This is a genomic window from Arthrobacter sp. BI5, assembly GCF_056680065.1.
In genome coordinates this window covers 337410-449986 of sequence record NZ_CM155264.1, presented here as the reverse complement: position 1 = coordinate 449986, position 112577 = coordinate 337410, and the positions used below count along the sequence as shown (strand labels likewise).

105 protein-coding genes and 1 tRNA gene (1 of these 106 only partly in view) are annotated in these 112577 nt (G+C 69.1%); 49 read left to right on the top strand and 57 right to left on the bottom strand.

What is annotated here, in order from left to right:
* The first annotated feature begins 65 nt into the window (after positions 1–65).
* The 3 genes from AC1MED_RS02150 to AC1MED_RS02140 all read left to right on the top strand — a co-directional run bounded on the left by AC1MED_RS02150 (position 66) and on the right by AC1MED_RS02140 (position 3369).
* A complete protein-coding gene (locus AC1MED_RS02150) occupies positions 66–1220 on the top strand; it encodes a YihY/virulence factor BrkB family protein (RefSeq protein ID WP_479785241.1) in 1155 nt (384 codons plus the stop codon).
* A gap of 223 nt (positions 1221–1443) precedes the next feature.
* The gene (locus AC1MED_RS02145) at positions 1444–2295 is read left to right on the top strand and encodes a universal stress protein (protein ID WP_479785240.1); all 852 of its coding nucleotides are present in this window, start codon (positions 1444–1446) and stop codon (positions 2293–2295) included.
* A 69-nt stretch (positions 2296–2364) separates the two neighbouring features.
* Positions 2365–3369, top strand: coding sequence for a zinc-dependent alcohol dehydrogenase family protein (locus AC1MED_RS02140; RefSeq protein WP_479785239.1), 1005 nt, complete (start codon positions 2365–2367; stop codon positions 3367–3369).
* 16 nt (positions 3370–3385) lie between these two features.
* Here AC1MED_RS02140 and AC1MED_RS02135 read toward each other — a convergent pair whose 3' ends face one another.
* Both AC1MED_RS02135 and AC1MED_RS02130 read right to left on the bottom strand, forming a co-directional pair.
* Positions 3386–6592: an HAD family hydrolase gene (locus tag AC1MED_RS02135; protein WP_479785238.1), complete on the bottom strand. Its 3207-nt coding sequence runs from the start codon at positions 6590–6592 to the stop codon at positions 3386–3388.
* Positions 6593–6652: 60 nt separating this feature from the next.
* The gene (locus tag AC1MED_RS02130) at positions 6653–7603 is read right to left on the bottom strand and encodes a polysaccharide deacetylase family protein (RefSeq protein WP_479785237.1); all 951 of its coding nucleotides are present in this window, start codon (positions 7601–7603) and stop codon (positions 6653–6655) included.
* A 537-nt stretch (positions 7604–8140) separates the two neighbouring features.
* On the opposite strand from AC1MED_RS02130, the gene AC1MED_RS02125 reads away from it, so the two are divergent.
* Positions 8141–10117: a heavy metal translocating P-type ATPase gene (locus AC1MED_RS02125; protein ID WP_479786745.1), complete on the top strand. Its 1977-nt coding sequence runs from the start codon at positions 8141–8143 to the stop codon at positions 10115–10117.
* Here the strand turns inward: AC1MED_RS02125 and ppsA are convergent.
* The 7 genes from ppsA to AC1MED_RS02090 all read right to left on the bottom strand — a co-directional run bounded on the left by ppsA (position 10065) and on the right by AC1MED_RS02090 (position 19968).
* On the bottom strand, positions 10065–12500 hold the full coding sequence (gene ppsA, locus AC1MED_RS02120; RefSeq protein WP_479785236.1) for a phosphoenolpyruvate synthase: 2436 nt from the start codon (positions 12498–12500) through the stop codon (positions 10065–10067). The genes AC1MED_RS02125 and ppsA overlap by 53 nt on opposite strands.
* Positions 12501–12582: 82 nt before the next feature.
* A complete protein-coding gene (locus AC1MED_RS02115; protein ID WP_479785235.1) occupies positions 12583–15264 on the bottom strand; it encodes a cation-translocating P-type ATPase in 2682 nt (893 codons plus the stop codon).
* 155 nt (positions 15265–15419) lie between these two features.
* Positions 15420–16157 carry a glycosyltransferase family 2 protein gene (locus AC1MED_RS02110; protein ID WP_479786744.1) on the bottom strand — a complete coding sequence of 246 codons (738 nt, stop codon included), beginning with the start codon at positions 16155–16157 and terminating at the stop codon, positions 15420–15422.
* Positions 16158–16222: 65 nt separating this feature from the next.
* On the bottom strand, positions 16223–17650 hold the full coding sequence (locus tag AC1MED_RS02105) for a PIG-L family deacetylase (RefSeq protein ID WP_479785234.1): 1428 nt from the start codon (positions 17648–17650) through the stop codon (positions 16223–16225).
* Complete coding sequence (locus tag AC1MED_RS02100) at positions 17644–18729, bottom strand: acyl-CoA dehydrogenase family protein (protein WP_479785233.1); 1086 nt, start codon at positions 18727–18729, stop codon at positions 17644–17646. Before AC1MED_RS02100 ends, AC1MED_RS02105 begins: the two co-directional genes overlap by 7 nt.
* A 161-nt stretch (positions 18730–18890) precedes the next feature.
* Complete coding sequence (locus AC1MED_RS02095; RefSeq protein ID WP_479785232.1) at positions 18891–19568, bottom strand: O-methyltransferase; 678 nt, start codon at positions 19566–19568, stop codon at positions 18891–18893.
* A gap of 73 nt (positions 19569–19641) precedes the next feature.
* The gene (locus AC1MED_RS02090; protein ID WP_479785231.1) at positions 19642–19968 is read right to left on the bottom strand and encodes a thiamine-binding protein; all 327 of its coding nucleotides are present in this window, start codon (positions 19966–19968) and stop codon (positions 19642–19644) included.
* 122 nt (positions 19969–20090) lie between these two features.
* Between AC1MED_RS02090 and AC1MED_RS02085 the strand changes: the two genes are divergently transcribed.
* The 3 genes from AC1MED_RS02085 (at position 20091) to AC1MED_RS02075 (ending at position 22178) form a co-directional block, all read left to right on the top strand.
* The gene (locus AC1MED_RS02085; protein ID WP_479785230.1) at positions 20091–20753 is read left to right on the top strand and encodes a TetR/AcrR family transcriptional regulator; all 663 of its coding nucleotides are present in this window, start codon (positions 20091–20093) and stop codon (positions 20751–20753) included.
* Between the two features lie 10 nt (positions 20754–20763).
* Positions 20764–21180 carry a YkvA family protein gene (locus AC1MED_RS02080; protein WP_479785229.1) on the top strand — a complete coding sequence of 139 codons (417 nt, stop codon included), beginning with the start codon at positions 20764–20766 and terminating at the stop codon, positions 21178–21180.
* A gap of 71 nt (positions 21181–21251) precedes the next feature.
* Positions 21252–22178, top strand: a complete 927-nt coding sequence (locus AC1MED_RS02075) for an NADP-dependent oxidoreductase (RefSeq protein WP_479785228.1) — start codon at positions 21252–21254, stop codon at positions 22176–22178.
* Positions 22179–22198: 20 nt separating this feature from the next.
* On the opposite strand, the gene AC1MED_RS02070 is transcribed toward AC1MED_RS02075, so the two are convergent.
* From AC1MED_RS02070 to AC1MED_RS02055, 4 genes are all read right to left on the bottom strand, one after another.
* Positions 22199–22498 (bottom strand): hypothetical protein, encoded by a 300-nt coding sequence (locus tag AC1MED_RS02070; RefSeq protein WP_479785227.1) that lies wholly within the window; start codon positions 22496–22498, stop codon positions 22199–22201.
* A gap of 67 nt (positions 22499–22565) precedes the next feature.
* Complete coding sequence (locus AC1MED_RS02065) at positions 22566–22877, bottom strand: AzlD domain-containing protein (protein ID WP_479785226.1); 312 nt, start codon at positions 22875–22877, stop codon at positions 22566–22568.
* Positions 22877–23629, bottom strand: a complete 753-nt coding sequence (locus tag AC1MED_RS02060) for an AzlC family ABC transporter permease (protein ID WP_479785225.1) — start codon at positions 23627–23629, stop codon at positions 22877–22879. The genes AC1MED_RS02065 and AC1MED_RS02060 overlap by 1 nt, the downstream gene beginning before the upstream one ends.
* A complete protein-coding gene (locus tag AC1MED_RS02055; RefSeq protein ID WP_479785224.1) occupies positions 23626–24081 on the bottom strand; it encodes a DoxX family protein in 456 nt (151 codons plus the stop codon). The genes AC1MED_RS02060 and AC1MED_RS02055 overlap by 4 nt, the downstream gene beginning before the upstream one ends.
* Positions 24082–24204: 123 nt before the next feature.
* Between AC1MED_RS02055 and AC1MED_RS02050 the strand changes: the two genes are divergently transcribed.
* Both AC1MED_RS02050 and AC1MED_RS02045 read left to right on the top strand, forming a co-directional pair.
* Positions 24205–25242, top strand: a complete 1038-nt coding sequence (locus tag AC1MED_RS02050; protein ID WP_479785223.1) for an ABC transporter ATP-binding protein — start codon at positions 24205–24207, stop codon at positions 25240–25242.
* Complete coding sequence (locus tag AC1MED_RS02045; protein WP_479785222.1) at positions 25235–26827, top strand: ABC transporter permease; 1593 nt, start codon at positions 25235–25237, stop codon at positions 26825–26827. The genes AC1MED_RS02050 and AC1MED_RS02045 overlap by 8 nt, the downstream gene beginning before the upstream one ends.
* A 49-nt stretch (positions 26828–26876) precedes the next feature.
* Here the strand turns inward: AC1MED_RS02045 and AC1MED_RS02040 are convergent, their stop codons facing one another.
* From AC1MED_RS02040 to AC1MED_RS02025, 4 genes are all read right to left on the bottom strand, one after another.
* Positions 26877–27395, bottom strand: a complete 519-nt coding sequence (locus tag AC1MED_RS02040) for an SRPBCC family protein (protein ID WP_479785221.1) — start codon at positions 27393–27395, stop codon at positions 26877–26879.
* Between the two features lie 225 nt (positions 27396–27620).
* Positions 27621–28022: a (R)-mandelonitrile lyase gene (locus AC1MED_RS02035; RefSeq protein ID WP_479785220.1), complete on the bottom strand. Its 402-nt coding sequence runs from the start codon at positions 28020–28022 to the stop codon at positions 27621–27623.
* A 135-nt stretch (positions 28023–28157) separates the two neighbouring features.
* Complete coding sequence (locus tag AC1MED_RS02030) at positions 28158–28700, bottom strand: cyclophilin-like fold protein (protein WP_479785219.1); 543 nt, start codon at positions 28698–28700, stop codon at positions 28158–28160.
* Positions 28701–28750: 50 nt separating this feature from the next.
* The gene (locus tag AC1MED_RS02025) at positions 28751–29953 is read right to left on the bottom strand and encodes an MFS transporter (RefSeq protein WP_479785218.1); all 1203 of its coding nucleotides are present in this window, start codon (positions 29951–29953) and stop codon (positions 28751–28753) included.
* Positions 29954–30103: 150 nt separating this feature from the next.
* Here AC1MED_RS02025 and AC1MED_RS02020 point away from each other — a divergent pair, with 150 nt between their 5' ends.
* Complete coding sequence (locus tag AC1MED_RS02020; RefSeq protein ID WP_479785217.1) at positions 30104–30991, top strand: helix-turn-helix transcriptional regulator; 888 nt, start codon at positions 30104–30106, stop codon at positions 30989–30991.
* A 23-nt stretch (positions 30992–31014) separates the two neighbouring features.
* Here AC1MED_RS02020 and AC1MED_RS02015 read toward each other — a convergent pair whose 3' ends face one another.
* Complete coding sequence (locus AC1MED_RS02015) at positions 31015–31902, bottom strand: glycerophosphodiester phosphodiesterase (protein ID WP_479785216.1); 888 nt, start codon at positions 31900–31902, stop codon at positions 31015–31017.
* 50 nt (positions 31903–31952) lie between these two features.
* Here AC1MED_RS02015 and AC1MED_RS02010 point away from each other — a divergent pair, with 50 nt between their 5' ends.
* Positions 31953–33263 (top strand): DUF445 domain-containing protein, encoded by a 1311-nt coding sequence (locus AC1MED_RS02010; RefSeq protein ID WP_479785215.1) that lies wholly within the window; start codon positions 31953–31955, stop codon positions 33261–33263.
* A gap of 62 nt (positions 33264–33325) precedes the next feature.
* On the opposite strand, the gene AC1MED_RS02005 is transcribed toward AC1MED_RS02010, so the two are convergent.
* From AC1MED_RS02005 to AC1MED_RS01945, 13 genes are all read right to left on the bottom strand, one after another.
* The gene (locus tag AC1MED_RS02005; RefSeq protein ID WP_479785214.1) at positions 33326–34549 is read right to left on the bottom strand and encodes an MFS transporter; all 1224 of its coding nucleotides are present in this window, start codon (positions 34547–34549) and stop codon (positions 33326–33328) included.
* A gap of 75 nt (positions 34550–34624) precedes the next feature.
* Complete coding sequence (narI, locus tag AC1MED_RS02000) at positions 34625–35458, bottom strand: respiratory nitrate reductase subunit gamma (protein ID WP_479785212.1); 834 nt, start codon at positions 35456–35458, stop codon at positions 34625–34627.
* A gap of 2 nt (positions 35459–35460) precedes the next feature.
* On the bottom strand, positions 35461–36081 hold the full coding sequence (gene narJ, locus AC1MED_RS01995) for a nitrate reductase molybdenum cofactor assembly chaperone (protein ID WP_479785210.1): 621 nt from the start codon (positions 36079–36081) through the stop codon (positions 35461–35463).
* Positions 36078–37784, bottom strand: coding sequence for a nitrate reductase subunit beta (gene narH, locus AC1MED_RS01990; RefSeq protein WP_479785208.1), 1707 nt, complete (start codon positions 37782–37784; stop codon positions 36078–36080). The genes narJ and narH overlap by 4 nt, the downstream gene beginning before the upstream one ends.
* A complete protein-coding gene (locus AC1MED_RS01985) occupies positions 37784–41494 on the bottom strand; it encodes a nitrate reductase subunit alpha (protein ID WP_479785206.1) in 3711 nt (1236 codons plus the stop codon). Before AC1MED_RS01985 ends, narH begins: the two co-directional genes overlap by 1 nt.
* Positions 41495–41594: 100 nt before the next feature.
* Positions 41595–42344: a LamB/YcsF family protein gene (locus AC1MED_RS01980; protein WP_479785204.1), complete on the bottom strand. Its 750-nt coding sequence runs from the start codon at positions 42342–42344 to the stop codon at positions 41595–41597.
* Positions 42328–43143, bottom strand: a complete 816-nt coding sequence (locus AC1MED_RS01975) for a hypothetical protein (protein WP_479786743.1) — start codon at positions 43141–43143, stop codon at positions 42328–42330. Before AC1MED_RS01975 ends, AC1MED_RS01980 begins: the two co-directional genes overlap by 17 nt.
* A gap of 88 nt (positions 43144–43231) precedes the next feature.
* Positions 43232–43822, bottom strand: a complete 591-nt coding sequence (locus AC1MED_RS01970; RefSeq protein ID WP_479785203.1) for a hypothetical protein — start codon at positions 43820–43822, stop codon at positions 43232–43234.
* Between the two features lie 155 nt (positions 43823–43977).
* The gene (locus AC1MED_RS01965) at positions 43978–45351 is read right to left on the bottom strand and encodes an NAD-dependent succinate-semialdehyde dehydrogenase (protein WP_479785201.1); all 1374 of its coding nucleotides are present in this window, start codon (positions 45349–45351) and stop codon (positions 43978–43980) included.
* 229 nt (positions 45352–45580) lie between these two features.
* Complete coding sequence (locus AC1MED_RS01960) at positions 45581–47215, bottom strand: fucose isomerase (RefSeq protein ID WP_479785199.1); 1635 nt, start codon at positions 47213–47215, stop codon at positions 45581–45583.
* The gene (locus AC1MED_RS01955; protein ID WP_479785198.1) at positions 47212–48750 is read right to left on the bottom strand and encodes an FGGY-family carbohydrate kinase; all 1539 of its coding nucleotides are present in this window, start codon (positions 48748–48750) and stop codon (positions 47212–47214) included. The genes AC1MED_RS01960 and AC1MED_RS01955 overlap by 4 nt, the downstream gene beginning before the upstream one ends.
* On the bottom strand, positions 48747–49502 hold the full coding sequence (locus AC1MED_RS01950; protein WP_479785196.1) for an SDR family NAD(P)-dependent oxidoreductase: 756 nt from the start codon (positions 49500–49502) through the stop codon (positions 48747–48749). The genes AC1MED_RS01955 and AC1MED_RS01950 overlap by 4 nt, the downstream gene beginning before the upstream one ends.
* Before the next feature lie 75 nt (positions 49503–49577).
* Positions 49578–50438 (bottom strand): fumarylacetoacetate hydrolase family protein, encoded by an 861-nt coding sequence (locus AC1MED_RS01945; protein ID WP_479785194.1) that lies wholly within the window; start codon positions 50436–50438, stop codon positions 49578–49580.
* Positions 50439–50632: 194 nt separating this feature from the next.
* Here AC1MED_RS01945 and AC1MED_RS01940 point away from each other — a divergent pair, with 194 nt between their 5' ends.
* The 11 genes from AC1MED_RS01940 (at position 50633) to AC1MED_RS01890 (ending at position 60728) form a co-directional block, all read left to right on the top strand.
* Positions 50633–51952, top strand: coding sequence for an enolase C-terminal domain-like protein (locus AC1MED_RS01940; protein WP_479785192.1), 1320 nt, complete (start codon positions 50633–50635; stop codon positions 51950–51952).
* Positions 51953–51956: 4 nt separating this feature from the next.
* A complete protein-coding gene (locus tag AC1MED_RS01935) occupies positions 51957–52286 on the top strand; it encodes an L-rhamnose mutarotase (protein WP_479785190.1) in 330 nt (109 codons plus the stop codon).
* Positions 52283–53239, top strand: a complete 957-nt coding sequence (locus AC1MED_RS01930; RefSeq protein ID WP_479785188.1) for an aldo/keto reductase — start codon at positions 52283–52285, stop codon at positions 53237–53239. Before AC1MED_RS01935 ends, AC1MED_RS01930 begins: the two co-directional genes overlap by 4 nt.
* Positions 53236–54087, top strand: coding sequence for an amidohydrolase family protein (locus tag AC1MED_RS01925; RefSeq protein WP_479785187.1), 852 nt, complete (start codon positions 53236–53238; stop codon positions 54085–54087). The genes AC1MED_RS01930 and AC1MED_RS01925 overlap by 4 nt, the downstream gene beginning before the upstream one ends.
* Before the next feature lie 84 nt (positions 54088–54171).
* On the top strand, positions 54172–54999 hold the full coding sequence (locus AC1MED_RS01920; RefSeq protein WP_479785185.1) for a GntR family transcriptional regulator: 828 nt from the start codon (positions 54172–54174) through the stop codon (positions 54997–54999).
* 126 nt (positions 55000–55125) lie between these two features.
* Positions 55126–55710, top strand: coding sequence for a glucose-6-phosphate isomerase family protein (locus AC1MED_RS01915; protein ID WP_479785183.1), 585 nt, complete (start codon positions 55126–55128; stop codon positions 55708–55710).
* A gap of 18 nt (positions 55711–55728) precedes the next feature.
* Positions 55729–57231, top strand: coding sequence for a xylulokinase (gene xylB / locus AC1MED_RS01910; RefSeq protein ID WP_479785181.1), 1503 nt, complete (start codon positions 55729–55731; stop codon positions 57229–57231).
* On the top strand, positions 57231–58199 hold the full coding sequence (locus tag AC1MED_RS01905) for a 2-hydroxyacid dehydrogenase (RefSeq protein WP_479785179.1): 969 nt from the start codon (positions 57231–57233) through the stop codon (positions 58197–58199). Before xylB ends, AC1MED_RS01905 begins: the two co-directional genes overlap by 1 nt.
* The gene (locus tag AC1MED_RS01900; RefSeq protein ID WP_479785177.1) at positions 58199–58834 is read left to right on the top strand and encodes a bifunctional 4-hydroxy-2-oxoglutarate aldolase/2-dehydro-3-deoxy-phosphogluconate aldolase; all 636 of its coding nucleotides are present in this window, start codon (positions 58199–58201) and stop codon (positions 58832–58834) included. The genes AC1MED_RS01905 and AC1MED_RS01900 overlap by 1 nt, the downstream gene beginning before the upstream one ends.
* Positions 58831–59745: a shikimate dehydrogenase family protein gene (locus tag AC1MED_RS01895; protein ID WP_479785175.1), complete on the top strand. Its 915-nt coding sequence runs from the start codon at positions 58831–58833 to the stop codon at positions 59743–59745. The genes AC1MED_RS01900 and AC1MED_RS01895 overlap by 4 nt, the downstream gene beginning before the upstream one ends.
* A complete protein-coding gene (locus tag AC1MED_RS01890; RefSeq protein ID WP_479785174.1) occupies positions 59742–60728 on the top strand; it encodes a phosphotriesterase family protein in 987 nt (328 codons plus the stop codon). Before AC1MED_RS01895 ends, AC1MED_RS01890 begins: the two co-directional genes overlap by 4 nt.
* A 130-nt stretch (positions 60729–60858) precedes the next feature.
* Here AC1MED_RS01890 and AC1MED_RS01885 read toward each other — a convergent pair whose 3' ends face one another.
* The 3 genes from AC1MED_RS01885 to AC1MED_RS01875 form a co-directional block, all read right to left on the bottom strand.
* Positions 60859–61848, bottom strand: a complete 990-nt coding sequence (locus AC1MED_RS01885; protein WP_479778077.1) for a substrate-binding domain-containing protein — start codon at positions 61846–61848, stop codon at positions 60859–60861.
* Positions 61849–62003: 155 nt separating this feature from the next.
* Positions 62004–63020 (bottom strand): ABC transporter permease, encoded by a 1017-nt coding sequence (locus AC1MED_RS01880; RefSeq protein WP_479785172.1) that lies wholly within the window; start codon positions 63018–63020, stop codon positions 62004–62006.
* Positions 63017–64543 (bottom strand): sugar ABC transporter ATP-binding protein, encoded by a 1527-nt coding sequence (locus tag AC1MED_RS01875; protein WP_479785170.1) that lies wholly within the window; start codon positions 64541–64543, stop codon positions 63017–63019. The genes AC1MED_RS01880 and AC1MED_RS01875 overlap by 4 nt, the downstream gene beginning before the upstream one ends.
* A gap of 271 nt (positions 64544–64814) precedes the next feature.
* Between AC1MED_RS01875 and AC1MED_RS01870 the strand changes: the two genes are divergently transcribed.
* The 4 genes from AC1MED_RS01870 to AC1MED_RS01855 are packed head-to-tail and all read left to right on the top strand — an operon-like array spanning position 64815 to position 67688.
* The gene (locus AC1MED_RS01870) at positions 64815–65612 is read left to right on the top strand and encodes a sugar phosphate isomerase/epimerase family protein (RefSeq protein WP_479785168.1); all 798 of its coding nucleotides are present in this window, start codon (positions 64815–64817) and stop codon (positions 65610–65612) included.
* A 25-nt stretch (positions 65613–65637) separates the two neighbouring features.
* Complete coding sequence (locus tag AC1MED_RS01865) at positions 65638–66591, top strand: ribokinase (RefSeq protein WP_479785166.1); 954 nt, start codon at positions 65638–65640, stop codon at positions 66589–66591.
* Positions 66592–66600: 9 nt separating this feature from the next.
* The gene (gene rbsD, locus AC1MED_RS01860) at positions 66601–67020 is read left to right on the top strand and encodes a D-ribose pyranase (protein ID WP_479785164.1); all 420 of its coding nucleotides are present in this window, start codon (positions 66601–66603) and stop codon (positions 67018–67020) included.
* Positions 67021–67028: 8 nt separating this feature from the next.
* A complete protein-coding gene (locus tag AC1MED_RS01855) occupies positions 67029–67688 on the top strand; it encodes a transaldolase family protein (protein ID WP_479785163.1) in 660 nt (219 codons plus the stop codon).
* Positions 67689–67697: 9 nt separating this feature from the next.
* Here AC1MED_RS01855 and AC1MED_RS01850 read toward each other — a convergent pair whose 3' ends face one another.
* Positions 67698–68375: a FadR/GntR family transcriptional regulator gene (locus AC1MED_RS01850; RefSeq protein ID WP_479778063.1), complete on the bottom strand. Its 678-nt coding sequence runs from the start codon at positions 68373–68375 to the stop codon at positions 67698–67700.
* A 73-nt stretch (positions 68376–68448) separates the two neighbouring features.
* Between AC1MED_RS01850 and AC1MED_RS01845 the strand changes: the two genes are divergently transcribed.
* Positions 68449–69180: an HAD family hydrolase gene (locus AC1MED_RS01845; protein WP_479785161.1), complete on the top strand. Its 732-nt coding sequence runs from the start codon at positions 68449–68451 to the stop codon at positions 69178–69180.
* Here AC1MED_RS01845 and AC1MED_RS01840 read toward each other — a convergent pair.
* From AC1MED_RS01840 to AC1MED_RS01820, 5 genes are all read right to left on the bottom strand, one after another.
* A complete protein-coding gene (locus tag AC1MED_RS01840) occupies positions 69177–69497 on the bottom strand; it encodes a putative quinol monooxygenase (RefSeq protein ID WP_479785159.1) in 321 nt (106 codons plus the stop codon). The two genes, AC1MED_RS01845 and AC1MED_RS01840, sit on opposite strands and share 4 nt — an antisense overlap.
* 149 nt (positions 69498–69646) lie before the next feature.
* Positions 69647–71977, bottom strand: coding sequence for a glycoside hydrolase family 65 protein (locus tag AC1MED_RS01835; protein WP_479785157.1), 2331 nt, complete (start codon positions 71975–71977; stop codon positions 69647–69649).
* Positions 71978–72030: 53 nt separating this feature from the next.
* On the bottom strand, positions 72031–72777 hold the full coding sequence (locus AC1MED_RS01830) for an HAD family hydrolase (protein WP_479785155.1): 747 nt from the start codon (positions 72775–72777) through the stop codon (positions 72031–72033).
* Between the two features lie 106 nt (positions 72778–72883).
* Positions 72884–73894: a LacI family DNA-binding transcriptional regulator gene (locus tag AC1MED_RS01825; protein ID WP_479785153.1), complete on the bottom strand. Its 1011-nt coding sequence runs from the start codon at positions 73892–73894 to the stop codon at positions 72884–72886.
* A gap of 184 nt (positions 73895–74078) precedes the next feature.
* Positions 74079–74696 (bottom strand): alpha/beta hydrolase, encoded by a 618-nt coding sequence (locus AC1MED_RS01820; protein ID WP_346958447.1) that lies wholly within the window; start codon positions 74694–74696, stop codon positions 74079–74081.
* Positions 74697–75051: 355 nt separating this feature from the next.
* Here AC1MED_RS01820 and AC1MED_RS01815 point away from each other — a divergent pair, with 355 nt between their 5' ends.
* The 7 genes from AC1MED_RS01815 to AC1MED_RS01785 all read left to right on the top strand — a co-directional run bounded on the left by AC1MED_RS01815 (position 75052) and on the right by AC1MED_RS01785 (position 81456).
* On the top strand, positions 75052–75315 hold the full coding sequence (locus AC1MED_RS01815) for a DUF6458 family protein (protein WP_479785151.1): 264 nt from the start codon (positions 75052–75054) through the stop codon (positions 75313–75315).
* Between the two features lie 554 nt (positions 75316–75869).
* Positions 75870–76694, top strand: coding sequence for a DeoR/GlpR family DNA-binding transcription regulator (locus tag AC1MED_RS01810; RefSeq protein ID WP_346958445.1), 825 nt, complete (start codon positions 75870–75872; stop codon positions 76692–76694).
* The gene (locus AC1MED_RS01805) at positions 76691–77677 is read left to right on the top strand and encodes a 1-phosphofructokinase family hexose kinase (RefSeq protein WP_479785149.1); all 987 of its coding nucleotides are present in this window, start codon (positions 76691–76693) and stop codon (positions 77675–77677) included. Before AC1MED_RS01810 ends, AC1MED_RS01805 begins: the two co-directional genes overlap by 4 nt.
* Positions 77678–77679: 2 nt before the next feature.
* Complete coding sequence (locus AC1MED_RS01800) at positions 77680–79764, top strand: PTS fructose transporter subunit IIABC (protein ID WP_479785148.1); 2085 nt, start codon at positions 77680–77682, stop codon at positions 79762–79764.
* Positions 79765–79822: 58 nt separating this feature from the next.
* A complete protein-coding gene (locus tag AC1MED_RS01795) occupies positions 79823–80101 on the top strand; it encodes an HPr family phosphocarrier protein (protein ID WP_138767728.1) in 279 nt (92 codons plus the stop codon).
* Positions 80102–80662: 561 nt separating this feature from the next.
* Entirely contained in the window at positions 80663–81166 is a 504-nt protein-coding gene (locus AC1MED_RS01790) for an SRPBCC family protein (RefSeq protein ID WP_479785146.1), read from the top strand.
* 2 nt (positions 81167–81168) lie between these two features.
* Positions 81169–81456: a DUF7218 family protein gene (locus AC1MED_RS01785; RefSeq protein ID WP_479785144.1), complete on the top strand. Its 288-nt coding sequence runs from the start codon at positions 81169–81171 to the stop codon at positions 81454–81456.
* Positions 81457–81493: 37 nt separating this feature from the next.
* Here AC1MED_RS01785 and ku read toward each other — a convergent pair whose 3' ends face one another.
* A complete protein-coding gene (ku, locus tag AC1MED_RS01780; RefSeq protein ID WP_479785142.1) occupies positions 81494–82645 on the bottom strand; it encodes a non-homologous end joining protein Ku in 1152 nt (383 codons plus the stop codon).
* Between the two features lie 40 nt (positions 82646–82685).
* Here ku and AC1MED_RS01775 point away from each other — a divergent pair, with 40 nt between their 5' ends.
* A complete protein-coding gene (locus AC1MED_RS01775) occupies positions 82686–85265 on the top strand; it encodes an ATP-dependent DNA ligase (RefSeq protein ID WP_479785140.1) in 2580 nt (859 codons plus the stop codon).
* A 29-nt stretch (positions 85266–85294) separates the two neighbouring features.
* Here the strand turns inward: AC1MED_RS01775 and AC1MED_RS01770 are convergent, their stop codons facing one another.
* Together AC1MED_RS01770 and AC1MED_RS01765 are read right to left on the bottom strand one after the other, a co-directional pair.
* On the bottom strand, positions 85295–85552 hold the full coding sequence (locus AC1MED_RS01770; protein ID WP_346958438.1) for a hypothetical protein: 258 nt from the start codon (positions 85550–85552) through the stop codon (positions 85295–85297).
* A gap of 72 nt (positions 85553–85624) precedes the next feature.
* Positions 85625–85855: a hypothetical protein gene (locus AC1MED_RS01765; protein WP_346958437.1), complete on the bottom strand. Its 231-nt coding sequence runs from the start codon at positions 85853–85855 to the stop codon at positions 85625–85627.
* 114 nt (positions 85856–85969) lie between these two features.
* On the opposite strand from AC1MED_RS01765, the gene AC1MED_RS01760 reads away from it, so the two are divergent.
* The 3 genes from AC1MED_RS01760 to AC1MED_RS01750 all read left to right on the top strand — a co-directional run bounded on the left by AC1MED_RS01760 (position 85970) and on the right by AC1MED_RS01750 (position 89589).
* Entirely contained in the window at positions 85970–86488 is a 519-nt protein-coding gene (locus AC1MED_RS01760) for an N-acetyltransferase family protein (protein WP_479785137.1), read from the top strand.
* A 253-nt stretch (positions 86489–86741) separates the two neighbouring features.
* Positions 86742–88331, top strand: coding sequence for an MFS transporter (locus AC1MED_RS01755; RefSeq protein WP_346958435.1), 1590 nt, complete (start codon positions 86742–86744; stop codon positions 88329–88331).
* 190 nt (positions 88332–88521) lie between these two features.
* Entirely contained in the window at positions 88522–89589 is a 1068-nt protein-coding gene (locus AC1MED_RS01750; protein ID WP_479785135.1) for an FUSC family protein, read from the top strand.
* A gap of 11 nt (positions 89590–89600) precedes the next feature.
* On the opposite strand, the gene AC1MED_RS01745 is transcribed toward AC1MED_RS01750, so the two are convergent.
* The 5 genes from AC1MED_RS01745 to AC1MED_RS01725 form a co-directional block, all read right to left on the bottom strand.
* Positions 89601–90389 carry an SDR family NAD(P)-dependent oxidoreductase gene (locus AC1MED_RS01745; RefSeq protein ID WP_479785133.1) on the bottom strand — a complete coding sequence of 263 codons (789 nt, stop codon included), beginning with the start codon at positions 90387–90389 and terminating at the stop codon, positions 89601–89603.
* Between the two features lie 32 nt (positions 90390–90421).
* A complete protein-coding gene (locus AC1MED_RS01740) occupies positions 90422–91147 on the bottom strand; it encodes a hypothetical protein (protein ID WP_479785131.1) in 726 nt (241 codons plus the stop codon).
* A 134-nt stretch (positions 91148–91281) separates the two neighbouring features.
* A complete protein-coding gene (locus AC1MED_RS01735) occupies positions 91282–91626 on the bottom strand; it encodes a GNAT family N-acetyltransferase (RefSeq protein WP_346958431.1) in 345 nt (114 codons plus the stop codon).
* Positions 91623–92978, bottom strand: a complete 1356-nt coding sequence (locus AC1MED_RS01730) for an acyltransferase family protein (RefSeq protein WP_479785129.1) — start codon at positions 92976–92978, stop codon at positions 91623–91625. The genes AC1MED_RS01735 and AC1MED_RS01730 overlap by 4 nt, the downstream gene beginning before the upstream one ends.
* Positions 92979–93100: 122 nt before the next feature.
* Positions 93101–93358: a metal-sensitive transcriptional regulator gene (locus AC1MED_RS01725; protein WP_138767747.1), complete on the bottom strand. Its 258-nt coding sequence runs from the start codon at positions 93356–93358 to the stop codon at positions 93101–93103.
* A 220-nt stretch (positions 93359–93578) separates the two neighbouring features.
* Here AC1MED_RS01725 and AC1MED_RS01720 point away from each other — a divergent pair, with 220 nt between their 5' ends.
* From AC1MED_RS01720 to AC1MED_RS01700, 5 genes are all read left to right on the top strand, one after another.
* Positions 93579–94427: an SGNH/GDSL hydrolase family protein gene (locus tag AC1MED_RS01720; protein ID WP_346958429.1), complete on the top strand. Its 849-nt coding sequence runs from the start codon at positions 93579–93581 to the stop codon at positions 94425–94427.
* Positions 94428–94517: 90 nt separating this feature from the next.
* Positions 94518–94727, top strand: coding sequence for a dodecin (locus AC1MED_RS01715; protein ID WP_011690139.1), 210 nt, complete (start codon positions 94518–94520; stop codon positions 94725–94727).
* Positions 94728–94745: 18 nt separating this feature from the next.
* Complete coding sequence (locus AC1MED_RS01710) at positions 94746–95717, top strand: aldo/keto reductase (protein ID WP_479785128.1); 972 nt, start codon at positions 94746–94748, stop codon at positions 95715–95717.
* A gap of 217 nt (positions 95718–95934) precedes the next feature.
* Positions 95935–96198 carry a GlsB/YeaQ/YmgE family stress response membrane protein gene (locus AC1MED_RS01705; RefSeq protein ID WP_175322464.1) on the top strand — a complete coding sequence of 88 codons (264 nt, stop codon included), beginning with the start codon at positions 95935–95937 and terminating at the stop codon, positions 96196–96198.
* Positions 96199–96304: 106 nt separating this feature from the next.
* On the top strand, positions 96305–96829 hold the full coding sequence (locus tag AC1MED_RS01700) for a hypothetical protein (protein WP_479785126.1): 525 nt from the start codon (positions 96305–96307) through the stop codon (positions 96827–96829).
* A gap of 36 nt (positions 96830–96865) precedes the next feature.
* On the opposite strand, the gene AC1MED_RS01695 is transcribed toward AC1MED_RS01700, so the two are convergent.
* On the bottom strand, positions 96866–97708 hold the full coding sequence (locus tag AC1MED_RS01695) for a putative protein N(5)-glutamine methyltransferase (RefSeq protein ID WP_479785125.1): 843 nt from the start codon (positions 97706–97708) through the stop codon (positions 96866–96868).
* Positions 97709–98060: 352 nt separating this feature from the next.
* Here AC1MED_RS01695 and AC1MED_RS01690 point away from each other — a divergent pair, with 352 nt between their 5' ends.
* Entirely contained in the window at positions 98061–101072 is a 3012-nt protein-coding gene (locus tag AC1MED_RS01690) for an alpha-amylase family glycosyl hydrolase (RefSeq protein ID WP_479786741.1), read from the top strand.
* Positions 101073–101170: 98 nt separating this feature from the next.
* Here AC1MED_RS01690 and AC1MED_RS01685 read toward each other — a convergent pair whose 3' ends face one another.
* From AC1MED_RS01685 to AC1MED_RS01670, 4 genes are all read right to left on the bottom strand, one after another.
* Complete coding sequence (locus AC1MED_RS01685) at positions 101171–102088, bottom strand: serine/threonine-protein kinase (protein WP_479785124.1); 918 nt, start codon at positions 102086–102088, stop codon at positions 101171–101173.
* Entirely contained in the window at positions 102085–102387 is a 303-nt protein-coding gene (locus tag AC1MED_RS01680; RefSeq protein WP_479785122.1) for a hypothetical protein, read from the bottom strand. Before AC1MED_RS01680 ends, AC1MED_RS01685 begins: the two co-directional genes overlap by 4 nt.
* 109 nt (positions 102388–102496) lie before the next feature.
* Complete coding sequence (locus AC1MED_RS01675) at positions 102497–103000, bottom strand: MarR family winged helix-turn-helix transcriptional regulator (RefSeq protein WP_479785120.1); 504 nt, start codon at positions 102998–103000, stop codon at positions 102497–102499.
* A 139-nt stretch (positions 103001–103139) separates the two neighbouring features.
* Positions 103140–103212, bottom strand: a tRNA-Lys gene (locus tag AC1MED_RS01670).
* 203 nt (positions 103213–103415) lie between these two features.
* Between AC1MED_RS01670 and AC1MED_RS01665 the strand changes: the two genes are divergently transcribed.
* The 3 genes from AC1MED_RS01665 (at position 103416) to AC1MED_RS01655 (ending at position 106060) form a co-directional block, all read left to right on the top strand.
* Complete coding sequence (locus AC1MED_RS01665; protein ID WP_479778001.1) at positions 103416–104072, top strand: hypothetical protein; 657 nt, start codon at positions 103416–103418, stop codon at positions 104070–104072.
* Positions 104073–104424: 352 nt separating this feature from the next.
* Positions 104425–105042: a DUF47 domain-containing protein gene (locus AC1MED_RS01660; RefSeq protein WP_479777998.1), complete on the top strand. Its 618-nt coding sequence runs from the start codon at positions 104425–104427 to the stop codon at positions 105040–105042.
* A gap of 1 nt (position 105043) precedes the next feature.
* Entirely contained in the window at positions 105044–106060 is a 1017-nt protein-coding gene (locus AC1MED_RS01655; RefSeq protein WP_346958419.1) for an inorganic phosphate transporter, read from the top strand.
* A gap of 10 nt (positions 106061–106070) precedes the next feature.
* On the opposite strand, the gene pstB is transcribed toward AC1MED_RS01655, so the two are convergent.
* The 4 genes from pstB to pstS form a co-directional block, all read right to left on the bottom strand.
* Positions 106071–106850 carry a phosphate ABC transporter ATP-binding protein PstB gene (pstB, locus tag AC1MED_RS01650; RefSeq protein WP_346958418.1) on the bottom strand — a complete coding sequence of 260 codons (780 nt, stop codon included), beginning with the start codon at positions 106848–106850 and terminating at the stop codon, positions 106071–106073.
* Between the two features lie 46 nt (positions 106851–106896).
* Entirely contained in the window at positions 106897–108006 is a 1110-nt protein-coding gene (pstA, locus tag AC1MED_RS01645; RefSeq protein WP_479785118.1) for a phosphate ABC transporter permease PstA, read from the bottom strand.
* On the bottom strand, positions 108007–108939 hold the full coding sequence (gene pstC / locus AC1MED_RS01640) for a phosphate ABC transporter permease subunit PstC (protein ID WP_479785116.1): 933 nt from the start codon (positions 108937–108939) through the stop codon (positions 108007–108009).
* Positions 108940–109112: 173 nt separating this feature from the next.
* A complete protein-coding gene (gene pstS / locus AC1MED_RS01635) occupies positions 109113–110231 on the bottom strand; it encodes a phosphate ABC transporter substrate-binding protein PstS (protein WP_346958416.1) in 1119 nt (372 codons plus the stop codon).
* 259 nt (positions 110232–110490) lie between these two features.
* On the opposite strand from pstS, the gene AC1MED_RS01630 reads away from it, so the two are divergent.
* A complete protein-coding gene (locus AC1MED_RS01630) occupies positions 110491–111618 on the top strand; it encodes an FUSC family protein (protein ID WP_479777990.1) in 1128 nt (375 codons plus the stop codon).
* 86 nt (positions 111619–111704) lie between these two features.
* A protein-coding gene (radA, locus tag AC1MED_RS01625; RefSeq protein ID WP_346958414.1) for a DNA repair protein RadA crosses the window boundary here: on the top strand, positions 111705–112577 show its 5' portion. Its footprint extends 501 nt past the window's final position; only the first 873 of its 1374 coding nucleotides appear in the window; the start codon lies at positions 111705–111707; its stop codon lies beyond the right edge, outside the window.

The following is a 112577-nucleotide window of genomic DNA, read 5'->3' as shown; positions in this document are numbered from 1 at the left end:
CCGGTTGCCCTCGCTGACGCGCTGGGCAGCCGGCCGCTGCGCTTAACCCACGAAAGAAGATTCCGATGGCCAAGAACCTCACCAAGGCGGACACTGGCTCCATGGACGACGCCGAAACCGCGAAGAGCAGCACCGCCAAAGCCCGGACCGCACCCGCGCCGGACGATGCCCGCAAGCCGGACAGCCCCGGGGACGTCACCAAGCCGTCCTGGAAGTACATCGCGACAAAGACGTTGCGGGAGTTCACCAAGGACCAGTGCCCCGACCTCGCAGCGTCGCTGACCTATTACTCGGTACTCTCAATCTTCCCGGCGCTGCTGGCGCTGGTGTCCATGTTGGGCATTTTCGGGAACCCCCAGAAAACTACCTCGGCGCTGCTCGATATCGCACAGGGCATCGCCCCGGGCGATACCGTGGACACGATCCGCGGGGTGGTCCAGGACCTGGCAAGCTCGCCGGCCGCCGGCTTCACCCTGATCCTTGGCTTGCTCACCGCTCTCTGGTCCGCGTCCGGCTACGTGGGCGCGTTCGGCCGGGCCATGAACCGGGTCTACGAGATCGATGAGGGCAGGCCGTTCCTCAAGCTGCGCGGCACCATGCTCGGCGTCACGGTCGTCAACCTGCTGATCGTCGTCGTGCTGGCCGCGATGCTGGTGCTCAGCGGCCCGGTGGCGGAATCCGTCGGGAACATGATCGGCCTCGGCGGCGCCTTCCTGGCCGTCTGGAACATCGCCAAATGGCCGGTGATGCTGGTGCTGGTCGTCCTCGCGATCGCCATCCTTTACTACGCCACCCCCAACGTCAAGCAGCCGAAATTTCGCTGGATGAGCATGGGCTCGGCCATCGCCCTGGTGGTCTTCCTGCTGGCCTCCCTCGCTTTCGGTTTCTACGTGGCCAACTTCAGCAGCTACAACAAGACCTACGGTGCGATCGGCGGCGTGATCATCGCGCTGCTCTGGCTCTGGATCCTGAACATGTCGCTGCTCTTCGGCGCCGAGTTCGACGCCGAGACCGAGCGCGGACGCCAGCTCCAGGCCGGCATCGAAGCGGAGGAAACCATCCAGCTGCCGCCGCGCGACACGAAGAAGAGCGACAAGCTGCAGGCGCAGGAGGAAGAGGACATCCGCCGCGGCCGCGAGCTGCGCGAAGAGCACAGCGGCAGCGGGCAGCCCTCCACGGATTACAGCTCCACCGACCGGAACGGGCGCCGCGAAAGCTAGTACCGGGAGGGGAAGCGCCGAACGGCGTCGGACGCGCGGGATACCCGCCGGCCGGCGCCGTTTCCGCGTCCGGCGTCGGGTCACGGCGTCCGGTGCGCACCCCGCAGCCCAGGGGTCCCGGCGTCGGGCGCGGGACCAAAGCCCCTAGCCGCCGCGCCGCCTGACCCGCTGTACTGGGGGGACGCACCGCTGGGGGTGCTGCGTCCGCCTACCGGGAGGATCCATGCCGGCACCCGCAGTTGGTCCCCCGCCCGCCGCCGTCGCCGTGGGCTACGACGGTTCAGAATCCTCGCAACTCGCCGTCCGCTGGGCCGCCGAACATGCCGCCGCACTGGGCCTGCGCCTGCGGGTGGTGCACGCCTGGGTCTGGCCGATGTTCACCAAAGATCTCGGCCCGGTCAAGGGAGTGGCCGGCAGCGGTCTCCGGCATTCCGCCGAGACCATCATCGCTGAAGGTGTGGGGCTGGCCCACGGCGTTGACCCGGGACTCGACGTCGAGGGCGTGATGGAGGCCGGACTGCCCGCACAGATCCTGCGGCAGGCCGCCCGGGATGCCGCCCTGCTCGTGGTGGGAAGCCGCGGCATCGGCGGCGTACTCGGGCACCTGGCCGGCTCGGTCTGCCTGGACCTGGCCGGCTCCGCCCCCTGTCCGCTCATGGTGGTCCGCCGCCCGCACCTGCCCGGCAAGCCCGTCGTCGTGGGCGTCGATGCCGCGGCCCGCAGCCCGGCAGTGCTGGCCGAGGCCGCCCGGCTGGCCGCCGCCGTCGGTGCCGAACTGCAGCTGGTCCACGTGGACCCGGGCCGGGGCGGCAACGCGGAGCCGCACGGCCGGCACGCCCCGCTGCACGGCTCGGACCTCCTGGAGCACGCCCTCGACCAAGCCGGTCGACTCGCCCCCGGGCTGGCGGTCTCCGGGATCCTGAAGGAAGACCACTCCGCGGCCAAGGAACTCGTGGAGGCGGCCGACGAAGCGGACGTGCTGGTGCTGGGCACCCATAACCGTGCCGGAGGCGTCGGCAATACCGTCTCCGCTGTGCTGCACAAGGCCGCCTGCAATGTCATGATTACACGCTGATTCTTAGGCCCCGGGACCAGTGCCTCGTCCAGCCCCGGGGCCGGACGAGGAGCCAGAAAGGGAGGCTCAGTGCGAGCCTGGTGGGTTGCGCAGCCGGGACCGATCGCCACCGGTCCGCTGGTTTCAGGCGAGCGCCCGGACCCCGTCCCCGGCCGCGGCGAAGTACTGGTGCGCGTGCGGGTGTGCGGTGTGTGCCGGACAGACCTGCATCTGGCCGAGGGTGAGCTGGCCCCCAGGCGCCCCGGTGTGGTTCCGGGCCACGAGGTGGTCGGTGAGGTGGTGGGACGCGGCCGCGGCGCGGACCGGTTCCGCCGCGGTGAGCGGGTGGGGGTGGCGTGGCTCGGCGGGACCTGCCGAACCTGCCGGTTCTGCCTGCGCGGGCAGGAAAACCTGTGCTTGTCCCCCACCTTTACCGGCTGGGACCGCGACGGCGGCTACGCCGAACTCATTACCGTCGCCGAGGACTTCGCCTACCGGGTTCCGGAAGCCTTCGACGATGAGGCAGCGGCACCGCTCTTGTGCGCCGGCATCATCGGCTACCGCGCCCTGAGCCGGGCCGAGCTGCCCGTCGGCGGCCGGCTGGGCATCTACGGCTTCGGCGCCTCCGCCCACCTCGCCGCGCAGATTGCGCTCTACCAGGGGGCCCAGGTCTATGTGATGACGCGGTCTCCGGAGGCGCGGCGGCTGGCTCTGGACCTCGGCGCCACCTTTGCCGGCGGGGCCGAGGAGGAACCGCCGGACCCGCTCGACGCCGCCATCCTCTTCGCTCCCGCCGGGACTCTGGTGCCGCCGGCGCTGCGTGCCCTCGACCGTGGCGGGACCCTCGCCGTCGCCGGCATCCACCTCAGCGACATTCCGGCCCTGCACTATGCCGAGGAGCTGTTCCAGGAGCGCCAGCTGCGCAGCGTCACCGCCAACACCCGGGCCGACGGTGAGGAGTTCTTCCGCATCGCCGCAGAGATTCCCCTGCGCCCCACCACGGTCGCCTACCCCTTCGACGCTGCCGACCAGGCGCTGCGTGACCTGGCCGCGGACCGGGTCACCGGCGCCGCCGTCATCCGCGTCGCCCCCTGACCCAGTCCCCGGCCACCTAATGCGAGTCAGTTGGGCGCGGGGCGTTGCGGGGGAATTCGTGCTGCTCGCCGGCCCGGAGCAGCACCCTTTGCGCGCCGACCCGGACCAGCACGGGAGCGGCGTCGCCGGGGGCGGCGGAGACGAGAAGCCGGTCGGTTTCCAGGTGCACGGACAGGAGCTGGTCGCGGTAACGGACCTGAAAGTCCACCCGGCGCAGTTCCGCCGGCAGCCGGGGGGTGAAGTCGAGGGCGTCGCGGGTAATCCGCAGCCCGGCAAAGCTGCGCTGGACGACGTCGATCGAGCCTGCCATCGCGCCCAGATGGATGCCCGAGCTTGTGGTGCCGCCCTGGGTGTCGTCCAGGTCCGCGTCCAGGGCTTCCCGGAACGTCGCCCAGGCGCGTTCCGGATCGCGCTGCGCGAGGACCGAGGCGTGCGCCACCCGGCTCAGCGTGGAGCCGTGCGCGGTGCGGGCCAGGTAGAAATCCACGGTCGCGGCCATCTGCGCGGGGGTGACGGTGTAACCCAGCCGGCCGAGGAACCCCACGAGCTGGTCCTCGCCCAGCACGTACAGCAGCATCAGGACGTCCGCCTGTTTGGCCAGCCGGTAGTGGTTGGTGCTGTCCCCCTCCGCTTCCAGGATGAGGTCCAGCCGTTCGATGTTCCGGTAGCTGCGGCGGTAGTGGTTCCAGTCCAGCTCGCGGAGCGCGCCGTAGCCGGCGAACTGGCTGATGATGCCGTCGCCGTGGAAGGGCACAAACATGCGCCGGCTCAGCCGGGCCCAGGCCGCAATCTCTCCGGCCGTGATGCCGAGCCGGGCACGGAGGTCCTCCATGTCAAAGCCCCGGACGGAGTGCATGATCCATTCGGCCTGGTCGAAGACCCAGGCGGCCATGATGTTGGTGTAGGCGTTGTCATCGAGGCCGCCGCCCGGGTTGCCCGGGGGCCCGGTGTGGTACTCGTCCGGGCCCATCACGCCCCTGAGGTGGAACCGGTCGTCGGTGGCATCGTAATCCGCCATCGAGGCGAACAGCCGGGCGACGTCGACAATCAGTTCCGCGCCATGCTGGGTCAGCCAGCCGCGGTCCTGGGTTGCCTCAAAGTACTGCCACGCGTTGTAGGCCACGGCCAGCCCCACATGGCGCTGGAGGTGGGAGTAGTCCGGCATCCAGTGCCCGGACAATTTGTTGAAGAGCAGCTTTGGGGTCTGCTCGGTGCCGTCGCTGCCGCTCTGCCACGGGAACAGCGCGCCCCGCAGGCCGGCCGCCCGCGCGGCGTCGCGGGCTGTGCCGAGGCGCCGCCAGCGGTAGTCGATCAGCTCCCGGGCGAGCGAGGGCAGCCGGGAGTTCAGCACCGGCAGGACAAACAGCTCGTCCCAGAAGACGTGGCCACGGTAGCCCTCCCCGTGCAGCCCGCGGGCCGGCACCCCGGCGTCCAGCTCGGCCGTGTGCGTCGTCAGCGTCTGCAGCAGGTGGAAGACGTGCAGGTTCAGGATCAGCTGCGCCTGGGAGGGGGCATCGGACTCAATGATGAACGGGGCCAGTAACAGCGACCATGCCCGCTCGTGGTCCGCCAGCAGCGCCTCGAAGCCGCCCGAGCGCGCGAGCACCGCCTCGGCAGCCGTCAGCGGCGAGGAGACCGCGTGGTCCCTGGAACTGGCGACCCCCAGCGTCTTGGTAACCTTCACAGCGGTCCCGTCCGCGGCCGGGACCTCCAAGCGGTGCGCGTACAGGCCGTCCAGCTGCTCGAAGGTGGAATTGGCCGGCCCGGACACCTCAGTGCGCAGTGCCAGTGCGATGCCAATGCGGCTCTGGCTGGTCTGCACCTGCACGCTCAGTCCGACGGCGCCGCGTCCGGCTGTATTCCGCCCACCGGCGGGCTCCCCACCGGCGGACTCGGTTGCCTGCACCGCCGTCAGGTGCCGGTTGGACAGCTGCGCATCCTCGGGAACGTTGGAGTTGGTTACCGCGGTGTCGCAGCCGCTACGGACGCTGATGCTGCCGCTCCAGCCGTCCGCGGTGAGGACGGTTTCCAGCGCTGCCAGATGCGGCTCCGCCATCGACACAATGCGGCGCTGCACCAGCTGCAGCCGCCGCCCGGCGTCGTCCTCCAGCAGCGCTTCGCGGGTGAGCAGCGCGCGTTTAAGGTCCAGGGTGCGGCGTTCCTTCCGGAGCTTCAGGCCGCCTTCGGACCACCACGCGCCGTCCCCGATCCGGAGGTCCAGGTGCAGCCAGTCCGGAATGTTCACCATGTGCTCGTCCACGGTGCGCTGCCCCTGCACGACGCTGGCCAGCCGGTTGTAGACGCCGGCGAGGTAGCTTCCGGGATAGTGGATCTCGCCGCCGCGGTGTTCGGGAGCCGCGCCACGGGTGGCCAGGTAGCCGTTGCCCAGGGTGGTCAGCGCCTCCCGGTGCCCTTCGTGGGCCGGATCGAAGCCTTCGTAGACCAGCATCCACGGGTGGGTGATGACCAGTCCGATGTCCAGTTCGCTGACGTCTTCGACCACGATGTCCGCGCCGGCGTTCTCCAGTTCGGCCCGCCGGCCGGTCCGGTCGATGCCGACGACCAGCCCGAATCCGCCGCGGCGGCCAGCCTCGACCCCGGCGACGGACGCTTCGATGACCATGGCCCGCGCGGGCGGGATATCCAGCCGCCGCACCGCCTCCAGGGCCAGGGCCGGGGACGGTTTGCCGGGGATGGCCTGGCGCAGCGCCGCCTGCCCGTCCGCCACATGGTCGAAGAACCCGTCGAGGCCGACGGCGGCCAGGAGCGTGCCCGCATTGGGAGCGGAGGTAGCCAGCAGCACCGGGATCCGGCCGGCCCGGAGCCGTTCCAGCAGGGCCAGGGTGCTGGGGAAGGCCCGCGGCGGCTGGCCGCGCAACATCTGCCCGAAGAGTTCGTCCTGGCGTTTCCCGAGCCCGAACGCCGTCCAGCCGCCCGGAGCGTCCGCGGGTGAGCCGGCCGGCACTGAAACGCCCCGTGAGGCCAGGAACGCCGAGGCGCCGTCAGCGGGGGTCCGGCCCTCAATGTAGCCGGTGTAGTCGGCGTCGGTGAGCGGGTCCCGGCGGGCGCGCGCCGGGAGCCGGGGGTCCTGGAAAACGTCAGCCAGGAGCCGTTTCCACGCGGCGGCACGGAGCTCGGCGGTATCCAGCACAACGCCGTCCAGTTCGAAGACCACCGCGTCGACGGGCGCCAGGGCAGCTGCAACCGTGGGCGACTCCGTCATGGGCTATTCGTACCAGTCATCCGGAGCCGGCAACAGTGGCGCGCGGCCCGGCTGCGCCGCTCAGCCGAGGAGCGCATCGAGGGTGGTGAAGCCGTAGCCGGCCTGGCGGATCCGGTTGATCAGTTGCGGGAGCGCGTCGGCGTCCAGGGTGCTGCCGTCGTCCGGGTTGGAGCCGATGTGCATCAGGACGATCTCCCCGGGTTGCAGGCCGGCGAGGACACGGTCGGCGACGATCTGGGCGGTGACGCCGCCGCTGGTGCCCTTCCAGCCCAGGGTGTCGACCGTCCAGCGCACCGGCACGTAGCCCAGTGCGTTCACGGCCGCGATGGTCCGCGCGTCGCGTTCGCCGAAGGGGAAGCGGAACAGCGGGCGGGCGTCGGCTCCCCCGGCCGTGATCGCCGCCTGCGCAGCGGAGAGTTGCTGGGCGATCTGGGCATCGGAGAGGGTCGTGAAACCCGGGTGCGTCATCGAGTGGTTGCCCACCCGGTGGCCGGCGGCAACGATCGAGGCGACGCCCGCGGGGTTGGCGCTGGCCCAGTTGCCGGTGAGGAAGAAGGTGGCCCGGACCCCGGTGGCGCCGAGGGTGCGCAGAATGCTGGGCAGACCGGCCGAATTGGCCCCGGCGTCGAAAGTCAGGGCAACCGCACGGCCGGCATTCGGGATGATCTCGACGTCGGCTCCCCGGAGCGCCGCCGGGAACGGGGCCGGAGGTACAGGGGGCGGCGCCGGGGGCGGCGCTTGGGTCGTGACCGGCGGCGGGACCGGGGCGGCGCTCGACGGCGGGGCGGGCTTGGCGGTCGGCGTCGGGCTCGGCGTCGGGGTGGGCGTCGGCGTCGGAGTGGCCGTCCGCGGGGTTGCGGTGGAGGGGCTGGCAGCCGGAGCCGTCGACGGTGCGGCGGCCGGGCGTTCCCGGGAGAGAACCAGCGCCGTGACGACCGCGGCGGCCAGCAGCAGCACCGCGGCCGCCAGCGCAACCAGCCGGCGTCGTCCGCCAGCGAAGACCGACCACATGCTTCACCGTGGCACCACCGGCCCCGCGCGGGGTAGGGCTGAAAGACCCGCCGCGCGCCCGGACCATGCGCGAACGGACACTTGGGGCCCCACAAGCCCCCGCCGCAAGGGCCGCAAATGTACGTTCGGGCTCAGGGCAGCCAACCCACACCACGCGCGAACGGACACTTGGGGCCCCGCAAGCCCCACGCCGCAAGGGCCGCAAATGTACGTTCGGGCTCAGGGCAGCCAACCCACACCACGCGCGAACGGACACTTGAGGCCCCGCAAGCCCCACGCCGCAAGGGCCGCAAATGTACGTTCGGGCTCAGGGCAGCCAACCCACACCACGCGCGAACGGACACTTGGGGCCCCGCAAGCCCCACGCCGCAAGGGCCGCAAGTGTACGTTCGGGCTCAGGGTAGGGCCGCAAGTGTACGTTCGGCCCGGGGGCGGGGCGGGGTGGCGCAGTAGGATGCAAGTAGTCGCAGACGCCAGGTCTTGCGCGGAGGACGAGGCGGGACAACCGTGAAAATTGCGCTCCGGTATCCGCTGGTGATGGGCACGGTCGCCGCCCTCCTGGCGGTGGTGTTGCTGCTGGCCTCGGGCCAGGAAGGCATCGCGCGGATCGCGGCAAGCATTTACGCGCTGGCCGTGGCCGCCTACCTCGCCATCGGTATGGTCCGCCGGCTGCTCGGCGGCCAGTGGGGCATTGACATCCTGGCCGTCACCGCCATTGTCAGCACCGTACTGGTGGGCGAATTCATCGCCTCGATGATCATCGTGCTCATGATGGCCGGCGGCACCGCCCTCGAGGACTACGCCGCGGGCCGGGCCAAGAAGGAACTGACGTCCCTGCTGGAGCGCGTCCCTCAGACGGCCCACCGGGAACGCAACGGCAACTCCGCCAACGGCGGCTCGGGCACCGCCACCAACGCAGCAGGCACCACCGAAAGCACCACCGAAGGAGCCGCCGAAGCCACCACCGAAACCGCCACCCACGCGGGCGGCCAGCACGAGGATGTTGCCGCCACCGACGTCCGGATCGGTGACATCCTGCTGGTCAGGCCGGGTGAGGTGGTGCCGCTGGACGGCGTCCTGCTTTCCGAGTCCGGGACCTTCGACGAGTCCTCGCTCACCGGGGAGAGTCTTCCGGTGGAGCGGGTGGCCGGCGAGGGGCTGATGAGCGGCTCCCTCAACGGCGAAGCGGCGGTCCGGATGCAGGTGACGGCACGGATGGAGGATTCCCAGTACAGCCGCATCGTCGCGCTGGTCAAGGAAGCCGCGGACAGCAAGGCCCCGATGGTGCGGCTCGCCGACCGGTATGCCGTGCCGTTCACGGCCCTGGCCTACGTTCTCGGGGCGATCGGCTGGATCATCAGCGGCAGCCCGGTCCGGTTCGCAGAGGTGCTGGTGGTGGCCACGCCGTGCCCGCTGCTGATCGCCGCCCCCGTCGCCTTCCTGGGCGGCATGAGCCGTGCCGCGCGCGGCGGCATCATCGTCAAATACGCCGGTGTCCTGGAACAGCTGAGCCGGATCAAAACGGTGGCCTTCGACAAGACCGGCACCCTGACCTACGGCCGGCCCTCCCTGGTCGGCATCCGGACCGCGGGGTCCTTCACCGAGGACCAGGTCCTGGGGCTGGCAGCGTCCGCCGAACAATATTCCTCCCACGTCCTCGCCGCCTCGGTGATGGACGCGGCCCGGAGCCGCGGGTTGGTCTTCGAAACCGCCACGGAGGCCACCGAATTCGCCACGCACGGCGTCCGGGCCCGCTTCGACGGCCGGGACGTGGTCGTCGGCAAGCCCAATTTCGTGGCGGACTCGGCCGCCGGTGTCATGGAGACCGGGCTGGCCAGCGGCGAACTCGCCATCTACGTGGGCGTGGCCGGGGAGTTCGCCGGGGCCCTGGTGATGAGCGACCCCATCCGCAGGGAAACCCGCCGCACCGTGGCCGAGCTCCGGGAACTCGGCGCCACCCGGACCGTCATGCTGACCGGCGACGCCCTGGCCACCGCCGAGCACATCGCGGCAGCCGCCGGGCTGACCGATGTCCGGGCCGAGTGCCTGCCGCCGGACAAGGTCGAAGCCGTCCGGGCCCTCCCCGTCCGCCCGGTCATGATGGTGGGCGACGGCGTCAACGACGCCCCCGTCCTGGCCGTCGCCGACGTCGGGATCGCGATGGGCGCGCGGGGATCGACGGCGGCGGGTGAGTCCGCCGACGTCGTGATCATCCTCGATGACCTGTCCAAGGTGGCCTCGGCCGTGCGGATCGGCCAGCGCACCGTAAAGGTCGCGCTGCAGAGCATATGGATCGGGATCGCGCTGAGCGTGGCGCTGATGCTCGCCGCGGCCGCGGGCTACGTCCCGGCCATCGCCGGAGCCCTGTCCCAGGAGGTGGTGGATCTTGCCACCATCCTGAACGCGCTGCGCGCCCTGGGTTCCGGGCGGCCCGCGGTGCCCGGCGCAGCGGCCGGCGGGCCTAGCCCCCGGACGCCAGCTTCTCGGCTTCCGCGATCCGCGGGACGGTCCTGAGGTAGCTGTCCGGGTTCAGCGAGATCGAATCGATGCCCTCGCCCACCAGGAAGGCCGCGAACTCCGGGTGGTTGCTGGGGCCCTGCCCGCAGATGCCGATCTTGATCCCGGCCGCGTGCGCCTTCCGGATCGCCTCGCTGATCATCGCCATCACGGCCTCGTCGCGCTCATCGAACAGCGCCGCCAGCTGCGCCGAATCGCGGTCCACCCCCAGGACCAGCTGGGTCAGGTCGTTCGAGCCGATCGAGAAACCGTCAAAGCGGGTGGCGAACTTGTCGGCTAAGACCACGTTGGAGGGGATCTCGCACATCATGTATACCTGCAGGCCGTGCTCGCCGCGGACCAGGCCGTTCTCCGCCATCACCGCCAGGACCTTGTCCGCCTCCTGCGGGGTCCGGCAGAAGGGGATCATCACAATGATGTTGCTGAAACCGAGCTCCTCCCGGACCCGCTTCAGGGCCCGGCATTCGAGCGCGAACCCCTCCCGGTACCGCTCGTCGTAGTACCGCGAGGCACCACGGAACCCCAGCATGGGATTCTCCTCGGCCTCCTCGAAGGCTGAACCGCCCACCAGGTGCGCGTACTCGTTGGTTTTGAAGTCGCTGAGCCGCACAATGACCGGGTTCGGATGGTACGGCGCGGCGATCTTCGCGATGCCCAGTGCCAGGGTGTCCACGAAGTAGTCGCATGGATCGGCGTAGCCGCGCGTCAGCTCCCGGATCTGCGCCGCTTCCTGCGGGTCGGTAAGGCGTTCCGGATGGACCAGCGCCATCGGATGGACCCGGATCAGGGCGCTGATGATGAACTCCATCCGGGCCAGCCCGACGCCGTCCGCGGGCAGCCGCCACCACTGGAAGGCGGCCGCGGGGCTGGCGATGTTGACCATGACTTTGGTGCGCGTCGCCGGCAGCTCGCCGAGGTCCACGTCTTCGGTTTCGAACGCGAGGCTGCCGGCGTAGACGCGTCCCACATCGCCTTCGGCGCAGGAAATCGTCACGGCCTGGTTCTCCTCCAGCGCGGAGGTGGCGTTGCCGGTCCCGACGACGGCGGGCACCCCCAGTTCGCGGCTTACGATCGCCGCGTGGCTGGTGGGTCCGCCGCGGTCGGTGACGATCCCGGCCGCGCGCTTCATGATGGGGACCCAGTCCGGGTCGGTCATTTCGGTGACCAGGATGGCGCCGTCGCGGAACTTCTCGATGTCCGCGGCGCTCCGGATCACGCACGCCGTCCCCTGCGCGATCGAGTCGCCGATCGCGGACCCGGCCGCCAGCACCGGCCCGGTTTCCAGGAGGTGGTGGAGGGTGAACCGCGAGCCGGTCTTGAGCGACTGCACTGTCTCCGGCCGGGCCTGGACCATAAACAGCTCGCCGGTCTCGCCGTCGCGGGCCCATTCCATGTCCATCGGCCGGCCGTAGTGCTCCTCCACCGAGACGGCCCAGCGGGCCAGGGCGAGGATCTCGGCGTCGGCCAGGACGAAGGCCCGGCGCTCCGCTTCCGAGGTGTCCACGGTGCGGGTGCGGGCGTGGCCGCCGCGGCTGTAGACCATCTTCTGCGCCTTGGAGCCGAGGGTCTTTTCAATGATCGGGCTGATTCTTTCCGCCGGTCTTTCCGCCGGTCCTTCCGCCGGTCCCCCGGCGGCCGCAGTCTCGGTTAGGAGCGGTTTGAAGACCAGGTATTTGTCCGGGTTGATGGTGCCCTGCACCACAGTCTCGCCAAGGCCCCAGGCGGCGCTGATGACGGCAGCCCGGGGGAATCCGGAGTCCGTGTCGATCGAGAACATCACCCCGGAGGCGCCGACGTCGGAGCGCACCATCCGCTGGACCCCGATCGAGAGCGCGACGTCGAGGTGGTCGAAGCCCTTGACCTCCCGGTAGCTGATGGCCCGGTCGGTGAACAGCGAGGCGTAGCAGCGCCGGCAGGCGTCCATCAGTTCCCGCTCGCCGGCGACGTTCAAAAAGGTTTCCTGCTGGCCGGCGAAGCTGGCATCGGGCAGGTCCTCGGCCGTGGCGCTGCTTCGAACCGCGACGGAAAGCCGCTCCCGCCCGGCGCGCTGCCCCAGTTCGCCGTAGTGCGAGCGGATGGAGTCGGCGATGTCCGGCGGGAAATCGCTGGCCAGGAACAGTTCCCGGATGGCTTCGCCGGTTTCGCGCAGCGTGGCGTCCCCGGAGCGATAGGCGAGGATCCGCGAGCGCATGGCCGGTTCGATCCCATTCGCCGCGATGAAGGTCCGGTAGGCCGCGGCGGTGGTGGCGAAGCCGTCCGGGACCCGCACGCCCCGGGCCTTGAGGGACTGGATGAGTTCGCCCAGGGAGGCGTTTTTGCCGCCGACCTGGGGGACGTCGCCCATGCCGATTTCTTCAAACCACTTCACGTGTTCGGGCATGCCGGCGCTCCTTTGGGGCGTATGTCATCCATGGTCCGATCCTGCGGCCGCGGGGCGCGCATGGTCAGAGGCTTTCGACCTTTTAGGCGGCACGGCCGGACTGGCTGGCGGTGCCGGACCGCCGGTGCCGGGCCACCTTGTAGAGCCAGTCGGCGAGCAGGACCGCCGGAATGGCTGCCAGGGCAACCGCCAGTCCTCCGGGGGTCGGCGGGGCATGGCCCAGCAGGCCGGCGACCGGGCCGAGGAACAGGAAGACGGAGAGCAGCCCCAGCTCCGCCAGCACGGCCCAGAGCAGCAGCCGGTTGGTGAACCAGCCCAGCCGCCAGGGCGGGGAGGTGGCGCTGCGGCAGGCGAAGGCGTTGGCGAGCTGGGCCAGCACCACGGTGGTGAACGCGGCGCCGGAGCCCGCCATCAGCACATCCGACGGCGGCAGTGCGGCACCAGGGCTCCAGCCGGCGCCGAAGAGCACGGCGGTGTACGCCGTCATCTCCAGCAGCGCCTCCACCGGGCCCAGCAGACCGAAGACCCGGAACATCAGGGCGCGGTCCATCAGGTGCCGGCGTTCCGGCGGGCGTTTCAGGGCCCCCTTGCTGGGCGCCTCGCTGCCAAGGGCCAGGGCCGGCAACAGGTCGGTGCCGATGTCCAGGGCGAGGATCTGCAAAACGCTCAGCGCCAGCGGGAAACGCCCGCCGGACAGGGCCCAGAACACGAACGGGGTCAGTTCGGCGACGTTGTCCGTGAGGTGGTAGGTCAGGAAGCGGCGGATATTCGCGTAGGTGGCGCGGCCCTGCTCCACGGCCGCGATGATCGTCGCGAAGTCGTCGTCGAGCAGCACAAGGTCCGCCGCTTCGCGGGCCACGTCGGTGCCGCTCAGGCCCATGGCGACGCCGATGTCCGCCTGCTGCAGCGCCGGGCCGTCGTTGACGCCGTCGCCAGTCATGGCCACCACATGCCCGCGGTGCTGCAGCAGCCTGGCGACCCGGAGCTTTTGTTCGGGCGTCACCCGGCTGACGACGACGCCGTCGCGGTCCAGCAGCGCGGCCAGGACCTCGTCGTCCTCCGGCAGGGTGTGCCCCTCCAGCACCATTTCCGGGGAACCGATCAGGCCGGTCTCCCGGGCGATGGCCGCGGCGGTGAAGGCATGGTCGCCGGTGACCATGCCCACCTTGATACCGGCCTCGCGGGCTGCCTGCAGCGAGAGCCGGACCTCGGCGCGGGGCGGATCGTGCAGGCCGATCAGGCCCAGCAGCGTCAGCTCGGTCTCCACTTCGTCCGCCGTCGTGCTGTCCGGCACCGGCCCCGGCAGCGTTCGCTCGGCGACGGCGAGCACCCGGAGCCCGTGCGAGGCCATCTGGTCCACCATGCGCAGCGCGCCGTCAGTGCCGTCTGTGCCGCCGTCACCGCCGCTGCCGACACTGGCGGCGTCGTCGCGCCTGCATAAGGGAATCACGGACTCCGGCGCGCCCTTGACCAGGAGTTCAGTCCCGACGATGGCGGACTCCCGCAGCCGGCGGGGGTCGAAGGCGAAGCGGTGCGACGGCGCCGGCTCGGCCAGCCGTCTGCCGCGGCCGGCCAGCCGGGTGGCCAGCGCATCGATGGCGGCCTCCATCGGGTCGCCCTCGGCGATCCACTGGCCCTCGTGCAGCACCGCCCGGCCCACCGAGGCGGCGCGCGCGGCGGCGCTGAGCCGCTGCCCCGCCTGGAACGCCGCGGGCCCGGCGTCCACACCGTCCTCGCCGCTGACCTGCGCCTCCGGCCCGTAGCCTGGCCCGGTGATGCCAAGCAGCCCCGCGGGGGTCCAGACCTCGACGGCGTTCATCCGGTTCTGCGTGAGGGTTCCGGTCTTGTCGGTGCAGATGAAGGTGGTGGAGCCGAGCGTCTCCACCGCCTGCAGATTCCGCACCAGGGCGTTGCGGGCGGCCATCCGTTGGGCACCGATGGCGAGCGACAGGGTCACGGTGGGAAGCAGCCCCTCGGGCACCAGCGCCACGGCCACGCCGATCGCGAAGAGGAACGCGTCCCGCCAGGAGATGCCGACCAGCAGCGAGAGGATGAAGAACAGCGCGCCGATGCCCAGCGCGACGCCGGCGACGATCCGGACGATCCGCTGCAGCTCCAGCGCCAGCGGGCTCGGCGGCGCCTCGACCTTGCCGGTGAGCGAGGCGATCTCGGCGAGCCGGGTCTGTCCCCCGGTGCTGGCCACCAGGCCCTCCGCCGTGCCGATGACCAGGAAGGTCCCGCCGAACACGGTGTCCCCGGCCGCCTTGGTGACCGCCTCGCTTTCGCCGGTGAGCATCGATTCGTCCACCGTGCAGCCTGCGGCGAGCGCCAGCCGCAGGTCCGCGGGGACCCGGTCCCCGGCAACCAGCACGACGGCGTCACCGGGTACAAGCTCGGTGGTGTGCACCTTGATGACGCGGTTGTCCCGGCGCACCGAGACCATGGCGGGCAGCAGTTCCCGCAGCTTGGCGGCGGCGTGCTGGGCACGTTCCTGCTGGATGTAGGCGAACACGCCGTTCACCAGGATCACCACAACGATCGCGACGCCCAGCTGCGGCATCCCGGCGACGAACGCGAGGGCCGCCGCGGCCCAGAGCATGACGGCAAAAAAGTGGGTCAGCTCTGCCAGCAGCCGGCGCCAGCCCGGAACCGCGCGGACCTGGGGCAGCCGGTTCGGTCCGCTGCGTTCCAGCCGCCGGGCGGCCTCCGCCGAAGTGAGGCCGGAAATATCCTGCAGCGGCCCGGCGCCCGCGGCCGGGATCACCGCCCGCCGCCCGTCACGTGCAGCACCCAGCCCCGGCCCTGCCCAGGTCCCTCATGCCTCCGAGGATGCGCCGGCGCGGCTCGGCCGGTTAGGGCCAAAGGTCACCGCGGCGGGACTCAGCACTGAGGCTCAGCAACAGGACCCGGCAGCCGGGCTCAGCTGCCGGTGGCCGCCGGCGGCCGCTGCCGGCCCAGCGAGCGCAGGTAGGTCCCAAAACCCTGGGGCGCCCGTGCGTGGGTCCGGCCGGAGGTCAGCACCCGCATGCTGTCCGTGGCCAGGACGGTGAAGGCGAGGCTCCGCAGGCTCTGGACCAGGGTGCGGTCCTCGTGCGATTCCAGGTGCGAGAACCCGCCGGCGGCCAGGTAGGCGGAGGCCCGGACGCCGAAGTTGGCGCCGTAGATGTGCGGGTGGTTTTCCTCGAAGGGGTGGCGCTCCAGCCAGCGGCGCAGCAGCTCCGGGTCCATCCCGACGGGGTCCGGTTCCACCGAGCCCAGCACCGCGTCGGCCCCGGCTTCGGCGAATTCAAGCTGCCGCACCAGCCAGTTCACCGGTACCTGCGAATCGGCGTCGGTGTTGGCCAGCCAGGTCCGTCCCGGCCAGGGCAGCGGCGCGGACCGCTGGCCCGGGGCGCGCCGCTGCGGGCCGAGCACGGCGGCGCGGACGCCTGCCGCCCGGCTCGCGCCGGCGCTGCGCAGCCGGACAGGGAGCGCGCTGAAGCGCGGGTCGGCGTCGACGTACCCGGCGGTGATCGCCGCGGACTGGTCGGTGCAGCTGTCCAGGACCACCATCACCCGGACGGCGACGCCGGGGCGGCGGCGCTGCAGTTCGTCCGCGGCGCACTGCACCGCCCGCAGCGCCCGGTCGATGTGCTGGTCCTCGTTGTGGGCCGGCATGACCACCGCGACGGCGTCAATGCCCGGCCGGCGCTGCGGGCTCCGGGCCGCAGCGGCCGCGCCGCTCACCCCTGCGGCTCCGGGGCGCGGAGGATTTCCAGCACGAAGTCGCGCTCTCGGTAGAGCCCGGCGTCGGCCCAGCGAAGCTGCCGGCGCGCGGCGGCGTGGACGGTGTCACCGTCGAGCTCCCAGCCCTCGATCGGGTGCCGCCAGTGGCACAGCGCCAGCGTGCCGCCGGGCAGCAGCGCCGCTTCGACCCGTTCGAACAGGGCGGCCAGCTCCTCCGGACTGAGGTAATAGCCCACCTCCGACACCACGATCAGGTCGAAGGCGCCCTCCGGCCAGTCCTGCGGCACCGTGAGGTGGCGGGTCTGCGCGGCAGGCAGGTGCGCGAGCCGCCGGGCGGCGTGGGCCAGCGCCGCGCTGCTCGCGTCGACGGCCAGGAAGCTGCCGCAGCGTTCCGCGAGCTCCACGCTGAGGGTGCCGATCGAGCAGCCGATTTCGAGGCCGGCGCTGTAGCTGCGGCCGGGCAGCGCCGCGAGCGTCAGGGCCCGCTTGCGGTGTTCATACCAGCTGGTGGTGTACTGCCAGGGGTCCTCGCTGCGGGCGTGGACGGTGTCGAAGAGTCCCTCGGCGTCCGCCGCGGCGAAGCCCGCGCGGGCGCGTGCAGCGCCTGCTAGTGCACCGGCCCCCGGGCCGTCGGTTGGGCCGTTGGGCGGTACGGCCGGCCGTTGCCAGGCGAACGTTTCCCAGTGCCGGGAGAAGTGCTGCAGGAAGGGCGGCGGGAGCAGCACTTCATCGCCCGGCTGGTCGGAGAGCGCCTTTACCTGCGAGGTGTGCGCCGCCATGGCCTGCGCTTTCGCCTGCTCCTCGGCCGGGGTCAGCGGCAGCCGCAGCCAGGACTGCCAGGCCGGGTCCTCGGGGTTGGCCCAGAGCCAGTACCAGACCGGGTACTCCAGCAGCCCGTAGCCGGAGGAGGCGGCCGCCTCAGCCGCCGCGGCGCCCAGCGCATCGTGGTCCGTGTGGCCGTCGTTGCGGTAGGGCGCTACCAGGACAACCCGGTCCGCGGTCCGTCCGGTGGCAGCAGCGGCCTCGGTGATCGCGGCCAGGACCTGTTCCCGGTGCCCGGCGACCTGCCCGTCCGGCAGCCCAAGGTACCGCCAGCCGGCGTCCGGGACGAGCCGTCCGACTGCGCCGGCGAATTCGCGCAGCCGCAGGTCGGCAAGCTGTTCCGGTGTGGTGCTGGGCGAGTCGGGGTGCGAAGCCTCCCCTGCCGTGCACAGCAGCAGCCGCACGTCGGCGGCGAGGCCGTGCAGCCGGGCCATCAGCCCGCCGGCGCCCAGGGATTCGTCGTCGGGGTGGGCGGCCAGGACGATGAACGCCGTGCCGGCCAGCTCGCCGGCGTCGAGCGGGAGCTCCGGCAGGGCGGCGGCGCCGCTGCGCGCCCAGTCCTCTTCGGGCGTTCCGGCGTCGTGGTGGGTGAAGCTCACCATGGGTAGTCCCCCTTGAAGGCCAGTGCGCCGAGCTGGGCGTCGTCGCGCATGGCGTGGTGCTGGCGGATGTGGAGCGAGAGGTCGGCCATGCGCTTGCCGTAGCGCGCGTCGAAGGCCAGCGGGGCGGGCCCGAGGTTTTGGCTCACCAGCGCCTGGACGCGTTCGACGGCGGCGGCCACGCTGCCGCGGACGCGCAGCGCCTCGCTCCACGCGCCGGCTCCGGAGAGCTCGCCGGCGTCGATCCGGGCCGCGGTCCGGGCGAGGTACTGGGTGAGTCCGGTCAGGGTGCGGTCGATTTCGCCGAGGTGGGCGAGGGCGAGCTGGTCCGGTTCGCGGCCGCCGTCGGCCGCTTTCTGCAGGGAATCCACGTAGCTGCGGGCCACCGCGACGGCGCCGCCGAACCAGCAGGCGGCGACCCCCATGCCGCCCCAGGCGAAGCCGGGACGCTGGTAGTACCAGCCGGCCGGGCCGAGCGGGACGGCCGGCACGGCGTCGAAGTGTACGGTGCCGCTGGGGACCTCGCGCAGGCCCAGGCTGGTCCATTCCGGGTCGGCGAAGCTGACCCCGGCGGCGTGTAGGTCGACGGCGAACGCGGCGCGGCCGCCGCCGTCGTCCAGGTGCGCGGTGAGCACGGCGTGGTCCAGTTGAGCGGCGATGGAGCACCACGGTTTGGAGCCGTTCAGGACGACGCCGCCGCCGGCGCTTTTGGCTTCCAGCTTCAGCCCGGGAGCCTCGGCGGCGAAGACACCCCAGGTCCCGTCGAAGGAAACGCCGGTCGAACCCGGGACCGTGCCGGCCTGGGTGAGGATGGCGGCGGCGTCGAGGTGGGGTTCCAAGATCCGGCCCGCGGCGACGTCGACGGCGGTCACCGAGGCGAGGATCTCCCAGAGGTAGCCGGTCCGGCCTGCGCCCGGCTTGGGTGCGGTCCCGCCCAGGTCCTTGGCCAGGGCCAGCAGGGCCGGGACGTCACCGATGCCGGCCTCGGCGGCTTGCAGCAGCGGATTCAGCCCGGTCAAGTCGCCAGGCGTAGAGCTGATCCGCACGGCCTGGGGAGGGCGGGCTTCCTGGGTCGCGTTCATTGCCTGGTCCGTGTCCTTTGCGAAGTGCGCCTGGTGTTGTCCGTGCCTGCAGCTGCCGGCCGAAGCCGCCGCTGGGTAAATCTAAGCATACTTAGCACCTGGCCGGTCCTTGCCCACTGTCGTTGCCGGCCGGCCAGCAGCACTGCGCACACCATCCCGCACTAGAGCACGCGGGCGAGGGCGAAACCGTCCCAGCCCTTCGATCCCACGGTCTGGATCACGGTGGCGTCCAGCCGCGGATCCTCACCCATCATCTGCAGCGCCGCGACGATCCCCGGCGCGTTGACGGCGTCCAGGGCCGGTTCCAGCACTGCCCCTTCCCAGACCACGTTGTCCATCACCACCGTGGTACCGGGGCGGCCCAGCCGAATGGCCCAGTCCAGGTAGTGCGGGTTGTTTTCCTTGTCCGCGTCGATGAACACGAAGTCGAACGGCTCGGCGCCCTCGCCTTCCAGCGCGCGCAGCGTGTCCAGGGCGGCGCCCACCCGGATTTCCACCAGGTGGCCCAGTCCAGCCTGGTCGAGGTTGGCGCGGGCCACCTCGGCGTGCCTGGGCACGAATTCGCACGTGGTGAGCCGGCCGCCGTCGGACAGGCCCTGGGCCATCCAGATGGTGCTGAAGCCCGCCAGGGTGCCGATCTCCAGCACCCGCCGGGCTCCGGAGATCTGGACCAGCAGCTTCAGGAGCTTGCCGGCGTTGGGCGCAACCTCGATGGGCGGCATTCCCGCCGCCAGGGCGGCAGCCACCGCGTGCCGCAGCGAGTTGTCGGGCCGGACCACGACGCCGGAGAGGTACTCCTCGACGGCGATCCAGCGGGAGGTGGGCTGGTGCTCGATCATGCGGCCAGTCTTCCAGTTGCCCCCGCCCGACGGTAGGGCCGGGCTTCGGCGCCGCCGGCCACGGCAGAGGGCGCTAACCGCCCAGGGCTTGTTCCAACCGGTCCAGTTTGCCGGTCAGTTCGCCCGTGTAGCCGGGGCGGATGTCCGCCTTGATCACCAGGGAGACGCGGCTGCCGTAGCGGCCCACGGCTTCGGTGGCGCGCTTCACGACGTCGAACACCTCATCCCAGTCCCCCTCAATTGTGGTGAACATCGAGTCCGTGTGGTTCGGCAGGCCGGATTCGCGGACGATCCGCACCGCCTCGGCGACGGCGTGGTGGACCGACGCGTCGTCGGCTTCGGAACCGGCCGGGGCGTCTGCGGGGCGGCCTGAGGGTGCGACAGAAAATGCAAGCAACATGGCTCCAGTCTGCCACGCGGGCCGGGGCACGCCAGGGCCCGGAACGGCGGCCCAACACGTCACATATAGAAGTACCCGCCGGTAACAGGTTTCCTCCGCCTTCCCGTTGCTACCCTAAGCAAATGAACCGGGCAGTAGACCGCAGGCCGCTCCGTGCGGACGCCGCGCGGAACGTCAACAAGATCATTGCCGCGGCCCGCCAGTGCTTCCGCGAGCACGGCCCCGAAGTCCCGCTGCAGACCATCGCCGTCACCGCCGGAGTGGGCCCCGCCACGCTGTTCAGGAACTTTGCCGACAAAGAAGAACTCGTCCTCGCCGCCCTGCACCAACAGTTGAAGCTGCGGGTCAATCCGGTGATCGAGGAGGCCCTGGCCGGCAAGGACGCGGCGGAAGGCCTGTTCCGCATAGTCGACGCCCTGATGGGGGTTGCCAGCGACGAAGCCAACCTCCTCGGCGCGGTGGCGGGACGCCGCGGGGTGCTCACCGGGATCACCGGAGACCTGATCGAGTCCGTCGCCGTGCTGCTTGGCCGCGGGCAGGGCCAGGGCACGCTGCGCAGCGACATCTCGATGACGGACATGATTCGGCTGCTGGCCATGCTGATCGGCGTGGTGGACACGATGGAGGCCGGATCGAACGCGTGGCGCCGTCCGGTGGCACTGATGGAGGACGCCATCCGTGCCGAGCGGCCCGACCGTCCCCTGCCGCCCCAGTCGCTGGTGCCGGGGACGACGTACGGCACCGCATTCGGCGTCGGCTTCGGGTCTGCCTACGGTACCAAGTAGCGTTGGGCCCATGACCTGGGAAACCGCTGCCGGCGTACTCGGCGGCCTCTTGCTGCTGTATGCCGTGCTGCTGCTCCTCCTCTGGGGCTACGCACGGCGGCATCCCGAAACCGTCACCATGAAGGACGCCTTGCGTCTGCTCCCGGATCTGCTCCGGCTGATCCGCCGGTTGCTGGCCGACCGCACGGTCGCGGTGGGGGTGCGTGTCCGGCTGGGCCTGCTGCTGGCGTACCTGCTCTCCCCGATCGACCTGGTGCCGGACTTCCTGCCGGTCATCGGTTACGCGGACGACGTCGTGATCGTCGCCCTTGTGTTGCGGTCCGTGGTCGCCCGGGCGGGCGTGGAGGCGGTGGAGCGGAACTGGCCCGGCACCCCGGAGGGCCTGCAGCTCATCCTGAAGCTCGCAGGCCTCGGCACCGCCCGCTGAGGCTCCGCCGCCACCGGCCGTCCTGGACCGGGGTGCGGAATAGCGCCCCGGCGGCCGCTGTTATGGGCTGCATGAAGGCAATAACTTACAGCGAATACGGAAGTCCGGACGTCCTTGAGCTGACGGAGCAGCCGCTGCCGAAGGTCGGGCCGGGGATGGTCCTGGTCAAAGTCAAGGCGGTGTCGGTCAACCCGGTCGACTGGAAAATCATGGCCGGCTACCTTGACGCAGCCATGGATCTGCAGTTCCCGGCCATCCCCGGGTGGGACGTGGCCGGCATCGTCGAGTCGGTCGGCATCGATGCTCCGCATCTCCAGCCCGGCGAGGAAGTCATTTCCTACGGCCGCAAAGACTACGTCCACGGCGGAAGCTTCGCCGAATACATTGCCCTGCCGGAACGGCTCCTGGCCCGCAAGCCCGCGTCCCTCGGGTGGAACGAATCCGCCGGCCTTCCCCTGGCGGGATTGACTGCCTACCAGGTCCTCACCCGGCTGGGCCTCACAGCGGGTGAGACCCTGCTGATCCATGGCGGCGCCGGCGGCGTCGGGTCGCTGGGAATCCAGATCGCCGCGGCGCTCGGCGCCAGGGTCATCGCGACCGCCTCCGAAAAGAACCACGACTTCATCCGCTCCCTCGGGGCCGAGCCGGTCAGCTACGGAGAGGGGCTCGCGGAGCGGGTACGGGCCCTGCGCCCGGAAGGCGTCGACGTCGTCGCGGACTTCGTGGGCGGCAACCTCGAGGCCACCCTGGCGGTGCTGGCCGACGGCGGCCGCCACGCCTCCATCGCGGACAGCGAGGTAGAACAGCACGGCGGCACCTGGATGTGGGTGAACCCCGTTGGCGCCGAACTGCAGAAGCTCGCCGACCTGGTCGACGAGCGCAAGCTCCGGGTTGAGGTGGCGCAGACCTTCCCGCTGGCGCAGGCTGCCGATGCCTTCCGGCTCAACATGGAGGGCCATACCCGCGGCAAGATCGTCGTCACGGTCGACGGCGACTAGGGCCGCCTGATCCGGGGCGGTTAGCCGTCCGCGGGCTTGTCCTTGGCTTCGTGGAGGTCGGGCTTTTCCTTGGCTTCGTGCAGGTGGTGTGCCTCCTGGAGATGCTGCTGCAGCTTCTCCTCGGCCTCCCGGCGGCGGCGCGCCATCTCCCGCAGTTCCCGGGTCGACTCGGCCCCGGGGGACACAAAATGTTCGTGCGTCTTGGAATGGTGCGCCTTGCCGGCCGCTTCCGGGTTCACCGCTTCCGGATCATCCGGCTTCACCGCTTCCGGATCGTCCGGACCGGAGGCAGCGGCATTCGGCGCGTCATTGTCGCTCATGATCGAATGCTCGCACCGCCCGCCGGGCGGAACTAGGGGCTAAAGACCGTTCAGCGTCCGGCGGCCCTCAGTTCCAGCCGAGCAGCCGCAGCCCGGCCGCGGCGCCCGCCCCCGCCAGGACCACCACTAGGAACGGTGCCCGGAACCAGAGTGCGACGGCCGCCGCGGCGAGGGCGCCGAGCCGGGCGTCCAGCGCCAGCGACTGCCCGGACGCCACCGTATTCACGACGGTCAGGGAGGCCAGCAGGCCGATCGTCATGGTGCCGGCGATCCGGGACATCCGCGGATTGCGCAGCAGGCTGGCCGGCACCAGGTACCCCACCAGTTTCCAGGCGTAGGCCAGCACACAGGAGAGCAGGAGCCAGAACCAGAGCGTCACTATCCCTCCCCCGGGCCGCGGCCGGAACGGCGGGCAACCTCATGCTCCTCGGCGTACGGGTCGACGTCCGGTTCCAGTCCCTCGTCGCTGCGACCGTGGCTGAACCAGCCGACCACCGCCGCCACGAGCGCGGCGACCAGGATCGGCACCCCGGCCGGCACGAACGGCACGGCCAGGACGGTGGCTAAAGCGCAGACGACGGCGATCGCGACCGGTTCGCGGCCCTTGAGCCGCGGCCAGAGCAGGCCCAGAAACGCCGCCACCGCGGCGCCGTCGAGCCCCCACTGCTTCGGGTCTCCAAGGGCACTGCCGGCCAGCGCCCCCACCGCAGTGAACAGGTTCCACAGCACAAAGATGCCGATCCCCGCGGTCCAGAAGCCCCGGCGCTGCTCCGCCGGGTCGGTCTGGCCGGTGCTCGTGGCGGTCGATTCGTCGATGGTCACATGGGCGGCGGCGAACCGGCGCCAGCCCCGCGGCTGCAGCAGGGCGTTGAGCTGCATGCCGTAGATGCCGTTGCGCATGCCCAGCAGGGTAGCCGCGCTCATCGCCGCGACGCCGGAGCCGCCCCCGGCCACGACGCCGATGAAGGCGAACTGCGAGCCGCCGCTGAACAGCAGCAGGCTCAGCGCCATGGTCTGCCAGAAATCCAGCCCGGACGTCACGGACAGGGCCCCGAATGAGATGCCGTACAGTCCGGTGGCGATGCTGATGGACAGCCCGACGCGGACGGCCGGGGATTGCGTGAACTTCAACGGCGCGGCCCCTTCGGGACCGGCCTGCCCAGGCTCCACGCCCAGGCGATGAGCGGCGCCTGCAGCGGCAGGCGCAGGCTGTGGATGCGGCGTTGGGAGGGCGTTCCGTCGGGGCCGAACGCCGTGCGGAGCGCATCCAGGTGTCCGGCGAGGAAAGCGGTGAACATGCCGGTGACGCACGCGGCGGCCGCACGGCGGGTGGGCGGGAGCAGCAGCCCGACGGCGGCGCCGGCCTCCAGCAGCCCGCTCGCCGCCACCCATTCCTCGCGGGACAGCACGGCGAGCGGCCCGTTGCGCCGGATGCCGGAGTCATCACGGCAGAGGAAATCCGGGACCACCGGGGCGAAGAACCCGGGATCGCGGAAGTGTTTTGCCGCGCTGGCCAGCAGCAGTCCGCTCAGGGCGGCCGCGGAGAGTGTCTGGGTTGCCCGGGGGGACCAGCAAAAAGGCATGGAACCATGCAACCACAGCCGCGCGGTGCCCGGTAACCGGGGGGCGTAACCTGCGCCGCGGGCTGCGAACACGGGACTTTCCGCAGGGGTCCGGCGGCGGCGGCCCGGAGTACCTTGTTGACTATGAGCAGTGTCGTGGAGATGGCCGGCGTCGTGAAGCGGTTCGGGGCCGTGACCGCCCTCGACGGCCTGGACTTCGAGGTGGCCGCCGGGGAGGTACACGGTTTCCTGGGGCCCAACGGGTCCGGCAAGTCCACCACGCTGCGGCTGCTGCTGGGCCTGCTGCGGTCCAACGCCGGAAGCATCCGGGTGCTGGGACTGGACCCTTGGCGCGACGTCGCGACGCTGCACCGCCGGCTGGCGTACGTGCCCGGCGACGTGGCGCTGTGGCCGAACCTGACCGGCGGCGAGGTGATCGAGCTCCTCGGCAAGCTGCAGGGCGGCCAGGACCGGGCGCGGCGGGACCGGCTGCTGGAGCTGTTCGAGCTGGACCCGACCAAAAAGGCCCGCACCTACTCCAAGGGCAACCGGCAGAAGGTGGCCCTCGTCGCCGCCCTGGCCACCGACGCCGAACTCTTCCTGTTGGACGAACCCACCAGCGGCCTGGATCCGCTGATGGAGGACGCCTTCCGCGGCTGCGTCCGCGAGCTCCGGGCGCAGGGCCGCACCGTGTTGCTCAGCAGCCACATCCTCAGCGAGGCCGAGGCGCTCTCCGACCGGGTCAGTATCATCAGGGCCGGCCGGGTGGTGGAGACCGGCCCGCTGGAGCACCTGCGGCACCTGACCCGCACGTCCGTCACCGCCGACGTCGCCGCCGTGCCGCCGGGGCTGGAACTCCTGGCCGGCGTGCACGATGTGGTGGTGGCCAACCACCGGGTCAGTGCCCAGGTGGATCCCGCCGGCCTCGGCCCGTTCCTGCAGGCCCTGACCGCGGCCGGCCTGCGGGCACTCACCAGTCAGCCGCCGACGCTGGAGGACCTGTTCCTGCGGCACTACGGCGCCGGGAACGGCGTCTCCCGGAGCGGGACGGGCACGACAGCCTCCACAGGCGCAGGTTCCCAAGCCGTGGGCTCCGCCGCTGCGGGCACCGGCGGACGGAGCTCCGCCGGGCCGGGTTCCCCCGGGACACGCTCCACCGGTCCCGGGGCCGGCAATGCCTGAGACGCTGGCCGGCACCGGGATCCTGGTCCGGCTGGGGCTGCGGCGGGACCGCTGGCTGCTGCCCGCCTGGGTGCTCGGCTTCGCCGTCGTGGCGTATTCGACGGCGGCGGCCGGCGCGGATCTCTATCCCGATGTCCGCAGCAGGATCGAGGCCGCCAACGCCTTGAATGCCACCGCCTCGATGGTGGCGATGTTCGGCCGCATCTATGATCCCGCCTCGCTGGGGGCGCTGTCGCTGATCAAATACACCGCGTTTATGACCGCCATCCTCGCGGTCCTGATAGCCATCCTGATCATCCGGCACACCCGGGCCGACGAGGAGAGCGGACGGCTGGAACTGCTTGGCGGCGGCCGGCTGGGACGCGACGCGGCCCTGGCAGCCGCCCTGGTCATCGGCTTGGGCGCCAGCCTGGGCGTAGGACTGCTGTCCGCCGCCGGCCTGGCCGCCGGGGGCCTGCCGCCCGCCGGGTCGCTGGCCTTCGGCCTAGGCTGGGCCGCCACCGGGATGGCCTTCAGCGCCGTGGCCGGCGTCGCGGCGCAGCTGACCGCGAGTGCCCGCGCCGCCACCGGACTCAGCGTCGGCGTCATCGCGGTCACGTACGGGCTGCGCGCCGTCGGGGACCTCGCCGAACCGGGGCCGTCGTTCCTTTCCTGGCTCTCGCCGATCGGCTGGAACCAGCAGATCCGGGCGTTCGCCGGGGACCGGTGGTGGGTGCTGGCGCTGCCGGTGGCGCTGTGCGTCCTCCTCGTTCCGGCGGCCTTTGCCCTCCGGGCCCGGCGGGACCTCGGCGCGGGGCTGCGCGACGAACGGCCCGGACCCGCCGTCGGCTCCCTCACCGGGGTCTGGGCCCTGGCCGTGCGCCTGCAGCACCGGGTGTGGCTGGCCTGGGCGGTGGCCTTCGTCGTTTTCGGCGTGGTGATCGGGTCCCTGGTCAGCAACGTGGCACAAATGCTGAGTTCCGCCAATGCCCAGGACCTGGTCAGGCTGATCGGCGGCACGAACGCTCTCACGGACGCCTTCCTGGCCGCGGAGATCAGCATCATGGGCCTGCTGGCCGCAGCCTACGGTGTGGCGGCGGCGAACCATCTGCGCAGCGAGGAATCCGCGGGCCACACCGAGGCCCTGCTGGGGACGGCCACCACGCGCATCCGCTGGGCGGGCAGCCACTACGTGTTCGCGCTGGCCGGGGTAGCGGTGCTGATGGTGCTGGCCGGGGTGTCGATCGGCGCCGGCGCCGCAACCGCCGTCCAGGACGCCGGGCTGGTGGGCCGCGCCACGATCGCCTCGCTCGCCCAGATTCCCGCCGCGTGGGTGCTGACCAGCGTGGCCCTGGCGGTGTTCGGCTGGGCGCCCCGGCTGGCCGGGGCGGTCTGGGGCGTGCTGCTGGCGTTCGTGGCGCTCGGAGAGTTTGGGGTTCTTTGGAACGCCCCCGGCTGGCTGATGGACCTCTCCCCGTTCCGGCACTCCCCGCTGCTGCCGGTCGGGTCGGACGCGGTGCCCGCGTTGGCGGCCCTGACCGCCGTCGCCGCCGGGCTGGCGGTGCTGGGTTTCCTCGGCTGGCGTCGGCGGGACCTGGCCGCGTAAAGGCACCACCGTCGGCACCTGCTGGTGGCGCAAACAGATCTGCCGTCTGCTAGGTGAGGCCTGCGGCCAGCTGCTGGTAGGCGGGGTGGAGTTCCTGCCACCGTGCCCGAGCATCGCAGGGTTCACCGCCGGCGAGGTAGGCGGCGAGGTCTTCGAGGTGTATCTGGTCTCCCGCCCCATAGGCGGCGATCTGCTCCAGGGGTAAGCCACGATCTTCGATGACCAGGATGGTTTGGTCGCCGACGGCGGTAAGCGTCACCTCGATCACGCCGTCCGGTTCGTCCGGGGATTCGGTCAGAAGCAGCAGCCGGTGTGGGGGCTGGCACACTTGCACGCGACAGGTGCCTTCCCATCCGCTGGCAAAGTAGTGCGCGCGGAAGTCACCGCCCTGGTGGAGATCGCCTTCCACCTCGCCAAGCCAGCGCGCGAGGCGGCTGGGGTCGGTGAGAGCTGACCAAAGGTCCTCCCTCCCGGCGTCGAACCGGTCTTCAAGTCGGACGATCCCTTTGCCGTCCGCCGCTCGCAGGGCGCCCAAGGTGCGCACGCTTCCGGATGCGTCAGGGATCATCGGGGGCTCCTTCGGTCACACTCGACGGGTGCGGTTTTCGTGGCTCTCCCGTTCCAAGGCAGTTCGGGAACCGTCAGGGCACGCCGCGTCACTCAATTGGGAGCCATAGTGTCAGGCTGAATCCTCGCTGCCAAGGTAAGAACGGCAGTAAGTGTCGCCGACCCGCTGGCCGTGAGCTTCCTGGCTGCAGTCCTTTATCGTGCGCCTGCGCCCTGCATCGCGCTGCTAGTTACCGTTGTATTCGTCGTCGGTGATGTGCTCCCCCCAGGTGGTGGTGGCGGCGGGGTCTTCGCCGTTCTGGAGCATGGCGATGTGTTCCATGAAGCAGCCGGGGGCGGCGGCGTGCCAGTGCTCCTCGCCGGGCGGAGTGTAAAGCGTCTGGCCGGGGTGGACTTCAATGATCTTGCCGTCGCGGGAGCCGAAGCGGGCGACGCCCTGGGTGACCCGGAGGTACTGGCCGTGCTGGTGGGAGTGCCAGGCGGTCCGGGCTCCGGGGGCGAAGCGGACGGTGGCGACGACCATCGTCTGGTCCGGCTCGTGGGGCAGCGCGATCGGGTCAAGCCAGACGTCGCCGGCGAACTGCTCGGCCGGGTTCTTCGAGGTGGGCACGGTGGGTTCGATGTTCATGATTTTCCCTACTTGTTGTCGGTCAGGAATTGCTGGGCCACGCCCATTGCAGCCATACCCTTGGGCCAGCCGGCGTAGAGCGTGATGTGTACCTTATTTCGGTGGGTGCGTGGAGGCTCAGGCGGCCTGCGCCGGTCAGTCGGCTTTGCGGATGGTGGCTGCGAATCCGTCCGTCTGGTTTTCGATGGCGTTGGTGTCTTGGTAAGTGCCGATGGGCACGATCCCGTTGAAGTAGCCGACGTGCCGGTAGTAAAGGACGAGGCTTCGATCGGGGGCGTAGTACCCAATCGTGAGCGGCGCGGCCTCGCTTCCTGCTGGTGCGCCCGCGAGGTCCAGCGGGACCGGCAGCCGCGCTAGCTTTTCCTGGCCGCCGTGGTCCCGGAACGCCAGGGTCAGGGGAAGCTGGGCCAGGAGGGATGCCGACGTGGCGCTACCGTCGAGTTCTCCTGCAATTCTCCGGCCCTGGAGCTCGATGACGATTGGCGTGGTGGCTGACGTTGCGGTCCGGGCGGCAGCCGGATCGCCCGCCGGTGTGCCCGGCGAGGGCGGCCGTGTTTCAGCGCTGCCGCCGGCGTTATGGCTGCAGCCAGCCACGGCGATGGCGATCCCGACCATCGCTGGCACCAGGAGGCCTGACTGCAAGGCTTTTCCCAGCGAAAAACGGTTGCCAGTGTTCATGGGTGGATCCTTTCCGGGCGGGGCGGTGAATTTGGGCACCGCCGGTACGGCTAGAGGCGGGCGGGGAACGCGGTGCGGCGCCCGTAGACGGTCAGCATGAGCGCGGCCAGTCCGGCGGCGATCATCACGACCGCCAGCACCAGGCCGCCGAAACTCGTCAGCAGGGCGGCGCCGAGGATGCCGGCGGTGAAGATGGCCAGGTTGAACGCCACCGGCAGGAATGAGTTGGCGACGTCGGCGTCCGCGCCTCCGGTGGTGGTGAGGGCGGCTTGGAGCTGGGCGGCGGCCCCGCCGAAAGTGATCCCCCACAGGATGGTCGCGGCGATGACCGCCGGGGCCGAGGCGTAGCCGACCAGCAGCACTACCGCGGCCGCGATGAACAGGGCCACGCTGCCGTGCAGGAGCGGGCGGGGGTGGTTGTCCAGGAGGGCGCCGGTGATGATGATTCCGGCGATCGAGGCGACTCCGAAGATGAAGAGTTCGACGTCGACGGTGATGCCGGTGCCGGTGGTCCGCAGGTACGGGGCGATGTACGTGTAGATGGTGTTGTGGGCCAGCATCCAGGTGAAAATGACGGCCAGGATCACGGCGATGCCGGGGATGCGGAACACCCTGACCAGGGGAAGCCGGGTGGCGCCAGGTTGCCCATCGGCATCGGGTGCGATAACAGCAATGAATACACCGGCAATGACGGCCACCGCGGTAAGTCCGGCGAACGCCCAGCGCCAGTCGAAGGTCGTTCCGAGCCAGGACCCCAGTGGTGTGCCGAGGGCGAATCCGACGGGCGCCCCCACGGACACGATCGCCAGTGACAGGCCTGCACGGGAGGGTGGGCTGATCTTCCGGCCGTACGCGGCCAGCATCCCCCAGATGATTCCCGAGAACGCCCCGGCAACGAAACGCGACACCAGTGACAAGGTCACGTCGCCGGAGAGGGCGGTGGTGCTGTTGGCCAGGATGAGGCCGAGGACCGCGCCGAGCAGCAACGGCTTGCGGCGCATGCCCCTTGTCAGGGTGATGGCCGGGATCGTGATGATCACCGTGCCGAGGGCGTACGCGCTAACGAATAGTCCGACGGTTCCTTCGCTGGTCCCCATTCCGGCGGCGATAGACGGCAAGAGGCCGGCCGGCATGGTCTCCATCGCAACGAGGACGAAGCCGATAACGGCCAGCGCCGCCAGGGTGGCCAGGGGCAGTCGTTTCGCCGGTGCAAGAGCTGCCGGGGCCGGCGCCGGGAGGGTGGTGGTGTCCATAGGATCTCCTTGCCCGCAGGGGAAGCGGACGGGTTACGTGCTGGGAATCTTCATCCAGTCAACCGGCGATGCATTCCGCGCGGGAGTCACTGTCAAGGGGTGTACCGGGAGGGACCCCCTTCTCGTCCGGTGCCGATTTATCCTTGAAACATGGATAACCGGGCTGAAGTACGTGAGTTCCTGATGTCGCGGCGCGCACGGCTCACCCCGGAAGAAGCCGGCCTCGTCGCCGGCGCGAATCGCCGGGTGGCCGGGCTGCGGCGCAGCGAAGTCGCGCTCCTCGCCGACGTCAGCGTCGAGTACTACGCCAAGCTTGAGCGGGGTTCCATCGCGGGGGCGTCCTCGTCCGTGCTCGATTCCCTGGCCCGTGCCCTCCGCCTTGACGACGCCGAACGGGAGCACCTGTTCGACCTGGCCCGGGCGGCAGACGGCATTCCCACTTCCGGCAGGCCCCGGAAACGTGTCGCCACCCAGGCCCCGGCGCGACAGAGCCTGCAGTGGGCGCTGGAGGCGATCTCCGAGGGCGTCGCCTTCGTCCGCGACCCGTACCAGAACCTGCTCGCGACCAATGCCCTCGGGCGGGCCTTCTACTCGCCGGTGCTCGGGGACGGCGGCCGTGTGCCCAACCTGGCGCGGTTCCAATTCCTCGACCCGGCGTCGCGGGATTTCTACCCGGACTGGGAGCTGTTCAGCGAGATGTGCGTGGGCATCATGCGGGCCGAGGCGGGCCGCGACCCCCACGACCGCACCATGCAGGACTTGGTCGGAGAGCTCTCGACGCGGAGCGAGACCTTCCGCGCCCTCTGGGGTGCCCACAACGTGCGTATGCACGGCTCCGGAACGAAACGTTTCCATCACCCTGTGGTCGGCGAAGTGACTCTGGCGTACGAAGAGCTCGCCATCACCGCGGAGCCTGGGCTGGTCCTGATGATCTACATCGCGGAGCCCGGTTCCCCGTCGGCAGAACGGCTCCGCCTGCTGGCCAGCTGGGGCGCCAGCGGACGCACGGCCGCGGAACCGCACCAGACCACCGGCTGACACCGCCGGCCCGCAGCAATTCCCTACAGCGGGGCGAGCAGCTGGGCGCGGACCTCGGCGGGGCGGTTGGTGGTGATCTCCTGGATGCCGAGTTCCCGGCAGAGGGCGACGTCCTCCGCCGAGTCCACGGTCCAGACCCGGAAGCGGCGCCCCGAGGCCAGCCAGCGCCGGACCGTCCGGGAGTGCCCGCGGACGTAGCTGATGCCGGGGCCGGCCAGGCCCACCTCGCAGTCGTCCAGGATCCGTTCCCCCTCGGTCTGTGCAGCTTTCATGACGTTGGCCAGGGCGCCCCCGGTAATGGCTCCGAGCCCCAGCTCCTCCCGGATTTCCTCCACGTTCACGTCGTCCACGAGCTGGCAGATGGCCGCGGCGGGTACGGACTGGAGCAGGTGCTTCACCGAGTCGGGGCTGAAGCTCATGAAGGAGACCCGGATGTTGTCCAGCATCGAGGTGGCCCGGTCCCAGCCCTCGGCCTCGAGGACTGCCAGGACCCGGTCCTCGAGTTTGAGCTGATAGGGGCTGGGGTGTTTTAGTTCGATCGCCAGCCCTATCTCGCGGCCGGCCAGGCGCAGGATGTCCAGCAGTTCGGGGAGGGTCAGGAACTGCTCGGAGGGGGCGCCGTATTCTTCGGGGATCCGGGCGCCCTTCCAGGAACAGAAGTCCAGCAGCCGCAGCTCCTCCAGGGTGCGGTCCGCAACCGGGCCGGTGCCGTTCGAGGTGCGGTCGAGGTTGGCGTCGTGGAGCAGCACCGCGTGCTGGTCGCGGGTCAGGTGGACATCGCACTCGACGCCGTCGGCGCCGTCGGCGATGGCCTGCAGGTAGGCGGCACGGGTGTGCTCGGCGAAAGCTCCGCTGGCGCCCCGGTGGGCGTAGACCAGGGGGCGGGCGGCGGCGGACTCCTCGATTGTCATGCTGACACGTTAGCGGACGTGGGTTGCGGATGCGCGGCTAGGCTGGGCACATGCAGGTGAACACTGAACGACCCGCCAGTACCGCCGTCCCCCGGGCCAGCACCGAACACCGGCTCTCCCCCGCGGACGCAGAAAAGGCCGCGGCGCTGCGGAAGATGAAGCTGCTGGCCGTGTCGCTGCTGATCGGCATGGCGGTCATCTTTGTGGTCGCCTTCGCCCTGCAGAAGCAGTACCCGGCGCTTCAGTACGTCCGGGCCGCGGCCGAGGGCGGCATGGTGGGCGCCCTCGCGGACTGGTTCGCAGTGACGGCCCTCTTCAAGTACCCGCTGGGCCTGAAGATCCCGCACACCGCGATCATTCCGCGGCGCAAGGACCAGATCGGGGCGTCGCTGGGCGAATTCGTGGAGACCAACTTCCTTTCCGAACAGGTGGTGAAGGAGAAGCTGGCCAGCGTGGACATCGCGCGGAAGGTCGGCGGCTGGCTGTCCGGTCCGGGCGGGCCCGAGCGGGTGGCCAAGGAGGGTGCCGCCGTGATCCGCGGCGCCTTCACGGTGCTGAACGACGACGACGTCCAGGCCGTCATCGAGGGCATGGTCCGCAGGCACCTGCTGGCGCCGCCGTGGGGACCCCCGGTGGGCCGGCTCGCTGAGCGCGTGTTCGACGACGGCCACCACCACGCGCTGGTGGACCTGCTGGTGGACCGCGCGGTGGACTGGGTGCGGGACAACCACGAGACGGTCAACCGGCTGGTCACGGACCGCTCCCCCACCTGGGTGCCCACCTTCGTGGACGGGCTCGTGGGCGACAAGGTCTATGTGGAGATCCTGAAGTTCACCCGCGCGGTGCAGGGCGATCCGCAGCACCAGGTCCGGCTCTCGATCGACAAGTACCTCAAGGAGTTGGCCCAGGACCTGCAGCACGATCCGGTCATGATCGCCCGGGCCGAGGGCATCAAAGCCCAGGTGCTGGGCGACCCCGAGGTCCGCGACCTCGCCTCCCGCACCTGGGGCACTGTTAAAGCCGCCCTGCTGGCCGCCGTCGACGATCCGCACAGCGAGCTGACGGTGAAGTTCAAGGCCGCCGTGCACGACTTCGGCACCCGGCTGGTGGTCGACCCGGAGCTGGCCGGCAAGGTGAACACGTGGATCGGCGACGCCGCGGGCTACCTGGTGAACAACTACCGCGCCGACATTGCCGGAGTGATCACCGATACCGTGGCCCGCTGGGACGCCGAGGAAACCTCGCAGAAGATCGAACTCCAGGTCGGCAAGGACCTGCAGTTCATCCGGATCAACGGCACCGTGGTGGGGGCGCTGGCCGGGCTCGCCATCTTCACGGTGGCGCACCTGCTCTTCGGCTGACCCCCCAGCGCGAACGGACACTTCAGGCCGCCACCAACGCGCGAACGGACACTTCAGGCCCGCTAAACGTGCGCGACCCTGGCCGCGGCCCGGCCATGCATGGCGAAGACCGTGAACGCCAGCGCCGCGAGGGCCGTGACCACGAGCAGCATCAGCCCGATCGAGTAGCTGCGGGTCGCGGCGTCGTAGGTGGCGCCCATCACCAGCGGCGGGAAGTAGCCGCCCAGGCCGCCGGCGGCGCTGACCACCCCGGCAATGCTGCCCACCTTCCCGGCCGGGGCGAGCACCCCGACCCAGGCGAAGACGCCGCCGGTGCCCAGTCCCAGGGCCGCCGCCATGGCGACGAACGTCAGGCCGGCGGGGACATCGCCGTCGGGCTGGAGATTCACCACCCAGGCCAGCACGGCGACGCCGGCGAGCGACACCATCACGACGGGTTTGGGTCCGAACCGGTCCGCGAGGACGCCGCCCACCGGCCGGGCCAGCACGGCGGCCAGGGCGAACCCGGCCGTGCGCGCACCGGCGGCGCTGGGGTCGAAGCTGTAAATGTCGCGGAGGTAGGTGGGAAGGTAAGTTGCGAAGGACACGAAGCCGCCGAACACGACGGCGTAGAGGAAACACATCTTCCAGGTGACCGGAGTCTTCGCGGCGTCCAACAGCTTGGGCAGGACCGGGGCGTCGGTGCGGTGCCAGGCCGGGGACTCCTTCATCAGGAACCAGACCAGCGCGGCCATGACGGCCAGAACCCCGGCGATCAGCAGGTGCGTGGGGAAGTACCCGATCCAGGCGACCAGCCGCGGATTCAGGAAAGCAGCCAGCGCGGTGCCTCCCATCCCGGCGCCGAAGACCCCGGTGGCGAAACCGCGCCGTGAGGGTTCGTACCAGGCGCTGACGAAGGGGATACCGACGGCGAAGACCGTCCCGGCAACGCCGAGCAGCAGCCCGGCGCCCAGCACCAGCGCGAAGGAGCGGATGGTGCCGCCGACGGCCACCAGCAGGATGGGGACAATGGCCGCAAGCAGCACGAAGGTAAACAGGGCGCGGCCGCCGTACTTGTCCGTGAGGGCGCCGACGACGATCCTCCCCAGCGAGCCGACGAACACCGGCATCGCGACGAGGACGCCCGTGGTCGCCGGGTTCAGCTGGAGGTTCTGCGTGTAAAAGGCCCCGAGGGTAGCCACCGAGTTCCACGCCCAGAATCCGGCCACCGAGGCGACGGTGGCGAGCACCAGGTTGAGGGTCCGGCCGCCCGGGGCGGCCGCGGAGGGGGACACTGTTCCGGCCATTGGGGTCTCCTTTCGATTCGGACGGGCAGGTTCGGCGGGCGGGTTCAGGGATGCGCGTTCAGCAACGCAAGCTGGTCACCGGTTCCGGGTATCCCGGTCGCGGGTTCCGACGGCGGACCAGCCGCGGCGGGCGGCGGTGGAAGAGGACCGTGCCGCGGCCGCGCCGGCTTTGGCGCCGTCCCGGTCACGGTCCCGGGAGCGGTACACGATGTAGGGCCGGAAGAGGTAGTGGAACGGTGCCGTGAAGGCGTGGACGAGGCGGGTGAACGGCCAGATCACGAACAGCGCCATGCCCACCACGGTGTGCAGGTGGAAGGAGAACGGCGCCGCCGCCATCGCCGCGATGTCCGGCTGGAAGATGAACAGCGAGCGGAACCACGGGGCCACGGTCTCGCGGTAGTTGTGCCCGTGCTCGCCCTCGAAAACACTGGCAAGGGTGGTCCAGAGCCCGAACACGATCGCACCGGTCAGCACCACGTACATGGTCTTGTCGTTCTTGGTGGTGGCCATAAACACCGGCCCGGTGGTGCGGCGGCGGTAGATCAGCAGGATGATGCCGCCCAAGGTGCCAACCCCGGCAATGCCGCCCACCAGCAGGGCGTTGAAGTGGTAGAAGTCCTGGCTCATACCCACGGCCTGGGTCCACGCCATCGGAATGACCAGGCCGAAGAAGTGCCCGGCGATCACGGCGAGCAGGCCGAAGTGGAACAACGGCGAGGCAATCCGCAGCAGCCGGGATTCGTAGAGCTGGGAGGAACGGGTGGTCCAGCCGAACTGGTCATACTTGTACCGCCAGACCAGGCCGCCGACCAGCACCACGACCATAACGTAGGGCAGCACGCCCCACAGGACGATGTCCAGGGTGGAAAGTTCGACGGCGGATCCGGGCTCAGCTTCGAAGGCCGGCATGGTCAGGCCCCCTTTACGGGAAGCAGGCGGGGATCGTACGGGTCCAGGCCCACCGCCTCGGTGGGCGGACCGTAGCCGGCCATCCGCATCACGGCCTGCTCGTCCGCCGGCGATTTCCCGGGCAGGGTGGCGCAGATAGCCTGCAGGATCCGGGCGTGCGGCAGCTCGTCCCGGAGCAGGCCGAAGCGCAGCATCTCTAGGCTGGCCCGGAACCGGCTCAGCAGCTCGCGGCCGGCCGCGAGATCCACCAGCGCGGCGTATTCCAGCACCATCGGAAGGTAGTCGGGCAGTTCGCCGTGGGTGTCCACCAGAATGTCGCTTTGCCGGTAGGTCTTCTTGAAGTTCCCCAGGACTTCGCCGCGGCGGCGGGTGTCCCCGTCGGTCCAGTAGGACAGGTGCAGGGCGTGGCGCTTGCCGAGGTCGAACTCGCGCACGTAATGCGCCTGGAGCTCCAGCGGCGGCAAGGATTCCAGCCGGTCCAGCACCTCGGCGAAGTCCGCACCGGCGCCGGGGGACTCGGCCAGCGCGTCCCGCATCAACGGGACCCTGCCGATCAGTTCCTCGTCCGGGTAGGACAGGCACCAGGCGGCGGCGAGGTAGACGACCTGCTCGCGGCGGCTCACTGCCGCTCCCCCGGCCGGCTGCTGGGACCAGGTGCGGCTCCGGCACCTGGCTGCTTTTCGGGGAACAGCCCCGCCGGCGCCCCCGTCCCGTCCCAGTTCAGCAGGTTCACCCGTCCCCGCAGCGTCGTTTCGCCGGGCGCGGCACCGGAGGTCTGCCGGTCCTTCAGCGCGTTGAAGGTTTCCACCGCCACCGGGACGGGCCTGCCGCTGGCCTCGCCGAACGGCGAGGAGTCCTGCATGCCCGGCCCGCCGTCGAAGTCCAGCGAGCAGCCCATTTCCTCGAGGTCGTGTGCCTGTTCCACGTGGGCCTTGGGGATCACGTAGCGTTCCTCGTACTTCGCGATCGCCATCAGCCGGTACATCTCGTACATGGTCTGGCTGTCCATGCCCACCGCTTCCGGGATCGAGTCGTCCGGATCATTGCCAAGGCTGATCCCGCGCATGAAGGAGCGCATCGCCGCGAGTTTCTTCAGCACCGCGGTGACCCGGTCCGCGTCGCCGGCGGTGAAGAGCTCCGCGAGGTATTCCACCGGGATGCGCAGCGCATCGATGGCGCCGAACAGGTTGCCGGTGTCCTCGCCGTCGTGCCCCTGGTCCCGCAGCAGATCGACGACGGGTGAGAGCGGCGGGACGTACCAGACCATCGGCATGGTCCGGTATTCGGGGTGCAGCGGCAGGGCCACCTTGTAGACCTTGGCGAGGGCGTAGACCGGCGAGCGCCGGGCCGCGTCGATCCAGTCCTCCGGGATGCCCTGGGTCCGCGCCTCGGCCTGGACGGCGGGGTCGTTCGGGTCCAGCAGGACGTCCATCTGGGCGTCGTAAAGCTCTTGCGGGTCCGTGACGGCGGCCGCCGCGGTGACGGCGTCGGCGTCGTACAGGAACAACCCCAGATAGCGCAGCCGGCCCACGCAGGTCTCCGAACACACCGTCGGAAGCCCCACCTCCACCCGCGGGTAGCAGAACGTGCACTTCTCGGCCTTGCCGGTCTTGTGGTTGAAGTAGATCTTCTTGTACGGGCAGCCGGTCACGCACTGCCGCCAGCCGCGGCACTTGTCCTGGTCCACCAGCACAATCCCGTCCTCCACGCGTTTATAGATCGCGCCGGAGGGGCAGGAAGCCATGCAGGAGGGGTTCAGGCAGTGCTCGCAGATCCGCGGCAGGTAGAACATAAAGGTCTGCTCGTAGGCGAACTTGATCTTGTCCTCGGATTCGCGCCGGACCTTCTCCACGATCGGGTCCAGGTGCCCGTTCTCCATGGAACCGCCCAGGTCATCGTCCCAGTTCGCGGACCAGGTGATCTTGGTGTCCTCCCCCGTGATCAGGGACTTGGGCCGCGCCACCGGGAAATCATCGCCCAGCGGCGCGTCCACCAAGGTTTTGTAGTCGTAGGTCCACGGCTCGTAGTAGTCCTTGAGCTCGGGCTGGACCGGGCTGGCGAAAATCCCCAGCAGCTTCTTGACCCGGCCGCCGCCCTTGAGCACCAGCTTGCCGCGCTTGTTCAGCACCCAGCCGCCGTGCCACCGCTCCTGGTCCTCGTAACGGCGCGGATAGCCCTGCCCGGGACGGGTTTCGACGTTGTTGAACCAGACGTATTCGGTGCCCGCCCGGTTGGTCCAGGCCTGTTTGCAGGTCACGGAACAGGTGTGGCAGCCGATGCATTTGTCCAGGTTCATGACCATGCCCATTTGAGCCATCACACGCATCAGTACTGCACCTCCTGGGAACGACGGCGGACGGTGGCCACCATGTCGCGCTGGTTTCCGGTGGGGCCAAGGTAGTTGAAGGCGTAGGCCAGCTGGGCGTAGCCGCCGATCAGGTGCGAGGGTTTGACCAGCAGCCGGGTCACCGAGTTGTGGATGCCGCCGCGCCGTCCGGTGGCCTCGGACTTGGGCACGTCGATGGTGCGTTCCTGGGCGTGGTGGACGTAGACGACACCGGCCGGCATCCGGTGGCTGACGATCGCGCGGGCCACGAGGACGCCGTTGATGTTCACGCACTCCACCCAGTCGTTGTCCTTGACCTTGATGGCGTCCGCGTCCGCGGGGCTCATCCAGACCGTGGGGCCGCCGCGGGAGAGCGAGAGCATCAGCAGGTTGTCCTGGTATTCGGAGTGGATGGACCATTTGGAGTGCGGCGTCAGGTAGCGGACCACCACCTCCATGGCCCCGTCCTGGCCGAGTCTGGGTTCGCCGAAGAGCCGGTGCATGTCCAGCGGCGGCCGGTAGATGGGCAGCGCCTCGCCGATGTCCCGGATCCAGTCGTGGTCCAGGAAGAAGTGCATGCGGCCGGTCAGGGTGTGGAAGGGCTTGAGCCGTTCCACGTTGATGGTGAAGGGTGAGTAGCGCCGTCCGCCGGTCTCGGAGCCGGACCATTCCGGGGAGGTGATCACCGGGACCGGGCCTGCCTGGGTCTGCGCGAAGGTGATGAATTTTTCCTCCGACCCTTCGGACAGGTCCGCGAGTTTCCGGCCGGTGCGCACTTCCAGGTCCTTGAAGCCCTGGACGGAGAGGGCACCGTTGGTGGTGCCGGAAAAGGCAAGGATCGCCTCGGCCATCTTCGCGTCGGTGTCGATGGCGGGGCGGCCGTCCGCGGCGCCGCCGAGCATCACGCCGTTGGAGCGGCTCAGCCGCTCCAACGGTCCGGCGAGTTTGTAGGTGACGTTCTTGACCGTGAAGCCGAGTTTGTCGGCCAGCGGCCCGACGGCGGCGAGCTTGTCAGCGATGGCGGTGTAGTCGCGCTCCACCACGGAGAAGACGGGCATGTTCTGCCCGGGGACCGCGGGGATGGACGCGTCCCGCCAGTCCCGGACGATCCCGCCGGGCTGGGCGATTTGGCCGGGGGTGTCGTGCTGCAGCGGCACGCTGACCAGGTCCCGGCGGACGCCCAGGTGGGTTCTGGCCTGCCGGGAGAACTCCTGGGCCAGCAGGTGGAAGGTGTCGAAGTCCGTCTTGGTTTCCCAGGGCGGGTCGATCGCGGGTGTGAAGGCGTTCACGAAGGGGTGCATGTCGGTGGAGGACAGGTCGTGCTTCTCGTACCAGGTGGCGGCCGGGAATACGACGTCGGACAGCAGCGTGGTGGAGGTCATCCGGAAGTCGGCGGAGACCAGCAGGTCCAGTTTTCCTTCCGGCGCCTGCTCGTGCCACTTCACATCCCTGGGCTTGAGGCCCTCGGCATGGTCCTTGCCGAGGACGTTGTTGTGGGTGCCCAGCAGGTTCCGCAGGAAGTACTCGTTGCCTTTGGCCGAGGAGCCGAACAGGTTGGAGCGCCACAGCACCAGGGTCCGGGGCCAGTTCTCCGGGGCGTCCACGTCCTCGATCGCAGGGTTCAGGGTGCGGTTTTTGAGGGCGTCCGCGATGTAGCCGGGGGTGTCTTGCGCGGTGCCGGCGGCGACGGCGGCTTCCGCCTCGTCCGCGAGGTCCAGCGGGTTCCGGTCGAACTGCGGATAGAACGGCATCCAGCCGAGCCGCGCGGACTGGGCCATCGCGTCCGCGGTGTGCATGCCGTCCAGCGCGCCGGTGGATAGCGGGGACTTCAGCGCGTCGGCGGAGTAGCCGTCCTGCCGCCACTGGTCCGTGTGCATGTACCAGTACCCGGTGCCGATCATGGTCCGCGGCGGCCGGGACCAGTCCAGCGCGTTCGCCAGCGAGACCCAGCCGGTGGCGGGGCGGGTCTTTTCCTGGCCCACGTAGTGCGCCCAGCCGCCGCCGTTGCGGCCCATGCAGCCGGTGAGCATCACCAGGGCCAGCACGGCCCGGTACGTGGCGTCGCCGTGGAACCACTGGCAGATCCCGGCGCCCATGATGATCATGGACCGGCCCTTGGACTCTTCGGCGTTCCGGGCGAACTGCCGTGCCACCCGGATGCAGGCCTGCGCGGGAACGGAGGTGATTTCCTCCTGCCAGGCCGGGGTGTACGGCGTCGCGGCGTCCTCGTAACCGGCGGCCCACTCCCCCGGCAGCCCGTCACGGCCCACACCGTACTGGGCCAGCATCAGGTCGAACACGGTGGTGACCAGCTGGCCTTCCAGCTCGAGGACGGGCACGCCGCGGCGGAGCACGCTGCCCTCACCGCTTGCGTCCTCGAAGCACGGCAGCAGGATCTCGGCGCTGCCAGCGGAGACCTCGCGCAGCGACAGCGCCGGTTCGATCCCCTCCAGGTCCAGGTTCCATTTGCCCTCGCCGCTGCCGGAATACCGGAAGCCCATTGAGCCGTTGGGCACGGCCGGTCGTCCGGTCTTCTTGTCGAACAGCACGGTGCGGAACGCCGCGTCTTCAGCCAGCGACTCGGCCGGGAGGTCCTTGGCGGTGAGGAACTTCGCCGGGGTGAGGGAGCCGTCGTCGCGCCGTTCCAGCCGGACCAAAAACGGCAGGTCGGTGTACTGGCGGACGTAGTCGGCAAAGAACGGCACCTCGCGGTCGACGAAGAACTCCTTGAGCATCACGTGGCCCATGGCCATCGCCAGGGCGGCGTCGGTGCCGGCCTGGGCGGGGAGCCATTCGTCGGCGAACTTCGTGTTGTCCGCGTAGTCCGGGCTGACCGTGACCACCTTGGTGCCGCGGTACCGCACCTCGGCCATCCAGTGCGCGTCCGGGGTCCGGGTCACGGGGACGTTGGAGCCCCACATCATCAGGTAGCGCGCGTCCCACCAGTCACCGGATTCCGGGACGTCCGTCTGGTCTCCAAAGACCTGCGGGCTGGCCACCGGCAGGTCGGCGTACCAGTCGTAAAAGGACGTCATCACGCCGCCGATAAGCTGGATGAACCGGGTCCCCACCGCGTGCGAGACCATCGACATCGCGGGGATCGGGGAGAATCCCGCGCAGCGGTCCGGACCGTAGGTCTTAATCGTGTTGACGTGCGCGGCGGCGGCGATTTCGATCGCTTCCTGCCAGGACACGCGGACCAGGCCGCCTTTGCCGCGGGCCTGCTGGTAGCGGCGGCGCCGCTCCGGGTCCCCCACGACGTCGGCGAAGGCCAGTACCGGATCGCCCAGCCGGGCCTTCGCCGCGCGGTACATCTCGACCAGGACGCCGCGGGCGTAGGGGAACCGGACGCGCGTTGGTGAGTAGGTGTACCAGGAAAAAGCCGCCCCGCGGGGGCAGCCTCTAGGTTCGTATTCCGGGCTGTCGGGGCCCACCGAGGGGTAGTCCGTCTGCTGGGATTCCCAGGTGATGATGCCGTCCTTGACGTACACCTTCCAGGAGCAGGAGCCGGTGCAGTTGACCCCGTGGGTTGAGCGGACCACCTTGTCGTGGCTCCAGCGGTCCCGGTAGAAGATGTCGCCCTTGCGGCCGCCTTCCCTGAACACCGCCCTGCCGTCGTCGGTCTGGTCCCATTTCGTGAAAAATCGGCCCAGCTTCAACATTGCGTCCGAGGCGGGTCCGTCCAACCCCGCGGAGCCTCCGGCAGTCATGCCCCCAAAGCTATGGGCCGCGATTGGGCCCGGCTAGGGCCTTAGGACACGGGGTAGCGCGAGGGGCCGCAAGTGCCCGTTCGCGCTTTGTTGGCCCTGTTTAGGCGAAGGGTTCCAGCTCGACGCCGGCTTTTTCCAGCGCTGCGCGGACGGCGGCGGCCACCGCGACCGAGCCGGGGGTGTCTCCGTGCAGGCACAGGCAATGCGGCGAGAGCGTCACCACGGTGCCGTCGACCGCCACGACCTCGCCCTTGAGCGCCAGGCGGAGCGCACGCTCGACGATCTCGTCGGGATCCTCGATCACCGATTCCTCCTCCAGGCGCGGCACCAGGGTGCCGTCGGGGAGGTAGGTCCGGTCAGCGAAGGCTTCGTGGAACACAGGGTGGCCGGCTTCGCGGGCAAACCGGAGCAGGGCCGAGCGCTCCAGGCCCAGGATGGGCAGGCCCGGATCGTAGGCCTGGATGGCGGCGACCACGGCGGCGGCCTGCTCTTCGTCGTGCACGGTGCGGTCGTAAAGGCCACCGTGCACCTTGACGTAGTCCACCGAGGCGCCCACCGCATGGGCGACGCCGTCGAGCGCCCCCAGCTGGTAGAGGACCACCCCGAACAGGTCGTCAAAGGTCATGTCCATGGCGCGGAGGCCGAAGCCGGCCAGGTCCGGGTAGCCCAGGTGGGCGCCCACCCTGACGTCGAGTTCGTAGGCCGCGCGGCAGGTGTCCAGCATGGTGACCGGGTCCCCGGCGTGCATACCGCAAGCCACGCTGGCGCTGGTGATCAGCGGGAACATCGCGGCGTCATCGCCCATGGTCCAGGAGCCGAAGGACTCCCCCAGGTCAGCGTTCAGATCCACCGGTTCCGCCTTCCAGATCCGGGCCGGCGTCAGCGGCCGGAGCGCCGGGCTTCAGCTCGCCGGGGATGGTCACCGGCATAGGGCCGAAGGCCTCCTTGGCGTTTTCGATGACGGCGCGCCCCATGATCCGGTTGCCGACGCCGCCCACCACGGCGCCGACGCCGAAGGGCAGGGCCCGGCCCAGCAGCGCCGTGCCCTGGCGCTTGAGCAGGTTCCGCAGGAAGGCCCGCTGGATCCGCTCCCGCACCGAGCCAAAACCGATCATCGGCGCCCGGCGGGCGAACAGCGTGCCCCAGGCCTGCGTGGGCCCTTTGCCCTGGCCGGCGGCCTGGCCGCTGAGGGAGCTCAGCAGGGCCGTGCCTTCTTCGCCGAGCATGATGGCCATGACCAGCGTGCTGGCCCGCTCCGGATCCACCATCCGCACCCCGTGCAGTTCCGCCAGCGAAGTGGCGAACAGCGCGGTGGCCTCCAGGAAGCCGACGGTTGCGGCGGCGGAGAGGCCCAGCGCGGCGACAGTGCCGACGCCGGGGATGACGGCGGAGCCGCCGACGAGCGCACCGCCGCCGGTGACGGCGGTCAGGTAGTTGCGTTCCAGGATGGCTGCGAGCTGCGCCGCGGTGGCCTGCGGGTGCTTCCGCTGCAGCCGGCGCAGGTTCGCCAGGACCAGTGGCCGCTGGATTTCCACCGCGCGCAGGAGCATGCTGTGGACGCCGGGCTTGGGCTTGCCGTCGGCGTCGAACATGGCGCTGTGGGCGGTCTTCTGGGCAATCTTCATTGCCGGGTTGCTGCGCTTGGCCATCATCGCCTCTCCGTGAACCATAAGGGTGCTGAACTTCGTCCAGCCTTAACACTAGGCCACGTGCCCGCCGGCCGCGCCTGGACGGCCGCTAAAACGCCCACGACTCGGCCAGCGCGATGAAGGCCGAGGAGGACGGGCCCAGCGGGCCCGGGTAGACCGACGGCCCGCCCGGCCACTCCACCCCGAATTCGGCGAGCCGTCCGGAGCTGCAGGGCAGGTACACATTGCTCAGGGCGGCGCTGGTTTCGCCGAGCTGGAAGTCGGGGGCGGCGAACTGCCGCCGGTCCAGGACGCCGGTGATGGCCAGCTCCGCCTTGTGGCCGGTGGCGCGGAAGCCCGACGCCGGGTCCACCTGCACGGTGAACTCGTCGTGGGTGTGGCTGATCCCGGCCAGCGGGAAGCGTGCCGCCTCCGGGAAATGGCGGGTGAGTTCGGTGGCCAGAGTCTCCGCGAGCGCTGCATTGGCGCCGTAGCTGCGCCAGCCCTGCAGGGTGGCCACCAGCAGGGCGCTCCCGGCACCCCAGCGGGACCAGTCGGCCTGCCAGAACGTGGCGAAGCAACTGGCCGGTTCGCCCGGAACCTGGGCTCCCCGGGAGTCCACCGGGTGCAGTGCCAGGCCCGCGTTGATCCCCACCAGTGCCAGGCTGCGCCGCGCCGGTGCGGTGGCCGTTTTCTCCATGGCAGGAGCCTAACGGGACGGCAACGGCTGCGGCCGGAAGCTCCCTGCCTCCGGCCGCAGCCGTGTCCCGCAGCGTTTTTGCCGCCGGTCTGGGTCCCGCTTGGCGTTCCCGCCTGGCGGTTACCCGCCTGGGCGGGGGTGGCGCGGGGCGATGCTTACCGCGGGGTGCGGATCAGCTTCTTGTTCACGAACTCGTCCATCCCGAACCGGCCCAGTTCACGCCCGACGCCGGAGCGCTTGACGCCGCCGAACGGCAGGTCCGCCTGCGTTTCGGCCACGGAGTTGATGAAGACCATGCCCGTGTCCAGGCGGTCCGCGACGTCCCGGGCCTTGTCCGCGTCCGCGCTGAAGACCGAGCCGCCGAGGCCGTACGGGGAGCCGTTGGCCAGTTCGATGGCCTCCTCGACGCTGGCCACCTTGTAGATGACCGCGGCCGGGCCGAACAGTTCCTCGGAGAAGGCGCGCATCTCCGGCGTGACATCGGTCAGCACGGTCGGCTCCACGAAGGCCCCGGGGCCGTCCACGTGGTGGCCGCCGGTCCGCAGGGTGGCACCCTTGTCCACGGCGTCCTGGATCTGTTCGATCAGGCCGTCCGCGGCGCTCTGCGAGGAGAGCGGACCGAACTTGGTGTCTTCCTGTTGCGGATCTCCCGGCTTGATCCGGGCCATCCGGGCGGTGAACTTCTCCACGAAGGGTTCGTAAAGGTCCTCGAGCACAATGAACCGCTTGGACGCGGTGCAGGCCTGCCCGGCGTTGCCCATCCGGCCGCCCACGGCGGCCTTGACGGTGGCGTCGAGGTCATCGGAGTCCAGCACGATGAAGGGGTCGCTGCCGCCGAGCTCCAGCACGTACTTCTTGAGGTTCCGGCCCGCGACTTCGGCCACGGCCGCGCCGGCCCGCTCGCTGCCGGTCAGGGAAACACCTTGGATCCGGGTGTCGGCGATGACCTCGGCAACCTGGTCGTTGTCCAGGAACAGGTTGGTGTAGGCGCCCTCCGGGAGGCCGGCGTCCTTGAAGATGTCCTCGATCGCGAGGGCCGACTGCGGGCAGCTGCCGGCGTGCTTGAGCAGGATCGTGTTGCCCAGCACCAGGTTGGGCGCGGCGAACCGGGCGACCTGGTAGTAGGGGTAGTTCCACGGCATGATGCCCAGCAGGGGCCCGATCGGGGCGGAGCGGACAACGGCGGAGCCGCCGCCCTTGACGTCCAGCGGCTCGTCCTTGAGGAAGTCCGGGCCCTCCGTGGCGTAGTAGTCGTAAATGTCGGCGACCAGCTGCACTTCGCCGCGGGACTGGGCGAGGGGCTTGCCCATTTCGGTCGCGATCAAGCGGGCCAGCTCATCCTGGCGTTCCCGGTAAAGCTCGGCAACCCGGGCGATTACCTTGGTGCGTTCCTCGACCGGGGCCGCGCGCCATTCTTGGAATGCCTGCTGGGCGGCCGCGAGCGCTTCTTCAACTTCGGCCGACGTCGCGAGCGGAAATTCCTTTTCCGTTTCTCCGGTTGCGGGGTTCACTGTCTTGTAGGCAGTCATAGGTCCACCATCTCCGTTTCTGGCTGGTTTGAGCCGGTTCGGGCGCGGACCGCAGGTGGCGCCCGGTACGGCGCCGACGGCGGTTCCCGCCCAGTGCGTGGGGCCGGCCTGTCCGCTAAGGCAGCACCGGGTCCCATAGGCGCCAACCGGCACCTACCCCGGACTATTCCATCCGTGCACCCGGCGGCGGCCGCCTCCTGTCCGGCGGCGGCCACCCTCAGGTCTTTCGCTACAGCGACACGTCGCCGCAGAGGTGGACCTGCACGCCCAACTCCGCGAAGAAAGCAGCCTTGGCTTCCAGCGCCTTGTCCGCCGTCGCGGCGTCCGGGGCGTAGACCACCTGGGCGTGGTTGGCCTTGTGGCGGGCCATCAGCTGGTCCCGGCTGACCCCATTGAGGACGGCGTGCATGATCGGCCACTGCGGGTCGGTCGCGTCCAGCCGCCGGCGGGTCTCCTCCTCCGGAAGCTCGACGACGTGGCCGCGGCCGAGGTCCACGTGCAACCGGTCGTCCATGATGAACACCCGTGACCAGACGATCTCCCCGGGCTTGGAGACGCCGCTGAGGGTACCGCCGCCCAGCGGGAAGAACATGGCGGGCTGGCGCATGCTGTAGGACTTGTCGTACCCGCCGTTGTGGGAGGCCGGCACGGAGCCGGAGATTTCGAAGACCCAGACGAATTCGCCGTCGTAGTCGGCGCCCCAGCGCACATCGTGCAGCGTGGTGGCGGGGTCGAGGCCCATCGCGGTCCAGATCCGGTTGGTGATGAGCGCGTCGACGGCGACCCCTTCGTCCACTTCGTTGAAGTGCGGCAGCGCCTTGCCGGCGAACAGCTCGCGGCCCCCGTCGCGGGAGTAGACCGGTGGCCGCTGGACGTTGTTGAGCAGGCCTTCGGCCAGGTCCGAGGCCGGGACGGTGTCCTTGAGGCCCTGCTGGTACTGGATGCCGACGGCGTCGACTCCGTAGTCGTCCGAGATCCGCAGCGCCGCGATGTACATCTTGAGCTGGTTGTGGACCTGGTCGGGGGTCAGTTCCGTCGCCGGGTCGGTGCCGAAGTGGAAGGTAAGGCCGGCGTCGTCGAGCCAGCTCTTCACCGCGTCAGCCTCGGCGTCCGGGACTTTCTGCATCTCGGCCACGAGGGCGCTTTGGGAGAGCCGCTCCTTGTAGATGCCCAACGGGTTGAGCATTTCGTCGTCGATGATGGCGTTGTACATCCCCATGCAGCCCTCGTCGAAGACGCCGATGATTGCTTTGTCCGCCATCAGCTGCTGCGCCAGGGCGCGTCCCAGCCGGACCTCTTCCGTGTCCGCCAGCGGCGGCAGCTCGCGGACGTGGCTGGTGTCGTGGGTGATGCTGCCGGAGGTGAGCCAGTCCTTCAGCTTGCCCACCGCCCATTCGTCGGTGAAGTCTTCGCTCCACAGCGCGGAGTAGTCGACTTTAGCCTTTGTCAGGCTTCCGGTGAGGTTAAGCAGGCCCACCAGCCCGGGGAAGTCACCGGCCCAGTTCGCCACGACCAGGATCGGACCGCGGTGCGTGCGCAGGCCGGCGAGGACGTGGTGGCTGTACTGCCAGACGGCCTCCACCACCACCACCGGCGCCGTCGGCGGAATATTCTTGAAGACCTCCATGCCCATGCGCTGGCTGTCGATAAAGCCGTGCCCGGTGTCCGGGTTGACGCCGTGCGCACGGACCACCTGGTAGCCGAGCGATTCCACGGCCGCGGCGAAGTGCCCTTCGAGCTGCTGCTGGGTGGGCCAGCACTTGGTGTTCGCGGCGAGCCGGAGGTCGCCGCTGCTGATGGTGTAGACCGTGTTGGCCTCAGCGGCGGGGGTCTCCGCGACGGCCGGGAAGGTGTAGTTGCTCATGGTGTGGGTTCCCTTTCGAGGTTTTGGGGGCTCAGGCGCTCCTCGCGTCCGGCCAGGGCGTGGGCGATGTCCTGCGTGGCCGGATAGAGCCGCAAATAGAGGTCGTACAGCTCGTCATAGTCCGCGGTGAGGGCGGGGTTCGGGTGCACGGTCCGGGCCGGCGGATTCCATTCGCTGATGCTGACCTCAGCAACGGCCCCTGCGGCCAGGTACGCTGCACCGTAGCTGGCGCCGATTGTCTGGCTCGGAATGAGCTGCGGCTGCCCGGTCACGTCGGAGACGATTTGGGTCCACAGCTCGCCCTGGGTCCCGCCGCCCACCGCCACGATGCGCCGGATGTTCCCGCCCGCGCGCTCCATGGATTCGATGTTGTGCCGGACGCCGAGCGCCGTGGCCTCCAGGGCAGCCCGGTAAAGGTCCCCGCGGGTGTGCGAAAGGGTCAGCCCGGCGATGATGCCGCGGGCCTGCGGATCCGCCACCGGGGTCCTTTCGCCGGCAAAGTAGGGCAGCATCAGCAGTCCCCGCGCGCCCGGGCCGGACGCGGCCGCCAGCTCTAGCAGTTCCGGGAAGTCGAGGGACCCGAAGAGTTCCTTGAGCCACGAAGTGACCGCCCCGGAGGTGGCCATCCCGCCGGCCAGGTTGCGGGTTCCCTCGAAGGCACCGACCGTTCCCCACAGCTGGGGAGAAGTCACCCGGTCCGGCACGGTGTTCACGAGGAACATCGTGGTGCCGTACATCAGCATGAGGTCGCCGTTGTTCTGGCCGTCCACGCTGACGGCTTCGCTCCAGGCGTCGATCGTTCCGGCAATGACCGGCACCCCGGCCGGCAGCCCGGTGGCGGCGGCGGCGTCCGGGGTGACGTGTCCGGCGGTGTCGCCGGGCCAAAGCAGCGGCGGAAGTTCCAGTCCGGGGGCGATCTGGTCCGCGTAGGGGGGATACCATTCCAGCGCCCCCGTGTCGTAGAGCGGTGTGCATTGGCTGGCCGAGTGGTGGTCCAGCACGTACGCTCCGGTCAGCTGGTACGCGAGCCAGGACGAGGGCATGAAGAGCCGGCGGCTCATCGCGAACACTGCCGGCTCGTGCCGGTCCAGCCACGCCAGCTTCGGCCCGACCGCCTGCGTGGACAACACGGAACCGCAGCGTTCCATGATGACGTCGCCGCCGCCCAGCCGGGCGGTGAGCGACTCGATCTGCTCGGTGGCCCGCGAATCGATGCCGTAGAGGATGGCCGGGCGCAGCGGGGCGCCCTCCGCGTCCGTGACCAGGACGCAGGGACCCATGCCGCTGACGCCGACGGCGACTATTTCCTCGGCCTCGCCCGCACCGGCCAGCAGTTCACGGCTGATCGCGGTGAACTCCTCCCACCACAGGCGCCCGTCCATCTCAGCCCAGCCCGGCCTGGGCCGGCTCACATCATGGCTGCGCGACGCGGAGCGGAGCACCCGGCCGTCCAGGTCCACGACGACGCCTTTGCTGCTGCTGGTGCCGATGTCCACGCCGAGCACCGCCCGCGTCCGGGCCGGCTGCTTCGTCACGTTACCGGCCTCAGGCGCAGGCCCTGCATGCCGCCGTCGACCGCGAGCGACGTTCCGGTCGTGGAGCCGGCGGCGGGCGAGGCCAGATAGGCGATGGCGGCCGCCACCTCGTCCGCCGTGACCAGGCGGCCGTGAGGCTGGCGGGCGTTGAGCGCGGCGCGTTCGGCCTGCGGATCATCGCTTTGGTCCATCAGGCGGCCGATCCAGGGCGTGTCCGCAGTGCCCGGGTTCACGCAGTTGACCCGGATGCCTTCGCGGATGTGGTCCGCGGCCATGGCCAGCGTCAGGGACAGGACAGCGCCCTTGCTGGCGCCGTACAGCGCCCGCTGCGGCAGTCCGGCCGTCGCCGCGATGGAACACGTGTTGACGATCGCGGCAGCCGGCGAGCGGCGCAAATGCGGCAGTGCGGCGCGGCTGACCCGGACCATGCCGAGCACGTTGATGTCGAACACGCGGTGCCATTCCTCGTCGTCGTTGTCGGCGATGGTGCCCTGGGCGCCTATCCCGGCGTTGTTGACGACGACGTCGAGCCGGCCAAAGCGCCCGGCCACTGCATCGACGGCCGCGACTACGGAGGCGTCGTCGGCCACGTCGCAGCGCACCGCGAAGTGCCCTTCGGCGGCGTCCTCCGGGTTCAGGTCCAGGACCGCCACTGCGGCTCCGGCTGCGGCGAGCCGCGCCGCCGCGGCGGCCCCGATGCCGGAGGCGCCGCCGGTCACAATCGCGACCAGCCCGTCCATCTCCGTTGTCATGTTTTTCCTTTCCAAGATGTTGATTCAGGTGCGCTGCGCCGGCCGGCGCCGGCAGGCACGGCGCGGACCGCCGGTTCAGGCCTGCGCGAAGACTTGCCGCTGGCGGCCGAGGCCCTCGATCTCTACCTCGACGACGTCGCCGGCCTTGAGGTACGGGAATTTGCCGGAGAGCGCCACGCCCTGGGGCGTGCCGGTCAGGACGACGTCACCGGGCTCCAGAGTCATGTACTGGCTGAGGTGGTGGATCAGGAAGTCGACCGGAAAGACCATGTCCGCTGTGCTGGAGTCCTGCCGCGGCTCGCCGTTGACCCAGCTTCGGAGGCGGAGCCTGCCCGGGTCCACCTCGTCGGCCGGCACAAGCCAGGGGCCGAGCGGGGAAAATCCGGGCGCACATTTGCCCTTGGACCACTGGCCGCCGGACTCCTCGATCTGGAAAGTGCGTTCAGACAGATCGTTGGCAACCAGGTAGCCCGCGATGTGCGCCGCGGACTCCGCCGGCGACCCGAGGTAGCTGGCGCGCTGGCCGATCACCACCCCGAGTTCGACCTCCCAGTCGGTCTTGGTGGAGTTGCGCGGGATGAACGCCGCATCGTCCGGTCCCGCGACGGTGTTGGGCGTCTTGAGGAAGATGATGGGCACCTCGGGCGGGAGCGCTCCGGATTCCGCGGCATGCGCGGCATAGTTCATCCCTACGCAGATGACCGCGGAGGGACGGACGATCGGGGCACCGGTCCGGACCCCCGCCGCGTCCAGCGGCTCGAGTTCCCCGCGCTCCAGGGCGCGCCGTGCGGCCGCGATTCCCCCACTGGCCAGGAACTCGCCAGTGATGTCCCGGGTCAGGGAAGATAGATCATATGTCTTTTCCGTTCCTGCGCCATCAACGGCAATAACGGCGGGTCGTTCCGCTCCCGCGGCGCCCAGGCGAACCAACTTCACACTTCCTCCAAATCGGGCATCATTGCCCGCCGCTAACCCGGCAGCCGGGCCGGCCGCACGGAAAGGTGTCGCACACCACAATACAGACCACACCGTCGTTGACAAGCCATACATCGGATGTTTACTGTCGAAATCACCGCCCGACCGGGCGACGCGACATCCCCGGCATTGCCCGGAGCATGAGGAGTTCCCACGTGAGTACCATCACCGCCGTCACGGTCAGTGACGTCCGCTTTCCGACCTCGTCGTCCCTGGACGGCTCGGATGCCATGAACCCCGACCCGGACTACTCTGCGGCGTACCTGGTAATCGGCACCGACGCCGGGGACGGCCTCGAGGGCCACGGCTTCGTCTTCACCATCGGGCGCGGCACCGAAGTGGTCGCCAGCGCCCTGACGGCCCTGACTCCATACCTCCAGAACCGGAACACCGAGGAGCTCCTGGACGACATGGGCGGGACCTGGCGCTCCATGGTGCACGACTCGCAGCTGCGCTGGCTGGGTCCCGAAAAGGGAGTCATGCACATGGCCATCGGAGCCGCCATCAACGCCCTGTGGGACCTGAAGGCAAAACGCGCCGGGCTGCCGTTGTGGCAGTTGCTCTCCCGGTTGTCCCCCGAGGAGCTCGTTGACCTGGTGGACTTCCGCTACCTCAGCGATGCGCTCACTCCGGATGAGGCCCTCGATCTCCTGCGCAGCGCGGCGGCCGGGCGGGCGGACCGCGAGTCAGAGCTGCTCGGGGCGGGCTACCCGGCATACACCACCACCCCGGGCTGGCTCGGCTACGACGACGCCAAACTCGCCCGACTGTGCCGCGAGGCCGTCGCGGACGGCTTCCCGCTGGTCAAGCTCAAGGTGGGCGCCAACCTGGAAGATGACGTACGGCGGCTGCGCGTTGCCCGGGACGCCTGCGGTCCGGGCATCGATATTGCCGTGGACGCGAACCAGCGCTGGGACACGGCAGAAGCGATCGAATGGATCCGCGGCCTCGGCGACCCCAACCTTGCCTGGGTGGAAGAACCCACCAGCCCGGACGACATCCTGGCGCACGCCGCAATCGCCCGCGCCATCGCGCCGGTTCCGGTGGCGACCGGGGAACATGTCCAGAACCGGGTGGTGTTCAAGCAGATGCTGCAGGCCGGGTCGCTCGAGGTGCTGCAGCTTGACGCGGCGCGGGTGGCCGGCGTGAACGAGAACATCGCCATTTTGCTTCTCGCGGCGAAATTTGGCGTCCGGGTCTGCCCGCATGCCGGCGGCGTGGGGCTCTGCGAAGCCGTCCAGCACCTCTCGATGTTCGACTTCGTGGCGGTTTCCGGGCAGCTGGAGGGCAGGATGATCGAGTTCGTCGACCATCTGCACGAGCACTTCGTCGTCCCCGTCGACGTCCATGGCGGCCGCTACTGGCCGCCTGCCGCTCCCGGTGGCGGAAGCGAAATGAAAGCGCACTCGCTCGCGGAGTTCGCCTTCCCCGCCGGTCCGGCGTGGTCCGCTCCGGTTGAAGCTGTGGCAGGCTAATCCAATGAGCACAGCCCCGGAACGCATCGCATTGCACACCCGGCTCAAGGCCGGCCGCGAGGCCGACTACGACCGGATCCACGCGCGGATCCCCGTCGAGCTCGCGGCTGCCATGCGCGCGATCGGCGTCCACAGCTGGCGGATCTGGCGCAGCGGGCGCGAACTTTTCCACGTCGTGGAGGTCGACGACTACGCCAAAATGCGCAAGTTCCTGGCCGACCATCCCGCGAACATCCCCTGGCAAGCGGAAATGGCCGAGCTCCTCGAGGTCGAGGACGACTATTCGGGCGAGGACCGCGGCATCCCGATGGTGTGGGAGCTTGCACGGCAATGACGCAACTGCCTCTCGGCCGGCTGGGCTACGGCGCCGCCGCTCTCGGGAACCTTTACTCGAGCATGGGCGACGACGACGCCCGGCGCACCCTGGAGGCCGCCTGGCTCGGCGGTATCCGCTATTTCGATACGGCGCCGCACTACGGACTCGGGCTCTCGGAACGGCGGCTCGGTGACTTCCTGCGCACCCGCCCCCGGGATGACTACGTCATTTCAACCAAAGCCGGCCGCCTGCTGGAGCCGAACCCGACGTACCGACCCGGCGAGCTGGACACCGAGGGCTTCGCGGTACCCGCCCGCAGCAAACGACGGTGGGACTTCACCGAACGCGGCATCCGGCAGAGCCTCGAGGACTCGCTGAACCGCTTGGGCATCCCGCAAGTGGACATCCTCTACCTGCATGACCCCGACGCCTACAACATGGGCGCAGCGCTCACTGACGCCCTGCCTGCACTGCAGCGCTTGAAGGGCGAAGGTCTCGTCCGGGCCATCGGGGTGGGATCCAACTCCGCGGAAGCCCTGCGCACGCTCATCGACCGCAGCGAACTGGACCTGGTCATGGTCGCCGGCCGCTTCACCTTGCTCGAGCAGCCTGCCCTGGCCGGCCTGCTGCCCCGGTGCGTTGAACTCGGCGTCGGAGTCGTTGCCGCCGGAGTGTTCAACTCGGGCATCCTGGCCAAGGCCAAAGTGCCCGCAACCGCGCATTACAACTACGAACCGGCGCCGCGGGAGCTGTTGTCCCGGGCCCGGCGCCTGGCCACCGTCTGCGCCACGTTTGGCGTGGCTCTGCCCGACGCCGCCATCCAGTACCCGCTGCGGCACCCGGCCGTGCGCAACGTGGTCATCGGGGCGCGGGGCGCGGAGCAGATCAACGCCAATATCGCCGGCATGGACCGACCGCTCCCCCTGGAGCTCTGGGACGCGCTCGAAGCGGAGGAGCTGATTCCCCGATGAGCGGGCTGCCCACGATCGACTCGCACCTGCACCTGTGGAGCCTTGGCCGCAGCCGGTACCGGTGGCTGGATTCGGTGCCGGAGCTGAAACAGGACTTCACGGCCGGCCATGCACGCGCCGAGCTCGATGCGGCGGCAGTGGCGGAGGCGATCCTGGTCCAGGCCGACGACACGCTGGAGGACACCGCGTTCCTGCTGGAAACCGCCGCCGCGGAACCGTGGATTCGCGGCGTAGTCGGCTGGATCAAGCTGGACTCCCCTGCCCATGCGGCAGCGCAGCTGGACCTGTGGCTGGAATCGGACAAGTTCTGCGGGGTCCGGCACCTGGTCCACGACGATCCGCGGGACGGCTTCCTCGCCCTTGCCCCGGTCCGCGAATCACTCGCCCTGCTCGCCGCGGCCGGCCTGCCCTTCGATGTCCCGGACGCGTTTCCGCGCCACCTCGGAGCCACCGCGGAGCTGGCCCGGGCGCTTCCGGAACTCACCGTCGTCGTGGACCATCTGGGCAAGCCGCCGCTCCCGGACCCGGCCGCGATGGCACTGTGGCGCCGCGAACTCGCCGCGTGCGCCGCCCGCCCCAACACCGTGGCGAAGCTGTCCGGCCTTCATATTCCCGGTGCGGAATATACCGTCGCCGCGCTGGAGCCGGTGTTCCAGGACGCCCTCGAGCTGTTTGGCCCGGCACGGCTCATGTACGGCGGCGACTGGCCCGTGTCGGTCATCTCCGGCGGCTACCAGCCCACCTGGCAGGTGCTGCATGAACTAATCTGCACGCTCAGCACGGCTGAACAGGATGACATCCTCGCCGCCACGGCGCACCGCGTATACCGCCGCGCCGCAGGGGCCTGATCCCCTCGCGCCCGGGCCCGAGATGACCGGGTCTAAGATGTTTTTCAGGCGTGCCGACGCCGGATGCATAGAACGGCGCTTTCCATGACAAACCCCCCAGCCGCGGCCACCGCCGCGCAGAGCGATGCCGCCCCGGCCAAGATGGTCAAGGACGCGTCGCTGCCGATGTACAAGCAGCTGTGCGACCAGCTGATCCGCGAAATCTCGACCCGCAAGCTGGCCCCGGGTCACCGGCTCCCCGGCGAGCACGGCATGTGCGAGCTGTACGGGGTTTCCCGCACCGTGGTCCGGCAGGCGCTGGGGCAGCTCGAGCACGACGGCGTGATCGAACGGGTCAAGGGCAAGGGCACCTTCGTGGCTCCCCGCAAGGTCTCCGAAAGCCTGGTCCACACCCTCCGCGGCCTCTACGCGGACGTGGAATCCCGCGGCGGCCGCGTCTACAGCGATGTGCGCCGCTTGGAACTGGTCCCGGCCGACGAAACAGTGGCCGACGCGCTCCGGATTCCCAAGGGTGAACCCGTCGTCGCCCTCGAGCGGCTCCGTTACGTCGAAGATTCCCCGTGGTCCCTCACCACCACCTACCTCCCCGGCGACATGGCGGAGATTGTGCTCGGCGCCGACTTCCGGAACCAGTCGCTCTACGCACTGCTGGCCAGCAACGGAATCCGGGCGCACCACGGCATCCGCTCGGTTGAGGCCACGGTGGCGAACAAGACCCAGGCCGAGGCGCTGGGCATCGTCAAGGGCGCCCCGCTGATGCAGCTGCGGAGCATCGTCTACGACGCGGCGGACCGGCCGCTGGAGTTTTTTGTGGCCCACCACCGCGGGGACCAGAGCCGTTTTGAAGTGGTCATCGACGCCGCCTCGGCGGGCTCCGGCACGGCCGGCTTCCACCGCGTCACCACCGGCTAAGCTCTGCGGGCCGCGCGGGCCCGCTCCTCCTGACGATTCCCAAGGACCCCCTTGGCATGTAACCTGTAATTACAGGTTGCCGCTTCGGCAACGGACTATTTGCTGATTCTCAGGAGACTTCTGCCCGTGAGCGAATTCATCACACCCCCCGTTCCGCCCATGACCATCCGGTTCGACGCGCAGGCCGGCACTCTGTCGCCGCAGGGCCCCACCTTGGAACGCCGCATGTCGGACCTGGAGGGCCTGTTCGCGGACAGGGACGCCTGGAACGAGGCCGTGGCGAACGGCAATCCCGTGGTCTACTCGGTGGTTTCGACCCCGGTGCCGGAAGCGGACCGGGAACTTCCGCAGTCCATCACCACGATTGAGCCCGGCACCACCGGCGGGGAGTTCTGGATGACCAAGGGCCACCAGCACCCGAACCACCAGGGCGAGATTTACCTGGGCATCTCCGGCCAAGGCGGCCTGCTGATGTTTGATGGTGAGAACACCTCCTGGGTGGACATGGCGCCTGGCGTGATCGGCTACATCCCGCCGGGCTGGGCACACCGCAGCATCAACGTCGGCTCCGAGCCCTACAAGTTCCTCGCGGTCTACCCCGGCGGCGCCGGCCACGACTACGGCTGGGTCCTGGAGCACGGCATGGGCCAGCGCATCTACTCCGCCGACTCGGGACACGAGTTCGCACCTTTCTTCGCAGCACAGGCCTAGGACGGAAGGACCGGTCCCATGATCATCGCTCACGATCTCGGCACGACGGGCAACAAGGCATCCCTGCACGAGGCTGACGGAACCCTCCTGCGGGCCGTCACCATCAGCTACGAGCCGCATTTCGCTGCCGGCGGCCGCGCGGAGCAGGATCCCGATGTCTGGTGGAATGCGGTGGTCCAGGCCACGCAAAAGCTGCTGGCCGAGACCGGGGTCGATCCGGCGTCGGTGCAGGGCCTCGTGGTCGGCGGTCAGATGATGGGGGCCGTGCTCCTCGACGGCAACTATGCCCCGGTCCGGCCCGCCCTGATCTGGGCCGATCACCGGAGCGTCGCCCAGTCCGACGAACTGGCGGGGGCCTTCGACGAGCAGGAGGCCTACGCCATGCTCGGCCACCGGATTAACCCCACGTATTCGCTGAGCAAAGTCATGTGGGTCCGGGACAACGAACCCGAGGCCTTCAGCCGGGTCCGCCACGTCTGCCTCGCCAAGGACTACGTGGTGCACCGGCTCACCGGGCGGCTCGCGACGGACCACTCTGATGCCTCCGCCACGAACGCCTACGACCAGACCACCGGAACCTGGTCCGAACGGATGCTGGCCGCCGCCCGGATCGATCCGGCGCTGTTTCCCGAAATCCTCAAGTCCACCGACGTCGTCGGCACCCTCACCCCCGCCGCCGCGGCGGCCACCGGCCTCGGACCCGCGACGTCGGTGGTGATGGGCGGCGGCGACGGCCCGGTGGCGGCCGTGGGCGCAGGCGTCGTCTCCGAGGCCGACCAGGCGTACGTGTACCTGGGCTCCTCCTCGTGGGTGCAGATTGTCACTGCCGCGCCCTTGATCGACCCGCTCCGCCGGACCATGACGTTCGACCACGTCATCGACGGGAAGTACGTCCCCACCGCGACCATGCAGGCCGGCGGGGCGTCCCTACAGTGGGCCGTCGGGCTGTTCTCCGACCGCGCCGAGAAGGACCGCTTCGACCGGCTTATTGCCGAAGCGTCCGGGGCGACCGCGAGCGAGTCGGGGTTGTACTTCCTGCCGCACCTGCTCGGCGAGCGCTCGCCGTACTGGAACCCGCAGGCCGCCGGCGCCTTCGTGGGTCTTGAGATGCACCACGGCCGCGGGAACATGATCCGCTCCGTCCTTGAAGGTGTGGCCTTCAACCTGGGGACCTGCGTCGACGCCTTCAACGGGGCCGGGGCAGCCATCAGCCGGATCGACGCGATCGGCGGCGGTGCGGCCAGCGATACCTGGCTGCAGATCATGGCCGATGTCTGGGGCGTGACCGTCCGGCGCCGGAGCATCGTCGAAGAGGCCAACAGCCTCGGGGCCGCCGTCACCGCCAGCGTGGCACTTGGGCTCGTGGACGACTTCAGCGTCGCCCGGGACCTGTCGCGGGTGACCGCCGAATTCCAGCCGGACCGCGAAGCGCACGAACGCTACGCCGCCAGCCACCAGACGTTCCTTGACGCCTACGGCCAGCTCGAACCGTGGTTCCCCACCCGGCGGGGGAAGCACTGATGCCGGTTATCCTCGTCACCTCCCGTTCCTTCTCCTCCGGTGAACAAGACCTGGTCTCCCGGCTGGAAGGCCGCGGCTACACCGTCCGGCGGGGGCCGGCGGACCACTCCCTGGACGCCATCGGAGCCGATCTTGCGGTGGCCGATGGGTGGATTGCCGGAACGGGTGAAGTCACCGCTGCCCACCTGGACGCGGCGCCGCGGCTGAGGGTCCTGGCCCGGTACGGGGTGGGTTTCGAAGCCGTGGACGTCCAGGCCGCAGCGGACCGGGGGGTGGTGGTCACCAATACCCCCGGCGCGAATTCCAACGCCGTCGCCGAGCACGCCGTCGCTCTCATGCTGGCTGTCCTGCGCACCATCCCGGAGGGCGACCGCCAGGTGCGCGACCGGGACTGGTCCGTCATACGTGGCCGTGAGCTGGGCTCGCTGACCGTTGGCCTGGTCGGCTTCGGCCGGATCGGGCAGATCGTGGCGCGGCTGCTCTCCGGTTTCGGTTCCACCGTCTACGCCTCCGACCCGTTGATGGGCCCCGAACTGATCCGGAGCCTCGGCGCCGAACCGCTGGACCTGGCGGGCATGGCGGCGAGATGCGACGTGATCTCGCTGCACGCGCCCGGCGGCCAGCAGCTAATCGACGCGGCCTGGCTGGCCGGGGCGGCCAAACCGCTCGTCCTGGTCAACACCGCCCGCCCGGAACTCGTGGACGAGGAGGCCGTCGCCGAGGCCCTGCGCACTGGAGCGCTGGCCGGCTTCGCAGCGGACACCCTGCGCGGCGACACCAGCGGGCAGGACTCCCCCGTGCTGGATCCGCGGCTCACTGCACGGGTGGTCATCACTCCGCATTTCGGTGCGCAGACCGTGCAGGCAGTTGACGGCATGGGATCCATCGCCGTGGACAACCTGCTGGCCGTCCTGGAAGGACGCACTCCGCCCAACCCCGTCAGCCCGACTCCTATGAAAGTGAACTAATGGCCGACCTTCTCAAACTGAGGCAGACCGGGATCCTCGCCGTTGTGCGGGCTCCCAGCGCCGAGAGCGCCCTCCGCGGCGCCGCCGCCCTGCTGGAGGGGGGCGTAACCGGGCTGGAGATCACCTATTCCACCCCGGACGCCCCCGGCGTCATCCGCGCCCTGCGCGCCGAATACGGCGACCGCATCTACCTGGGTGCCGGCACGGTGCTCACCAGCACCCAGGCGGAGGACGCCGCCGACGCCGGCGCAGAGTTCCTGGTCAGCCCCGGCACCGTCGCGGAAACCGTCACGGCAATGAAGTCCACCGGATCCCTCGTCATGGCCGGCGCCCTGACGCCCACCGAGATCCTCACGGCAGTGGCCCTGGGTGCCGACGTCGTCAAAATCTTCCCCGCCTCACTCGGCGGCCCTTCCTACTTCCGGGCGCTCCGCGGCCCGCTGCCGGACGTACCACTGATGCCAACCGGAGGCGTCGCCCCCGGCAACATCGGCGAATGGTTCGACGCCGGAGCCGTCGCCGTCGGCGCCGGCAGCGACCTCTGCTCCACCGCCGACCTCGCAGCATGCCGCTATGACCTGGTCCGCGAGAAAGCGCTCAACTTCAGCGCCGCATTGGAAAGGACGCTTGCATGAACGGCTACATGGGATTTGTTGGTGTGACCACCTCGGGGTCCTCGATCATGAAGATTTTTCCGGAGTGGGCGCGGATCCTCCAACTGCCGACCAACCGCCTCACCGGCCACGATCTGCCCCTGGGGGCCAGCAGGGAACAGTACCGCGAGCTCGTCACCCGGATCCGTGACGACAAGAACCACCGCGGCGCTCTGGTCACAACCCACAAGATGGACCTGTACCAGGCCGCCCACGACCTCTTTGACGAGATCGACGAATTCGGCCGGCTCTGCGGCGAGATCTCCAGCATCTCCAAACGGGACGGCCGGCTGATCGGCCACGCCAAGGACCCCATCACCGCGGGCCTGGCGCTCGAGGAATTCCTGCCGCCGGGCCATTTCAAGGAAACCGGCGCCCATGTGGTCTGCCTCGGTGCGGGCGGCGCCGGGACGGCTCTGACGTGGTACCTGGCGGGCCACGCCGACGCGCCGGAGAAGATTGTCTGCACTGACACCAGCCCGGCCCGCCTCCAGCACCTCGCCGACGTCCACGCCCGTGGCCAGCTCCCCGCCGGCCTCTTCGAGTACTGCCTGATCGAGCGCCCTGAAGACACTGCGCGCGTGCTGGCTGATGCCCCGTCGGGCAGCCTGGTGGTCAACGCCAGCGGCCTCGGCAAGGACCGGCCGGGATCCCCCGTCCCGGACGGGGTCGATTTTCCGCCGGACGCCATCGTATGGGAGTTCAACTACCGCGGCTCCCTGGAATTCCTTGCCCAGGCCCGCGTGCAGGCGAAACGGCGGCAGCTGACAATCGTGGACGGCTGGCGCTACTTCATCCATGGCTGGAGTCAGGTGATCGCCGAGGTGTTCGACGTCGAACTCACGGACCAGCTGCTGGACCAGTTGGCCGAAGCCGCAGCCAGCGCGAGATGAACTTCGTCCGCACGGTCCTCGGAGACATCGAGCCCGCGTCCCTCGGCCCGACGAACTACCATGAGCACCTGTTCCAGTCCTCTCCGCTGCTGCCGGGAGACGAGCTGGACGACGAGGTGCTTTCCGGCCGCGAGGCAGCCCTGCTGCGCAACGCCGGCATGGCGGCGATGGTGGAGGCGACCCCGCTCGGCTTAGGCCGCAATCCCGCGGCAACGGCGCGCATCGCCGCGGCCTCCGGGCTGGATATTGTCGCCACCACGGGTGCCCACCGGGAGGCTCACTACCCCGCGGAGCACTGGCTCCGCGGGGTCGCTGAAGAGAAGCTCGCCCGGCGGTTCACGCTGGACCTCACGGCGGGCTGCGGGATACCCGAAGAATCCGCGGAACGCCCAGGTCCCGTCGACGGCCCTGAGGCGTCCGACGACACCGTGCCGGTCCGCGCGGGGATGCTGAAGGCCGGGATCGGCTACTGGTCAATCACCGATTTCGAACGCCGCGTGCTGACGGCTGTGGCGGTGGCCCACACCGTCACGGGCGCCCCGGTCATGGTGCACTTGGAGTTCTGCACCGCGGCCCATGAATTGCTCGACCTCCTGTCCGCCGCCGGCGTCCCGGAGTCCCGGGTGATCCTGGCCCATGCCGACCGCAACCCCGACGCCGCCCTGCACCTCGAGCTGGCGTCCCGCGGCGCCTATCTGGGTTACGACGGCATGGCCCGCCCCAAGGGCCGCACGGATGCGGAGATCATCACCCTCGCCGAGCAGGTCATCGCGGGCGGCGGTGGCGGCCGGCTGCTCCTCGGCGGTGACGTCGCCCGACGCACCCGGTACGTCTCCTACGGCGGGATGCCGGGCCTGGCATATCTGCCGGAACGCTTCGTTCCGCGGTTGGCCGACCGCGTCGGCGCAGCCGCCGTGGACCGGATCCTGGGCGACAATGCCGCCCGGGTCCTGCAGTGGCGCGCCGGTCCCGAGCCGGACTAGGCAGCGCCGGCCGCCTGCAGTACGCACGGCACACAGAGAGAGGCCCCGAAACCTTCCGGGGCCTCTCTCTGTGTGTGCGCCCTATAGAGCGCAGCAGCTCAGTTGTGAAGCAACTTAGCGGTGCAGCACCTTACTGGTAGAGCACAGCCGCGATCTTGGCGTCGTCCATGTTGTTCTTGTCGTACCAGTAGAACGGGGTGTCGGTGACCTTTTCCAGGGACTTGCCCTTGGACGCGTCGATCGCGGCCTGCACCGTGGCTGCACCCATGCCGATCGGATCCTGCGTGATGGCGCCGGCCATCAGTCCGCTGCGGATCGCGTCGAGCTGGGCCTTGCCGGAGTCGAAGCCGATGACGGTGAGCTTGCCCGGCTTGAGGCCGAGTTCGGTGACCGCATTGACGATGCCCACGGCCGAGCCTTCATTGGTGCCGTAGAGGCCCTTGAGGTTCGGGTGGCCCTGGATCATCGCTTTGGCAATGTCAGCGGACTTCAGGTGGTCGCCGTCGCCGTACTGCACGTCGACAACCTTGATGTCCGGGTACTTGGCCTTCATCTCGTTCAGGAAGCCGTCACGGCGCTCCACGCCGGTGCTGTTGATCTGGCTGTGGCCGACGACGGCGATTTCGCCGCTCTTGCCGATCAGCTCGGCCATGTGGTCGGCCGCCATGGCGCCGGCATCCATGCTGTTGGTCTTGGCCAGGTTCACCGGGTAGTCGCTCTTGCAGCCGGCGTCGAACTGGACCACCGGGATGTTGGCGGCCTTGGCCTGCTCAATCGCCGGAACACAAGCTTCCGGGTCCAGCGCTGCGTAGGCGATGGCCGTCGGCTTCTTGTCGATAGCGGCCTGGAGCATCTGCAGCTGCGAGTCGACTTCGGTTTCGGCAGCCGGGCCCTCGAAGGTGATCTTGACGTTGAGCTCCTTGGCCTTGTCCTCGGCCCCCTTCTTCACAGCCTGCCAGAACTGGTGCTGGAAGCCCTTGGAAATCATGGCCACGTAGGGGGTACCGCCGCTGTCGCCGCCGCCGCTGGGGCTCGCGCTGCCGGAGCCGCCGCCGCAGGCGGTCAAGGAAAGAGCTGCAGCGAGGACGCCCGCCGCGAGGGTCTTTTTGCCGAGTTTCATGTAGATCTCCATCCAGTGAGCGGGCCGGCAACATTGCGGGCCCTTGACCATTGTTGTTGGTTTCGAACGTTAAGTACAGGTAGATACAAGTTATTTTTGGGACTAATTTCTCCGTGGCCCCCGCATCCGCGTCGGGGCGGCGCCGCGGGCCCCGCCTAGGCCTCCCGGCGGCGGCGCAGCGAGTCGGTGAAGACGGCCACGAGGATCACGATTCCCACCACGACGGTCTGCCACTCGGTCTGCACCGACATGATGCGCAGGCCGTTGATCAGCACGCTCATGATGAGGGCGCCGATGAGGGTGCCCAGGACCGAGCCCCGCCCGCCGAGGAGGGAGGTTCCGCCGATGATGACGGCCGCGATGGCCTGCAACTCATAGCCGGATCCCAGCTGGGGCTGGGCGGAATCGAGGCGCGCCGCGATGACGACGCCGGCCACGCCGGTGAAGATGCCTGCCACGGTGTAGACGAGGATCTTCCACTTGCCGGTGTTCACGCCGGAAATCTTGGTGGCCTCCTCGTTACTGCCGATCGCAAAGATGTAGCGGCCCAGCAGGGTCTTGCCAAGCACCAGGTACGCCGCGATGCCGGTAAGGATAAGGATCAGGACAGCGTTGGGCAGGCCCGGGATGAGCTGGCCGAGCGCAATGTCCTTGAATCCCTTGACCTTGCTGAAGTAGATCGGCCGCACGCCGGACAGAACCAGGGCAAGGCCCTGGGCGATCAGCATCATGGCCAGGGTGGCAATGAACGGCGGTAGCTTCAGGATCGAAACATTGAGCCCGTTGATCAGACCCATCAACGCGCCGGTCGCGATCCCGCCGAGCACGCCTACAATCAGCGGGAGCTGAAAGTTCACCAATAGCAGGCCCGTGACCACCGAGCAGAGCGTCATGCCCGTTCCGATCGAGAGGTCAATGCCGGAGGTGATGATCACCAGTGTGGTGCCGAACGCCAGGATGCCGATCACCGCTGTGGAAAGCAGGATTCCGGAGATGTTCGTCCAGGTGAAGAAGTTGCTGCTGGCCAAGGAGAAGAAGACCAGCAGGACGATCAGGGTTCCGAAGGCCAGCGACTGCTGGAGCCGCTGGCGCAGGAAGGATCCCCTGGGTGATTCGCGCTTCACGGCGCCCGCGGGCGCCTCTGTGCGCGGTACAGACTTTACTTCGCTCATTTTTCCGCTCCCTGCTGCTCCACCCGTGTGGCGTAGTCCATGATTGTTGCCTGATCAGCACCATCGCTGTCGATTTCCCCCGTGATGCGGCCACCGGCCATGACCATGATCCGGTGGGACAGCCGGAGAACCTCCGGCAGTTCCGAGGAGATCATGATGATCGACTTGCCCCGCGCCACCAGGTCGTTGAGCAAGCGGTAGATTTCTTCCTTCGCACCGATGTCGATGCCGCGCGTCGGCTCATCGAAGATGAGGATGTCGCAGTCCCGGGCCAACCATTTGGCGATGACGACCTTCTGCTGGTTTCCGCCCGAGAGGTTCTTCGTGGTCGCGAACATCGACGGGGTCTTGATCCGGAGCGAGTCAATGTATTTCTGCGACGTACCCTTGCCCGAGCCCGACTTCATGAACCCGACAGGATTCGTGTAGTTTCCGAGCGACGACAGCAGAATGTTGGTGTTCACGTCCCGATCCAGCAGCAGCCCCAGGCTCTTGCGGTCCTCGGACAGATAGCCAATCCCGTGCTTGACTGCGTCCGCAGGCTGGCCGATCTTCACTTCCTTGCCGTTGACGAAGATCTGCCCCGCCGTCATCCGGTCTGCGCCGATGATGGCCCGGGCCAGTTCGGTCCGCCCCGCCCCCATCAGTCCGGAGAATCCCAGGATCTCCCCGCGCCGCAGCTCGAAGCTGACATCCTTGAGCAGTTTCCGCGTACTGAGGTTCTCGACGCGGAGGACGACGTCGTCCGTGTTGTCCCGGCGAACGTTCTCCGGGCGGGCATTCTCGTCAATCTCCCGGCCGACCATCAGCTTGATCACCTCATGCTGGCTGGCCGTCGCGGTGTCCATGGTGGCGATGTACTTGCCGTCGCGGAGGATGGTGATGCGGTCGGTGATCCGCTTCAGCTCCTCCATCCGGTGCGAAATGTAGATCACGCCGACGCCGCGCTCCCGAAGGTCGCCGATCAGCCGGAAAAGCGTCTCAGTTTCGGCGGTGGTGAGGGCCGACGTCGGCTCATCCATGATGACAACCTTGGCATCGAAGGACAATGCCTTGGCAATCTCCACCATCTGCTGCTTTGCCACCGTGAGGTTCTCGACCAGGTCGGTCGGCGCGAACTCCTTGATCCCAAGCCGGCCAAGCAACTCGGCGGTCTGCCGGTTCAGCTTCTTTTCATCGAGCAAGAGCCCGCCGAGGCGCCTCGGCTCGCGGCCGATGTAGATGTTTTGGGCCACCGTGAGGTGGGACATCAGGTTCATTTCCTGATGGACGATGATGATGCCGAGTTCCTGGGCATGCCTGGGGCCGTCAATCTGGACCGGGACGCCTTCGAGGTAGATGGTCCCGGCGTCCTTTTGATAGATGCCGGACAGGATCTTCATCAAGCTGGACTTTCCCGCTCCGTTCTCGCCGACCAGCGCGATAACCTCGCCCCTATGGACGTCGAAGTGGACATCACTCAGAGCCTGGACGCCGGGAAAGCTTTTGCTGATCCCTTCGACCTTCAGTAGTGGTTCACCCACTGTCTCACCTACTTCTTCGGAGATAACGCTGGTGCCTTACGGCCGGTACTCGTGGATTTTGGACGGCGGTCGGCAGCACTGCCGACCGCCAACTTGTATCTCGATGTATCTATCCTTGGTCCATAACTAGAGTAAGGTCAAATATGACCTAAAACACACCCTTTGGTCGGATGTTTAGAAATCGTTATGGGAGAAACATATGATGATTGGCTGCCACAGCCTAGTCTGGAACGGCTCGCTGGACCCGATTTCCTTTGCGGAGTCAGCGCGCATGACGTCCGAGGCCGGCTTCGATTTGCTGGAAATCCCGCTCATGGACCCCTGGTCCTTCGAGCCGCAACAAGCTTCCCGCACCCTCGCGGAGCATGGACTGGCCGCAACGGCGTCCCTGGGCCTGACCGCCCAGACGGACCTTAGCAGCGAGGACCCGTCCGTGGTCGCCAGAGGCGAAGAAACCTTGAAGAAGTGCCTGGAAATCGTGCACGACCTCGGCGCGGACTACCTGTGCGGCGTCATCTACAGTGCCATGCAGAAGTACTCCCGGCCCGCCACCGCAGCGGGCCGGCGGAACAGCGCCGAAGCGTTGCGGCGGCTCGCCGAACGCGCCGGGGAACTGGGCATCCGCCTCGGCCTGGAGGTGGTGAACCGGTATGAAAGCAACCTGCTCAACACCGGCCGGCAGGCCCTGGCGTTCATCGAGGAGATCGGCCACCCGAACGTCTACCTGCACCTGGACACCTACCACATGAACATCGAGGAACCGGATCTGTTGAGCCCCGTCCTCGCCGCCGGCAACAAGCTGGGGTACGTGCACATTGGGGAGAGCCACCGCGGCTACCTCGGGTCCGGCAGTGTGGATTTCGGTGCGTTCTTCCGCGGCCTCGCCCTGATCGGATACACCGGTCCGGTGGTCTTCGAGTCCTTCTCTTCAGCTGTGGTCGACGGCAACCTGAGCAACACGCTGGGCGTGTGGCGGAACCTGTGGGACGATTCGGCCGACCTGGGCGCCCACGCCAACGGCTTCATTCGCAGCCAGCTGGCATCGGTCGCCTCCATCGATAAACACTAAACATCCGACCTATAAGGACTAACATATGACAAACGAGAGCCGACAAGGCCGAGAAGGCGTCATCATCGTTGGCAGCATCACCGCGGACGTCACAACTTTCTCCCAAAGGCTGCCGAAACGAGGCGAAACCATCCTCGGCGAGGAATTTACCTTGCTGCTGGGAGGCAAAGGCGCCAACCAGGCCGTGGCGAGCGGACTCGCCGGGGCACCGTCCTTCATGGTGGGGTGCGTAGGCAACGACATCTTCCGGCCGCTGGTCACGGGAGGCCTGCAGGAACACGGCGTCGACACCAGCGAGCTCCGTGTGGTGGAGGCCCCCACAGGGATCGCCCACATCAGGGTGGACGATTCAGGCGAAAACGACATTGTGATGGTGCCGCTGGCCAACGATCACCTGGGGGCGGAACAGATCAGCGGCGCGATCACCCGGCTGGCCCCCAGAGCATCGGTGCTGCTGACCCAGCTGGAAATCCCCCGGGAAGCAGCCGCCCATGCAGTCCGGGCCGCCCGGGCCGCAGGTCTGACGGTCATCCTGGACCCGGCACCCGCCGCGGCACTGGACCGCGAGACGTGGGCGAGCGTGGACTACGTAACACCCAACGAGACGGAAGCAAGCCTTATCACCGGAATTCCGGTGACCGACCACGCCAGCGCCATTCGCGCCGGGGAATGGTTCCTCGCGCAGGGAACCGGGGCCGCCATCATCACCCTCGCCTCAGCCGGGGCCGTCCTCGTCACCGCAGACCGGCAGGCCGTTTTCGAGTCCTTCCCCGTCACCGCGGTGGACACCACGGCCGCCGGGGATGCCTTTTCCGGATACCTTGGCGCGTCACTCGCCGCCGGCCTGTCCATTGACGCCGCAATCCGTCGCGCGATGGCCGCGGGCGCACTGGCCGTGACCAAGAAGGGCGCGTCCCCCAGCCTGCCCTGCGCGGCAGACGTCGAGCTCTTCCTTTCCGACAACGTCCCGAGCCATTAGGAGCAGCACATGAGAAAGAACCACGGAATCCTCAACGGGCAGCTGTCACGCGTTGTTTCCGAGACCGGCCACACAGACACCCTGGTGGTCACCGACGCCGGGCTGCCCATCCCCGCCGGGGTCGAACGCGTGGACCTGGCCTATTTCCCCTCCGAGCCGCCGTTCCTCAAGGTCCTGGATGCCGTACTCGCGGAGGTGGTGATCGAGGGCGCGACCCTGGCCGAGGAGCTCCGCGAGGCGAGCCCGGCAATGCTGGCCCGGATCCTGGAACGGCTCAAGGCGGCGGGTGTTGTCCCGGAGTTCGTTCCCCATGCCGAGTTCAAGGCACAGACTTCGAGCGCACGGGCGGCCGTGCGCTCCGGGGAGTTCACCCCTTACGCGAACGTGATCCTGCATGCAGGCGTCGCATACGGCTCGGCACAGGACTAGGAGGGTCGGTGTATTTCTATCTAGACACGGCGTCGCGGGCCGAGGCCGAGCCGCTGCTGCGCAGCGGCCTGTTCGCGGGCCTGACGACGAACCCCAGCATCCTCGCCGGCGCCGGAGTGCTGAACCGGCAGATTCCTGAGCTGGTCGACTGGGCAGGGGCCGCCGGGGCTGGCACGGTATTCGTCCAGGCCTGGGGCGCCACCGCGGCCGAAGTCGAGGACCGGGGTGCCTGGATCCACTCTCTGGGCGACAACCTCGTGGTGAAGGTTCCCGCCACGGCCGATGGCGTGGTGGCCGCCCGGGCGCTGGCAGCCGGGGGCGTGCGGGTGCTGGTCACGGCCGTCTACGCGCGTGAGCAGGCGCTGCCCGCGATGGCTGCCGGAGCTGAGTTCCTGGCCCCGTATCTGGGCAGGATGAACGACGCTGGCCGTGACGGGACGGGAGAGATCGCAGCCATCCAGCAGTGCATCACGGCTGGAGGTTCGCCGATGAAGCTCCTCGTGGCAAGCCTGCGGGAAACGGCCCAGATCTCCGCGCTGGCCCGGCTCGGAGTCTCGCATTTCACCTTGGCCCCGGCCACGTGGCGGAAGTTCTTTTCCGACCCGCTCACGGCCGCCGCCGTGGAGGTCTTCGAAGCCGAATCCGCCCGGATGAGCGTGGTCGGCTAGGAGGCGGTGCTACTTGGCCGGCAGCGAGCGCTTGAGCCAGTGTTCGACGCCGCTGACGTGGACGATCGTGAGCGCCCGGGCCAGATCGGCGTCGTGGTTAGCCAGGGCATCGGCGATCGCGCGGTGCTCAGCGAGCGTCCGTGCGACGGCGTCTTCCTCGGTCAGCGCGCGCCACACCCGGGCACGAACGGTCCTGCTGTTCAGGCCGGAAAGCAGGCTGGCCAGATAGGAATTTCCCGAAGCTTCCGCGATCAGGGCATGGAAGGTCAGGTCGTGCTCAACCAGGTTTTCCGCCGAGTCGACGTCGACGTCGTCGATCTCCTTGTGGAGCAGCGCGAGCTGCTCCGGCGAGATTGCCTGCGCCGCCAGCGAGGCCGCCGAGGCTTCCAGGATCCGCCGCACTTCGAGCAGTTCGAGGACCGACGAATCCCGGCTGAGGTCGACCATGAACGCCACGGATTCCTTCAACAGGGCCGGCTCCAGGCTCGTGACGTAGGTGCCGTCACCACGCCGGACGTCCAGTACCCTGATGGTCTCGAGAGCCTTCACGGCTTCCCGCAGTGAACTGCGGGAGAGCCCGAGCTTCTCACTCAGCTCATTTTCCGGAGGCAGTTTGTCTCCGGGCGACAACTCGCCGGTGAGAATCATGTCCTTGATTCTGGCGATCGCATCATCCGTTAGGGCCATTCGCCCAGCATAGTTCACCGCCGGAAGGGACCAATGCGGGCGATCCGGACCAGGCACAGAGGCAAGGAGCAGCATGGCGGCAACCATACGCGGCGAGGAGATCGGGCTCGAAGCAGTCTTCTGGGACCTCGACGGCACACTGGTGGACACGGAACGCCACTGGACCGCGGCGCAGACCGAACTGGTCGAGAGTTTTGGCGGAACCTGGACTGAAGCCCAGGCCTTGTCGATCATGGGCCGTTCCCAGTCGGAGTCAATCAAGGTCCTGCAACGTGCAGGCGTGCGGCTCTCCGCGCAGGAGATCGCCCTGCGCGTCACCGCAGGCGTCCGGCACTGCATCAGCGAAACGGTCCATTGGCGTCCCGGCGCCCCGGAACTGCTGGCCGGACTTCGGGCAGAAGGCGTGCCGTGCGTGCTCGTAACCATGTCCCACCGCCATATTGTCGACGACATCCTGCAGCACTTTCCGGCAGACAGCTTCGAGTTGGCCGTGACCGGCGACATGGTTTCGCAGGGAAAACCGCATCCCGAGGCCTACCAGACCGCGTTCCGCCACCTCGAACGCACCCGCCCGCGGCTGTCCAGCCGGAGGGTCATCGCCATCGAGGACTCGCTGCCTGGAACCCGGGCGGCCCGCGCGGCCGGACTGCCGACGATCGGTGTTCCGCACCTCGCGCCGCTGGCAGCCGCCGACGGGCTGACCATCTGGCCCACCCTTGAAGGCCGCGGCGTCCTGGACCTGCACGCGGTTATCGCGGCTTCCGGCCGCCAACGCGCCGGGGCGCCTGGAACCGGAGGCGCCTAGGAGCGAGAGCGACTGGGGTCGACCGGCGCCGCCGGGGTCAGCCAGCTAAGCTGCGAGCCGTCTTCCTCGATCAGTCCGCCCAGTTCGGTGTTGAAGATCTTGCTGTGCTCCGCGGTGATGTGCGCCTGGAACGCCTCTTCGTCGCGGTAGATCTCGTACACGAAGTAGGCGTTCGGATTTTCACGTCTGGTGTGCGGATCGAAAACAAGGTTTCCGCTCTCCCCGCGGACCTTGGCGGTCAGCTCGGCCATCATCTCCGCGACCCGGGCCTCGGCCCCGGTCTTGACCGTAAATTCGGCATACAAAACAACAGGCACTGGCATTCCTCTCCCTCGTTGGATCCGACTCTAGACTCCCTGGCGGACGGAGCGAAGCGTTCCCACGGCCGAGCCGGCATTCCACCGCGACGGCGGCCGCCTCCTGCCAGACGGACAAGCCCGCCGCCCGCCCGCCGGCGGCCCGGCCGCTAATTGACGGCGCGCACCACCGGGATCGACGCCGTCGCCGGCCCCGGGAACACCGTGGGCTCCGGACTCACCACGGCATGCAGCGGCACGTCCACCGGCTCGCTGCCGACCGTGAACCGTTCGCCCCGCACGTCGACGTCCAGCGGCGCGCCGTCCGGAACGCTCAGCCGCAGCGCCGCATGGTCCAGCTCGACGCGCAGCAGCCCGCCGCGGAGCTTCAGGTGGAAGGACAGGCTGTCCCATTCGGCGGGCAGCCGCGGATCGAAGTAGGGCACGTCGCCCTGGTCCCGCAGTCCGGCGAAGCCGCTGACCAGCGAGCTCCAGACCCCGCCGGTCGAGGCGATGTGCACGCCGTCGATGGTGTTGCCGTGGGTGTCGTCGAGGTCGATGTAGAGCGCGTGGATGAAGTGGTCCAGCGCGGCCCTGCCGTACCCCACCTCGGCGGCCATGATGCCCTGCACGCAGGCGGACAGGGTGGAGTCGCCGGTGGTGATGGGGTCATAAAAGTCGAAGGCGCGGCGCTTTTCCTCGGCGGTGAAGTCCTGCCACTGCAGGAACATCGCCAGCACCGTGTCGGCCTGTTTGAGGACCTGGTGCCGGTAGATCACCAGCGGGTGGAAGTTCAGCAGCAGCGGGTACTTGGACCGCGGCGTGGTCCAGTCCCACGGCTCGAGGGTCATGAAGTCGTTGTCCTGCGAGTGGACCTGGAGGTCCTCGTCGAAGGGCAGCTGCATCCGGTTGGCGGCCTGCTCCCAGACTTCCCGCTCGGCGTCGTCGATCGCGGGGTGGTCCAGGGCCGCGGCGGCGCGCAGGTTAAAGCGGGCCATGACGTTGGTGTAGAGGTTGTCGTTGACGACGGCGGTGTACTCGTCCGGGCCGGTGACGCCGTGGATGTGGAAGAGCCCGTCTTTGCCGAAGAAGCCCAGTGAGGCCCACATCCGTGCGGTCTCGATCAGCAGTTCGGAGCCGAGGGTTTCCTTGAACCCGGTGTCCCCGCTGGCCCAGATGTAGCGGTTCGTGGCGAAGGCGATCGCGGCGGCGATGTGGAACTGGGCGGTGCCGGCGGCGTAGTAGGCGCTGGCCTCCAGACCGTTGATGGTGCGCCACGGGAAGAGGGCGCCGTCGACGCTGAGCTCCTTGGCGCGGACCCTGGCTTCGGGCAGCAGGTCATGGCGGAATTCGAGGACCTGGCGGGCGTTGCCCGGGCTGGTGTAGGTCAGGTACGGCAGCAGGTACACCTCCTGGTCCCAGAAGTAGTGTCCGTCGTAGCCCGAGCCGGACACGCCCTTGGCCGGGATGCCGGCCACGTCGGCGCAGGCCGTGGCCTGCGCCAGCTGGAAAAGGTTCCAGCGGATGGCCTGCTGCAGCTCGGCCTGCCCGCCCACCACAATGTCGCTGGTGGTCCAGTACTCGCGGTAATGCGCCTCGCTTTGGGCGAAGATCTCGGCCAGCGGCAGCAGTGACCTCTCGGCGGTGTCCGCGAGGTCCTCGTCCGGGGATGGCCCCACCGCGTAGCTGACGCTTTTCTCCAGCACGAACGGTGCGTCCGCGCTGACGGCGAGGACGTAGCGGACGCTGCTGTCGTCCTGGTCCACCTGCGTGTCGAACGGCTGGACCCCGGCCGAGGTCCAGTGGTCCACGGCCATGCCGAGCCGCTGCTTGGACTCGGCGGCCTCCCAGGACAGTCGGAGCGAGCCGTCGCCGCCGTCGAGCCTTACCGGGAGCAGCACCCGCCCGGCGTGCCGGCCGGCGCGGCGCGGGTCATGGGCGGAGTGGTCTTCCACCGGCTGGTCCTGCCGGTTCACGACGGCGGAGGTCACGTCGGCGGAGATGTCCCGGTCGGCCGCGACTTCCAGGGAAATGCCGAGGGCACCGCGCGCCTGGTACCCCACCGCGCGGCGTTCCGTGGTGGTCACGGTCGCGCCGGAACGGCACTGCCAGACGATCCGGCATTCGTAGACGCCGGTCGCGAAGTCCACGCTGCGCCGGTAGTCCAGCACGGTCGATTCCTCAAGGCTGAGCATCTCGCCGTCGATCACCACAACGAAGTTGTTGGCATCCGGGACGTACAGGATGCGCTGGCCCGTGCGGGCGAAGCCGTAGGCGTTTTCCGCGTGCTTGATGTCCCAGATTTCGTGGAAGCCGTTGATGAAGCTGCCCGGAAGCTCGGCGTCGGCGGCGGCCCAGTGCGCACCCCGGATGCCGAGGTGGCCGTTGCCGAGGCTGAAGAGGGTCTCCAGCGTCCCGGCATTGCCCGGCAGGTGGACGGTTTCCACGAGCTGCCAGGGGTCGTTGGGGAACCTGGCGCGGTCCGAGGTGATGAGAGCCATGGTTGGGGTCCTTTGGCGGTGACGGTGTGCGGGTGGGGGGTGGCGGCGGCCGGCTAGAGCAGTTCGGCCAGATCGTTGACGACGATCGTGGCGCCGGCGTCGAGCAGGGTCTTCCGGCCCGCTCCGCGGTCCACGCCGATGACCGAATGGAAGCTCCCCGCGCTTCCAGCCTGGACACCGGAGACGGCGTCCTCGACGACGACGCACTCTTCACTGGGCAGGCCCAGCAGCCGGGCGGCGTACTGATAAGTGGCCGGGCTGGGTTTGCCCGGCAGCCCCTCGGACACGGCGACGACGCCGTCCACCACCACCGGGAAGTAGTCCGACAGCCCGGCGGCCTTGAGCACCGGGACGGCGTTGCGGGAGGAGGAGACGACGGCGAGCTTGAGTCCGCGCTGGAGCGCGGCCTCAATGAAGCGGACGGAGCCCTCAAAAGGCTTCACGCCGCCGGCGGCGACGATGTCGTTGAAGACCTTGTTCTTGCGGTTCCCGAGGCCGTGCACCGTGTCGTGCGCCGGGTCGTCGTCGGCCGGCCCCTCGGGCAGCACGATGTTCCGCGAGGCGAGGAAGTCGCGGACCCCGTCGAAGCGGGGTTTGCCGTCGATGTGGTCAAAGTAGTCGCTCTCGCGGTAGCCCTGCGCCTCCGGGACGTTCTTGAGGAAGCCGTCGAAGAGTTCCTGCCAGGCGCGCTCGTGCACCACCGCGGTGGGGGTCAGGACGCCGTCGAGGTCGAAGAGGATGGCGGAGGCGCCGGCGAGCACGCCGGCGTGGCCGGGCGTGGCGGGGGAATTCTCGGTCATGGATTGGGGGTCCTTTCAGACGTGTCCGGTAAAGCCTTGGGAAGGGTGGTGGCCCCGCGGGACGGCGCTCCGGGGCCGGGCGCTTTTCTGGGGGCGTTGTCCGGCATCAGCGCCGGCGGCGGGTGGTCCTGCGCTCGACCAGCTTGGTCTCCAGCAGGTGCGTGGCGGGGGGATTCGGAAGCCCCGAGCGGTGCAGCCTTTCGATCAGCAGGTTGGCGGCGAACGCGCCTTGGTCGGCGACCGGCTGGGCAATAGTGGTCAGCCCGAGGAACCAGCTCATCTGATGATCGTCTATTCCAATGATGGAGACGTTTTTCGGTGCTGACAAACCGAGGTCCCGCAGGGCCATCAGCGCCCCGAAGGCAGTCTCGTCGCAGCCGGCGAACACTGCGGAGGGCATCCGGCGGTTTTCGATCAGCTCCGTCATGGCGCGGCGTCCACCCTCGATGCTGGAGCCGGCGTCGAGCACCAGGTCGGGGTCGACGGTCAGCTCGTGCTCGGCCAGGGCCAGCTCGAAGCCGCGCCGCCGCGCGTCCGCGGTGTCCACCGAGCGGTCCCCGGGCTCGCGGCCGGCCAGCATCGCCAGGTCCCAGTGGCCCAGGCCGAGCAGGTGGCCGGTCGCCTGCCGGGCGGCCTCCTGGTTGTCGATCCCGACGTTGTCCCACGGCACGCCGCGCATGCCCACGCTCGCGACGGCGAGGCCGGAGGCTTTGAGGGCGGCTATCTCATCGCCGTCGAGGGCGACATTGAGCAGCAGGACCCCGTCCACCCGCTGGGCCAGGCCGGCCAGGTCGCAGAAGAGCTTGCGCTGCACGCTGGGCCGGTTCCGCAGGCTGATCAGCACGGTGTCGAAGCCGCTGTCAGCGAAGACCTCCTCGGCGGCTTCGACGGCCCGGGCGAAAAACCAGGCCGTGGCAGTGGGGGTGATGATGGCCACGGACCCCGTGCTGCCGCCGGCCAGCCGCGCGGCCGCGGGTGAGGCCTTGTAGCCCAGCTTGGCGGCCGCGTCGGCGACCTTGGCCTGGGCCTTTTCGGACACGTTGGGGAGGTCGCGGAGGGCGCGGGAGACGGTGCAGATGGAGAGCCCGGAAAGGGCTGCGACGTCCTGGATGGTCACGCGTGGAGCCTTAGCCATGCGACACGGGCCTGGACCTTTCTTCCCCCTGCAGTAGTGGGCCGATCAAATTGGCCAAAGATGAGTGTAAGCGCTTATAAATTCGGCGCGCAAGTGGCCGCGGTGTTCCATCGAATGGACTTGTCCGGCGGCGCGGGAGCCGGCGTCGGCCGCCTCGGGAGGAGCCTCAGCGCAGCACGTAATGGCGCAGGAACGCGCCGACGTCCACGAGCTCGGCCGGGGAGATCGAGTGGCCCATTCCGGGGTAGCTGCGCGCCGTGAGTTGGGTGTTCCGGTGCAGCCAGTCCTCGGTGTGCGCCGTCGCGGCGTCGTTGATCACCGGATCCGCCTTATCCCGCCCCCAGAAGAACGGGGGCCGCGCGTCGAAGGCCTCGCTCATGGCGAGCAGTTCGTTGTCCAGCACAAAGCCGGACAGCCCGACGACGGCGCGGAAGCCCTCCGGCCGCAGCCGCAGCAGGGTGCTCGCCATGGCCATGCCCTGGGAGTACCCGAGCAGGCTGACGCTGCTGTGCCGGTCCTTGACGGAGTCGATCCAGCTGAAGACCGAATTCGTGGCGGCGATGACGTCCGCGAAGTCGTGGGTGAGGAAGTAGTCCAGCAGGAACCAGCCGTAGTGGTCGCCGATCACCTTAGGCCCGCGGAGGGCGGCGCAGGTGAACGCGGGCGGCAGGTTGGGAAACAGGGCCGCCATGCGGGTCTCGTCCGTGCCGTAGCCGTGCAGCATCACCAGCAGCGGCGTGCCGGCGCGCTCGGCCTCCGGCTTAGACCAGACGACAGTATCCATGGGGACAGCCTAGCCAGCCCGGCCGGGCTGGCGGCGCGCCAGGTCCGGCACCGGGCTGCCGGGTCCCGCCACGGGTTGCGCTACGGGCTTGGGTTTCCGCTGCGGCCCCGGATTGCCGCTGCGGATTCGGACAGATGCACCCCGGATCCGCGTCGCGCCTGTCCGGAAGTGACGCCGTCGTCCGGAAACGCCGCGGAAATGGACCCGGCATGGCCCGATTCAGCCCCTCACCTGCGGATTCCCCCGGCGGGGCGGCCGCGGAATCGTTGAAAGGACACGTACCTGGCTGTAGCGTGACGCTTGACAGCATGCTTAGCAATACCTATCGGTCCCACCGGACACCAAGGAGCAAGTCATGAGAATCGGTTCCTCCATCTTCCTCATCGCCATCGGCGCCATCCTGGCCTGGGCCATCGCGCCCGGCCTAATCCCCAACGTGGACCAGACCATGGTCGGCTACATCCTGATGGTGGTGGGCGTCATCGGGTTGGTCGCGTCCCTGATCCTGGCCTCCCCCGGCCGTGGCCGCACCCGCCGCGTCAGTGAAACCCGCTCCGTCGTCGACCCCAACACCGGCGAGACCATCACCCGCAATGAAAGCCGCGACGCCGGGATCTGATCCTCGGGCGCAGCAACGCGCTACCCAACTGACCCGGGCGCCGGGCCGGACCTCTGAGGTCGGGCCGGGCGTCCGGCGGTTAAGCTGCAGCCGCCGAACGCCCCCGTCGGGACATGCCCAGCCTCGGACGCGGTGAGTGGACAGGACCAGCCCCGGACAAGGCGAATGGACATGCCAACCCTTCGGCCCGACAGCCAGGCTCAATCCCCTGTATTACGTCCGCACATGCCCAACGCTCGTCCGGACATGCGCAGCCTCGGACGCGGCGAGTGGACATAGACCCGAAATGCCCACGTTTCGACCCGAGGGATGAGCATGTCCCCCGCTGCGGGCCGCGAGGAATGGGCATGTCCCCTTCAAAGCGCACGAACTGGGCATGTCCCCGGACCCATCCGAGATCCGTTTCTGCGTTCATGTGGTTTTTCGTTGACAAAGCAACATGAACAAAGATAAAGTCAATCAATTCCACTTCATGTGATGGGGGTCACCGAAGCAGCCGGAGCCCCGGCGCGTGGAGCAGCAGCACCCGAATTAAACGTCGCAATGGAGGGCAAGTGTTCGCCGAGGAACGCCAGCAACTGATCGTGGAGCTCGTCGCCGCCAGCGGCCGGGCCAGCGTGACCGACCTCGCCGAGCGCTTCAGCATCACCACCGAGACCGTCCGCCGCGACCTGGCGGCCCTTGAGATCGCCGGCACCGTCCGCCGGGTCCACGGCGGCGCGGTCTCCCCCGAGCGCATCAGCACCACGGAAGAAAGCATCCTCGAGCGCACCGTGCAGCGGCAGCCCGAGAAGACCCGGATCGCCGAGGCGGCCCTGGCCCTCATTCCGCAGGGCCGGTCCGGCAGCATCCTGATCGACGCCGGCTCCACCACCGAGGCCCTCGCGGATCTGCTCGCGGCCCGCACGGCCGCGGCCGGATCCGCCGGAGCGGCGGCCGCCACTGGCGCCGCGGGCGACGCCGAACTCGTGGTTATTACCCACGCCCTGCCCATCGCGGCGAAGCTGTCCGGCGGCCCCGGCATCGCCCTGCACCTGCTCGGCGGCAAGGTCCGCGGCCTGACCCAGGCCGCCGTCGGCCAGTCCACCGTCGAAGCCGCCGGGCGGATCCGGCCCGACATCGCATTCATCGGCACCAACGGCATTTCCGCGGCCTTCGGGCTGAGCACTCCCGATCCTGAAGAAGCGGCCGTCAAGGCCGCCTTCGTCCATTCAGCGCGCCGCATTGTGGTGCTGGCTGATTCCTCCAAGCTGGACGCGGAAACGCTGGTCCAGTTCGCCTCCCTGAAAGATCTGGACACCGTGATCACAGACACGACACCCAGCCCGGACCTCGCCGCGGCCCTCGCGGACGCCGGAGTGGAGGTGGTGGTCGCATGATCGTCACCCTCACGGCCAATCCCAGCCTGGACCGCACCGTGGCGCTGCCCGGCCCCCTGCTCCGCGGCGAAGTCCAGCGCGCCATTTCCGTCCGGCAGGAGTCCGGCGGCAAGGGAGTCAATGTCTCCCGCGCCCTCGTGGCTTCCGGCCTGAAAACCCTTGCCGTGCTGCCGGGAGCGGACGCGGACCCGGTGCTCGCCGGGCTGCGGGACAGCGACGTGCCGTTCGCCGCCCTGCCCATCGGCGAGCCGCTGCGCAGCAACGTGGCGCTCACCGAGCCCGGCGGCGTCACCACCAAGATCAACGAGCCCGGCCCGGCACTGAGCGGCGAACAGCAGGAGGCCCTGATCGGGCTGCTGCTGGACTCCTCCCGCGGCGCCAGCTGGGTTGTCCTGGCCGGGTCCCTTCCGCCCGGAGTCCCGGCCGACTTCTACGCCACCGTGACCCGGCGGCTGCGTTCCCTGCACGACGGTACCGAGGCACCCCTCATCGCCGTCGACTCCTCCGGCGAACCGCTTGCCGCCGCGATCTCCGGGGACGCCCTGGGGAAACCGGACCTGCTCAAACCCAACGCCGAGGAACTGGCGGAGCTGGCTGCCGCAGCCGGGTTCGCCACGGATAAGTCCGCCGAGGAACTCGAGGCCGATCCGGAGGCTGCCGCGGCAGCCGCCGCCGCCGTCGTGCGTTCCGGGGTGGGTGCCGTGCTCGCCACCCTCGGTTCCAAGGGTGCGGTGCTTGTGACGGCCGACGGCGCGTGGCTGGCCACGCACCCGCCGGTCAAGGCGGTCAGTACGGTCGGCGCCGGCGATTCCTCGCTGGCCGGCTACCTGCTCGCCTCCAGCCAGGGCGCCGCCCCGGCCGATTGCCTGCGTCAGGCGGTGGCCCATGGTGCCGCCGCTGCTTCCCTGCCCGGTTCCACCGTCCCGGCAGTGCACCAAACAACCCCCGCCGCCGTAACCATCACGGCCCTGAAGAAGGATTGACAGTGACCCAGCTCATTACTACCGAACTGGTCGAGCTCGACCAGAATCTAGGCAATACGCCCGAGGACGTGATCCGGCACCTGGCAGGCAGAGTTGCAGCCAACGGACGCGCCACCGAAGTCGAAGGGCTCTTCACCGATGCCTTCGCCCGCGAATCCAAGACCGCCACCGGCGTGCCGGGCGGCATCGCGATCCCGCACTGCCGTTCGACGGCGGTCACGGAAGCGACGCTGGCCATGGCGCGACTGTCCCAGCCGGTTGATTTCGGCGCCAAGGACGGCCCGGCAGACCTGATCTTCTTCATCGCCGCCCCGGAGGGCGCGGACCAGGAGCACCTCAAGCTGCTCTCCAAGCTGGCCCGGTCGCTGATCAAAAAGGACTTCACCGCAGCGCTGCGGGCCGCCGCCACGCAGGCCGAGGTCGTGGAGCTGGTCGAGGGCGCGCTGGCGGACAAGCCCGCCAGCCACGCTGCCGTCCCCACCGGGGCAGGCACGGCGGCCGGAGCAAGCGCGGCGCCGGCCGGCGCCAGCGGTTCACCCGCCGCGGCTGAACCCGCCGGGGCTCCCCGCACCAAGCGCCTCGTCGCGGTCACGGCGTGCCCCACCGGCATCGCCCACACCTACATGGCCGCCGACTCCCTCGTGGCGGCCGCCAAGGAAGTCGGGGTGGACCTGCAGGTCGAGACCCAGGGCTCCTCCGGCGCCAAGGCCCTGGATCCGGCCGTGATCGCCGCGGCTGACGCCGTGATCTTCGCCGTCGACGTCGACGTGCGCGGCAAGGAGCGCTTCGCCGGCAAGCCGGTCATCAACGCCCCGGTCAAGCGCGGCATTGACGAGCCGGACAAGATGGTCCAGGAGGCCCTCGCCGCGGCGGACAACCCCAACGCCCGGCGCGTGCCGCACTTCGGCGCCGAGGAACAGGCCCAGCACGAGGCCGAGGAAAAGGGCGAGCACATCGGCCAGAAGCTCAAGAAGGCCCTGCTCACCGGCGTCAGCTACATGATCCCGTTCGTGGCAGGCGGCGGCCTCCTGATCGCCCTCGGCTTCCTGATGGGCGGCTACCTGATCACGAACTTCGCCGATGACATCGTGGTGCAGAACAGCCTCTTCAACCTGCCCACGGAGTTCCCGGACAACGCCTGGGGCCCGCTGGGCGCCTACCTCGGGGCCGTACTGTTCAAGATCGGTGCGCTTTCGCTGGGCTTCCTGGTCCCGGCCCTGGCCGGTTACATCGCCTACGCGATCGCCGACCGTCCCGGCATCGCCCCCGGCTTTGTCGCCGGTGCCGTGGCAGGGTTCATGGGAGCCGGCTTCCTCGGCGGCATCGTCGGCGGCCTGCTCGCCGGCTACGTCGCTCACATGATCGGCAGGCTCCAAGTGGCGCGCTGGCTGCGCGGCCTGATGCCGGTGGTCATCATCCCGCTGCTGGCCTCCCTGGTCGCCTCGGGACTGATGTTCCTGATCCTGGGCGGCCCGATCGTCGCCATCACCAAGGGCCTGAACGGCTGGCTGTCCGGCCTCACCGGCGCCAGCGCCATCGCCCTCGGCGTGATCCTGGGCCTGATGATGTGCTTCGACCTGGGCGGACCGGTCAACAAGGTGGCCTACTCCTTCGCAGTCGCCGGGCTCGGCGCCGCATCCATGGACAACCAGGCCCCGTGGCAGATCATGGCGGCCGTGATGGCCTCCGGCATGGTGCCGCCGCTGGCCATGGCCCTTGCCTCCACCGTGCTGAACAAGAAGCTGTTCAGCCTCGCCGAGCAGGAGAACGGCAAGGCCGCCTGGCTGCTGGGCGCCTCCTTCATCTCCGAAGGCGCCATCCCGTTCGCCGCGGCCGACCCGCTGCGCGTCATCCCCGCCAGCATGGTGGGCGGCGCGGTGACCGGCGCCATTTCGATGGCGGCCGGCGTCGGTTCCAAGGCTCCGCATGGCGGCATCTTCGTCTTCTTCGCGATCGACAACTTCCTGATGTTCGTCGTCTCGATCCTGGTCGGCACGGTGGTCACCGCGCTGTCCGTGATCGCGCTCAAGCGCTGGGCAGTCAAGAAGACCGTTGATACGGTTGAACCGGTTCCCGTAACCGTCTGAGCCGGTCCGAACAGACCTTCCCAAGCTGATCATCCAAAGCTGAAATCAAGGAGCAGAAATGACCGAACGTAACGCCACCATTGCCAGCCGCGTGGGGCTCCACGCCCGTCCGGCCGCCATCTTTGCCGAGGCTGCAGGCGAGTTCGATCTCGAAATCACCATCGCCCGGCTCGGCGAACCGGAAGACGAGGCCATGGACGCCGCCAGCATCCTGTCGCTGATGAGCCTCGGCGCATCGCACGGCGAGGTTGTGGTTTTGCGTGCCGAGGGCGACGGCGCCGACGCCGCCCTGGACCGCCTCGTCCAGATCCTCGAAACGGACCACGACGCCGAATAGCGGCCCGCCGCGGCGGCCCGGCAGCACCCTTCGCGGGGTGGTGCCGGGCCGCCGTCGTTTCCGCCGATGCCGGCCCGCGGGACATGTCCAGTCCCCCAACGCCGCGCCCGACGGGACATGTCCATCCTTGGCCGCGGCGCGTGGGCATACGGGCACAGTGTCCATCGACGGACCTGACCGGAGGGCATGTCCCGTGGTTTCTCGCAGCCGGCCTCGAGGGGAGCGCGTTCCCAGCCATCACGCATACCCCGGGAGCATGTCCAGTCCCCAACGCCGCGCCCGACGGGACATGTCCATCCTTGGCCGCGGCGCGTGGGCATAGGGGCACAGTGTCCATTGGCGGACCTGACCGGAGGGCATGTCCAGTGGTGGCACCGATGACGGGGTAGTGACGGGCTAGCACCGGGCCGCCGTCGTTTCCGCTCCCGGCCACTCCCCCCGCAGCATCCGTAAGGGGCCTTAGTAGATGCTTGTGTTCCCCTCCCCGCGTCGATAGCTTGGAAAACGCGGCTGCCGGACGGGCAGCCGCCAGGACCAGTTCCCGCCTTAAGGAGACGAACCGTGGCAAGCGTGCAGGAGAGCATCGACGTCGACGTCCCCGTGTCGACCGCGTACAACCAGTGGACCCAGTTCGAGACCTTCCCGGTGTTCATGAGGGGCGTTGAGGCCGTGGAGCAGATCGACGAGACCTCCCTCCAGTTCCGCACCGACATCGCCGGCGTGCGGCGCGAATACCTGGCCCAGATCACCGAGCAAACACCGGACCACCGGATCGCCTGGGTCAGCACGGACAAACCCCGCACCACCGGCACCGTCACGTTCGACTCCCTCGGCGCCGACCGCACCCGCGTCAGCGTCGAACTGGAGTGGGAGCCCGAAGGCATGGTGGAGAAGGCCGGCTCCGCGCTCGGTGCGGACAGCCGCCAGGTCGGCGCGGACCTCGGCCGCTTCAAGGAGTTCATCGAGTCCCGCGGCATCGAAACCGGCGGGTGGCGCTCTTCCGTTGACCGCGGCGAGGTCGACGACGTCCAGCCGGCTGATCCCGCCGACGGAGGGCCGCGGTAGCCATGCCCACGAAGAAAGGTGAGCCGAAGGGTTCCGAAAGCCCCAGCATCAAGGACCCGGAACTCTACGAGGCCTTGTTGGACGACGGCGCCTCGAAGCAGAAGGCTGCCCGGATCTCCAACGCGGCGGCGAAGCGGGGCCGGTCCTCGGTGGGCCGCAAGGGCGGCAAGTCCGGCGACTATGAGGACTGGACGGTCGCGCAGCTGAAGGAAAAAGCCAAGGAAATCGGGCTCAAGGGCTACTCGGCGAAAAAGAAGAGCGAACTCATCTCCGCGCTGCGGAACTCCTGAGCCGATGACGGCAGCGCCGCAGGCGGCTACCCCCGGCTCAGGCGCCCTTGCGCGCCGCCCCCTTTGTCGCAGCTGTCTTCGCCGCGGTCGTCTTGGCGGCGGTTGTCTTGGCGGCAGCGGTCTTGGACGTGGCGGTTTTCGATGCGGCACTCTTCGACGCCGTCGCCTTGGCCGCGGGGGTTTTCGCGGAGGTCGTCTTGGACGCCCTCCCGGTACCGCCGGCTCCGCCGGAGGCCGCCTTCGCGCTGGTTGCCTTCGGGGCCGCCTTGGACCTGGTGGTCCGGGCTGGGGCAGCTTTCGGCTTGCTGCCGCCCGCCGCGCCGTCGTCCTCCCCTGCACCACCGTCGTTGTCTGCAGCGTCGTCCGCAGCGGCGCGGGAACCGGCACCGGAACCGGCAGCGGCTCCGCGCTTGCGCTCGATGCTGCGCTTCAACGCGTCCATCAGGTCGATCACCTCGCCGGTCCCGGCCTCCGCCGCCGGGGCGCCGAAGGTCTCCTCCGTATCCAGCGACTCGCCCTGTTCGATCTTGGCGTCGATCAGCTGCCGCAGCTGGAGCTGGTACTCGTCCGTGAACTGCTCCGGCTCGAAGTCCGCCGCCATCGAGTCCACCAGGGCTGCGGACATTTCCCGCTCCTGCGCCGAGATCCGCACGCTGGTTTCCAGCGCGGGGAAGCTCGCCTCGCGCACCTCGTCGGCCCAGAGCAGCCCCTGCAGCACCAGCACATCGCCGCGGATCCGCAGCGCCCCCAGCCGGGTCTTTTCCCGCAGCGCGAACTGCACGACGGCCACCCGGTCGGTATCTTCCAGCGCACGGCGCAGCAGCACGTAGGCCTTGGGCGACTTGGCGTCCGGTTCGAGGTAGTAGCTTTTCTCGAACATCATCGGGTCGAGCTGCTCGGCGGGGACGAACTGCACCACTTCGATCTCGTGGCTGTTCTCCGCCGGGATCGACTTGAGTTCCTCGCGGCTGAGGATCACCGTGCGGCCCTCGTCCTCGTAGGCCTTGTCGATGTCCTCGTAGTCGATGATCTTGCTGCAGACCTCGCACCGGCGCTGGTAGCGGATCCGGCCGCCGTCGGCGTTGTGGACCTGATGCAGGCTGATGTCGTGGTCCTCGGTGGCGCTGTAGACCTTCACCGGGACGTTGACCAGCCCGAACGCTATCGCGCCTTTCCAGATGGCTCTCATGGCTCAAGTGAACACCAGAGCCGGACGGAGGTGAAGTGTTTTGGCTGACAGCAAGGAACGCGTCCGCGTTGACGGCCGGGAACTGGTGCTGACCAACCTGGAAAAGGTGATGTACCCGGAGACCGGGACGACCAAGGCCGATGTACTCGCCTACTACGCCGCGGTGGCCCCCGTCCTGATCCCGGCCGCGGCGAACCGTCCGGCCACCCGGAAGCGCTGGGTCCACGGCGTGGGCACCGCCGGCGCGCCGGGCGAGATGTTCTTCCAGAAGAACCTGGACCACTCCACGCCGGGGTGGGTGCCGCGGGCGTCCATCACGCACAAGGAGCGCACCATCCAGTACCCGCTGGTCAACGATCCGGCCACGCTCACCTGGCTGGCCCAGATTGCGGCGCTGGAGATCCATGTGCCGCAGTGGCGGGTGGATTCGCACGGCAACGCCATGCCGCCGGACCGGCTGGTGCTGGATCTGGACCCCGGCGACGGCGCAGGCCTGGCCGAGTGCGTGGAAGTCGCCAAACTGGCCCGCAGCATCCTGCAGGACGTGGGCCTGGAGCCCGTTCCCGTGACCAGCGGCAGCAAAGGCATCCACCTTTACGCCGCGCTGGACGGGACCCAGAGCTCGGACCAGGTCTCGGAGTTTGCCCACGAACTGGCCAGGGCGCTGGAGGCGGACCACCCGGACCTGGCGGTCAGCGACATGAAGAAGACCCTGCGCACCGGCAAGGTCCTGGTGGACTGGAGCCAGAACAGCGCCGCGAAGACCACGATCGTGCCCTACTCGCTGCGCGGCAGGCTCCGGCCCACCGTGGCGGCGCCGCGGACCTGGCGGGAGCTCGGCTCGCCGTCCCTGCGCCAGCTCGACTACCGGGAGGTGATGAAGCGGGTGCAGGCAGGCAAGGACCCGTTCGCGGCCATCTCCGGCGGCGCCCACGCCGCCCATTCCGCCACTCACCCCGGCGCGCCGGCGGCCGGCGCTGGCGCCGGGGCCCGGTCCGGGGCCGACGCCCACACCGCGGACAATACCGGCGACGGCGGCGATACCGACCCCCGGCTGGAGACCTACCGGGCCAAGCGGGACGCGGCGGCCACGCCGGAGCCGTTCACGGCCGAACAGCACCGCGGCAGGACGGACGGCGGCACGCTCCGGGAAAGCTTCGTCATCCAGGAACACCACGCCAGCCGGCTGCACTTCGATTTCCGCCTCGAGCGCGACGGCGTGCTGGTCTCCTGGGCGCTGCCCAAAGGCGTCCCCACCACCAAGGCCAAAAACCACCTCGCCGTCCAGACCGAGGACCACCCGATGGACTACGCGGACTTTGAGGGCACCATCCCCAAGGGCCAGTACGGGGCGGGCACCGTCAGCATCTGGGACCGCGGCCACTACGAGTGCGAGAAGTGGATCGCGGGCAAGGAGGTCATCGCCACCCTCACCGGAGCGGAGGGCGGTGGGCTGGGCGGCACCCGGAGGTTCGCACTGATCCACACCGGCCAGGCCAACGACCAGTGGCTCATCCACCTCATGGACACCCCCGACGCCGGGCCCGGCCGCCAACCGGCCCCGGCGGGCCGCCGGCCGGCGGCTGCAGACCCCCCGGCCGGCTCCGCCCGCGGCCCTGCCGCCGCCGGCCCGGCCGGCTCCGCACCGGACCCGGCGGAGCTCGCGCCGATGCTGGCGAGCGCCGGTACCCCTGCGGACCTGGCGGACAAGGACTGGCAGTTTGAACTCAAATGGGACGGTATCCGGGCGCTGATCCTCGGCGACGCGGACCGCATCCGGCTGATCAGCCGCAACGGCAAGGACATGTCCGCCAGCTACCCGGAGCTCACGGAGCGCTCCTGCTGGCCGCCGCAGGACTTCGCCGCCGACGGCGAGATCATCGCCGTCGGACCGTCCGGCCGCCCCGATTTCGGGCTGCTGCAGGGGCGGATGAAGCTGAGCAAGGCCGCCGACGTCGCGAAGGCGCGGGCTTCCACCCCGGTGCGCCTGATGCTTTTCGATCTGCTCACCGAGCGCGGGGAGGATCTGCGGCGCCGGCCCCTCCGGGAGCGGCGGGACCGGCTGGAGGCCTTCTTCGGGGCCGGTTCCCGCGACGGTGCCTGCCCGGTTGAACTGTCCGAGGTGATCGACGCCGACGTCGGGCACATCCTGGAAAGCGCCGAGGAGCTGGGGCTCGAGGGCGTGATGGCCAAGCGCACCGGCGGGCGCTACGTCGGCCAGCGAAGCCGGTCCTGGCTCAAACTCAAGCTCGGGAAGACCCAGGAAGTGGTGGTGGGCGGCTGGCGGCCAGGCAACGGCGGGCGCCGCGACACGGTCGGTTCGCTGCTGCTGGGCATCCCGGAGGGGACGAAGCTGCGCTACGTGGGCCGGGTGGGCAGCGGTTTCAGCGGCCGCGAACTCAGGGAACTGCGCCAGCAGCTGGATGCTTTGCCGCGCAAGACCTCGCCCTTCGCGGAGGTCCCCGCCGAAGACGCCTCGGACGCCCAGTGGGTGTCCGCCAAGCTGGTGGGCGAGGTGACGTTCGGCGAATGGACAGCCGGCGGGAAGCTCCGCCACCCGGTCTGGCGCGGCTGGCGCCTGGACAAAGCCCCGGCCGACGTCGTCGTCGAACGTGGCTGAGGGCCCGCCGTGGCGGACCCCCAGGGTGTTTAGTCGTGATGCGGGATCTGCGGGCGGCTCTGCCGGTGGATGGCCGCGTCTGCCACCTGCTGTGCCTGCTGACCGCGGACAACATCGCGGTCCTTGGGATGACGGTGCTTCCCGCTGCCGTCAGGCCACTCATGGCCGTCCGCGGGCGACGGCGGTTCCGGGCGCTTGCTCTCGGGCCCGGGCACCTCGTCCATGGACTCCGCCAGGTGACCTGCAACCTCCGGCTCGATCTCTTCTTTCGAGTGATGATCCGCCATGGCTCTTCCTTTCTGCGATGAAATGAAGCGTCCCCCAATCGTAGGTCGGCGCCGTTGAGATGTCTCTAGGTCCTACCAGCGGACTTTCTTCTGCGCGGGACCCTGCTTGCCGCTGGCATGGGTGGGCTTATGGCTGCGGCCGACACTGGGCAACCCGGCCCCGCCGCGGGACTTGCTGGCCAGCATTTCCCGCTGGGCATCGGTGAGGCGGGATTTGACGCCCTGTTCCGGCTTTGCCGCGGCGCCGGGTTCATCCGCCCCGGGCGTTCCGGGCTCTTCGCGCTTGCCGGTGTTCTCTGTCATGGGAAGCTCTCCTCGGCTCGGCTGTTGCCAACACCGGCAACGACGCCGGCGATGAGTCAACCATAGGCGGCGTCCGCACCCGTTGGACAGAGACAGGAAAAGTTAGGCTGGGGCATGGATTACACCATTCGTCACGCCACTGCCGACGACGCCGATGCCTTGGTCCGGATGCACACCCTGGCTCACGAGCAGTGCTACGCAGCCCAGCTGCCCGCGGCGTTCTTTGAAGCCCGGCGCGCCAACCTCCTCGAGCGGGTGGAACGGCGCCGGCCCCACCTGGACGGTGCCGAGCCCCGGATCATCGCCGTGGACGCCAGCGACAACATCATTGGATTCGCCGACGCCGGACCGGGGCGGGACGCGGACCGGCCCCGGGAATTGGAGCTGTATTCCCTCTACACGCTGACCCACGCCTACGGCAGCGGGCTCGGCGCCGCCCTGCTGGAAGCCGCCATCGGCCACTCCCCCGCCTACCTGTGGGTGCTCGAAGACAACCCACGGGCCCGGGCCTTTTACGCCAAGCACGGGTTCCGGCCCGACGGGGAACGCAAACTGCTGCCGGCCGACTGGTTCGAACTGCCCGAGATACGTCTGGTGCGGCCGGCCGGAAGGCCCCGAAAGGCTGCCGGATAGTCCCGAAAAGCGCCCAAATGCGGGCCGATGCGAAAAAACTTGGCGGAAAGTTCCGGGACACGGCTTCTTCCCAAGAGCGGCGCGGATAAATCCGGCACGAAGTCACCGCCGATAGTGCCCCTTTGGCGCCGGAATCGGCTGATCATACGGCACCAGAATCGGAAACGCCATGGAAATCGCGTAAAATTGAAAGCCTGCCCGGAGCGGGGCAGCTACAAGTCGCAAGCAAATGACCTCCACAGGAGTTGCCCAAATGCCCAAAGACCGAAGCACGACCGACTCTTCAGCTGGCGTTTTGAACGCCAGCGGAACCAACCAAGGCGCACCCAGGGGCGCCAAGAAACCAAAGCTGCGCCGACGTCGGCTCCGTGAGTCCGACGTCAACGTCGTCGACCAGCCGATGCTGAAAAAAGCGCTCGGCGGCACCATCGTGGGTAACACCATGGAATGGTACGACGTCGGCGTGTTCGGCTACCTGATCACCACCATGGGGCCGGTTTTCCTGCCCGAGGCGGACAAGTCCGTCCAGACCCTCTTCCTGCTCGGCACCTTCGCCGCCACCTTCATCGCCCGCCCTCTCGGTGGCGTGGTGTTCGGGTGGCTTGGCGACAAGATCGGCCGCCAGAAGGTCCTCGCCGCGACCCTGATGATCATGGCCGCCAGCACCTTCGCCGTCGGCCTGCTGCCCGGCTACGCCCAGATCGGCATCTGGGCCGCGGTCCTGCTGGTCCTGTTCAAGGTCATCCAGGGCTTCTCCACCGGCGGCGAGTACGCCGGCGCCACGACTTTCGTGAGCGAGTACGCCCCGGACAAGCGGCGCGGATTCTTCGCCAGCTTCCTGGACATGGGCAGCTACCTCGGCTTCGCGGCCGGCGCCGCCCTGGTTTCCGTGCTGCAGCTGACGCTCGGCCAGGACACCATGGAGCAGTGGGGCTGGCGTATCCCGTTCCTGCTGGCCGGTCCGCTGGGCCTGATCGCCGTCTACTTCCGGAGCAAGATCGAGGAATCCCCGCAGTTCCAGGCCACCCTGGACGCCCAGGAAAACCTCGCCAAGGACGCAACCGCCGCCGACGCGGCCGCATCCAAGGGCCCGGTGGGCATTGTGAAGGCCTACTGGCGCTCTATCATCGTCGCGATGATCCTGGTAGCCGCGGCCAACACCGCAGGCTACGCCCTGACCTCGTACATGCCGACCTACCTCACCGAGTCCAAGGGCTACGACGAGCTGCACGGCACCTTGCTGACCATCCCCGTGCTGGTCATCATGAGCCTCTGCATCCCGCTCACCGGCAAGCTCTCCGACCGGATCGGCCGCCGCCCCGTGCTGTGGATCGGCGCCCTGAGCACCGTCGTCCTGGCCACCCCCGCGTTCCTCCTGATCGGCGTCGGTGAGATCTGGTCCACGTTGGCCGGCCTCGCCCTGATCGCCTTCCCGGTGACGTTCTACGTGGCCAACCTGGCGTCCGCGCTGCCGGCCCAGTTCCCGACGGCCAGCCGCTACGGCGCCATGGGAATTGCGTACAACTTCTCGGTTGCGATCTTCGGCGGCACCACCCCGTTCATCGTCGCCGCGCTGATCAACGCAACCGGCAACGACATGATGCCGGCCTACTACCTGATGGCCACCTCGGCGATCGGCGCAGTGGCGATCTACTTCCTGAAGGAATCGGCTCAGATGCCGCTGCCGGGCTCCATGCCGAGCGTCGACACCCAGGCCGAGGCCCGCGAACTGGTCGAGACGCAGGACGAGAACCCGCTGATCGACCTGGAGCACATGGACATGCCGCTCACCTCGGCCGACGCAAACGGCCCAGACGCCGGCAAGGTTCCGGCCCGGGCCTAGTCCGGGCCCGCCGGCCCGGAACGCCCTAACCAGCGCCCCGCCCAGAGAGGCCTGTCCCGCGTACTTTTCCATTGGGGGAAGCACCCGGGGCAGGCCTTTGGCGCGTTCGCTGGCCGCCGCCAGCGTCCCAGGCGACACCCCTCCCCAACCGCCCCATCCCCACCCCGATCCGCACCCCGAGGAGGTCCGCGTGCAGTCCCTGTTGCGGCACGTCCGTGTCCTGCACCGCCTAGGCCCGGCGAACCGCGACCGCGTCTCGGCGCTGCGCGTCGCCGTCAGTGTGGCGGTGCCGTCCCTGGCGCTGCTCGCGGCCGGGCGACCGGACCTCATCATCTACGCCGTGTTTGGCGCCCTCACCGGGATGTACGGCCGCTCGGAGCCGCACCAGCTCAGGCTTAAGCACCAGCTGCAGGCGGCCTTCGTTCTGGTGGGCGGGCTGGGCGTCGGCGTCCTGCTCTCGGTGAACCAGCTCCACTCCTGGGCCCTCGTGGCCGTGGAATCGGTCCTGGCCTCCGCGGGATCCCTGTTCGCGGACAGGGTCGGGCTGCGGCCCAACGGCCCGTTCTTCGGCATCCTGGCGCTGGGGGCCTGCGCCTCCATCCCCACCGCGGACCCGTGGCCGCTCGCCGTCCTGATCGGCGCGGGGTCCGCGGCATTCGCCATGGTGGTCGGCTTCGGCGGCTGGGTCCGCGGCCGGGCCTGGCAACGCGGCGCGGAACGCGACGTACCGCCGCTGCGCGGAGTCCGCCGCCGCGCAGCCTGGATCCACGCGGCGCGGTACCTGGCCGCGGTAGCGGCGGCCGGCAGCATCGGGGTGATGAGCGGCAGCGGGCACCCGCACTGGGCTATGGCCGCGGCGGCGGTCCCCCTGGCGGGCGCGGACCTGCCCAGCAGCGTCTACCGCGGGCTGCACCGGATTGTCGGCACCCTGCTGGGCCTGGTGGTGGTCGCCGTCGTGCTGTTCCCCTGGGCGGGGTCACCGCTGCGGCTTTTTCCCGGGCACGAGACGGCGGCCGTGGCGGTCCTGGTGATCGTCCTGCAGTTCACCACCGAGCTCTTTATGGCCCGCCACTACGGCCTCGCCATGGTGTCATTCACCCCCGTGATCCTGCTGATGACGCAGCTGGCCTTCCCCGCCGACCCGCGGCTGCTGGTGGCGGAACGGGCGGTCGAAACCCTGATCGGCGCCTGCACCGGGATCGCCGTGGTGGTCCTGATCCGGCGCCGCCGGCCGGCCGCCCCGGCAACGGTCAGGTAGCGCGCCCGCGCCTACTTCGCGCGCCGCGGCGGCCCCGCGACCAGCCGGGCGGGCAGTACGCGCGTCGCAGCGGTGAGAATCTTGTAGCGCCTGCTCGGGATCGAGACGGCCTTGCCCTTTTCGTTGTCGGCGAGGCCTTCGCGGACCACCTGGTCGGCCTGCAGCCACATCCAGCGCGGCGCCACCGTCTTGTCCATGCCCATCCGGTCGTGGAATTCGGTGTGCGTGAAGCCGGGGCACACCGCCGTCACCTTCACCCCGCGCCCGGCATAGGCGAGGTTGGCCCAGCGGCTGAAGCTGAGCAGCCACGACTTCGCGGCGGAATACGTTTCGCGGGGCAGGAACGCCGCCACGGACGCCACGTTGATGATCCGGCCCGAACGCCGTTGCAGCATGCCCTGCAGCGCGGCGTGCGTCAGTTCCATGGCCGTCTCGACGTGCAGCTTGAGATGCCGCTTTTCGTCCGCGATGGCGTTGTCGGCAAAGGACTGCAGCAGCCCGATCCCGGCGTTGTTGACCAGGATGTCCACCGGCCGTGCCGGATCGCTCAGGCGTGCAACGACGGCGGCCACACCGGCGTCGTCAGCCAGGTCGGCGGCCAGTGTCTCGGCCCGGACGCCGTAGCGGTTTTCCAGTTCCGCTGCGCGGTCCCGCAGCCGCGCCTCGTCACGTGCCACGAGAACGACCGGGTGGCCCTGCTCGGCGAGCTGGCGGGCGAATTCGGCCCCGAGGCCGGCGGTAGCGCCGGTGACCAAAGCGGTGCCGGGGGTGGCTGACGATCCGTGCGCGGGTGTGTTCATAACCACAGCCTAGCGGCGCGGCCTGCGGGGAGTCAGGCGGGCACCGGACCGGCGGCGAGTTCGCCGTCCGCCGGGCCGTCCGGGGCGCCGTTCACGTCGGCAGGGTCCTGCCCGGCGCCGGCCGCGTCCGAGGCGCGATAGCGCTGCTGCAGCTCTTCGGCGGCGAGCTCGTACCAGGTGTGGGCGCCGAAGGAGGGGCTGGGGGTGTCCAAGTGGCGGTACAGCGCGTCGGCCAGCTGGCCGAGGGCCTCGTCGGAGAGTGCCTGCACGGTGGCGGCCGGATCCAGGGTCCCCTCGAAATAATCGGAGAGCTCAAGGCCTTCGATCAACTCCGAATCGGCGCAGCCGGTACCGTCCGGCGCGGGAGCGGCGCCGTCGATGGTGTCGACTTCCGCGAGAAGCCGGCCGTTTACGGCTCCGCTGATCTCGCCGTCCAGGCCCGCGAGCGCCTCGCCGTCGGAGCCGACGTGCAGCAGGCAGATCGGCAGCTCGGCTGGTTCCTGGAGGCGGACCCGGAAGGACTCGGAGCCGCCCGGGGCAATCCCGACGGCGGCCGCCACGGCGTCCGGGGTGGCCACCGGGTCCTTGGTTGCGGCGAGCTGGCGGAGGTAGAGCAGGATCTCCGGGTCGAGGTGGGAGGCACCGTGGAGATCGATGCTCACGTCCGAGCCGGCGGCAAGACGGCTGGCGCGGCGCACGATGTGCAACAGGGCGGGGTAGTTCGCCTGGGTCAGGCAACCGGTAACTTCGAGAGTCACGTGTCCGGGATCGACATCAACACGGACAAGCACACGCAGTTTGTGGTTCACGGGGTTCTCCAAATGACACGTCCTTGAGCCAACTGCATAACTCAAGCTAAACCATACGAAATTGTCGCCCCGCTCACAAGCGGCTACGCCCCTGCCGGTGCCTGTTCCGGCCAGTCGATGCACTGGTTGTAGGCGTCGTGTTTGCGCAGGTAGCGGTAGATGTAGGGGCAGTGCGGGATGATCCGCTTCCCCGAGGCCACCACATCGTCCAGGGCGAAGTGGGCGAGCACACCGGCCAGCCCCTGCCCCGTGAACTGCTCGGCCGTCTCGGTGTGGATGAAGTCCACATGGCCCGGCCGGTCAATGTAGCGCACCTGGACCGCGAGCTTGCCGCCGACGTGGAGCTCGTAGCGGTGCAGGGCGTCATTGCGGGTGGTGGAGACGTCCGGGCTGAACGTGTCTTCAGTAGCTGCCGAGTTCTCCGTCATGGTTCGAGATTGGCACTTAATGGCGGGTGTGGCAATGGCAGTCCGGATCCGTCCGGCCCGCTTGCCGTCGAGCCTCCTGCGGGGTTCCCGGCCGCCCCGCGGACCGGAACGCGGCCCAGCAACAGCACGGCGAGCGCGAAGCAGGCCGCCCCGCCGCCGAGCAGCCCCACGGTGAGGCCATTGAGCGCCGCGTCGGCCACCGGGATGAAAACGACGACGGCGGCCGTCAGCACGGCGGCCGCCGGCCGCGGGCGGGACCGGCCCGGCGCCGTCGGCCGCTCCTCCAGCCGGCCGAACACCGCCAGCACCGGTAGCAGCAGGACGACGACGCCCAGCAGCACCAGCGGGCGGGTCCACCACCACACCGCGCTCCCGCCGGCCGGCTGCGGAAGGTCAGTCAGCAGCAGCAGGCCGGACATCGCTGCCAGCAGCGGCAGATGCCAAAGGTAGACGGTCATCGAGCGCCGCCCCACCCGGGCCAAGACGCTGCGGATCCGGCCCAGGTCCGCCAGCCGGGAAAGCAGCGGCCGCAGCAGCTGCAGCGTGGCGGCCTGGGCGGCGGCCAGCAGGAGCAGGGTCAGGTTGGGCGGGTTGAGGTTGACCAGCATGTTCCCGGAGTACAGCCGCAGCACCACCAGGACACCGAGCAGCAGGTTGGCCGCCGCAATGATGCCGAGCAGTCCCGGCGGCGCCAGGCCCTGCAATGTCCCGTCGGCCACGAGGAAGCCGAGCTGCTGCACGGCGCACCAGAGGAAGACCATGTTGGCGTGGGCCAGCCCGGGCAGCGCGCCGCGGAGGCAGTCCACCGCCACCACAAGGGCGACGAGTCCGGCAAGGGTGGACCAGGGTGCCCGGTCATGGAGCGCGGCCAGCCAGGGCAGATTCAGTTGCGCGGCGAGGTAGGCGGCCAGGAACCACAGGGGCATGCCCGCGCCCGTGGCCAGCAGCGCGATGACTTGCGGGTCCACTCCGCTGAGCCTGGCGACCCACAGGCCTGTGAACATGGCGGCCAGCAGCACCGCCGCCGGGCGGATCAGCCGCAGCAGCCGGCCCTGGACGAACTCGACGGCGCTGCCGCCCCGGTCCCGCAGCCGGCGCCAGGAATACAGGCCGGTGACCCCGCCGGCGACGAAGAACAACGGCATCACCTGCAGCACCCAGACCACCGGCTCGAACCAGCGCTGGTTGCCCAGGGTGTTTTCGGTGCTCACGGTGCCGTCCGGATGCAGGACCGGGCTCACCATCATCGTGTGGCCGACGACTACCAGCGCAAGGCAGAAGAAGCGGGCCAGGTCGATGACCAGGTCGCGCTCCGGCGCGGCCGCTGCCGGTCCGTCTGCGGGCTGCTGCATGGAACTCCTTAGCCTCACGGCAGGGTCACCCGGCCGCGCTTCCTCCATTGTCGGCCGTGCAGGAGGGAACGCAAGAGGCCGGGATCATCAGCTGATCCCGGCCTCTTGGCGATGGCATGCGCTTAGGCGAGCGAGAGGAAAAGCTTCTCCAGCTCGGCACGGTCCAGGCTCGGATCCTCCTGCTGCATGCACTGCTGCAGCCCGGTGGCGATGATGGAGAATCCCGCCTTGTCCAGGGCGCTCGAGACGGCGGCGAGCTGCGTGACGACGCTCTTGCAGTCCCGGCCTTCTTCGATCATGCGCGTGACCGCAGCGAGTTGGCCCTGGGCCCGGCGCAAGCGGTTAATGACGGACTTCATGTCCGTGGGATCGAGTTCCATGGCGGCCTCCCGGAGTAAATGGTTTCCTTCCTATGATATACCCCCCTTGGTATTTTCCATACCCGGTGTGGTATTAGGGGGCTCCGACTGTCCGCAGGCGCCGTTCCGGGGCCCACCAGGGCCGTCACGGAGCAGCCGTTGGCCAAACGGACGCGAATGCCCTCCGGTAGGGACATAAGTACCTACCGGAGGCCGGTAAGGGGGGCGTATTGCTGAAGATGTGAACGCGGCCAGCTTCGGTAATCCGGCGAGGGCCCGAAAAGGTGCCACCACCGGCCCGGGCCCCTGGAAACGCTACGTCGCCCTGGGGGATTCGTTCACCGCCGGCCTCGGCGACCCCGAGCCCCTGAGCCCCGGCGGCATGAGGGGCTGGGCGGACCGGATCGCCGAGGAACTCAGCGCCGCCCGCGGGGATTTCTCCTACGCCAACCTGGCCATCAGCGGCCTGGTGCTGCAACAGATCGTGGACCAGCAGCTCGGCCCGGCGATCGCCCTGAAACCGGACCTGGTGACACTTTCCGCGGGCGGCAATGATCTGGTGTTCCACCGCCGGGATCCCGACCGGCTCGCGGTGAGCCTTGACGCGGCCGTCGCGGCGCTCTCGGCCGCCGGGGCGACCGTGGTGCTCTTCACCGGGCCGGACTGGGGGGACACCCCGGTCTTTGGCCACATCCGGGGCAAGGTGGCCGTGTTCAACGAGAACATCCGGACCATCGCGGCCCGCCACCACGGCGTGATTGCGGACCTGTGGACGCTGCGGCAGTTGAGCGATCCCCGGATGTGGGATCCGGACCGCCTGCACTTCTCCCCGCTGGGACACCATACGATCGCGGGCATGGTCCTGGACACACTGCAGGTCCCGCACGGCCTGCAGCCGCTGCACCCCAAACCGCTGCCGGCCGGCAACTGGCGGGAGACCCGGGCCGGGGACCTGGCCTGGGCCACGCACTATCTGCTGCCCTGGATGATCCGGCGCGTCCGGCCGCGCGACGGCGACGCGCCGCCCGCACCCAAGCGGCCCCAGCCCGGGCCGGTCTTCGGCTCCCCCGCCCCTGCCGCCCACCCCTAGTCCGGCCGGGATCTGTCGGCTACTCTGCAGGGACGGCCCCCCGGCCCCAGGCCGGACACAGCAGACCGATGACGATCACGAGGAGCGAAGTTGTCTAATCACACCTACAGCATTTCTGAAATTGTCGGGACCTCGAATGAAGGCGTGGACGCCGCCGTCCGCAACGGCATTGCCGAGGCCGCAAAGACGCTGCGCAACCTGGACTGGTTCGAAGTCAAGGAAATCCGCGGGCACCTCGAGAACGGCCAGGTAGCTGACTGGCAGGTGACCATCAAGCTCGGGTTCCGGCTGGAGCGCTGACGTCCGGAAGGGCGGCGCATGCAATACACCCAGCTGGGCCGTTCCGGCCTCAAAGTCTCCCGGCTGTGCCTGGGAACCATGAACTTCGGTCCGCAGACCGAGGAGCCTGCCGCCCACGCGATCATGGACGCCGCCCTGGAGGCGGGCATCAATTTTTTCGACACCGCCGACGTCTATGGAGGCTCCAAGCACCGCGGCTGGACCGAGGAAATCCTGGGCCGCTGGTTCGCCCAGGGCGGCGGCCGACGGGAACGGACGGTGCTGGCCACCAAGGTCTACGGCACCATGGCGGACCGGCCGAACGAGTCAAGGCTCTCCGCGCTGCACATCCGCCACGCCCTCGACGCAAGCCTGCGGCGCCTCCAGACCGAGTACATCGACCTCTACCAGTTCCACCACGTGGACCGGAACACGCCTTGGGAAGAGATCTGGCAAGCCGTGGACGTCGCGGTGCAGCAGGGGAAGATCCTCTACTCGGGCAGCAGCAATTTCGCCGGCTGGCACCTGGCCCGGGCGCAGGAAGCCGCGGCGCACCGGCATTCAAACGGACTGGTCAGCGAGCAGTCGATCTACAACCTGCTGACCCGCAACGTGGAACTTGAGGTAATTCCGGCCGCGCAGCACTACGGGCTGGGGATCCTGCCATGGTCGCCGCTGCACGGCGGGCTGCTCGGCGGAGCGCTCAAGAAGGAGTACGACGGCGTCCGCCGGGCCGAGGGCCGCGCTGCGGAGGCCCTCAAGAAGCACCGGAACCAGATCCGCCGCTATGAGGACTTCGCGGACGAGCTCGGCCACCAGCCCGGAGAACTGGCGCTGGCCTGGCTGCTGCACCAGCCCGCCGTGACGGCGCCGGTGACCGGCCCGCGCACCCGGGAGCATCTGGACGCCGCCCTCCGGTCGCTGCAGATTGACCTCGACGCCTCGGCCCTTGAGCGCTTGGACACCATTTTCCCCGGCCCCCGGACCGCCCCGGAAGACTACGCCTGGTGAGCCCCGCCGCGTCCTTTCACCCGCCTGGCGCTGCCGCCCGTCCGCGGATTACCGGCCCGCTACGGACGCGTAAATTCCCGGTGAATACAAGGATTTTTGAAACTTTTCCGTGTGCCGAGTGGCGTTTTGATAGTAAGCATGATTAGTATTTAGGCAGAAGGATGAAGCGCACCCGGCAACCCGGGTGTCTCCTCAATGAAAGAGAAGGGCCGATAAAATGGGTTTTTTCGCATTTCTTATTCTGGGTCTTATTGCCGGCGCAATTGCTAAGGCTATCCTGCCGGGACGTCAGGGCGGTGGCTGGGTCATCACGCTGATCCTCGGTGTTGTGGGCGCCCTCCTGGGCGGCCTCATCGGCAGCGCAATCTTCGGCACGGGACTGCAGGAATTCTTCTCGCTGACGACGTGGCTGCTCGCGATCGGCGGTGCGATCATCGTACTGCTGGTCTACGGCATGATCACCAAGCGCTCGCACCGCTAAAACGGTGTGACCGGAAAACCGGTCCCGGGATTCTTTCCTGGGGCCGGTTTTTTGGTACCGGACCACTTTTCGAACTCTTCCAGAGCACCAAGAGCAGGAGTACAGCATGAAAGCCAAACTTCTTTTCGGCACCGGCCTTGCGGCAGGTTACGTCCTGGGATCCCGTTCCGGCCGGGCCGCCTACGAAAAATTGAAGGCCCGGGCAGCAGGCCTCTGGCAAAGCAAGCCGGTCCAGGACAAGGTGGCGGCCGCAGCCGATGCGGTCAAGGAAAAGGCACCCGAAGTGTCCAGCCAGCTCACCGAGGCGGCCCGCCGCGCCGGCACCGTTATCAGCTCCGCGGTCCACCGGGAGGACACCCCGTCCCGCAGTGCCTCCGCCGCGGAAAGCCCGGCGAAAAGCACCGAGGCAACCCCCTCAGGCGGCGCCATCCCGGCGCACAGCACCCACCCCGGCACGGCGAACCTGGGGACCTCCGGCGGCGCCCACGTCGCCGTGGACAACAGTGCCGACGCCGCGTCGGACGTCCATTCGGATCCCGCCTTGAATGACGAGACCGGGCAGGACTGGTCCGACGAGGGCGGCGCTACCCCCGCCGGACCGGCCACCAACATCGATCCGGACAAGCACTGACCGGGCTGGCTCCGCCACACCCGGGGACGGGCTCCCTCAGCTGCGGCCTCGGCCCGCGGCACCGGCACTGACGGCACCGAGCACCAGGGTCGCGTCCCGCTTCCGGGAGCTGAGCACCTGGCCGGAAAGCCCGTTCCTGGCAAAGATCTGCACCGTCTGCGGCGCCTGCCGCCGACTCGTCTCGATCAGCAGGTGGCCGCCCGGCGCCAGCCACTCCGGCGCCGCGGCGGCCACCCGCCGTTGCAACTCGAGTCCGTCCGGGCCGCCGTCGAGCGAAACGCGCGGCTCGTGCAGCCGCGCTTCCGGCGGCATGGTCCCGATCATCCCCGAGGGAACAGAGGGCGCATTCACGGCCAGGAGGTCCACCCGGCCGCGGAGCCGGTCCGGCAGCGCTCCGTAAAGATCGCCCTCGTGCACCTCCGCGCCCAGCGGCAGCAGGTTGCGCCTTGCGCAGGCCGCCGCGGCGGCGTCGATGTCGGCGGCATGCAGCTCCAACGGCCCGGCAGACGCGGCGAGCGCGGCGCCGACGGCGCCGGAGCCGCAGCACAGGTCGACGACGACGGGCAGCCCTCCCGCCGGACCAGCTTCCCCTGATTTTCCTGCCCGCACGAGCTTTGCCCCCTGCCGGACGAGGTACTCGGTGCGGCGCCGGGGAACGAAAACGTGGGGGTCCACGGCGATGCGGAGGCCGCAAAACTCCGCCCAGCCCAGCAGCTGCTCCAGCGGCAACCCCGCGACGCGCTGCCGGACCAGCGCTTCCAGCTCTCCGTCCGTGGCCGCGGCGGCGGCCAGCAGGGCAGCCTCCTCTTCGGCGAACACGCAGCCGGCGGCGCGCAGCCGCTCGACCACACCGGACTGCGGCAAGGGCAAGGCCTGCATGGAATCACCACTTTCCGGCGCGGATAGTGCCGCGGTTCCCGCCGCGGCCCTGGAAGCCCCATGCTATCCAAGCCGCGGCGCGCAGCCCCGGCAGGCTGCCGGTATGCGGGTGGCTGCGGCCCGCGGACGCGGGTCATCAGTTTGCTGAGGATTCGCTGGAAAATCCCCATGCAAGCGCTTACAATTGTGACTTGGCTCTCAGTAGCCGGTCTCCCGCATCCCTCCCTTCGTTTAGGCAACGTCGCTCACCCGGAAGGTCTCCATCGTGAACACCCGCAGCTCCAGCCTGCCCTGGCCGTCCCGTTTGAGGCGCGGCGCAGGACGCCCCCACACCGTTCGCGCCGGCGTCGCCCTGGCAGCGGCACTGGCCGCCGCCGCCGTCGGCGTCGTCCCCGCCCAAGCGGCGCCGGACCCTCGCGGGCCGGGCGCCCCGTCGGCGTCGCATTCCCTCCGCGGGCCGGTCACGGACGAGCGCTTCTACTTTGTGATGGCGGACCGTTTCAGCAACGGCAGCACCGCCAACGACGACGGCGGCCTGGGCGCCGACCCGATGGTCTCCGGTTTCGACCCGACGAAGAAGGGCTTCTACAACGGCGGGGACCTCAGGGGCCTGCGGGAGAAGATCGACTACATCCAGGGTTTGGGAACCACCTCAATCTGGCTGACCCCAAGCTTCAAGAACAAGGCGGTCCAGCCGGAGGACAAGTCGGCCGGGTACCACGGCTACTGGGTCACGGACTTCACCCAGATCGATCCGCACCTGGGCACCAACGATGAGCTCAAGTCGCTCATCGACGAGGCCCACGCCCGCGGTATGAAGGTCTACTTCGACATCATCACCAACCACACGGCAGACGTCATCGGGTACGAACAGGGCGACCGCACCGCCTACAAGTCCAAGGACGCCGCCCCGTACCTGACCGCCGCCGGCGAACCGTTCGACGACCGGGACTACGCCGGCACCGGCACCTTCCCCGCCCTGGACGCGGCGAAGTCCTTCCCCTACACGCCGAAGCTGGCGCCCGGCGAGGAGAACCTCAAGGTCCCCGCCTGGCTCAACGACCCGACCCTGTACCACAACCGCGGCGACACCACCTTCGAGGGTGAAAACTCCTTCTACGGCGATTTCTTCGGCCTCGATGACCTCTTCACCGAACACCCCAAGGTGGTCAACGGCATGGTCGACATCTACGAGAAGTGGATCGGCGACTTCGGCGTGGACGGCTTCCGGATCGACACCATGAAACACGTGAACGACGAGTTCTGGCAGCAGTTCGGTCCCCGGGTCCTCGACTACGCCAAGGCGCACGGCAAGGACGAGTTCTTTATGTTCGGCGAGGTCTTCGACACCTCCAAGAGCTTCACCTCGCAGTTCACCACCCGCAACAAGATGCAGGCCGTGCTCGACTTTCCGTTCCAGGAGGCGGCCCGCAACTTCGCCTCCCGCGGCCAGGGCGCCAAGGAACTGGAGACCTTCTTCGCCGGCGACGACTGGTACACCGACGCGGACTCCAACGTCTACGAACTCCCCACCTTCCTGGGCAACCACGACATGGGCAGGATCGGCAGCTTCATCAGCGCGGACAACCCGGGCGCGGACGACGCCGAACGCGTCGCCCGGGACCGGCTCGCCCACGAGCTGATGTACCTCTCCCGCGGGAACCCCGTGGTTTACTACGGCGATGAACAGGGCTTCACCGGCCCCGGCGGCGACCAGGACGCCCGCCAGACGATGTTCGCGAGCAAGGTCCCGGACTACCTCGACGACGACCTGCTGGGCACCGACGCCACGCACGCGGGCGACAACTTCAACACCGCCCACCCGCTGTACCGCGGGATCAGTGAACTCGCCGCCCTCACCACCGAACACCCGGCGCTGCGCAACGGCGCGCACCAGAACCGCTACGCCTCCGACGGGCCCGGCATCTACGCCTTCTCCCGGACCGACGCCAAGGACCAGCGCGAGTACGTGGTCTCCGTCAACAACAGCACGCAGGCCCAGACGGCGGCGGTCCCCACCTACGTGGCCAAGCGCAGCTACAACCGGATCTACGGAGCAGCGGCCGCCGAGGTCAAGACCGCCGCAGACGGGAAACTCACGGTCACGGTGCCGCCGCTCTCCGCCGTCGTCTACGAGTCCGCGGGGCGCATCCCGCATTCCAAGGCGGCGCCCGCGGTAACGCTGCAGGAGCCAGCGGCCTCCGCCGCGGACAACAGCCGCGTACGGGTCGCGGCCGACGTCGACGGCAGTTCCTTCTATGAGGTCACCTTCCAGGCCCGCACGGCCGGCGGGCAATGGGCTTCGATCGGCACGGATGACACGGCGCCGTACCAGGTCTTCCACGACGTCTCGGCCCTGAACGCCGGCACCGCCGTGGAGTACCGCGCCGTCGTGCTGGACAACGGCGCGCACACGTCCGTGAGCCGGCCCCGCAGCGGCACCGTACCGGCCCCGCTGCTCAGCATCGTCAGCCCCAAGGAAGGCAGCAGCGTCCGCGGCAAGGTGGAGGTCAGCGCCGTCGCGAGTCCGGAAAAGGCCGACTACGTGGTCCGCTTCGAGCGCAGCGTCGATGGCGGAGCCTGGACCAAGTTCGGTGAGGACAGCTCCTCCCCCGCCTACACCGCGGTGGACGACCTGGCCGCGCTGTCCGTCGCGGACGGCGCCCAGTTGCGGTACCGCGCCCTGATGACCGTGCCGGGCGCCGGCGAGGTGGTCAGCGAGGTCCGTACCGTGGTCGCGGGCGAGCTGCCGCAGCCTGATTCGGTCACCGTGGCAGGCAGCCTCAACTCGGAAATGGGCTGCCCCGGTGACTGGCAGCCGGCCTGCCCGGCGGCGTTCCTGAAGCTTGATCCGGCCGACAAGGTCTGGCGGCTGACCGTTCCCAACCTGCCCGCCGGCAGCTACGAATTCAAGGCCGCCATCAACGGCTCCTGGGACGAGAACTACGGTGCGGGGGGCGGGGCCAACGGCAGCAACATCGTTCTGAAGCACCCCGGCGGAGCGGTGACGTTCCGCTACGACCACAGCACCCATGTGATGAGCGCGGCCTACGCCGCCCAGCAGCCCGCGGCGGTGGCCGTCGCCGGGGACCTCGATTCCGAGCTGGGCTGCCCGGCTGACTGGATGCCGGAGTGCCCGCAGGCCCAGCTCACGCTGGATCCCGCGGACCTGGTCTGGAAGCTGACGTTCCCGGACCTTCCGGCCGGCAACTACTCCTTCAAGGCCGCCCTCAACCGCTCCTGGGCAGAGAACTACGGCGCGGGCGGGGTTGCCGGCGGCGGCAACCTCAGCATGGTGCACGACGGCGGCCCGGTCACGTTCCGGTACGATCACTTCACGCACCTGATCAGCGCCGCGGGGTAGCACCCAGGCGCGACGGCGCCGCGACAACAGCCGAGGGCCGGCATGCACTCAGAGTGCGTGCCGGCCCTCGGCCGTGTGGCTGTAGTCGGGCCGGCGCCTCAGCCGACCAGGCGCAGCGGCGGGAGGGCCCGGGTGAGCCTGGCGGCCAGCTTGTGGGCGGCTGCCGCCGTGGGGCGGGCCGCGGGGTCCATTGCCGTCATGGCCGTCAGCAACATCACCCAGCCGGTCCCCAGTTCCGCCGGGATCTCCGGCCCGCGCAGGGTGCGCGCCACGAGCGACTCGACCGGGGTTCCGGGGTACGCCTTGACCCCGGTGAGGCACTCCAGCAGCACCAGCCCGAGCGCGTAGATGTCGGTGGCGGCGCCGAGGGGCTCGCCGGCAGCCTGCTCCGGGCTCATGTAATGCACGGTGCCCGACGATTCGCCGGGTTCAGGCGCTGCGCTGGCCTGCGTGGCGATCCCGAAGTCGGCGATTCGGACCGAACACCTCCGGAGCGCACTAAGCAGGATGTTTGCAGGCTTGATATCCCGGTGCACCAGTCCGCGCGAGTGGACGTGGCCGAGCCCGGACAATGCGGCGGCTGCCCAGCCGGCCACTTCCTCCGGTCCGGACACCCCGCCGCGGATCCGCTCCGCCAGGCTGCCGCCATAGGCGAACTCCTCAACCAGAAACGGGCGGCCCGCCCACTGGTCACCGGGGGGCACCGTGCCCGCGGCGACAAAGCCGACAACGGCCGGGTGGTCCAGGCTGGCGAGAATATCCGCTTCCGCGTGGATCCGGCGGGCATGCTTCTCGGTGGGACCCTGGGCCACCTTGAGGGCTACCGGCCTGCCGTTGACCAAGTCGGTTCCGCGGAAGACCGTGGCGGTCGCCCCGCGGCCCAGGAGTTCGTGCACCAGGAAGCGGCCTTCGGGAGCCTCCGGCAGGGGCAGGATCCTGCCGCTGAGGCCGGTGGACGCCGCGTCGCCGGATGCGGGGTGGGTCTGCGCCGCCGCGGGCACGGGGACGGCGCTCACGAGAGCGCGGCGAGCGCGTTGGAGGTGTGGACGATGCCATCGAGCTGGAATCCGCAGGGGCAGCGCCACACCGGCGGGAGTCCGGCGGAGGCGAAGCCGGCGTCGAAGGTATGGACGGACATCGTATCCAGCGCCGGAGCCGTCCATTCCATCGGGGATCCGCAGTGGCTGGGCGCCTGGCTGTGCGTGCTTGGGGGCAGCGTGGGCGCAACGGCACCCGGCTGGAGCGGTGAGCGGGGCGAGACCAGCGGGGCCGCACCGGCTCCCGGGGTTCCGGTGATCGTCAACAACTCAGCCACGACTCCTCCACGCAAACGATTATCTGACACAAGTAGTAAGCATACATATCACTAGTCGAACTAGCTAGTTGCTAGGCGCAGATATTTCCCGCACGTGCGGGGCCCGGGGTCAGTGGCGTTCGGTGTGCTCGCTCAGCGCCTCGGTCATGCGCTGCAGGAAGGCCACGATGACGTGGCTCTCCTCCGCCGTGAGCTCCTCCGCGACCGCCAGCATCCTGCGGTGCATCTCCCCAAGGGTGGCGCGCACCTCGGAATCCGTCGCGGCGGTGGGAACGATCACCAGTGACCGCCGGTCGGTGGGGTGTGGCTCGCGGCGCACGTGGCCGCTGGTCACGAGGCGGTCAATCAGCGAGGTGGTGGACGCCGTCGTGATGCCCAGCAGGCGGCTGAGGTCCTTGGGTCCCATCCGCTCCCCGGCGGCCTCCGCGCGCAGCAGGTACCGCAGGGCCAGCAGATCGGTTTCCCCCATGCCCATGGAGTCCCGGGTGGAGCGCCGGGTGGCGACCTCGGCCGCCCGGTACCCGCGCAGGGCCTGCAGCACCGCGGTGGGCGGGTCGACCCGCTCATCGGGGCCGTACCAGTAGCCTGAGCCTGCCGCGGTATCCGAGTTCATCCGATTATCCTAGCCGAACTAACTACTAGGCAGGCTTGCTTGTCTCACGCGGTCCGTCGGCTCCGCAATCCGGGCGCAAAAAACCCCCGGCTTCCTGTTGCCAGGCTGCCGGGGGTTGTTCCACTCTTCGCTAAAAGAGTGGGCCCTGTGGGGATCGAACCCACGACCCACGGATTAAAAGTCCGATGCTCTACCAACTGAGCTAAAGGCCCCAGCCGACAGCCGCAACGGGCGGAAATCCGCCCCGTTGGCAGGCGCGTCGGCCCAGTCCATTTCTGGACGTTAACACTGTACCCCAGACGCGGGCGGGCTTCGTCACCGGACCCGGCACGCCGCCGTCGCGCTCCTTTACGGCCCCCTCGCGCGCGGCTGCGCTGTGCTCGATTCCCTGAATGCACAGGAGTAGCGTGGTGGCATGAGCGAGCAAACAGGAGCCAGCAGCCCCGGACCGCACCGTCACCACAAGCCGAAGCCCTTCGCGCCCATCGACTTCGAACCGTTCGCCGGCGGCGCGGACCCCGCGCGGGTGTCCGAGGCGGCGCACTTGGCGGCCCAGGCGCTCGTGCGCCGCGGACGCGACAGCGACGACCCCACGGTGACCCGGCGGCTGGTGAAGCTCGCCGACGAACAAGGCCTCGACGCCATCGCCGAGATGTGGGCCGAAAGCCCGGCGCGTTCGCTCCCCGGCGCCCTCTGGCGGCTCTACGCCCTCCGCGCCGCCACCATCCGGGATCCGGAACGGATTTCGGTCTACTTCAGGGCGGGCAAAGACACCGCGCAGGTCTCCCACGTGGTGGCCGGCGCGGCCGAGCCTCCCGGCGCCGAGGAAATGAAGTCCATGGCCGACGCCATCCTCTCCGGCGCCTTCGACGGCGAGTTCGACGTCGCGCTGGAACGCTCGGCGGCGTTCTGCCGGGTGGTGGCGCTGGGCCAGGCCACTCTCGCCGACGGCGCGGAGCACAGCAACGCCAACCACGCGAGCAAACTCACCCGGAATTCGCACCTTCTGGTCAAGACCGCGGAGGACCTCGAACACGCCGCCAACGCCTGGCGGCTGGGCGAACTGGACTGAGCTCTCTTGAGAGCCCGGAAGTGCCGGACCCCGGCCCCGGCGGCCCGCGTGGCGGCCCTGTCGATACACACGCCGGCGCCCGGCTGTCAATGTTGACTTGGTCCCGCCGACGTAGAAAACTAAAGGCGGTGCCGAGCCGCGAAACCCCCGGGCTTCAACAATTAGCCGCCTAGAGCGGCCTACCGCCGAGAGGCGTATCCGGTTCGGCACCATTTTCATGCCCGCCTCCGGGCGCGGTTCCCGGCGGGCGAAGTACGGGCGGTAAAGTGATCCCCATGCGCGGGTCATCGTCACGTTCCAGGGCCGGCGGACAACACCCGTGTAAGCCTCGTCCGGAGACCGGTAACCCCACGTGAAGCTGCGCCTTTTCCCCCAGGAGCCCGCCGGGCTGAACCTGCTTTCCCAGATGGCCCGCCAGATAGCCCTGGCCACGGGAACCCTTTCGGAGATCCTCGGCGCCCCCGCCAGTGAGCATTCGCGCCTGGTGGAGGACATGCACGACCACGAGGCGAAATCCGCGGAACTGCATTTCGCCCTCCTGACGCACATGCGGACGAGCTTCCTGAACCCGCTCCCCCGCGAGGACATGTACGCGCTCTCCCGCTACCTCAACGAGGCGATGGAGAAGCTGGACGCCGCCGCGGACCTGGTCTTCCTCTACAAGCTGGAGCGGCTGCCCAAGCGCGCCGCCGACCAGCTGGAAATCATCAGCCGGCAGGCCGAGCTCACCGTGGACGCCATGCGCCAGCTGAACAACCTGGATGATCTGGAGGACTACTGGATCGAGGTCCTCCGCCTCACCAAGCGCGCGGAACGCACCCACCGGGTCTGGGTTGCGGACATGCTCAAGGATATGAAATCGGCCCAGTACGCGCGCAACCGCGACATCGCGGACCAGCTCGTAGAGGTCACGAAGGACATGCGGCGGATCGCCACCCAGGTGGGCAGCATCATCGTCAAGGAATCCTGAGGTGTCCATCCTCTTCTTCGCCGTGGTGGTGGTCTTCGCCGGGGCGTTTGCGTTTCTCAACGGTTTCCGCGACGCTTCCTCCTCGGTTGCCCTCGCGGTCCGCACGCGCGCCCTGACTCCCACCGTCGCGGTGCTCCTGGCCGGGCTGTTCAACTTCATCGGAGCCGGCCTGAGCGCAGCCCTGGCGCTGGAGGTCAGCCGGACGTGGGTGGTTCTTCCGTCCGGCGGCAACGGCCTGACCATCCTGATGGCCGGGCTGCTGAGCGCCGTGGTGTGGGGCATCTACACCTGGTGGCGCGGGATCCCCTCCTCCTCGACCCACGCGCTGGTGGGCGGCCTCGCCGGCGCCGGCGTCGCCAGCGTGGCCGTCGGGGGGAACGCGGTCCTGGGCGCTGACCGGTCGCTACTTTTCCAGGTGGTGCTGCCGCTGCTGCTCTCCCCCGTGATCGCCTTCGCCGCCGCGTACCTGCTGGTCTGGCCGGCGACCTGGGCGGCTCGTTACACCCCGCCGAGCGTGGTGAACAGCAGGTCGCGGCGCGCCCAGTCGATCGCAGCGGGCGCCGTCGCCTTTGGCCACGGCCTGCAGGACGGTCAGCGCACCAGTGCGGTCCTGATCCTGGGCATGCTCGCCGCGGGACTGCCGGTCGGCGACTCCACCCCCGTCTGGGTGGCCCTGCTGACCGCTGCCGCGCTGACGGCAGGCACCCTGGCGGGCGGCTGGCGGATCTCCTACACGATCGGCTACCGGATGATCCGGATGGATCCGCTGCGCGGGTTCGTGGCGCAGCTCAGCAGCAGCGCCATCCTGCTGGTGGGGGCAATCGGCCTGTACTGGCCGGTTTCCACCACCCACACGGTCACCGCAGCCGTCCTGGGGGCCGGCGCCAACCAGGGCTACGCGGGGACCAACCGGCGGCTGGTGCTCCGGATCCTGGCGTTCTGGGCGCTGACCCCGCTGGTCACCGCTGCGGCGGCCTTCGTGCTGGAACTCGCCCTCTCGCCCCTCGCCGGGCTCTAGGCGCCCGGCTCTATCCGAAGCGGCCGGAAACGTAGTCCTCGGTCGCCTTCTCGGTCGGGTTGCTGAAGATGGTGTGGGTGTCGCCGTATTCGATCAACTTGCCGGGCTTGCCGGTCCCGGCGATGTTGAAGAACGCCGTCTTGTCCGAGACCCGGGCGGCCTGCTGCATGTTGTGGGTAACAATCACCACGGTGTATTCGTCCTTGAGCTCGTTGATGAGGTCTTCAATGGCGAGCGTGGAGATCGGGTCCAGCGCGGAGCACGGCTCGTCCATCAGGATCACCTGGGGTTCCACGGCGATGGCGCGGGCGATGCAGAGGCGCTGCTGCTGGCCGCCGGACAGGCCCGAGCCGGGCTTGGCCAGGCGGTCCTTGACCTCGTTCCACAGGTTGGCGCCCCGCAGCGAGCGCTCCACCAGCGAGTCGGCCTCGCCCTTGGAGATCTTCTGGTTGTTCAGCTTCACGCCGGCCAGCACGTTGTCCCGGATGGACATGGTGGGGAACGGGTTGGGGCGCTGGAAGACCATGCCGATCTGCGAGCGTACCGTCACGGGGTCGACGCCGGGGCCGTAAAGGTTGTCGCCGTCGAGCAGCACTTCGCCTTCGACGCGGGCGCCGGGGATGACTTCGTGCATCCGGTTCAGCGTGCGCAGGAAAGTGGACTTGCCGCAGCCCGACGGGCCGATGAACGCGGTGACGGATTTGGCGTCGATGTTGATGTTGACGTCCTCGACGGCCAGGAATTTGCCGTAGTAGACGTTCAGGTCTTTGACGTCGATGCGCTTAGACATGCTGTTCCTTCACTTGTGGAGGTAGGGACCGGGTGCCGGCGGCGGCCTAGCGGCCGGCCTTCGGTGCGAAGATGCGGGCCACCAGCCGGGCGGCCAGGTTGAGCAGCATCACGAGGATGATGAGGACCAGGGCCGCGCCCCAGGCGCGCTGGTCGGACGGACCAGGGTTGGACGGCGACGTCGGGTTGAGGATCTGCGTGTAGATGAAGGTAGGCAGCGAGGCCATCCAGCCGCCGAACACGTTGTTGTTGATCGAGGTGGCGAAGCCGGCGGTGACCAGGATCGGTGCGGTTTCCCCGATCACCCGGGCGATGGCCAGGGTGATGCCGGAGGCGATGCCGGAGATCGCCGTCGGGATGACCACTTTGAGGATGGTCCGCCACTTGCGGACGCCGAGGGCGTACGCCGCTTCGCGGAGTTCGTTCGGCACAATCTTGAGCATTTCCTCGCTGGATCGGACCACCACCGGGATCATCAGCACGGAGAGTGCGACGGCGGCAACGGCGCCGGTCTTGGTGCCCGGGCCGACGACGGCGAAGAAGAACGCGGCGGCGAACAGGCCGGCCACGATCGAGGGGATGCCGGTCATGACGTCGACGAAGAACGTGATGGCGCGGGCCAGCGGCCGGTCCTGGCCGTACTCGACAAGGTAGATCGACGTCAGCAGGCCTACGGGGACCGAGATGACGGTGGCCAACAGGGTGATCTGCACGGTGCCCAGCAGCGCGTGGTAGATGCCGCCCAGCACGGGGGCGCCTTGTTCGACGCTCTTGTTGTCGAACGCGCCGGTAACACCGTTCATCGAGGTGCTCAGGAAGCCGGGGTCCACCAGACCGGGCAGGCCCTTGACCAGCACGGTCCAGATCACCGAGATCAGCGGCAGCAGTGCAACAAGGAAGGCACCGACCACGAGGCAGGTGACCAGCTTGTCCTTGGCCTTGCGGGAGCCCTCAACGACGGCGCTCCAACCGACGAGACCGGCGGTGAAGAGCAGGGCCGAGACGATGCCCCAACCGAGGGGGTTGAAGCCGACCAGGGCCAGGATGGCGGCACCGATGACGAGGGCCAGGGCCAGCACGATGTACGGCGCGGCCTTGGGCAGCTGTCCCTTGGTCAGGGCCGAGCGTTTGCGGACCGGGGTCAGGGTGGAGGTCATTTAGTTGGCTCCCGAGAATTCTTTGTGCCGGGTGATGATCCACCGGGCAATCATGTTCACGCCGAGGGTGATGACGAAGAGCACCAGGCCGGCGGCGATCAGCGTGCTGACCTTCAGGCCGCTGGCTTCGGGGAAGTTCAGGGCGATTTCGGCGGCGATGGTCTGGTTGCCGGACTGGATCAGGCTTGCCGTGAGGGCCCCTGAGGAGAGCACCAGGGCCACGGCCATGGTCTCGCCGAGGGCGCGGCCCAGGCCCAGCATCACGGCGCTGATGATGCCGGGGCGGCCGAACGGCAGCACGGCCATCCGGATCATCTCCCAGCGGGTGGCGCCGAGGGCGAGGGCCGCTTCCTCGTGCAGCTTGGGGGTCTGCAGGAAGATTTCGCGGGAGAGCGAGGTGATGATCGGCAGGACCATGACGGCGAGCACGATGCCTGCCGTCAGGATGGTTTTGCCGGTGGCCGAGGCCGGCCCCTGGAAGATCGGCAGCCAGCCCAGGTTGGTGGCCAGCCAGTTGTAGGCCGGGGAGATTTCCTTGGCCAGGAAGGCGGCACCCCAGGCGCCGTAGACCACGGACGGAATGGCGGCCAGCAGGTCCACCACGTAGCCGAGGCCGGACGCCAGCCGGCGCGGGGCGTAGTGCGAGATAAAGAGGGCGACCCCGATGGCGACCGGCGTGGCGATCACCAGGGCGATCACGGCGGCGATCAGGGTGCCGACGACGATTGGCCAGATGTAGGCCAAGAACCCCTTGCCGCCCTGGATGTCCTCGGCCGGGGCGGTGAAGGCCGGAATCGCCTGGATGACGAGGAAGAGAGCGACGCCAACCAGCACGGCGAGGATCAGGCAGCCTGCTGCCAGGGTGGCACCTGAGAAGACTTTGTCCCCGGCACGGCCTGCGCCCTGGGATTTGGTCAGGGAGGTGGAGGTCATACCTGGCCCTTCGGTGTTGATGGTGCGGATGTACTGAACGTTACCGGGCCGCACTTATCGGAAACTACGAAAACTGCGAAAACTGCGGAAAACACGGAAACTCGGGAAAACGCCGCTAAGTTCCCCGTCCCGCCAGACGGCGGGGCGGGGAACTTAGCGGAAGAGATCAAACGTTAGGACTTGACCTTGATGGCCTCGATGGCCTTGACGGCCTTCTCGGAGAGGGTGGCGGACAGCGGAGCCGACTTGGCGGACTCGGCAGCAGCCTTCTGGCCCTCTTCGGAGAGCACGTACTTCTCGAAGCCCTTGACCAGATCGACGGTTTCCTGCTTGTCGTAGGTGCTGCACACGATGTGGTAGGAAACCAGGACCAGCGGGTAGGCGCCGGATTCCGTGGTGGTGCGGTCCAGCTTGATGGCCAGGTCGTTGGCGCCGCGGCCCTCGACCGGCTTGCCCAGGTCCACAGCCTTGGCTGCAGCTTCCGGGGAGATCTTGACGAAGTCGGAACCGACCTTGATCTGGGCGGTGCCCATCTTGCCGCTGACGGCGGAGTCATCGGCGTAGGTGACCGCACCGGCGGTGTCGGTGACGGTCTTGACGACGCCGGAGGTGCCCTTGGCGTTCTCGCCCTTGAGCGAGGAAGGCCACACACCGTCAGCCTTGTCCTTCCAGACGGCCGGGGCCGCGGCGGCGAGGTACTCGGTGAAGTTCTTGGTGGTGCCGGAGTCGTCAGAGCGGTTGACCGGGGTGACCTTGAGGTCCGGAAGCTTGGCGTCCGGGTTCAGCGCGGTAATGGCGGGGTCGTTCCACTTGGCGATCTCGCCGCGGAAGATCTTGGCCGCGGTGGCGGCGTCGAGCTTGAGGTCCGTCACACCCGGCACGTTGAACGCGATGGCGATCGGCGAGATGTAGACGGGAACCTCGATCGCGCCGTCCGGGCCGCACTGGTCCTTGGCCTTGGCGGCCTCTTCATCCTTGAGGTAGGCGTCGGAGCCGGCGAACTGGGCCGAGCCGTCGAGGATGGCCTTGCGGCCTGCGCCGGAACCGTCCGGGGAGTACTGCACGTTGGCGCCCTGGTTGGCGGAGGCGAAGTTGGTCTTCCACACGTCCATGGCTGCACCCTGCGCGGAGGAGCCGATGCCGGTCAGCGTTCCGGTGACCTTGGGGCCGCCGGCCGACTGGGTGCCCGCAGCGGTGTTGGTTGCGTTGTCCGAGCCGCAAGCGGTGAGCGCGAGAGCGCCGGCTGCGATAACAGCGATGGCCGCGTTGCGGCCGAAGCGTGATGCCTTCACTAGATGTACCCCTTCCAGGGTTATTCAGATGCGTGCCGGACCGGAGACGTCCGAGCAGAAAAGACGGTGGATACGGTTTGTACCTTTACCGAAGTTAGGTGCCCCAGGTGAAGAGCATTGGGGTCCAAAGTGAACGGAGGGTTAACGACGCCGGACCATTGGTCGACATCTGACGGGTCGCCATTGCGTAAGCGGCGTCCCGGTCGTAGGGCCGCGGCGAGCGGCCGTGGCACCGCGGACAGCAAATAGACTGGTGGACATGGCCTCCGCGACTGGATTCACTGCAAGCGCACGATTCCTGCGCGGGCGGGTCCGCACCGGCTTTGTCCGGAGCCGCAACTCGTTGCTGCCGGCGGTCCAGATGACGGCCTGCGCCGTGGGCGCGTACGCCTTCGCCGAGTACGTGCTGGGCCATACCGGACCGCTTTTTGCCGCCACCTCCTCCCTGATCGCCCTGGGCTTTTCCCGCGATCCGCGGCTGCGCCGGGTCGTGGAGGTGGGCCTGGGCTGCACCATCGGCATCGTGGTGGGCGACCTGCTGCTGCACTGGCTGGGCGCGGGGATCTGGCAGGCCGCCGTCGTGCTCCTTTTCTCGATTCTACTGGCCCGTTTCCTGGACAGCGGAACAATTTTTACTACCCAGCTGGGCCTGCAGTCCCTGCTGGTGGTGCTGTTGCCGGCCCCCGCGGGCGGACCGTTCACCCGGAGCATCGATGCCGTGGTGGGCGGCGTGTTCGCGCTGCTGGTGACCTTCCTGATCCCCAAGGATCCGCGCCGCGAGCCCCGCAACGACGTCAAGAAGCTGCTGCATGAACTGGCGGAGGTGTTGCGCGAGTGCTCGTCGGCCCTGACCCACAGCGACTCCACCCAGGCCTGGCACGCGCTGATCCGCGGCCGCAACTGCCAGCCTCTGGTCGACGCGATGCGCCAGACGCTCCGCGCCTCCGGTGAAGTCGCTACTCTGGCCCCCGCCTACCGGCGGCACCGCGAGGAGCTGGACCGGCTGGCGCAGTCGGTGGACTTCATTGACCTGGCGTTGCGCAACAGCCGCGTGTTCGCGCGCCGGCTGACCAGCGCGATCAACCACGCGGCGCTCTCGGACGAGGCCACCGAGAACATTGCCGAGGTGCTGCAGGAAACCGCTGCCGCGATTGATGAGCTGGGCCTGGGGCTCGCGGAGGTGCACGACGGCGTCCGCCGCGCCCACCTGCGCACCGCCAGGGCGGCGCTGAGCGAGACAGCCGGCCGGCTGCACCCGCGCCTGCTGGACGTGCAGCGGCTCGAGGGGGAAACAGTGGTGATGCTCTTCCGGCCCCTGATGGTGGACCTGCTCGAAGCCGCGGGCGTGGATCCGCACGAGGCCCGGGACATCCTGCCCGCCCTGTAGCCGGCGCGGCCGGGGTGCGGCCGGGACCTGGCCGCCTGGGCCGGGGACGGGGCCTGAATGTCAGTGCCCCCGGTTAGGGTGGAGCAATGGCTACAAAGACTTCCCGCGCCGCCAAGGCGCCGGGCTATAAGTGTGCGGAATGCGGCTGGACCACGGCCAAGTGGGTGGGCCGGTGCGGTGAGTGCCAGGCCTGGGGCACGGTTGAAGAAACCGGCGCAGCCGTGGCGCGCACGACGGCGGCGACGACCGTTCTGGAGCCGGCCCGCCGGATCGCCGAGGTGGATGCCACGACGGCCGCGTTCCTGCCCACCGGCGTGGACGAACTGGACCGTGTGCTGGGCGGCGGCCTGGTTCCCGGCGCGGTGATCCTGCTGGCCGGCGAACCCGGTGTGGGCAAGTCCACGCTGCTGCTGGACGTCGCGGCCAAGTTTGCCCGCACCGCGCAGGATGTCCTCTATGTCACCGGCGAGGAGTCGGCGGCCCAGGTGAAGCTGCGCGCGGACCGGATCGACGCTGTCGCCGAATCGCTGTACCTGTCCGCCGAAACGGACCTGGGCCAGGCGCTGGGCCAGGTGGAAAAGCTTGAGCCGCGGCTGCTGATCGTGGACTCGGTCCAGACGCTGAGCAGCGCCGACGTCGAAGGCAGCGCCGGCGGCGTCTCCCAGGTCCGCGAGGTCGCGGCGTCCCTGATCGCCGCCGCCAAGCGCCGCAACATGACCACCCTGCTGGTGGGCCATGTGACCAAGGACGGCTCGATCGCCGGTCCCCGCCTGCTCGAGCACCTGGTGGACGTGGTCTGCCAGTTCGAGGGCGAGCGGCACTCCCGGCTGCGGCTGCTGCGCGCCGTCAAGAACCGCTACGGACCCACCGACGACGTCGGCTGCTTCGACCTGAATGAGGACGGCATCGTGGGACTGGCCGATCCCAGCGGCCTGTTCGTCTCCCGCACCAAGGACCCC

What these genes read in the sequence shown, in the direction of transcription:
- AC1MED_RS01920 (WP_479785185.1), top strand. Translation starts at nt 54,172, where the DNA reads ATGACAAACCCCCCAGCCGCGGCCACCGCCGCGCAGAGCGATGCCGCC.
- AC1MED_RS02015 (WP_479785216.1), bottom strand. Translation starts at nt 31,902, where the DNA reads ATGACAATCGAGGAGTCCGCCGCCGCCCGCCCCCTGGTCTACGCCCAC.
- AC1MED_RS01735 (WP_346958431.1), bottom strand. Translation starts at nt 91,626, where the DNA reads ATGACGGAGAACTCGGCAGCTACTGAAGACACGTTCAGCCCGGACGTC.
- AC1MED_RS01935 (WP_479785190.1), top strand. Translation starts at nt 51,957, where the DNA reads ATGAGCACAGCCCCGGAACGCATCGCATTGCACACCCGGCTCAAGGCC.
- AC1MED_RS02090 (WP_479785231.1), bottom strand. Translation starts at nt 19,968, where the DNA reads ATGTTGCTTGCATTTTCTGTCGCACCCTCAGGCCGCCCCGCAGACGCC.
- AC1MED_RS02150 (WP_479785241.1), top strand. Translation starts at nt 66, where the DNA reads ATGGCCAAGAACCTCACCAAGGCGGACACTGGCTCCATGGACGACGCC.
- AC1MED_RS01895 (WP_479785175.1), top strand. Translation starts at nt 58,831, where the DNA reads ATGAACGGCTACATGGGATTTGTTGGTGTGACCACCTCGGGGTCCTCG.
- AC1MED_RS01900 (WP_479785177.1), top strand. Translation starts at nt 58,199, where the DNA reads ATGGCCGACCTTCTCAAACTGAGGCAGACCGGGATCCTCGCCGTTGTG.
- AC1MED_RS01970 (WP_479785203.1), bottom strand. Translation starts at nt 43,822, where the DNA reads ATGGAGAAAACGGCCACCGCACCGGCGCGGCGCAGCCTGGCACTGGTG.
- ppsA (WP_479785236.1), bottom strand. Translation starts at nt 12,500, where the DNA reads ATGCCCGAACACGTGAAGTGGTTTGAAGAAATCGGCATGGGCGACGTC.
- AC1MED_RS01820 (WP_346958447.1), bottom strand. Translation starts at nt 74,696, where the DNA reads ATGGATACTGTCGTCTGGTCTAAGCCGGAGGCCGAGCGCGCCGGCACG.
- AC1MED_RS01755 (WP_346958435.1), top strand. Translation starts at nt 86,742, where the DNA reads ATGCCCAAAGACCGAAGCACGACCGACTCTTCAGCTGGCGTTTTGAAC.
- AC1MED_RS01725 (WP_138767747.1), bottom strand. Translation starts at nt 93,358, where the DNA reads ATGGAACTCGATCCCACGGACATGAAGTCCGTCATTAACCGCTTGCGC.
- narI (WP_479785212.1), bottom strand. Translation starts at nt 35,458, where the DNA reads ATGCCGGCCTTCGAAGCTGAGCCCGGATCCGCCGTCGAACTTTCCACC.
- AC1MED_RS02030 (WP_479785219.1), bottom strand. Translation starts at nt 28,700, where the DNA reads ATGAACACTGGCAACCGTTTTTCGCTGGGAAAAGCCTTGCAGTCAGGC.
- AC1MED_RS01815 (WP_479785151.1), top strand. Translation starts at nt 75,052, where the DNA reads ATGAGAATCGGTTCCTCCATCTTCCTCATCGCCATCGGCGCCATCCTG.
- AC1MED_RS01675 (WP_479785120.1), bottom strand. Translation starts at nt 103,000, where the DNA reads ATGAACTCGGATACCGCGGCAGGCTCAGGCTACTGGTACGGCCCCGAT.
- AC1MED_RS02070 (WP_479785227.1), bottom strand. Translation starts at nt 22,498, where the DNA reads ATGAGCGACAATGACGCGCCGAATGCCGCTGCCTCCGGTCCGGACGAT.
- pstA (WP_479785118.1), bottom strand. Translation starts at nt 108,006, where the DNA reads ATGACCTCCACCCTGACCCCGGTCCGCAAACGCTCGGCCCTGACCAAG.
- AC1MED_RS02045 (WP_479785222.1), top strand. Translation starts at nt 25,235, where the DNA reads ATGCCTGAGACGCTGGCCGGCACCGGGATCCTGGTCCGGCTGGGGCTG.
- AC1MED_RS01705 (WP_175322464.1), top strand. Translation starts at nt 95,935, where the DNA reads ATGGGTTTTTTCGCATTTCTTATTCTGGGTCTTATTGCCGGCGCAATT.
- AC1MED_RS01885 (WP_479778077.1), bottom strand. Translation starts at nt 61,848, where the DNA reads ATGAAACTCGGCAAAAAGACCCTCGCGGCGGGCGTCCTCGCTGCAGCT.
- AC1MED_RS01785 (WP_479785144.1), top strand. Translation starts at nt 81,169, where the DNA reads ATGCCCACGAAGAAAGGTGAGCCGAAGGGTTCCGAAAGCCCCAGCATC.
- AC1MED_RS02130 (WP_479785237.1), bottom strand. Translation starts at nt 7,603, where the DNA reads ATGTGGTCGGTCTTCGCTGGCGGACGACGCCGGCTGGTTGCGCTGGCG.
- AC1MED_RS01965 (WP_479785201.1), bottom strand. Translation starts at nt 45,351, where the DNA reads ATGACTGCCTACAAGACAGTGAACCCCGCAACCGGAGAAACGGAAAAG.
- AC1MED_RS01950 (WP_479785196.1), bottom strand. Translation starts at nt 49,502, where the DNA reads ATGACAACGGAGATGGACGGGCTGGTCGCGATTGTGACCGGCGGCGCC.
- rbsD (WP_479785164.1), top strand. Translation starts at nt 66,601, where the DNA reads ATGAGAAAGAACCACGGAATCCTCAACGGGCAGCTGTCACGCGTTGTT.
- AC1MED_RS01730 (WP_479785129.1), bottom strand. Translation starts at nt 92,978, where the DNA reads ATGCAGCAGCCCGCAGACGGACCGGCAGCGGCCGCGCCGGAGCGCGAC.
- AC1MED_RS02040 (WP_479785221.1), bottom strand. Translation starts at nt 27,395, where the DNA reads ATGATCCCTGACGCATCCGGAAGCGTGCGCACCTTGGGCGCCCTGCGA.
- AC1MED_RS01865 (WP_479785166.1), top strand. Translation starts at nt 65,638, where the DNA reads ATGACAAACGAGAGCCGACAAGGCCGAGAAGGCGTCATCATCGTTGGC.
- AC1MED_RS01925 (WP_479785187.1), top strand. Translation starts at nt 53,236, where the DNA reads ATGAGCGGGCTGCCCACGATCGACTCGCACCTGCACCTGTGGAGCCTT.
- AC1MED_RS02080 (WP_479785229.1), top strand. Translation starts at nt 20,764, where the DNA reads ATGACCTGGGAAACCGCTGCCGGCGTACTCGGCGGCCTCTTGCTGCTG.
- AC1MED_RS01880 (WP_479785172.1), bottom strand. Translation starts at nt 63,020, where the DNA reads ATGAGCGAAGTAAAGTCTGTACCGCGCACAGAGGCGCCCGCGGGCGCC.
- AC1MED_RS01795 (WP_138767728.1), top strand. Translation starts at nt 79,823, where the DNA reads ATGACCGAACGTAACGCCACCATTGCCAGCCGCGTGGGGCTCCACGCC.
- AC1MED_RS01835 (WP_479785157.1), bottom strand. Translation starts at nt 71,977, where the DNA reads ATGGCTCTCATCACCTCGGACCGCGCCAGGTTCCCCAACGACCCCTGG.
- AC1MED_RS01760 (WP_479785137.1), top strand. Translation starts at nt 85,970, where the DNA reads ATGGATTACACCATTCGTCACGCCACTGCCGACGACGCCGATGCCTTG.
- AC1MED_RS02145 (WP_479785240.1), top strand. Translation starts at nt 1,444, where the DNA reads ATGCCGGCACCCGCAGTTGGTCCCCCGCCCGCCGCCGTCGCCGTGGGC.
- AC1MED_RS01960 (WP_479785199.1), bottom strand. Translation starts at nt 47,215, where the DNA reads ATGAGCAACTACACCTTCCCGGCCGTCGCGGAGACCCCCGCCGCTGAG.
- AC1MED_RS02025 (WP_479785218.1), bottom strand. Translation starts at nt 29,953, where the DNA reads ATGGACACCACCACCCTCCCGGCGCCGGCCCCGGCAGCTCTTGCACCG.
- AC1MED_RS01665 (WP_479778001.1), top strand. Translation starts at nt 103,416, where the DNA reads ATGAGCGAGCAAACAGGAGCCAGCAGCCCCGGACCGCACCGTCACCAC.
- AC1MED_RS02105 (WP_479785234.1), bottom strand. Translation starts at nt 17,650, where the DNA reads ATGGTGAGCTTCACCCACCACGACGCCGGAACGCCCGAAGAGGACTGG.
- AC1MED_RS01770 (WP_346958438.1), bottom strand. Translation starts at nt 85,552, where the DNA reads ATGGCGGATCATCACTCGAAAGAAGAGATCGAGCCGGAGGTTGCAGGT.
- AC1MED_RS02135 (WP_479785238.1), bottom strand. Translation starts at nt 6,592, where the DNA reads ATGACGGAGTCGCCCACGGTTGCAGCTGCCCTGGCGCCCGTCGACGCG.
- AC1MED_RS01830 (WP_479785155.1), bottom strand. Translation starts at nt 72,777, where the DNA reads ATGACCGAGAATTCCCCCGCCACGCCCGGCCACGCCGGCGTGCTCGCC.
- AC1MED_RS01745 (WP_479785133.1), bottom strand. Translation starts at nt 90,389, where the DNA reads ATGAACACACCCGCGCACGGATCGTCAGCCACCCCCGGCACCGCTTTG.
- AC1MED_RS02035 (WP_479785220.1), bottom strand. Translation starts at nt 28,022, where the DNA reads ATGAACATCGAACCCACCGTGCCCACCTCGAAGAACCCGGCCGAGCAG.
- AC1MED_RS01845 (WP_479785161.1), top strand. Translation starts at nt 68,449, where the DNA reads ATGGCGGCAACCATACGCGGCGAGGAGATCGGGCTCGAAGCAGTCTTC.
- AC1MED_RS02075 (WP_479785228.1), top strand. Translation starts at nt 21,252, where the DNA reads ATGAAGGCAATAACTTACAGCGAATACGGAAGTCCGGACGTCCTTGAG.
- AC1MED_RS01695 (WP_479785125.1), bottom strand. Translation starts at nt 97,708, where the DNA reads ATGCAGGCCTTGCCCTTGCCGCAGTCCGGTGTGGTCGAGCGGCTGCGC.
- AC1MED_RS02100 (WP_479785233.1), bottom strand. Translation starts at nt 18,729, where the DNA reads ATGAACGCGACCCAGGAAGCCCGCCCTCCCCAGGCCGTGCGGATCAGC.
- ku (WP_479785142.1), bottom strand. Translation starts at nt 82,645, where the DNA reads ATGAGAGCCATCTGGAAAGGCGCGATAGCGTTCGGGCTGGTCAACGTC.
- AC1MED_RS02020 (WP_479785217.1), top strand. Translation starts at nt 30,104, where the DNA reads ATGGATAACCGGGCTGAAGTACGTGAGTTCCTGATGTCGCGGCGCGCA.
- AC1MED_RS01890 (WP_479785174.1), top strand. Translation starts at nt 59,742, where the DNA reads ATGAACTTCGTCCGCACGGTCCTCGGAGACATCGAGCCCGCGTCCCTC.
- xylB (WP_479785181.1), top strand. Translation starts at nt 55,729, where the DNA reads ATGATCATCGCTCACGATCTCGGCACGACGGGCAACAAGGCATCCCTG.
- AC1MED_RS01975 (WP_479786743.1), bottom strand. Translation starts at nt 43,143, where the DNA reads ATGGCCAAGCGCAGCAACCCGGCAATGAAGATTGCCCAGAAGACCGCC.
- AC1MED_RS01765 (WP_346958437.1), bottom strand. Translation starts at nt 85,855, where the DNA reads ATGACAGAGAACACCGGCAAGCGCGAAGAGCCCGGAACGCCCGGGGCG.
- AC1MED_RS02085 (WP_479785230.1), top strand. Translation starts at nt 20,091, where the DNA reads ATGAACCGGGCAGTAGACCGCAGGCCGCTCCGTGCGGACGCCGCGCGG.
- AC1MED_RS01710 (WP_479785128.1), top strand. Translation starts at nt 94,746, where the DNA reads ATGCAATACACCCAGCTGGGCCGTTCCGGCCTCAAAGTCTCCCGGCTG.
- AC1MED_RS02050 (WP_479785223.1), top strand. Translation starts at nt 24,205, where the DNA reads ATGAGCAGTGTCGTGGAGATGGCCGGCGTCGTGAAGCGGTTCGGGGCC.
- pstC (WP_479785116.1), bottom strand. Translation starts at nt 108,939, where the DNA reads ATGACCTCCACCTCCCTGACCAAATCCCAGGGCGCAGGCCGTGCCGGG.
- AC1MED_RS01905 (WP_479785179.1), top strand. Translation starts at nt 57,231, where the DNA reads ATGCCGGTTATCCTCGTCACCTCCCGTTCCTTCTCCTCCGGTGAACAA.
- narH (WP_479785208.1), bottom strand. Translation starts at nt 37,784, where the DNA reads ATGCGTGTGATGGCTCAAATGGGCATGGTCATGAACCTGGACAAATGC.
- AC1MED_RS02005 (WP_479785214.1), bottom strand. Translation starts at nt 34,549, where the DNA reads ATGGCCGGAACAGTGTCCCCCTCCGCGGCCGCCCCGGGCGGCCGGACC.
- AC1MED_RS01870 (WP_479785168.1), top strand. Translation starts at nt 64,815, where the DNA reads ATGACGTCCGAGGCCGGCTTCGATTTGCTGGAAATCCCGCTCATGGAC.
- AC1MED_RS01700 (WP_479785126.1), top strand. Translation starts at nt 96,305, where the DNA reads ATGAAAGCCAAACTTCTTTTCGGCACCGGCCTTGCGGCAGGTTACGTC.
- AC1MED_RS01930 (WP_479785188.1), top strand. Translation starts at nt 52,283, where the DNA reads ATGACGCAACTGCCTCTCGGCCGGCTGGGCTACGGCGCCGCCGCTCTC.
- AC1MED_RS01630 (WP_479777990.1), top strand. Translation starts at nt 110,491, where the DNA reads ATGGCCTCCGCGACTGGATTCACTGCAAGCGCACGATTCCTGCGCGGG.
- AC1MED_RS01985 (WP_479785206.1), bottom strand. Translation starts at nt 41,494, where the DNA reads ATGACTGCCGGAGGCTCCGCGGGGTTGGACGGACCCGCCTCGGACGCA.
- AC1MED_RS02055 (WP_479785224.1), bottom strand. Translation starts at nt 24,081, where the DNA reads ATGCCTTTTTGCTGGTCCCCCCGGGCAACCCAGACACTCTCCGCGGCC.
- AC1MED_RS02125 (WP_479786745.1), top strand. Translation starts at nt 8,141, where the DNA reads ATGGGCACGGTCGCCGCCCTCCTGGCGGTGGTGTTGCTGCTGGCCTCG.
- AC1MED_RS02010 (WP_479785215.1), top strand. Translation starts at nt 31,953, where the DNA reads ATGCAGGTGAACACTGAACGACCCGCCAGTACCGCCGTCCCCCGGGCC.
- pstB (WP_346958418.1), bottom strand. Translation starts at nt 106,850, where the DNA reads ATGTCTAAGCGCATCGACGTCAAAGACCTGAACGTCTACTACGGCAAA.
- AC1MED_RS02110 (WP_479786744.1), bottom strand. Translation starts at nt 16,157, where the DNA reads ATGCCGGCCCACAACGAGGACCAGCACATCGACCGGGCGCTGCGGGCG.
- AC1MED_RS01850 (WP_479778063.1), bottom strand. Translation starts at nt 68,375, where the DNA reads ATGGCCCTAACGGATGATGCGATCGCCAGAATCAAGGACATGATTCTC.
- AC1MED_RS01805 (WP_479785149.1), top strand. Translation starts at nt 76,691, where the DNA reads ATGATCGTCACCCTCACGGCCAATCCCAGCCTGGACCGCACCGTGGCG.
- AC1MED_RS02095 (WP_479785232.1), bottom strand. Translation starts at nt 19,568, where the DNA reads ATGATCGAGCACCAGCCCACCTCCCGCTGGATCGCCGTCGAGGAGTAC.